Source organism: Agathobaculum ammoniilyticum (assembly GCF_025567315.1).
Lineage (GTDB): Bacteria > Bacillota > Clostridia > Oscillospirales > Butyricicoccaceae > Agathobaculum > Agathobaculum ammoniilyticum.
The window spans coordinates 56,103-145,791 of the sequence record NZ_JAOQJE010000007.1 but is presented as its reverse complement, the minus strand read 5'-3'; the positions used below and the strand labels follow the sequence as shown (position 1 = coordinate 145,791).

Sequence of the window (89,689 nt, the reverse complement as noted above, 5' to 3'; positions counted from 1 at the left end):
CGGCTATGGTCTCTTTAAATAAGCTCTGGATGTCTTCCATGCTGCCGATGTTCGCCATCTGCAGCAGTTCACGGATTTTCTCCCGCCGGGCCTTTTCTTCCGGCGTGCGATTCTTTCTGGCCATATGTATAACCTCCTGTGTGATGCTTCTATTCTACACCACTCAGGAGGTTTACACATAATTTGAAGAAGCCTCCGGCAGGGCATATATACGCCATTCCATCAGCGCTGCAGCCGCACTGATTTAAGCCGTCAGGCAGGATCGCCTGTCAGCCAGAATCAGATTCGCCAGCGAACATTGACACGAAAAGCAGCAAACGGATCATCAACGAACTTCCAAAACTCAAAAAACACCTCCGACATTGATAAAACCACTTGTGCTCAAATCGAGCACAAGCTGCATCCAGCGCAATTCTGGCCTTAACAAAAAGAGCCCCGCACGTTGATTGCTCCCTCCATGAGAGACAGTGAGAGTAAAAGACACTGTCAAAACAGGAGGGAGCATTATTATGGCGTGCTTCTGGGGTATCCTAAACCGGGAACGCTATTACGGCAGGCGCTTTACCCGCAAGCCAGAGCTCGTCCAGATGATCGAGCACTATATCCACGGGGTAACATCTGAGGGCAGCGGAACTGGGGCGTGCTTATCCCCACGGAGAAACGCAAGCTCTACCTGGCAGCATAAAAAGTGGCTTCAACGCCTATATCAAGCCATCCTTTTCTCGCATATCGTTTTTCCATGCCTGATACTTTTCGGATCTGCTCTTAATAGATGGTGCTTTTATTTTGTCAAGCGCATCTTCCTCACGTAGTTTATTCTGTATCACTTGATCTCGCACATTCTTGCAATACGCTTGCCATTCTTCAAGGCGCTGTTCGAGCTCTTTTTTAATCTCTTTGATCTCTTTTTCCCTTATCCTATATTCCTGTGCACGCAAAAGACGTTTTTGAGACTCTAAATACCCATCTAATTCCAGATGCCTTTTATTTACCCAAGTCTGATAGCTATGCCTATTTTTTGAATACGCTTTTTCTACTGAACTGCTTTCTAATTTCTTAGACCAGTTTAGTTGAGGGCCAATTTTATTGCATGGTTGGTTTCCGAACTCAGGATTTCTGCTGTGGCAGAACACATTTCTTCTTGAATATGGTATGAAATATTTTCCACACAATCTGCATTTCTTAGGAATTGATCTCTGATGTCCCAGCGCAAACGTCTCCGCAGCTACTAAGCCGCTGATTGTTTTGCATATCCATGTCTGTGGCCGCGCCTTACTTAGCTTATTTAACTTCTTTCTCTCTGCCTGTTCTTCACCATACCATTCGTCATTATTATCCAAACTATGAACAATATCGGGTTGGCAATCTTGCAGAGCCTCTCGTATCCAAGCGATTTCCGCAAAATCTTCTTTCTTCAGATACCTGTCGAAAACGCTTGGCAGTTCTATTCGGATTTTATCAATTTCATTCATAAGGGTAAAGATACTGTTAACGTAACGCTCCATTTCAGCTTTTCTATGAACAACCATGCATCGGCTCGCATCTTGACAGTTGTTTATTCCGTCCAAGCAATGCATCTGGTCTGCCTGTGGCCATTTCTTTTCCCTAATTCCATGTGACCTATAACAGTCACCATAAATAAATCTAATCTGGTCATCTGTCGTATAACCCGCGTCTGCCAAACATTTCTTTTGTCCAAACATTATTCTAACTATGAAATCCGAATTTTCCATTTCAGAGCGAGCGTACGAACGCTGTTCATTTTTGGTCTTTGTTATAAATCGTTTCAAGCGTAACCAACCACGGTCTTTCTCCGTGCCTGGAACTTGCATTTTACGCTGCTGTTCATTTTCCTCTTCATTTGATCGAATTCGATTCAGTTCAGAATTTCTCAACTGCACAATGGGTATCATGGGTAAAGCCAAAAAAATCTGCTGCATCCACTTTTCATCAAATGCCCCCGCTATCTTCATTATACGATTAGATATGTCCAGTATCTCCAGTTGATCCCAGTCCTGTTTTAGAACTCTTAACCCCTCATATACCGACTGAATTGTATTTGAGCTTAAGCCAAATATATAATTGACAATACCGCATACTGGGAAGTCATACTTGAAAGCACTTTTGCATTCGCTGTCTGTAACGATCAGTAGTGTTTCTTTTTTATCCAGCTCACGGCTTGATCCGTCAACTTGTGAATTTGAAATGATAACGCTTGGATCCATTTAATCCCCCTTATCATTTTCGCTAAAAAAATTATTAAAAACAAATTATGGATTGCAATTATTGGATTTTTACCAAATCAAAATAACATTCTCTTAATCTCATAAGAATGACCAATGAATGTGTTAAAATATTGATTAATCACTTTTTCATCGTTCACTATTCTTTCTCCACCGACGTTGCGTTACTATGTTCGTGCTGACCCGGGCACCTGCAAATGCGCTCAAGCCAGCATTAACACACAACCTCAGATCTTTTTGAAAGGAAAGTGAACGGCTATGACTTCGCCATCACAAGGTATAGTGGGGAACGTGAACAATATCCCACCGGAGCTGCGTCAGCTACCATTCTTCGTTGTACGCAAAGGGAAACTCCCATATAACCCCAGAACTGGAAAGCTCGCTCGTACTAACCAACCGGACACCTGGTGTTCATTCGAGGAAGCCGTTGAAGCTGTTAGCTCCGGAGCGTATGACGGCATCGGAATCGTCATCCCTAAGGACAGTGGTCTCGCCGCTATTGATCTGGATACTGTCCGTGATCCTGATACTGGCTGGATTGATCCTATTGCGCGTGAGATCATCGAACGCTGTGGCAGTTATACCGAGGTTTCCATGTCTGGGTATGGCTTCCATATTCTGGGGCACTATAATTTCGGGTCCTTACAATGGACGCGCCGCCGGCTACCGGAAAACAACATCTTTCGTCCCGATGTCGATCGCACGACAGGGAACACCAAGCGCAATCAAAACGGCGAGATTATCTACAAGCGGCCGGAGATCGAAATTTACAGCCAGTCGCAATATATCGCGCTGACTGGCGACCTTTACGGACTCAATCGTGATTTGCGTGACCTGAGTACCCTCATATCCGAGTTAGCACAGCGTTTTGCTGAGCCCAATCAACTAAAAATACAGACTCCAACTCCGACAGTTCCCCCTTCACTCGAGTTCCCTGCTGCTTTGCCTCCAACTCAGACAACGACGCCTCCGATCGAACAAATTCTGAAGAAGGCTCGAAATGCAAAGAATGGCGATAAGTTTTCGAAGCTGATGGATGGCGATTTGAGTGAGTACAACGGCGACCACAGTCGTGCGGATTTGGCACTGTGTTCCATGGCCGCCTACTGGACGCGTGCCGATCGCAACATCATGGATGCCATTTTCCGCATCTCAGGTCTGATGCGACCTAAGTGGGATGAGCAGCGCGGTGGAAAGACGTACGGTGAACTCACCATTGAGGAGGCAATCAAAAACTACCGCGCTAATCCGCCTCACGTCTCACCTTCCTCTCTCGAAGCGACATCCACCCCTACATTAGCCCTTCAGAAAACCGGTAAACTTAACAACTCCGGGCAGTCACTACTTAATCAGATCTCCGCGCTTGACCCCCTTCATCATATCAGCCTGATAAATACTGAACTAGGAGGCGCTCAACTATTCGCCCACATTTTTGGTGCGTTTTGCAAATTTGTTTCAGAGAGCAGGCAGTGGTATATCTACGACGGGAAGAAATGGGCTCCTGACGATATTCGTCTAATGGGTCAATGCCAGCAACTGGCTAGTGCGGTTCACAAGTACGTCATGAGCTTGGAGATAAAAAATCCCGATCTGCAGAAGGCCGCACACAGTGCAGCCAAGTTATGGACCAAACGAAATTTTCGCGAGAGGGTGCTACGCGATGCCGAGGTCTACTGTGTCGCATCGTTTTCCGACTTTGATCGCGCGGAATACCTTCTAAATGTTCAAAACGGCACCATCAATCTGAAAGATTTTTCGTTCCACGACCACTCGCCTGATGACCGGATCACCAAAATGGCAGCTGTCACCTATGATCCTCAGGCAAAATCCGAAATATGGGAAAGCTTTCTTTTGCAGATTTTTGATGGCGATGAGGAAACCATCGATTACGTTCAAAGAATTATAGGGTACAGCTTACTGGGCAGTTCCCCAGAAGAATGCTTCTTCGTATTCTATGGTAAAACGCGCGCCGGAAAGAATACATTCCTGACACCGATTCAGGCAATGCTCGGTCAAGATTATGTAAAAATCGTAGCACCTGAAACGATTGCAGTCAAGAAATTCAGTAATGGCAGCGCGCCCAGCGAAGATTTGGTACGTCTTTCTGGCATGCGGCTTGCAATCATTGATGAACCGGACAAGCGCCTGCACATCAACAGCGGCTTAATCAAGCGGATCAGCGGTAATAACGCCATCACTGCACGCGGGATGTATGCCCGCAGCTCGGTTGAAATTATACCAACATTTTCATTGTTGATCGCCACTAACTATCTGCCGAACATCGACGACCCAACAATTTATAACTCCAACCGTCTTCGTCTCGTTCATTTTGCGCACCAATTCTCACTAAACGAACAGGATCATTCTCTCAAAGAAAGACTATGCGATCCTGTGATCCTATCAGCTGTATTTAACTGGTGTCTGGAAGGCTTGTCCAAATACTACACGCGCGGACTTGTGGCTCCCACCAAGTCACAGCAAATGCTTCAGGATCTGACCCTCGACTGCGACCTGATAGCAACATTTTTCAACAATGAATTGGTCTCAGATCCTGAGGCTGACATCAAGCTCACCAGCGTCTATCTACAATACAAGCAGTGGTGTGAGCAACTCAACTACACGCCCGAACCGTACAATGAGTTCTTGCATCTGGTTGAGGCGCAGTATACGGTATATCGCAATAAGCGTCCCCGAAACGCAGGACGTAACGCAAGTCCTGCCACTATTTTAGTGGGATATCGCGCTAAGTCTTGCTCAGGAAACGATCAATACAACTAATAACTCCTATGTAGGGGGTCGCTCTGCGATCCCCTACCTGTATATGTAGAGCCATTTCTACTGCAGCATTGTAGAAACCTCTGTCTACTATGATAGCCGTTTTTTCAATCTCGTCAAGCCCCTGTTTTAGCTTCCTCCGATAATAATGATAAATTCAGATAACAGGTACCAAATTTATCAAATAGTGAATGAAACCAACAAAAACATTGTGCCTTTAGGATCTTCTTCGGGGTTATACACTGTTTTCACAGGGGGGGAGGGATTTGCTAATAGTGCTACCGTATACACCATTTTAGGGTGTGGGGTGTGTAGGATGTGTAGCACTATTAGCTGATCTTGTTTGTAGTTTACATCGTTTTCACGGGGGTGTGTAGGATGTGTAGTACTACTATCTTATTGTTTATAGAAAAATAACAGGAATGAATAAAAAAATTAGAAAAATAATTATCCCCCCACACATCCTACACACACTACACCCCCTCTCCCCTGTGCTTACTGTGTTCACTTGGACTTTTCGATGCACATCAGCCGATTAGATAAACAGTACTGACAATTCAATGGACAAAGGCCAAAGGCTGTCTGCTCTACTGAACAGACATCTCGTATGGCTATTATATCTAATTTCTTGCAATTATTAAATTCGTTTTTCGATCAACTGAATGTACTTATACACCGTCGGCCTGCTCACCCCGGCAAGCCGTGCGAGTTCTGCGACGGATAAATTTTGCGCCCGATACAAAGCATAATACCGCATGAATTTGTCCGGGATGGAATCCAGCGTTGTTTCCGGCCGGCCAATATGCTTGCCCTTGGCTCTGGCATTCTCCATGCCGGATTTTACTCTGGCTCTGATCATGGCGAGTTCCAGCTGTGCAAACACACCGGCAATCTGCAAAAACGCCTCGGTCATCGGATCCGGATGATCGGTGCGGCAGTCCATCGTGATACTGCCCTGTATGATCAGCCGCAGATGCTTGTCCCGCACAATATCAATAATATCGCAGAGCTGCTTGACGCTGCGGGCAAGACGGGGTACCTCCAACGTAATGATGGTATCGCCCGGCTTGGCGGTTTCCAGCATCAATGCCTGTTGCTCTTTGTTGGCAGCGTCTCCGTGCTCGTATTCCAGCCAGATCTTCTGCGCTCCGGCAGCTTTGAGTTCCCGCACCTGACGGTCTATGTCCTGCTTCTCTTCGCTGGTCGAGCAGCGGGCATAGCCGTGCGTGATATTGTTTTTCTCATTTCCCATGTGTCTGCCTCCCTCCCGACCGATGCCACGTCCGGAGTTCTTTATACATACAATACCGCAGTGCATGGCTGTATGCCTGCATGTTATGTTCCGCCATATAGCAATCCAGCATATGCTTCTCCTCCCGCGATAGATGGATCGTTACCGTATACCCCTGCCGTTCCGCCTCCGGTTTACGCTTCCCGCTCTGCACCCAGAACGGGTTGATGCTAAAGCGCTTGGCATATGGCATCACTTGTTCTGTACGGATTCCCAGATCTGCGGCAACACCTTGCTTGGTGAACAGCCGTCCGGCGTCTGCCAGCTCCTGCATCCGGTCTCGAAGCGCAATCGGGATCTCCTGCCCCCCAAACAGCGCATCCGGTCCCAACCCAAGCAGGATCGAAAGAAGCGCATATTCCTCCGGTGTGCTGATTTCCATATTGCGCAGCCTGCGGATATGTGCAGATGTGATCCGTTGCCCGAAAGCCTCAGCTACAACAGCTGCGCCGAATCGTTCAACCAGCTTTTGATACAACCGCTCCGTATCCCATGACAAGCGCCGCACACTGCCCGGTGCCAACAGACCATTGTTTTCTGCCGCCCGGTTCAGATTATCTGTGCTCCGATTTGGCTCTGCTGCAAAGGGCATCGTATACCATCGGTTCAGCAATTCGGTCAGGGACTTTTCCCACGGTTCAGCCTCCCTATTGATTGGTTCACTTACCGCGGGGATCTGGACCAGTTGCCTGCTCAGCGGCATAGTCGTCTTCTGCCCGGCTGCTTTCAGCCTGCACCCATGTCTGGGACAGAGCGGCATCAGCGGGATCTGATGGGATACATGCCAATATGCCTCTCCGGATGTTTCGCGGTCCTCCTGTGCACACATCGGGCAGTAACGAAGCGGATGCTCCCGCAGTTTTTTAGTGATGGACAGCAGATGCGGCTGGATATCCTCCCCTTTGCAAAAACGCTCCAGATAGTCCTGCTTTTTCTGTGTCGGGAGAAACCGCAGCCGGAACGGGAACAGTGAATGGTGCAGGGCGAGATCCCGCAGATCAAGCGCCCCTTCCGGAAGCTGTCTTACGATTTGCTGCATGGTCTCGTTCGGCATCATATCCCCAACCTTGGGATAACTCGTCTGATTAGGAAACAACAGCGAAAGGGTATCTGTCCAATACGCCATACCGGAGTGCACATGGAAACGGACGATCGCACTGTACCATAATTCATCCGGATACAGAGAAGGAAAGAACCCGACCATTCAAACCATCCTTTCCGCCAGCCCGCAGTCGATCAGGAGCTCACAAAAAGCATCCGCCCGTCCGGTTCGCTTCCACAGCTCCAGCAAATCGTCTGCGCTGCGTGCTTTTGCTTTCCGCCCTCTGGGTTTGGCGTACATCCGGTTGACTTCCGCCTCTGCTGTGTCTGTATCCAACAGCCCCTGTTCTTCTATCACCGGGACAGAAAAGTCCGAAAGTGATGTACCGGCGGCATACCGCTTCGGCACACTGAGCGACAGCAACTCGATCGCCTGTTTGATATCCTGCTCATCCATACAGTGCTTCCCCTGCGTCAGTGCCTGCGCCTGCGACTCCTGAAAAATCTGAAGGATATAGGCCGGGATGCCACCCGAATGATCATAGATCCGATTCGCCGCCGCATCGGTCAGCACCATCCTGCCGGGCGTCACCTGGTACTGCCACACCTGTTCCAGAAAGGTCCGATATGCTGCATCCGGTTTGAGCGGAAGCAGACGAAGCCCCCTTGTCCTTCGTTTTAAGTGCTCTTGCTGGCTGAACAGCTGATCCGCCTCTGAAGTGCCCACAAAGTACAGGCTGGTGCAGGTATCGTTGACCAGCTCCACAAGGAATTTGACCAGCGGCTTTATCTGCCGGTTCTTCTCTGCTGTGGAGATCACGTTCTGCAGTTCATCCACCACGATCAGTCCGATCCCGTGGTTGAGGCAGATGATCTTGACCTGTGTCACCAACGCGCTGGCAGATAACCTGCTCTGTCTTGCTGCAATCCGGAAGTATTCCGACCCGATCGCCCGATCCACTGCCGCAATCATGCTGTACGCCAGCGTCTTGATCGAACAGTCTGCCGGGCACTCGACAAAAAGGTACAGAATCTGCTTTTTATAAAAAGGTTTCCCCTTGTATTCCGTATGCGTGATGCACTGCGGCAGAAGAGACAAACATCGACGCACCGCAGAGGTCTTACCGATTCCCGGCACGCCCAGCAGCGAACCACTCTGCGCCTGTGTGGCAAAGCCTGCACTTCCATGATCCCGCAGCGCCTGCATCTGCCGTACCGTATCCAGCATGGTCTTGGTCGTATAGGTCGTACGGATCGCACGCAGCAGGATATCATAGACGGTATAGAGATAATCCATCGGAATGTACAGACCGGATAAGTATGACAGGCAAACATGTCTCTCCTGCTGTGTGATATCTGCCATGTCCGGCGGGAACGGAGGTCTCCCGTATATCCTGCGGAAAAATGTCTCCCGATCCATCTGCTCCGGCACCGACTCCAAAAAGGGATTTCCGGTCATCTGGCTCCGCATACTCATGTGCGTTTCCTCCTCTCAGTTTCTCTGTTGGCTGAGATCTCACTGCCGGATTGCCTGCGCTTCATACCTCCGTTTTCCGCCTGCCGGATGAGCTCTTTAGTACTTCTCAACAGTTCGATCCGTGCCTGCACATCCTGTTTATCGAGCATATGGATCGTTTCTTGTGCATGCTTCCGGTACAGCTGTGCCTCAGAAGCCGCCATACCGGTATAACAACTGCAGCTCTGCGCCAATGCCAAAGGAAGATAACCACATTCATACAGCAAATACGCTTTTGCAGTGTTTTGCGCATCAAAAGCAACGGTCACCTTCTGCCCTCGCAGCTGTTCCAGTAAATTTCGCAATTCCGGGTTTATATAGACAAACCCATCCCATTCCACACCACGTCTGGTAACCCTGGCCTCCTTCCGTGGCAGTGCCAGACAGTAGATCTCCTCTTTCTCCACCTCCAGCAAGTCGGAGCGTCCGTTTTCCTGCATCCATCTCCAAATTCCTGCCGGCGTCATCGGAACCTGCTGCTGCAGCATCTCCGTTGATGCCGGATAATTTTTCAGCGGCCGGTTGTTCAAATATAAAATGATCCGGAGCAGCAGTTCCGTGTACTCCTCAAGTGTCAATACCGCCTGGCTGCGATAGTCTGTCGACCACCGCTCCTGTGCATCCGGCTCTATCACACCCTTGCCTCGCAGCAGGGACTTGTATCGACTTTGCAGCAGGTCAAACGTTTTTTCCACCAGGCTTTTCCGATCCGGACGGAACGGCGGCAGGCTTTCCCGCTCCATGCCATAACGGACGCAGAGCTCACCAACCCGTGCGCTTTCAAATTCCCTTCCTTTATCTGTGATGATCTCCGCAGGCAATCCGCTGGACGGCCACTGCTCCTGTGTCATATGGATACCATATTTCGAACAAATCTCGACTTTGTCCGCCGCTGCATTGGCCAGACACGCCATCACTGCGTTTTCTCCTGCTTCCAAACCGACATAGATCCCGGCAATCAGTTCGCTTACCGTATCCACTGCCAGATAAATATTCGGCCGCCCAATGACCAGTGAGCGGTCAAAGCTGCTGACCAGATAGATATCCGCCTGTGTTGCATCCATCTGATAGCTGCCGAGGTGATCCTTCCACAAAGGAGCTGAGCCGCCCAACAGACGGTGATTGCGCTGATAGTCGGACAAGCCCTCCCGCGCAATGATCTTATGGCTCTTTTTGTGCATCCCACTGCGGTAATAATACTGGCGGAAACTGTGCCAGGACGGATATTCCGGCAAGAGCTTTCCTTCTTCATCCGTATACTGTTCCAGCAGCAAACAATCATATGCATCCCGCAGAGAGGGACGCTTGGCTGACAGGTAATAACGTTCGATTGCCGCCGCAAATATCTTCTTCTGCTCTTCCCGCTTCGGCTTCAGGGCTTTTCGCTTCAGCTGTATGGTTCCATGTGCCAGAAAAATATAGTACAGCCGCAGCACACGCCTTGATGTGGTATGGTGCTCCTGTGCGATCCGGACTGCCATGCGGCGGCGCAGGATCTTATCTGTAATACAGGCACGTTCTTCTGTCAATGGCCGGATCATATCCAGCCGTTTCTGCTCTGCTTTGGTTCTCGGGCCGTCGGGTTCAGCAGGTACAGCAACCCGCTTCCCCCATCCTGCGCGCGTCAGGAAAACCGGTGCGCCGGGCGTTTCATATGGGATCAGCCAGCCGCCCTGTTCCTGTTCGATCAGCAGCCGATAGATGCTTCCGTTGATCTCCAGATACATTGCTATTCCGCCTCCCCTGTCAGGACAAGCCGCCAGTCCTCTACGCCTCTGGCTTTCCAGTAGCGGTGTGAAAGCTCCAGTTTCTCGATTTCCGCATGTTTTCCCAGCAGATCCGCTGTCACGATCTCCCGGACCGCTTCTCCTCCATCCTGATCTGTGATCACAAAGTCCGTTGTCCATTGGGTCTGCAGATAGGCGCCTCTTATCCCGACACGGTCGATCCTCGCGATCCATGCTGCATCCAATGGATGATTTACTTCATAGCTGCGTATCCTCGTGTCCTCCTCCAGCAGCTTTGCATAACGTCTCGCCTGCGGAGTATGTACACAGAGTGTCGTTTGGTTCTTCGCGCTGAAGAACACAATATCCCGTGTCTTTCTGCCGTATTTTTTCATTTTTACGCATCTCGCTTTCGGATAATCATTTTTAGCCGTCCAATTATGCTCAATTTTTGCAGTTTCCCTGCAAATTCTCGGCATAATGCAGCCCTATTACCCTTTGATTTTGCGCGCTCTGTTTTCCTCCTCATACAGTAACTTTTTGCGTATTTTCTTATCAATACACACATTTTCATCACCGTATTGTTCCGAAAACCGTTTTCCTCCTTTTCTGCATCAATTGCAAAATCTCCGTTTAATAGGAATTATCCTGAAACGCCCTGTTATCCTCCCGCCGAAAGCCGCCCGAACATCCCACGAAATTCGGACAGATTTCATCCGAGGACATTTTTCCGAATCATTTTATTTCCGTTCCATTCCGAACATCAAAAACCGATCTCCCGCCAATTTCCGCTCATTTCTGAACAAAAAAGACCCAAAGCACGTTTCCGTACCTTGGGTCCTGATTGGTTACTTTGGTGAGACGTTGGGGGTGTTTTGGCGGGGAGGGGCTCATTTTTATTTATCTTTAATCAAAGTATTAAGCTCTTCCATGAACGTATTGATATCTTTGAACTGGCGGTAGACCGAGGCAAAGCGCACATAGGCCACCTCGTCCACCTTGCGGAGCTGCTCCATGACCAATTCTCCGATGACCTTGCTGGATACCTCACTCTCGAGCGAGCCGAACACCTTCTGCTCCACATTATCCACGATCTGCTCGAGCTGCATGAGCGAAACCGGCCGCTTTTCGCAGGCCTTCATCAGCCCGTTCAACAGCTTCTGGCGGTCGTAGGCCTGTCGGGTACCGTCCCGCTTGACCAGCATGAGCGGCATGCGCTCGACCGTTTCGTAGGTGGTAAAACGCTTGAGGCATTTGAGACATTCGCGCCGACGGCGGATACTCGTCCCCTCGTCGGTCGGCCGCGAATCGACTACCTTGCTGTCCTCATAGCCGCAAAACGGACATTTCATCGGGCTTCACCCTCGCAATCCTATAAAATGTGAATCATTTGTGGTTATTATACCACCCCTTGTATAAAAAAGTCAACCATAGCGGGCGCATTTACCCCGTCAAACCGTCAAAAAGCGGGAAAGCACGCTCACGGCGCGCGCCAGGTCGTCCGGTCCCGTGAAATTCGAGCGGTATACCTCGATCAACGCATGCCCGCTGTAGCCGGCTGCGCGCAGGCGTGAGAAAAAGTCCGCGTAATCCATCGTTCCCGCCCCGGGCAGCAGGCAGCTCTGCTCGGCTGAGAAATCGTTGATATGGATGTTTACCAGCCGTTCCCCCACTGCATCGATGAATTCCCTCGGGTGACGGCCGGCGCGGTGCGCCTGCTTGATGTCGAGCGTGTACCGCAGCGCGGGAACGTCGCGGTACAGGGCGCTCAGGAATGCGGGGTCGCGCGAACGGCACCACGCCACATTCTCCTGCGCGAGCGTCACGCCGCAGGAGGCTGCGAGCCCGCACAGCCGGCGGTATACCTCGCACTTGCGCGCCCAGCGTGCCGGATCGTCCGCATGCCCCATATCGCGCTCCCCGTGGAAGGTGAAAAAGCGCGCGCCCAGCGCCGCCGCGCATTCCAGATAGCGCTGGTACTGCATCAGCCCGTCCTCTGTGCGGCGCTGGTAATCGGAGAACAGGAGCAGCCCCTCCATCAGCGAGGTGTAGGGGTGGACAGACACGATATCCAGCCCCAGTTGACGCGCCTGCGCGCCCAACTGCTCATAAAAGCGCGGCGAGAACTCGCTCTCCGTATTAAAGAAAACCTCAACCGCATGCACGCCCAGTCCGGCCAGGATGGGCAGTATCTCCTCGACCGGCTGCGGATAGAAGCACGCAGTCGAAATGCCCAGACGCATGGGGGTCCCTCCTTTTCCAAAAAAACCGGACGGGGATACACGCCGCACCCCCGTCCGTTGTTTCGCGCAGTACGCGCTTCTTTCCCTTTATTCAGATACGTTTCTTGCGGAAATGCTTGCGGTAGAACGACCAGAAGCTTGCCGACAGCATGATCGACGACCAGGCGCCCGCAACGATGCCCACGATCAGCGGCAGCGTAAACTGCTTGAGAGACGGCACGCCCAGAACAAAGATCATGCCGACTGTGAACAGCGTGGTAAGGGTCGTGTTGATGGTACGTCCCATGGTCTGCCAGACGCTGCGCTCCGCGACCTCCTCAAACGGCTCCTTGCGCGCCACACGCAGGTTCTCACGGATGCGGTCGAATACGATGATGGACGCGTTGATCGAATAGCCGAGTATGGTCAGCGCCGCAGCGATAAAGCCGGTGTCCAGCGGGATCTGGAACCATACATAGACCGACAGCATGATCAACAGGTCGTGGATCAGGCAGGTGACCGCCGCCAGGCCGCTGGTGAGTTCAAATCGGATGGTGATATAGATCAGCATCAGCACGATCGCCACTACCGCGCACAGGAACGCCGCGCGCTGTAGGTCGCTGCCGACCGAAGGGGAAACGTCGTTATTGTTGTATAGATCTTTTCCATCTTTGTCCAGGCTGTAGGTTTCGACCATCTTGTCGATGACAGCCGCGCGCTTTTCCGAATCGATCGAGGTAGAGCGGATCAGCACGTTTTCGTTGCTGTCGCCCGACGAGGTGACCGAGGACGGGTCGACGCCCGTTACCTCCTGAAACAACTCGCGCACCTCAGTCTGGACCGTCTGGTCCACCGTCTTGTGCAGGTTGAACTCCATCTCCGTGCCGCCGGCAAAGTCGATGCTCAGGTTAAAGAAGTTCTGGCCGAACGGCAGCGCAATCAGAGCCACCAAGCCGGTCGCGCACAGCAGGATGGAGATAATGCCAAAAATCTTGAAATTCTTCAGAATGGGAAACTTGGGTTTCATTATTTATCTCCTCCTTTCTTAAACGCCGTAAGCCTTGGGGCTGCGAACATGGAAATCCACCATGCGGTTGAGCAGGAAATGGGTCACCGTCAGGGCTGTAAACATGGAAATGATAACGCCGAGGCCCAGCGTGGTCGCAAAGCCGACGATTGTGCCGGTACCCATCCAGAACAGCACCGCGGCCGCAATCAGCGTGGTGATGTTGGAGTCCAGGATCGCGGTGAACGCGCGCTTAAAGCCGGAGTCGATAGCACTCTTGACGGTCTTGCCCGCGCGCAGCTCTTCCTTGATGCGTTCAAAGATAATGACGTTCGCATCGACCGCCATGCCGATCGACAGGATGATGCCCGCGATACCCGGCAGGGACAGGTTGACACGGATCAGGCCGAACACGACCGCTTCAATGACAATATAGAAGCCGAGCGCCAGACAGGCGACCAGGCCCGGGATGCGGTAAACGATCAGCATGAACAGGCAGACCAGCACAATGCCGATCGCGCCCGCGAGCAGCGAGGTCTGCAGGGCGTTCGCGCCGAGCTGCGGGCCAACCGAGCGAAGCTCAACCTGCTTGAGGCTGAACGGCATCTGGCCGACGTTGATCAGGTCCGCCAGCTCCTTGGCGCTTTCCGCCGTGAAGTTGCCGCCCGAGATCACGCAGGTACTCTGCGTCAGCTGGTTCTCCACCATCGGTGTGGAAATCGCCTGATCGTCCATGACGATGGCAAGGAAGTTCATACCGTCCGTATTTTTCCGCGCCGCGATCGAAGCGGTCGCCTCGGAGAATTTCTGCGTTCCCTCGTCGGTAAACTCGATCTGGACGTAATGCTCGTCCGTCAGTTCCGCGCCGGTCGGCTGGCCGTACATGGCGGTCGCACGCTTGATATCTGTGCCGGTCAGCCACTCCTTGCCGTCCGCGTCCATAAACACGAGCTGCGCGGTCGAGCCCAACGTCTGCACGGCTTCTTCAGGATTGGTGATCTGCGGGATCTCGACCGAGATGCGGTTGTCGCCCGAAAGCGCGACAGTCGCCTCGGTGAAGCCCTTGTTGGTCAGGCGCTGACGGATCATGGACTGCGCCGTTTCCATATCGCTGGACAGGTTGCCCGTATCGTAGCCCTCCGGCAGCTCCGCCTCATATACGATGCGCGAACCGCCCACCAGATCGAGGCCGAGCCGGATGCCGTGCTCGGTATCATTCACCGCAGGGATGATCGTGCGCCCTGCAACGGTAAAGCCCATTACCGCGCAAAGACCGAGCAAAACGATCACGAGCATGACTGCGATGAAAGAAATCACACTCTTTTTCAATGTTTTACAGCCTCCTTTGTTTTCTTACACAACTGATTTAGTATACTGCGAAACCGCAGAAAAGTCAATATTGCCGTGTCTGGCCACCGCGCTTACAGGTTGATCTCCACCGTGACGTCCCCGCCGTCCAGATAGGGCGCGATAGCCGGCCGGACGCACTCGCTGAGGAACTCGTCCACCTGGGACGGGCAGCGGCCGATATACGCGGACGGGTCCAGGTGCTCCATAATCTGCTCGCGCGTCATGCCGAACATCGGGTCCGCGGCGATGCGGTCGATCAGGTCGTTGTCCAGCCCTTCCTCCTTGATGCGCTTGCCCGCAGCCATGGAATGCTCGCGGATGCGCTCGTGCAGCTCCTGCCGGTTGCCGCCGCGCTTGACCGCGCCCATCATGATGTTTTCGGTCGCCATAAAGGGCAGCTCGTTCATCACGTGCTGGTGGATGACCTTGGGATATACCACCAGGCCGGACACCACGTTAATCATAATGTTCAGAATCGCGTCCACCGCAAGGAACGCCTCCGGCACGGAGATGCGCTTGTTCGCCGAATCGTCGAGCGTGCGCTCGAACCACTGGGTAGCAGAGGTAAAGGCGGGGTTCAGGCTGTCCGTGATGACATAGCGCGCCAGCGCGCAGATTCGCTCGCTCCTCATCGGATTGCGCTTGTACGGCATCGCGGACGAGCCGATCTGGTGCGCCTCGAACGGCTCCTCAATCTCCTTGAGGTGCTGCAGCAAACGCAGGTCGGTGGCAAACTTGGACGCCGACTGCGCGATGCCGGACAGGGTAGCCAGCGTCTGCGCGTCGATCTTGCGCGAGTAGGTCTGTCCGGAAACCGGCACCACACCCGCGAAGCCGAAGTCCGCCGCGATGCGCGCTTCCAGCTCCTTGACCTTGCCCTCGTCCCCGTCGAACAGCTCCATAAAGGACGCCTGCGTGCCGGTCGTACCCTTGTTGCCCAGCATGCGCAGGTTTTCAATGCGGTACTCAACCTCGGCCAGATCCATCAGCAGCTCGTTCATCCACAGGGTCGCGCGCTTGCCGACCGTGGTGAGCTGCGCGGGCTGAAAGTGGGTGAAGCCCAGCGTGGGCTGCGCCTTGTGCGCGTCCGCGAAGCGCGCCAGCTTGTCCAGCACCACGGCCAGCTTTTTGCGCACGAGCAGCAGGCCCGCGCGGATCTGGATGATATCCGTGTTATCGCCCACATAGGCGCTCGTCGCGCCGAGGTGGATGATGCCCGCCGCCTTGGGCGCAGCCTTGCCGAACGTATAGACGTGCGCCATCACGTCGTGGCGGACCTCTTTCTCACGCGCCTTGGCCGTATCATAATCGATATCGGTCAAATGCGCCTCCATTTCGTCCACCTGCTCTTGGGTGATGGGCAGGCCGAGCGCCATCTCCGCCTTAGCCAGCGACACCCACAGGCGGCGCCAGGTAGAAAACTTCATATCCGAGGAAAAGGTATACAGCATCTCCTCCGAAGCGTAGCGCGAAGAAAGCGGGCTTTCGTACACGTTGTTCATGTCAGTCGTCCTTTCCGATCTATCTTCATTTTTTGTGGAAACACAAAAGAACGGACTGAAACAGTCCGCTCTTAGTTTATCACCCCATCCCGCGCATTTCAAGCAAAACCGCCTTGTTTTGCGCACACATTGTAACAATAAACAAAGAAATCCCCCGTGCGTGCCATTGATTTGACAGCGCCGCGGCACGGCTTGACGGACCACGGCCTGCATGCTATCATCAAGTCAGCCACAAACCGGAGGTGCAACATGAGAAAAGCCCGTCAGGACGAGCTTCCAGCGCTGGCCGCGCTGATGTTCGACCAGTTTTATGAAAAGGAAGAGCTGCGGCAGCAGTTTTCCGGCGTGGATATGGAAACCGCCCGCCAAGTCGGTCCGACCATACTCAGCCTCGGACAGGACTATTTCTTCGAACACGGCGATGTTTTCGTCTGCGAGACTGCGGACGGTGCGCTCACCGGCGCGCTGGTCGGCACCGACCCGTGCAGGCGCGCCCCGCTCGGTCCGCTCGCGCAGATCATTTATCTGCTGCGGCGCGGCCGCGCGCTGCGCGGCATCCCCAAGCGCCTGCTCGCACAGCTCACACGCAACAGCCGGCCCGTTATGGCCGTACACAGCATGAACTGGTACCGGCGCTATTGCAACCGGCCGTACTACATCGCGCAGTTCGCTGTCGCCAAGGCACACCGTGGCACAGGTGTCGCCCGCGAGCTGATGGACGGCGCGCTCGCCCGCGCAGCGGCGCTGGGCTGCCAGACAGTCGCGCTCGAAACCTTTTCACGGGAGAATGTGCCGATTTACCTGCATTTCGGCTTCCAGCTCAAGCAGGTTCACACCTGCGGCGCGTTCACGGAATACCGCCTGCTCAAGCCGCTCGAATAATGCAAAAGGGAGGACATCCGTCCTCCCTTTTCCTGTCATTATGCGTTTTGGATGAACTGTTCCAGCCGGTCCAGCCCCTTGTCGATCTCGGCCAGCGAGGTCGCGTAGCTCCAGCGGACAAAGCCAGGCGCCGCGAACGCCGTACACGGCACGGTCGCCACCAGCCCTTTTTCCAGGAACAGATGCGCGAAATCCTCCGCGCTCCCAATCGTTTTCCCGTACATGGACTTGCCGATGAAGCTTTTCATGTTCATCATCACATAGAACGCGCCCTGCGGCTTGATGCAGGAAACACCCGCGATGCGGTTCATACGCCCGACCAGATGATCCCGACGCTTCTCAAACGCGCGTTTCATGGCCTGCATATCCTCCTGCGGGCCGCGCAGCGCCACGATCGCCGCGTGCTGGGAGATCGTGGAGGGCGCCGAGGTGGAATGGCTCAGGTAATTGCCCATCACACGGGCCAGCTCCGGATTGGAGGCCGTGTAGCCAATGCGCCAGCCGGTCATGGCATAGCTCTTGGACACGCCGTTAACCAGTATGGTCCGCTCCTTGACATCCTCGCCCAGCGAAGCAAAGGATACGAACTCGATATCGTCATAGACCAGGTTGCAGTAAATCTCGTCCGCGATCACATAGACGTTGCGGCGGCAGCATACCTCGGCGATCGCCTCCAGCTCTGCGCGCGTATAGACCATGCCGGTCGGGTTGCAGGGCGAATTGAGCATAAACACCTTGGTCCGGTCGGTGATCGCCGCGTCGAGCTGCGCCGCCGTGATCTTGAAATCCTCGGCCTCGCCCGCGGCGACAATCACAGGCACCGCGCCCGCCTGCTTGACCATCTCAGAATAGCTGACCCAGTAGGGCGCCGCGATCACGACCTCGTCGCCCGGGTCGCACAGCGTCATCAGCGCCACATAGACCGAATGCTTCGCGCCGGACGCGACCACGATCTGGCTGGGCGCGTATTCCAGCCCAAAGTCCGCCCTCAGGCGGTAGCTCGCCGCTTCGCGGAGCTGCATCAGTCCTGCGGCCGGCGTATATTTGGTAAAGTTGTTTTCGATCGCATCGATGCCCGCCTGCTTGATATGCTCGGGCGTCGGGAAATCCGGCTCGCCCGCGCCGAAGCCGACGACGTCCTTCCCCTCTGCTTTCATCTGCTTGAACAGCGAATCAATCGCAAGCGTGGTGGACGCCTGCACGCCGGCGGCGATTTTGGAAATCGGCTTCAATGCCACGATACAGCACTCTCCCTTACAAGTCTGTTCCCGTTTCTCTCTACAATCCTTATTATATGCTTCCTTTTTTCATTTTGCAAGTATGCTATCAAAAAATTGCAAAAACGAAAGGGATAAAAAAACCGCCCCTAGCGGCGGTTTTGGTGTGAATTTTTCACAAAACGCGCGTCCAGTCGCGCGAAAAGATCACAAGCGAGCGCCCCTCTCGAATGGTTACCGAAAAGCTGTCCGCGATTGCTTCGTTGGATATCGTGACCATTCCCGCCCTCGTGACGACCGCGTCGCGCAGCGGATACTTGGCGTTTTCGATACTTACGCCGGTCAAAACCGCGTCGAGCGGCACCAGCGAAAAATAGGCGTACTCCGGCGGCATTTTGAATTTTTGACATCCGCCCTCATGCAAAACGATTTGATTCTGCCGGTCCAGCACTGTCAGGCGCCCACCCATGGCATACGCCTCCTCCAGCAGGGACAGGTTGGCGAGCATATGGTCGATGCGCCCGCCAGTCGCGCAGACCAGCGTCGCCTCGGTGCAGCCGCGGCGGAACACCTCGCGCAGACAGCCCTGCGTGTCCGTATCGTCTTTTTCCGGACGCAGGCGCACAACCTCGGCCCCCTCGACCTCCGGCATGGAGTCGCAGTCCGAAATCATGAAGTCCGGATGCAGGCCGAGCGCGCGGGCATGGCGCAGGCCGCCGTCCGCGCAGGCGATCAGCGCGTCCGGATGCTTCTTCAGGAACGCGCGGATATAGCCGTATTCGGTTTCCGGCGCGGCCGCGAAAATCAGCGCGTGCCGCCTTTCAAAAGCTCCCATTCTTTCAGATCCTTTACACCCTCATAGAGTTTGACATAGCTCTCATGCCGGCTCTCCGCGATCTCCCCCGCCTGGACCGCCGCGCACACCGCGCAGCCCTTTTCCTTTACATGCGCGCAGCCGGTAAACCTGCACTGGCCCAAATAGGGCACGAACTCGGGAAACGCGTACTGCAGATCCTCGGCCAGCACCAGATCCATCTGTCCAGTCTCGAACGAGGAAAAGCCGGGCGTGTCCGCGATATAGCCACCACCCTCCACAGGGTGCAGCTCGACATGGCGGGTCGTATGCCGCCCCCTGCCGATACGGTCGGAGATTGCACCCACCTCTGCGCCAAAGCCGCTGTCCAGCCGGTTGAGCACGCTGGACTTGCCCACGCCGGAGTTGCCGGCGAACGCCGCCACCCTGCCGCGGATGCGGTCCTTCAGGCGCTCGATGCCCTCTCCGGTCAGCGCGCTGACGCGCAACGTTTCGATCCCGCTTTTTTCGTAAATGCGGAACAAATCGTCCCCCGGGTCCTCGTCCGTTTTGTTGATGACGACCAGCGCACCGATCCCCTTATGGACCGCGATCGCCGTTACCTTATCGATCAAAAACGGGTCGGTCACCGGCGGGGCCGCGGAGGCGACCACCGCCAGCAGGTCCAGGTTTGCGACCGCTGGACGCACTAGGCTGTTTTTGCGCGGATGGATATCGGTCAGGTAGCCCGTACCATCCTCCGGCTGGATTTCCAGCATAACCCGATCGCCAATGATCGGCTTGCCGACCGTCTTGCGGAAACGGCCGCGCGCCTTGCACTCGATCAGCCCTTCGGCCGTATCCACATAATAGAAACCGCCGATGCCCTTGAGAATGATCCCTTCGATCAAAAAATACGCCCCTTTTGTCAACTGAACGTGTAGGTGGAGGTCGATGCGTTTCCGTCAACGCTGACCGTGACCTCATGCTGTCCCGGCGTGCCTTTCACGCGGACGGTCACGCTGCCCGAATCGGTCGCATGCGTCTGGTCGTACTGCACCATACCGTCCACCGAAATGACCACATGCGCCATATCCGTGTTGTCCGGCAGCGCGACCGAAACGCTCGCGTAGCCGACCTGCGGCTCCTGCGGCTCGGGCTCGCTTCCGTTGTCCGTTTCGCCGCTGTCCGGATTATCGTCCGGCTTATCCGGCTCCCCCTCGGGCGTCTGCGTCCTGCCCTTGGAGATCTGGATGTTGACCACGGTACCCTCGCTGACCGTGGAATCCTTTTCCACGGACTGCCAGATGACCGTGCCGGCCGCGGCATCGCTCTCAACCGGACTGACCGAGCCGAGCGCGAGACCCTTTTCCTCCAGCGCCTTCTGCGCCGCGCTCTGCGTCATGCCGAACAGGTTGGGTACCTGCGTCTCCTTTTCTTCCTTGCCGGTGCTGATATAGACGGTCAGCGTCGCGCCCCGCGCAAGCTCCTTCCCTGCGGCAGGGTCGGTTCGCGTGACCTTTCCCTTTTCCACTTCGTCCGACGGCTCCTCGGCGGTCTTGAGCGTGATATCCTCCTCCGCCAGCGCGGCCTGCACATATTCGAGCGTTTTATCCTTGAAATCGACGATCTTATAGGTGTTCTGCACATTATCGCCGCCCGCGGATACGGTAACGGTAATGATCGTACCCTTGACCGCGCTTTCGCCCGTACCCGGGTCCTGTTCCAGCACCTCGCCCACCGGCCGGTTGGATGCAACGCGCTTGTCCGCTTCCTTAATCGTGAAGTTTCCGGTCACTTCGGTATCCGCCAGGATCTCCTCGATATCACGGCCCACAAGCGCCGGAACGCTGATCTTCTGCTCCCCGTTGCCGCCCGTGAACAGCAGGATGCCCGTCACCAGCAGCGCGATCACCGCAAACACAGCCACCGCGATGCCCGCGGCCAGCCCCGGCCGCTCCGCCAAGCGTTCGAAAAAGCCTTCCGGCTCCGGCTCGGGCGCCGGTGCGCGGCGATCCCGACCGCCTGTCCGATCGCGCTCAGGCGATACCGGCGTGCGGCGCGCCGCCTGCTGCACCTCGCGGCCCAGCACCTGCGTTTCGCCCGCCTCGTCCGGCACGCAGCTGTAATGGAACTGCGCGTTCGCATCGTCTTTCAGTCGGTCCAGGTCGGCCAGAAGCTCTTCGGCCGACGTATAGCGCCTGCTGATATTCGCGCACATCGCGTGCATCACGACTTCGTCCAGCCCCTTGGGAACGTCGGGCTGCCGCTCGCTCGGCGCAAGCGGCACCGCGTTCAGGTGCTGCATAACGACCTGCAGCGCGGTTTCGCCCTCAAACGGCAGCTTGCCCGTCAGCATTTCGTACATCACGACGCCGAGCGAGTAGATATCCGTCCGGTAATCGATCTTGGAACCCTTAGCCTGTTCGGGCGAGATATAATGCACCGAGCCGATGGCCTCCTGCACGACGCGGGTCTCCTGTGTTGTAGCAAAGGAGGCAATGCCGAAGTCGGTCAACTTGGCGGTGCCGTCCCGCAGGATAATAACGTTCTGCGGCTTGATATCCTGATGGATGATGCCGCGGGAATGGGCGTGTACCAGCGCGCGGCAGATCTGCTGCGCGAAAAACAACGCCTCCTGCCAAGGCAGATGCCCTTTTTTCTGCAGGTATTCCTTGAGCGTGACGCCCTCCATCAGCTCCATGACGATATAATCCGTGCCGTTGTCGCTGCCGACATCATAAACCGACACAATATTGTGGTGCGACAGCTTGGCGACCGCCTGCGACTCGATGGAAAAGCGCTTGCGGATATCCGGATCCCTGGCATATTCGTCCTTGAGGATCTTGACCGCCACATAGCGGTTGAGCACATGGCAGCGCGCGCGGTAGACGACCGCCATTCCGCCCACGCCGACCACGTCGATGATTTCGTACCGGCCGCCGAGCAGTTTGCCGATGTATTTATCCATATGCGGTCACGCCTCCTCTCCCGCGCCGCGGGTGAACAGCGCAACGGTGATATTGTCGCGGCCGCCGCCTTCCAGCGCAAGGGTCAGCAGCGCGTCGCCCGCCAGCGCGAGCGTTTTCGCGCTGCGGATGGTCTGCGCGATCTGCGCGTCCTCCGCCATGCCGCTCAGCCCGTCCGAGCAAAGCAGCAGAACCTCGTCCTCCTTCAAGCGCACCTCGAATAGGTCGCCCTCAACGTCCGGTTCCACGCCGACCGCGCGGGTGATCAGGTTCTTCTGCGGATGGGTGCGCGCGTCCGCCTCGGTGATACGGCCCTGGCGGCGCATCTCCTCCACATAGGAATGGTCCTCAGTGATCTGGCGCAGCCGTTCCCCGTCGAACAGGTAAGCGCGGCTGTCCCCCACGTTGAGGATAGTCGCCTGCTCCCCTTTGACGAGTGCCGCGACCAGCGTCGTACCCATGCCGCGGAATTCGGGCTGCCGCCCCGCCAGAGCGAACACCGTGCCGTTTGCGGCGTCGAGCGCCGCGGTCAACGCCTGCTGGCGCGTTTTTTCCCCCAGCTCACCATCCAACTGGGGCCGCACCTCCTCCACGAACACCTGCGCGGCAAAGCGGCTCGCCACGTTGCCAGCGTTCGCGCCGCCCATACCGTCGCACACCACAAGCAGCGCGGACTCGCTCGGCTCGCGCACCTCGATCTGGTAAATATCCTGGTTGGTCGGACGCACGCGCCCCTTATCGGTCAAGCCGAACCATTCCACAACAGAACACCTCCTGCGTCTTGACAGGGAGCCGCAGCCCCCGTTTACAGGGGATGCGCACGCTCCTCATCCGCATCCCCGTTCCCCGCGCCCCCGCACGGGACGCGCTTTTGCGGGCAAACCGTTTATTCTGCGCCGTCCGCCGCTGTCCGGCCAAGCTCCCTGCGCCGGAGCTGGCCGCAGGCCGCGTCGATATCCGGACCGAGCCGCCTCCTCACGGTCGCGGTCACGCCGCGGTTTTCCAGCGCCTGCTGAAAGCGGCGCACGACCTCCGGCCGCGAAGGCCGCAGCGGGCTTTCGGCCACCTCGTTAAGCGGGATCAGGTTGACATGCGCCGGCCGGCCGCGCAGCAGCTTTGCCAGCTTTTCGGCCTGCCAGATGCGGTCGGTCATATCCCGCGCCATCATGTACTCATAGGAAATACGGCGGCCGGTGGTATCGAAATAATACCGGCACGCGCGCATGAGCCGCTCGACCGGATACGCCTCGTTCACCGGCATAATGGAGGAGCGCGTCTCGTCGTCCGGCGCGTGCAGCGACACGGACAGGGTGATCTGCAGCTTCTCCCCTGCTAACCTCTCTATTTTATCAGCAATTCCGCTGGTTGACAAGGAGATATGCCGCTGTCCAATATTTACCCCCTCCGGACAGCTCACCAAATGCAGGAACCTGAGCACATTGTCGTAATTGTCCAGCGGCTCACCCGTACCCATAAGCACGATGTTGGATACCGCTTCGCCGCTGTCCTTCTGCATGAACAGAATCTCGTCCAGGATCTCGCCCGCGGACAGGTGGCGCTTAAGCCCATTCAGTCCGGACGCGCAGAACCGGCACCCCATGCGGCACCCGACCTGCGTGGAAACGCACACGGACACGCCGTGCTCATAGTGCATGAGCACGGACTCCACGCAGTCCCCGTCCCGCAGGCGCCACAGGTATTTGACCGTGCCGTCCACCTGGCTGACCTGCCTGCGCACGACCTGCGGCACGGTCAACACGAAACGCTCGGCCAGCCGCGCGCGCAGGTCCTTGGACAGGTTGGACATCTCTTCAAAGGACTCTACCCCCTGGTGGAGCCATTTGAAGATCTGTCCCGCGCGGAAGGGCTTCTCGCCCATGTCCGCCAGCGCGTTTTTCAGCTCTTCGATTGTCAGGGATTTGATTTCTGTCATGCGTTTCTCCTCAGCTTGGCAATGAAAAAGCCGTCGGTATCATGTACGGGCGGCAGCAAAGTCGCCATCCCGTCCTTCCGCGCGCCGCACACCGGATGCGCCCACGGAACAGCGGCGAAATCCGCGTTGTGCTCCAAAAAGGCGCGCACCACGTCCTCGTTTTCGCGCCGCAGGATCGTGCAGGTGGAATAGACTAGCGTGCCGCCCGGCCGCACATACCGCGCGCAGTTCTGTAAAATCGCCGCCTGCAAAGCGGGAAGCTCCTCCAGTCCAGCCGGATCCTTATAGCGGATCTCGGGCTTTTTGCGGATGATGCCGAAACCGGAGCACGGCACGTCGCACAGCACCACATCCGCCGTGCCGACCCAGTCCGCGCGCGGCGCGGCGGCGTCCTGCAGGGTGGTGCGGATGTTCGGCAGTCCGAGCCGCGCCGCACCCGCCCGGATGCGCTTGAGCTTATGTTCATAAATATCGCAGGATATGACGCTGCCCTTACCCCACATGCGTTCGGCCATGACAAAGCTTTTGCCGCCCGGCGCGGCGCAGCAGTCGAGTACGGCGTCCCCCGGCTGGGGATCGGCCACCGCGGCCGCTAACGCGCTCGCCGCGTCCTGTACGGTGATACGCCCCTCGGCGAACGCGGGCAGCGCGGCCGCATCCCCGCCGGTACACAGCAGGATCTCCGGAAAGTCGCGGTGCGGCGTAACCGTCAGCCCCGCCGCTTCCAGCTCGCGGCGGGCTGCCCCTGGCGTGGTTTTCATCGTGTTGACACGTACGGAAACCGGCGTGTCCGCGTTGTCCGCACGGCAGAGCGCCTCGGCTGTCTTCAGGCCGAACTGCGCCGACCACAGCCGTACCAGCCATTCAGGATGGCTGTACCGCAGCGCGTAATAGCTCTCCTTATCCGGACAGTCGGGCGCCGGCAGCGCGCCGGCTTCCGCGACCTGCGCCGCACGGCGCAGCACCGCGTTGACAAACGACGTCGTGCGTTCGTTCGCACGGCAGTACCGCCGCACCAGCGCGACCGTTTCGGATACCGCCGCGTGCGCGGGGATCTTGTCCAACAGGATGAGCTGGTACAGACCCATGCGCAGGCAGGCCAGCACGCGCGGCGCGATCTTTTTCAGCCGCACGCTGGAAAACTGCCGCAGGTACCAGTCGAGCAGCAGCTCGTTCTGCACCGTGCCGTAGGTGAGCCGCGCGGCCAGCGCCGCGTCTCGGCCGGCCAGCCCCGCGCGGGCGAGGTAGTGGTGCAGCGCCCCGTCCGACCACGCGCCCTCCTCCTGCATGGAAAACAGGGAAAATGCTGCAGCCTCGCGCGGGGTGCGCGGACGCTTATCAATCATGGCGGTTCCGTCCCCCGAAAATCAGCAGCAGGCGCAACAGCTGCGCGAACGATACGGCGAGCGCCGCGAAATAGGTCATTGCGGCGGCGGTCAGCGTCTTCTTTGCCATCGGATACTCGTCCTCGGTCAGCAAGCCGCCCTGCTCGATCGCAGCGAGCGCGCGGTTGGACGCGTTGACCTCAACCGGCAGGGTCACCAGCTGGAACACGGTCGACAGCGCGAACGCCCAGATGCCGAGGTCGATCAGAATGCCCGAATTCATAAACAGCCCCAGAATAATCAGCGGGAACGCGGCCATTGAGCCGAACTGCGTCACTGGAATAATGGCCGCGCGCAGACGGATGGGGAAATATCCGACCGCGTACTGCACCGCATGCCCTGCCTCGTGCGCGGCCACGCCGACCGACGCGACCGAGGTGGAGGAATACACCGCGTTCGACAGACGGATGGTGTTGGTGCGCGGGTCAAAATGGTCGGTCAGCTTGCCCGCCACCCATTCGACGCGCACGCCGGTCACGCCGTTCTGGCGTAGCACAGCCTCGGCCGCCTGCGCGCCGGTCAAGCCGCGGCGGTTAAGCACCTGCGAATACCGGTTAAACGTGCTCTTTACCCTGGCCTGCGCCCAGAATGCCAGGATGATGCAGGGTACGACCAGCACGATATAATACATATCAATCCCGTAAAAACCATAATAAGGCATAGCTACTCCTTTATCTGCCTAAAAAGTTTCCCTTCTCCACCGCATGACCGCGCAGGAAATCCGCGCATCCCATGCGTTTGCCGCCAACGGGCTGGATCTCGGTCAGCCGGAGCGCGCCCTCGCCACACGCAACGGTGAGGCCCTTTTTCGGGTCGCTTTCCAGCACCTCGCCCGGCCGGCCGTGTCCGGAAACCGGCTCGGCGGCGTATACCTTGAGCCGCGCGCCCGCGAGCGTGGTCAGCGCGACCGGCCAGGGGTTGAGCCCGCGGATCAGGCAGTCCACGGCGCGCGCGGGCTTGGTCCAGTCGATCACCGCCATCTGCTTATCCAGCATATGCGCATAGCAGCTTCGGCTGTCGTCCTGCGGGACGGGTGTGATACGGTCCAGCCGCTCCAGCGTCTCGATCAGCAGCGCCGCGCCCGCCTGTGCCAGCCGGTCGAACAGCTCGCCCGCGGTCTCCCGCGCGCCGATCGGTGTCTCATAGGTCAGCAGCATACCGCCGGTATCCAGCCCCTCGGCCATCTGCATGGTGGTCACACCGGCCTTTTCGTCGCCCGCGATGACCGACCACTGGATAGGCGCCGCACCGCGCCAGCGCGGCAGCAGCGAGCCGTGTACGTTGATGCACCCGCGCGGCGGGATGTCCAGCACTGCCCGCGGCAGCAGCTTGCCGTACGCCACCACGATGACCGCCTCCGGCGCGAGCGCGCGCAGCCGTTCCTGCTCGTCCTCGTTTTTCAGCGTCGCGGGCTGGCAGACCGGAATGCCGCGCGCGAGCGCCAGCTCCTTGACCGGCGGCGCGGTCAGTACCTGCCTGCGGCCCTGCGGCTTATCCGGCTGGGTATACACCGCGCACACCTCATGCCCCGCGTCGAGCAATGCACGCAGGCTCGGCACGGCGAAATCCGGCGTGCCCATAAACACAAGCCTCATTCCGGCTCGCCCTCTTCCCCGTCTTCGCGCTGCAGCTCCTCGATGTCCACATACTCCTCCACCTTTTCGGTGAACAGATGTCCGTCCAGATGCTCGGTCTCATGGCAGAAGCACTGGGCAACGATGCCCTCGCCCTCGCGCTCGAACCAGTTGCCGTCGCGGTCCTGCGCGCGGATCCTGGCCCAGGTTGGGCGGGTGACGTAGCCGTACACGCCCGGCACGGACAGGCAGCCCTCCACGATGCGCTGCTCGCCGCTCTGCTCAACCACCTCGGGGTTGACCAGCTCGACCATCTCTTCCGGCTCCTGGTTCACGTCCAGCAGCACGACCACGCGGCGCAGCACGCCGACCTGCGGCGCAGCCAGCCCCACGCCGCCCGAATTCTCGAGCGTTTCGCGCATATCGTCGATCAGGGTATGCAGGCGCGCGTCGAACTTTTCCACCTTGCGGCTGCGCTTCAAAAGCTGCTCGTCGCCCTGCGTCAGAATTTTACGAAGTGCCATAGCGTTTCATTCCTCCATATTCAGCATTTCCGTGTAGCGTTGCAAACATTCCTGTATCTTCTTTTCGTCCAGCAACGGGAAAGCGATCACCGGTTCGGGCGCGCCCGCGCCGCCGAGACGCTTTTCAAACCAGCCGACATCATGCCATGTGCCAGCCTTCCAGCCCGACGCGCGCCATATCCCCGCGTCCACAAAGCCAAGCTTTCTGTGCAGCCGCTCGCTTTTTTCATTCGGCAGCGTGACGCAGCCGTACAGGCCGCGCAAATGCTGCAGCCCAAGCAGCTCGATCAGGCAGCGGTACAGCATAGTACCCAGCCCTTTCCCCTGCATCCCGCGCGCCAGATATACGGACAGTTCGGCGGCCCAGTCGTATGCCGCCCGCTCGCGCAGGCGGTGCGCATAGGCATAGCCCGCGATTTCCCCCGCCCGCTCGCACACCAGATAGGGGTACCAGGCGGATATCTCCCGTACCCGCGCGGCGAATTCCTCCGCCGTGGGTACGTCATATTCAAAGGTTACGGCCGTATCCGTGATGTACGGCGTGTAAATATCCAGCAGCGCGGCCGCGTCCTGTGGCGCTGACAGCCGGATGGTCCATTGTTGTTCCATAATCGTTTCTCTCCTGCGCGGCGTGCTACAAGTCCGGATTTTCATCCGCAAACACGGTCACGCCGCGGTTTTTGCTGTCAAGCAGGAATTCGCGCAGCACGCCCGCGATCAGCGAGCGCCACCGCGCGGTGTTCCTCGCGCGCATGGTCAGGTGATAGCGGTAGCGCCCCATCACCCGCACCACCTGCGCCGCCGCCGGCCCCAGCACCGGTGCCTTTACATCTGCGTACTGCCCTTCCATCAGGCTTTGCAGGCGGGCCTTGAGGGCGAGCAGGCTTTTCAACACCTGCTGCTCGACCTCACCCGCCGCGGTCAGCACGGTCAGGTCGCATACCGGCGGACACCGCAGCGCCTGGCGGGTTTCCAGCTCGCGCTCGAAAAACGCCTCATAATCCTGCCGCGCTGCAGCCAGGATGACCGGATGCGTGGGGCTGTAAGTCTGAATGACCGCCTTTCCGGTATCGAACCGCCGTCCCGCGCGCCCCACCACCTGCGTGATGAGCGAAAACGTGCGCTCACGCGCGCGGTAATCCTGCGCATACAGGCTCTGGTCCGCGTCCAGCACGCCGACCAGCGTGACGTTTTCAAAATCCAGCCCCTTGGTCACCATCTGGGTGCCGAGCAGGATATCCGCCTCGCCCTTGGCGAACTGCGCAAGCAGCTTTTCATGTGCGCCCTTGGTGTGCATGGTGTCCGCGTCCATACGCAGCACGCGCGCGGCTGGGAATTTCTCATGCAGCTCCTGCTCAACTTTCTGCGTGCCGGGCGTTTCGGTAAACAGGCTTTCCCCGCCGCAGGCCGGACACCTTCCGGTGATCCTGACCGACGCCCCGCAGTAATGACACATCGCCCGTCCGGAGGCCGAATGATAGGTCATGCTGGTTGAACAGGACGGGCATTCCGGAACCCAGCCGCAGATCGCGCAGCCGATCACGCGGCTGTTGCCGCGCCGGTTGAGGAACAGGATCGCCTGCTTTCCCCGCCCGAGCGCGCCGATCAGCTCGCTTTCCAACTGCGGACCGATCACGCCCCCCCGTCCCTCTCGGGCCAGGCCGCGCATATCGGCGATCAGCACATCCGGCAGCCCCGCGCCGAGGAACCGCTCGCTGAGTGTAAACACCGGATATTTCCCCTGCTGGGAGCCGTAATAGGTCTCGACCGACGGGGTCGCGGAGCCGAATACGAGCAGCGCGTTCTCCTGCGCGGCGCGGTACTTGGCTACGTCCCGCGCGTGGTAGCGCGGGGACTGCTCGGACCGGTACGCCCCGTCCTGCTCCTCGTCGATAATCAGGATGCCGAGGTCTTTCACCGGCGCGAACACCGCCGACCGCGTGCCGATCACCACGCGCGCGCGGCCGGACTGTATCTTTTTGAAGCTGTCGTACCGCTCTCCGACCGAAAGCGCGGAATGCAGCACCGCAACCTCATCCCCGAACTGAGCCGCAAACTGGCGCAATACCTGCGGCGTCAGCCCGATTTCAGGCACCAGCACGATCGCGCCGCGTCCCTGCCCCAGCGCTCTGGCAATCAGCTTCAGGTAAACCTGCGTCTTGCCGCTCCCCGTTACGCCGAACAGCAGCGCGGCGCGCGGCGTCCTTTCGTCCAGAAGCGCGGCAAGCCCGTCGAACGCCTGCTGCTGCTGCGTGCTTAGCACCGGCGGCGCGGCTTTCGGCACCTCGGAAAAATCCGGCGCGCGCAGCCGCTCCTCGTGCCGCATACGCAGCAGCCCTTTTTTGACCATATCGCGCAGCGCGGCGTCGGATACGCCCGTCATGTAGCAAAGCTCTTTCCAGCTCATCCAGCCGCCATCCGCAAGGATGGACACCACATCCAGCCGCGCGGGGCTACGCCGGCCGATCCGAGCCGCCGCAGCGCCGGCCTCCACGTCCAGGGAAAGCATCCGTTCGGTCTTATCGCCCGACCGCTGGGCGGTATTGCTGCGATAGGTCAGCACGCCCTCGCCTGCCAGCGCGTCCAGCACACGGGTCATGCTTCTGCCGCCCAGCCGCTGCCGGATATCCGAGGCCGCAAGCGTCTGCCCCGGCCGGTCGAACAGCGCGAGCACCGCGCCCGCCTCGCCTTCGCGCGCCCGCAGCGCGGCGAGGTCGGCATCCGGCGCAAGCGTGTAGGTTTCGTTCCGCTTGAACCACAGCCCGGCGGGCAGCATGACGCGCACACAGTCGAAATAGGTGCAGTACAGCCGCTCACGCATCCACGCGGCCAGCTTGAGCTGCCGCGCGTCCAGCACCGGCGCGTCGTCCAGCACCTCCACCACGGGCTTGAGCGGATGCCCGCCGTCGTCCTTCCGGAACGCGAGTACGACCGCTTCCGCCCGTTTATTGCCAAAGCCGAACGGCACGAGAACACGGGTGCCAATCCGCACCTGTTCCCGCAGCTCGTCCGGCACACGGTAGGAATATAGCTTGTCGATCGCATAGGTCGCCGCATCCACGGCGACCGCGCAGATTTTTTCCGCCAATGGATACGCCTCCTTATGCGCCTGATATCCGCCATGCGGGGACACGCATCCCATCCCCGCGGCGGGCGGTCACGCCCGCGCCTGCCGCATCGCGAGCAGCCGGTCCAAAATCACGTCCGCGAGCGCTTCCTTGCTCATCAGAGGCGGGGTCTCGCGCCGCCCATCCGCAAACAGGAGCGTCGCGACGTTGGTATCCGTGCCGAAGCCCGCGCCCGCGTCGCGCAGGGAGTTGGCCACCAACATATCGCAGTTTTTCCGCCGCAGCTTCTCCGCGGCGTTCTCCAACAGGCTCTGGGTTTCCATCGCGAAGCCGCAGAGCAACTGCCCGGGGCGCTTTTTACGCCCCAGCTCGGCCAGGATGTCCGGATTGCGCGCCAGCGCGAGCGTCAGCTCCCCCTCGCCCTTCTTGAGCTTTTCCGCCGCGGTCTCCGCGGGGCGGTAATCCCCCACCGCGGCCGCCTTGACGATCATATCCTGCTCCGCCGCGCGGGATACGACCGCGTCGTACATTTCGCACGCTGAAACCACATCCACCCGCTGAACGCCCGCCGGCGTGTCAAGCGCGGTCGGTCCGGAAACCAGCGTTGTCTCCGCGCCGCGCAGCGCCGCGCGCGCCGCTACCGCGTAGCCCATCTTGCCTGTGGAGTGGTTGGACAGGAAACGGACCGGATCCATCGCCTCCTGCGTCGGTCCAGCGGTGACCAGCACGCGCCGCCCCGCGAGATCCTGCGGGGTGAGCGCTTTTTCAATGCCCCAGAGCAGCGCGGGCGTGTCCGGCAGCTTGCCGCGGCCGGTGTCGCCACAGGCGAGATGGCCCGCCGCCGGATCGATGATATGGAAGCCCCGTTCGCGCAGCGTCCGCAGGTTCTGCTGCGTGACCGGATTATCGTACATGCCCGTATTCATTGCGGGCGCTACCACGACCGGCGCGCGGGTCGCCAGAAGCGTCGTCGTCACCATATCATCCGCGATGCCGTGCGCGGCCTTGGCAATGACGTTTGCGGTCGCGGGCGCGATCACAAACACATCCGCCGCCTTGGCCAGCGAGATATGCTCGACCTCCCACGCGAAGCTGCGATCGAACGTATCCACGACCGTCCGGTAGCCGGACAGGGTTTCAAACGTCATGGGAGCGATAAACTGCGTGGCCGACTCGGTCATCAGCACGCGCACCTGCGCGCCGGCCTGCCGCAGCTTGCTGGTCAGGTCGGCGGCCTTATACGCCGCGATGCCGCCGGTCACGCACAGAACTACGGTCTTTCCGCTCACGCGCATGGCTTACCGGTCCTCTTCCGGTACGTCGCCGTCGTCCAGCTCATGGTCGTCGAACTCGTCGAGGCGGCGGTCATCCTCCTCCTCGTCCTCCTCACGCTCGGCGCCTTCCTCGTCCTCGTCTTCGTCCAGATCGATCGAATCGTCCACATCCACCATCGCAGCCGCGATCGCGTTGTTCTTGATGATGACCGGCGCAGTGCGCGGTCCTGGGCGGTACACTACTTCCCCTGCGGCGATCTCGTCCAGCGCCAGCTTGACCGCCTTATCGGAAAGCTGCTCGCCCGTTTCCTCTGCCTGGTCAGCGATATCGCGAGCGCGCTGCGCCGCGAGGTTGACCAGCAGATAGCGGTTGCCCACACGTTTCATCAATTCCTGCATCGAAGGTTTCAGCATTGTAATCCATTCTCCTTATATTACCCTTTGTATTATTTATGCTCATGATCTGCGCGTTATGTACGCCGCGCCGCCAGAATGCCCTGCAGCTCGCGCACCGCGCGGTCGATCTCGTCATTGACGACGACATAATCGAACCTGTCCCTGCTTTTCAGTTCCTCTTTCGCGGTTTCCAGGCGCTTTCGCACCTTTTCCTCGTCCTCTGTGCCGCGTCCGCGCAGCCGCGCGGCCAGCTCCTCGAACGACGGGGGCGCGATAAACACCATCACCGCGTCCGGACGCTTCTGATGCACCTGCATCGCGCCCTGCACCTCGATCTCCAGAATCACATCGTACCCCTCGGCCAGCTTTTCGTTGACCGGCGCTTCGAGTGTGCCGTAATAATTATCCACATATCGGGCGTGCTCCAGAAAAGCGTTCTGCGCTATCTTCCGCTCAAAATCCGCGCGGGTCAGGAAGTAGTACTGCACCCCGTCCGTTTCGCCCGAGCGCGGCGCGCGCGTGGTCGCGGAGATCGAATAAAACAGGCGGTCATCCTCGGCCATCAGACGGGAAAGCAGCGTACCCTTTCCCGCTCCGGAAGGGCCGGTAAACACATACAGAGTACCCTTATTCATCCTCGCTCCCCCCTTCCTCGCTGTCGCCCGCGAAGCGCGCGGCAACGGTTTCCGGCTGCAGGGCGGACAGGACCACATGGTCGCTGTCCATAATGAGCACGGCGCGGGTCCGGCGGCCGTAGGTGCCGTCGATCACCATGCCGCGGTCGCGCGCCTCCTGTATAGTGCGCTTGACCGGCGCGGACTCCGGACTGACGATCGCGATCAGCCGCGAAGAGGCGACCATATTTCCAAAACCGATATTGATGAGCTTCACCCGCGCTGCCCCCTTTTATGACCTTTTACTCAATATTCTGTATCTGCTCGCGTATCTTCTCGATCTCGCTTTTGATATCCACCACGATGCGCGCCATCTCTACATCGTTCGCCTTGGAACCGATCGTATTGGCCTCGCGGTTCATCTCCTGCACAAGGAAGTCCAGCTTGCGGCCCACCGGCTGCGTTTCGCGCAGCATGGCGTCAAGCTGGTGCAGATGGCTGCGCAGGCGGACGGTCTCCTCATCCACCGCGGTCTTGTCGGCATAGACCGCCGCCTCGGTCAGGATGCGCGTCTCGTCGATGCTGGTGTCCGCCAGCACCTCCTGCATGCGCGCAAGCAGCTTTTCCCGATATTCGCGCACGCGCTCCGGTGAGCGGGCCTCCACCTCGCCCACCATGCGCCCGATGGCCGCGCAACGGCCTTTGACATCCTCCGCGAGCTTTTCGCCCTCGCGCAGGCGCATCTCATCAAAGCCGGCGCAGGCCTTTTCAAACACGGCGGTCACGTCGCGGATCATGGCGTCCGCGTCCTGCTCGATGCGTTCGGAGCCTAAAACGTCGGGCATTTTGGCCAGACTCGTCACGGTCACGTCATCCCGCAGGCCGTATTTGTCCGCGATCTCATGCAGGGCGTCCAGATAACGCTCGGCCAGCGCATGATTGACCGTAACGGCCACATCGCCGCCCTCCTGCACCTCGACGCCCACAAACACCTCAACCTTGCCGCGCGAGATGCGCGACGCGGCTGCTTTTTTTACTGCTTCATCCAGAAAGCCGTACTGACGCGGCGCCTTGACCGTGCAGTCCAGATAGCGGTGATTGACCGCGCGCAGCTCGACCGTGATCGTTTTCCCGTCCAGTTGTTCCCTGGCACGGCCATAGCCGGTCATACTCTTCATGTTACGTTCCCTCTTTTCAGTCGGGCGGCAGGCTTCTGCGCAACAAGGCGATCAGCCGTGACAACGCCACATCATACATCAAAAATACAGCATTGGCCGCAAACCACAATGCCGCGACCCAACCCAGGCCAGTGACGGCAAGCTGTGGAACAAACACGAACACGGCCAGCGCGGCCGCCGCCAGCAGCATAAGGTTAAAATAAGCAAGCTTAATACCCATCTGCATGCGGCGAGGCGCATAGCACTCGACCCAGTATTTTATGATGGGGTACAGCCCACAGAACAGTACATAAGCTGCCGCTACACTTTTTCGCGGCACCAGCAGCAAGCTGAGCACCGAAACCGCCAGATACAGCAGTACCGCGAGACGAACCCGCGCATGACGGATCAGTGGAACCGCGCTCGTCACACCCGCGGCGATGCAGGCCGCAACCGCGGCATAGGGCGATACCCCGCCCAGATAAAGCAACACGAATGCGACCGCCGCGAGTAGGCCGCCCCGTGCAATATCCCGCGCTCCCATATCAGCAGCCCGCGTTGCAGCACATGTTCATACAGCAGTTGCAAATCGCCAGCTGCATACACATATCGCACATGTTGGCCTCCTGCATGGGCCGGTAGCCGCCATAGCCGCCCGACATGTTCAGATTGTTGAGCGCCGTGCGGTACTCCATGTTAGAGGGATCCATCTGGCAGGCCTGCGTATAGGCGCGCATCGCCTCGTCATACCAGCCCTTGCGGTAATAGACCGTACCCATCAGGTAGAACCACTCCGCGTCCCGCGCGCTCGACCGCTGCAGCAGCTGTTCGGCCAGGCCCAGGTTGCCCTGGTTGATCGCCTGCCGCACCTGGCTGTACAACGCCGCGTTCGCGCCGGAATACGCGCGCTGCTGGCCGCCGCCATACTGCTGCCCGCCGTATTGCTGGCCGCCCGCGCCGCCGGCTTTGCCCGACCGCTCGTTCATAATCATGTCGTAGGCTTCGTTGATCTCTTTCATACGAGCCTCGGCAAGGTCGGCCAGCGGGTTATTGATATAATTGTCCGGGTGATATTTGCGCGCCAACTCCCGATATGCGCGCTTGACGTCGTCGTCGCTTGTCTGTGGCGTGACGCCCAGCACTTTATAGGGATCCATGTTTGCCCCATCCTCCGTTCGTTTGGTACGTTCCGTCGAGCACCTGTCGCGTGACGAGCGGCATACCGAGAAAAATAATATTGCGGATCAGCTCCGCGTCGCGCTGCGCGTCCAGCAGGTCGAACGCCATGCAGACGTCAGCGAGGGAGCGTTCGAGCGTCCGCTCGAGCGCATCCTTTATCTCTGTCAAATCCGGCGTGCGCAGGTCATAGCGCAGCACCACCGGATTGTAATTGCCCTGTTCCAGATCCTCCGCCACGTCCTGCGCGGCGTCGAGCAGGTATACCCACCGCCCGATATGGTAAAACATCTGCCGCAGCACGCGCTCGCGCGCGTCCCCCGTGCGGGGGACCACAGCCGCGGTCATGCGCGCCGAGGCGTCCGCCGCGCGATCCATGGACGGGCATTTTTCGCGCTCTATCGCCTGCAGGTCGTCCAGCGCCGCCACGATCTCGCGGTCCGCGTCCGGCAGACGCGCGCGCGCCCTTTGATAGCCGCGCTTCCCCAGGCCGCACAGCAGCCATGCCAGCAGCCGCTTCGCGCCCTTTTCATCCGCCAAGCTGTCTCGGAATTTATGATAGGAGAGCAGCACGCTCACATCGGCCGCAAGCGCAAGCGCGTCGTCGGGTGCGGCGCAGGGGCGCTTGAGCAGCGGATGCGCGTCGCACCGCTTCCTGCAGGGCGGCGGCGTCCCCTCCCGCTCCGCTCCGGCAACAAGGACGAAGAACGTCATGTCGTAGCTCAGGAACAGCGTATAGAACCGGCCGTACCGCGCACGGATCGCATGGCATAGGCCGCAGTATACCTGCTGGAACCGGTCGGCCTCCCTGACCCGCAGCTCGGATTTGACCGGACGGATAAAGCCAAACATCACAAAACCCTTTCGCGCCGCGTGCTGCGCGCACGCTTTTCACATTCAATCTATTTTACCGGACTTTTTCCGATAAGACAAGAGATAAGCGCAGGAAAGCCGGAAAAATTCACAATTTATTCAAAGCCGCTGGGTGATTGCGAACGGTACGTCGTTCTTTTTCTTCATTTGGCGGCTGTACCACATCGCGCCGAGTATACCCAGTGCGAACAGGAGTCCGCCGCAGATTGCGGCCTGCGCCGCGCCGCCTCCCAGCACGCTTCCCGCCCCGTAGCCGATGAAAAACAGCACGACCGGCAGCAGGTAGACCAGCACCGCGATGCCCAGCACGCGGCCGGTTTCGCCCTCCAGCAGCACGCGGTCGCCCACCTGCGCCGCCACGCCGTTGAACGCAGTCACATACAGGGTTTGTGTCTCCAGACCGCCGCAGCCGCCGCATTTGGCGCAGTCATGCCCGCACGCCGACCGGCGTGTCACCTCCACCTCGGCCATACGGCCGGGCAATAGTTTTTTTATCGTTCCCTGTTGGGTCAATGTTATCGCTCCGTTCTGAAAAATATTGCTCCTGCGCGCCGCGGCGCGCGCTCAATCCATAATTGGCCGAAATTCCTCCATGATGCGGTGCGCGGCCCGTATGCCGTCCACTGCGGCGGACATGATGCCGCCCGCGTAGCCCGCACCCTCGCCGCAGGGGATAAGCCCCGCACAGCCGCGGCCGAACAGGTCGTCCCCGCGCGTCATACGCACGGGAGATGAAGTCCGCGTCTCCGGTCCGGTCAGCAGCGCGTCCGGCGCGTCAAAGCCGCGCAGCTTCCCGCCAAAAAAAGGCAGGCTGTCGCGCAGCATATCCTGTGCAAACGCGGGCAGGCTTGCCGTAGCCGCGCTGTACTCTACCCCTATGGGATAGCTGGGCCGCACCGCGCCTGCGGCCTTGCTCGGCTTACCGGCAAGGAAGTCCCCCACGCGCTGGCAGGGCGCGCGGTACGAGCCGGTCTGCGCGAAAGCCGCGCGTTCGATCTGCCGCTGGAGCGACACGCCGCCGAACGGCGTGCCGTCATCATAGTCTTTGGGGTCGACCGACACTGCGATTGCCGCATTAGCGTTCTTCCCGCTACGCTCATGATAGCTCATACCGTTGGTAACGACCGTATGTTCCTCGCTCTGCGCCGCGACGACTACGCCGCCCGGACACATGCAGAACGTGTAGCAGGCCCGTCCGCCCGCCCGTCGAGAAAGGTTGTATTCCGCGGGCGGCAGCAGCGGATGCCCCGCATATTTCCCGTACAGCGCGCGGTCGATCTCGCTTTGCAGATGCTCGATGCGCACGCCGACCGAAAACGCCTTTGGTTCAAAGTATACCCCGTTTTGATGCAGCGCAACAAACGTATCGCGCGCCGAGTGGCCGACCGCCAGCACCGCGCGCTCGCACGCGACCTCGCCGCCGGCCGCGCGGATGGCGCGCAGCGCGCCGTTCTGCACATCCACGCCAGTCAGCGGGGTCCGAAAGCGCACCTCCCCGCCGTTCCTCACGATCTCCCGCCGCATGGAGCGCACAACGTCTTTCAGGATGTCCGTACCCACATGGGGCTTGGCCTTTTTGACAATATCCTCCGGCGCGCCGTGCGCGGCGAGCGTTTTCAGCACCTCGTCGCACAGTGGATCGCCGATGCGGGTGGTCAGCTTACCGTCCGAATAGGCGCCCGCGCCGCCCTCCCCGAACTGGATATTGCAGTCCGGATCGAGCGCGCCGCCCTTCCAGAACGCCTGCACCGCGCGGTCGCGCGCGTCCAGGTCGCCGCCGCGCTCCAGCACCAGCGGCTCGTAGCCGTGCCTGGACAGCGTATAGGCCGCGAACAGGCCCGCCGGCCCCAGGCCGACGACCACCGGCCGGTGCCGCAGCCGCTTCTTGCCGCGCGGAACGGCCGCTTTTTCATCGGGCTTATAACGCACGAAGGGCATTTGCAGCTTTTCTGCAAATGCCTTTTCGTCCACGGGCGCGTCCAGGCGCACCGTATATATGCGGAAGATCCGCCCGCGCCGCGCGTCGATGCTCACGCGGGACACCGCCGCCTGCGCCTCGTCCAAGCCGGTCAGCCGCCGCGCCTGCGCGAGCGCGAGCGCCTCCGGCTCGTCAAACGGCAGGCGGATATTGCTTACCAGAATGCTCATGCGCCGTCCCCGCTTTCCTCTGGGTAGACCGCATCCGACGGGGCGGCTCCCGCCGCGGCGTCCCCGTCCGTACCGCCGGAGCCGTTGTCCACAATCTCGATCTCAACCTCCACGTCCTCTTCCACCACGGTCACGCCGGCCGGCAGGCTGGTCGCGGCGACCACGCCCTTGACCGTATGCCTGCCCGCGCCGAGCGAATCCGAATCAAAGGTCAAACCGATCGAAAAGCCGTCGGTATCCACCTGGTCGAGCGCGCTCTCCGTGCCGCGCAGCTCGATCTCCACCGATCCGGTCAGTACGTTGACCGTGTAAGGCGTCTGCTCCTGCGAGGTATCGTTCGGGGCGAACTGCGTGACTTGGACCTTGCGTGTCGCAATGCCGTCGGTTTCATCCGCCACGGTGATGGTCACGCTGGCGGTAGAGGGCTGTCCCTCGTCCAGCCGGACGTTGTCCGGCAGCTTGATATCCATTTGGATGGGCACGTCTGTCCGGACGCTGTCCAGATCGATCTCGCCCAGGCTGATCTCGGTCAGCTCCGCAAGCGTGTTCTGGTCGCCGAGGACCTTGACGCTCTGCGGGCTGATAGACGCGCGCACCTGGCTGCCCTTGAGCGTCTCGCCGTCCTTGAGCGTAACGGTCAGCGGGATGGTCTCGATCGGGTAAAGCGGCACGCGCACATTGACCGTATCCGTCTGGCAGGTCACATGCGTCCCCGTAATCGGGACGCCGGCGTCGTTATACAGGGCGATCGAGCACTCACCGGTGACGGTCAGGCTCTCGCCCTCCACGCTGATCGTCGCATAGGCGTAAGCGACCTCTTTCAGCTCGGCCTCCGGCCCCTCGACCGTTACCGACTCGGTCGTCGTGGGTACCGCCTTGCCCGCGCGGTACCCCTCCGCGGGCGTGCCGGTCACGTCGATGCGGACCGGCACGCTGACCGTGGTCACCTTATCAACCAGCACGCTCACGCTCACCGGATTGGCCCGCACCGGATCGATGTCCGCGCTGCTGACCGCAACCTGCACGGGCCGGTTATACTCGCCCGCCCCGTCGGTGATTGAGGATACGTCGACCGTGGCCGTGATCTTGCGCCGCAGCGTTGGGTCGGTTACCTCGTTGTTTCGCCCCTCCACGACCACATCCACGGTCGCGGTGCTTTCGATCACCGACAGGCCCTGGCTCGCCAGCAGTTCTTCCTCACCGGTAATGGTAACCGGGATGTCCCGAAAGGTATTCTGCTTGACCGGATTATCCGCGTCGCGCACGATGATCCACAGGACGAACGCGAGCAGCAGGGACAGCAGGCGCAGCCAGACGTCATGCTTTTTCAGGAATTGCCTCACTTGCCCGCGCCCCCCTTCCAGATGTTGCGGAGCGCTGTCAGCCGGTTCTTTTCCGGCTTTTCCTCAGTGAGCAGCTCGCTTTCCAGCACTTTTTTCAGCACCTCGGGTGACAGATGGCGCTTGAGCATGCCGCCGATCGCCACCGAGATCGCGCCCGTTTCCTCCGAAACGACGACCAGCACGCTGTCCGAGGACTCGCTCATGCCAACCGCCGCGCGGTGGCGCGTACCCAGGTCGCGGGACAGGTTCTGGCTGCCCGAAAGCGGCAGCACGCAGCCCGCGGCGCAGATGCGGCCGTCGCGCATGATCAGCGCGCCGTCATGCAGCGGGCTGTTCTTGAAAAAGATGTTTTTGAGCAGCTCGGGCGAGGGATCGGCGTCCAGCAGGGTGCCAGTCGCGACGATCTCGCCGAGGCGCTCCCGCCGTTCGAACACGATCAGCACGCCGGTCCGGCTTCTGGACATATCCGCGCAGGCGGCGACCGTCGCGCCGATGGCCTCCTCGATCTCGTCCTTGTTGTCCGCCGGCGTGAGCAGGCGGCTCAGGTTGCCCTTGCCGAGCTGCTCGAGCAGACGCCGCAGCTCGGGCTGGAAAATCACGATCACGGCGAACACGCCGATGCCCAGCGAATTGCGCAGGATAAACGAAATCGTGGTCAGTCCCGCCACGCTGGCGAGCAACATGACCAGCAGCAGCACGATGATGCCCTTGACCAGCCGCGCCGCGCTTGTATCCTTGAGCAGCTTCATCACGCGGTAAATGATATACGCGACGATCAAAACGTCGACCACGTCCATCAGGCCCGCTGTCTGAAGCGAGTTTACGCTGCTTCGCAGCGAGGACAGCAAATCGAAATTCTGGAACGCCGCTGTATTGAAAATATTTTGGAAAGTCTCCATAAAGCCACCTGTCCTGTGATTTTTCATTCCTCCGCACAGCAGGGGAGACGCGGGGTTTCAACATTACCTATACTACCACAATTCGCTTCCCCTGTATAGCGTATTCACAGATTTTTTACGGTTTTGCACAGCAAATCAGCCGCATGCTCCGCCGTGCGCGCGGTCGAATAAAAGGAGAAAGAGAAGCGCACGGTGCCGGTTTCCTCCGTGCCGGCCGTGCGGTGCGCGAGCGGCGCGCAGTGCAGGCCCGCGCGCACCGCGACCTGCCGCCGCGCCAGCTCCTCCGCCACGGTCTCGCAGGGCATCCCCCGCACGCGCAGCGACAGCACGCCGGTCTGCGGCGCGCCGGAAAAGCATTCGATCCGCTCCTCCCGCTCCAGCGCGCGCACAAACTCACGCCGGAGCGCCTGTTCATGCGCGAGGATGTTCTCCGGGCCGACCGCGCGCACAAACGCGATGCCCGCCGCAAGCCCCGCGATACCCGGCACATTGGGCGTGCCGCTCTCCAGCGCGTCCGGTAGGAAATCCGGCTGCCGCGGCTCTTCCGACAGGCTGCCCGTGCCGCCCGCCATCAGCGGCGCGGCCGTGATACGGTCGTCGAGCGCGAGCAGGATGCCCGTACCCTGCGGCCCGTACAGTCCCTTGTGGCCGGGCATGCACACTGCGGCAAGACAGGGATGGCGGCGCACGTCGATCCCGACCATACCGGCGGACTGGGACGCGTCGAGAATCAGCGGCACGCCCGCCGCATCCAGCAGCGCGGCGATCCCGTCGAGCGGCGCGGCAAAGCCAAACACATTGGACACATGGTTGAGGATGAACAGCTCCGTCCCCGCAGCCAGCGCTTCCCGCGCTTTCCGTTCCATCCCCGCGGCGTCCCAGAGCGGGGTGTCGAGCACGGCCGGCTCGATCCCGCGCAGCGTGAGCGGCCGCATGACCGCGTTGTGCTCATATCCGCCGACTGCGATCCGCATGCCCGGCTTCGCCAGCGCGTGAATAGCCAGATTGAGCGCGTGCGTGGCGTTCATCGTGAACACGACGCGCGCCGGATCGCGCACGCCGAACAGCGCCGCCGCCTGCTCGCGGCAGCCGTATACCAGCTCGCCCGCGCGCGCCGCCGCCGCGTAGCCGCCCCGCGCGTAGCCTGCCGCCGCGTGCATCGCGCGGCGCACCGCCTCATCCACCGCGCGCGGCTTATACAGCGTCGTCGCGGCGTTATCCAGATAGATCATGCGCCGCCCCCCTCGTCCGGCATGACGCGGCACGGCGAAAGCCCCAGCTGCCGCAGGCGGCGCACCGCCTCGTCCGCCTGCGACGCCCCGACGCGCACCGCCCAGCCGCACGACTCAGTCCGCTCGTGCCGCGGCGGCCGCGCGACCTCGCCCGGCACGCCCATCTGGCCCAGATGGCGCCGCAGCCCGATCGCTTCCGTCTGGCTGCGGCATATCAAAAGCGCATATTGGCTCATTGTTTGTCTCTCCCTCCAAGCATAGTCTATTCTCATGCTATGTTGAAAAAGCCGCCGAAGTGTGTTATGCTGGAACCGATCGAAAAAATACAGTTTGGAAGTGAAACAAATGGAGCTTTCTATCCTTTCGCTGCGCGTGCGGGCGCTTTCCGTGCTGCGCGGCCTGCAGCGGCACCCGTTCGTCTCGTCCTACCTCGCGGTCTTTGACGCGCTCAAGACCGACGACGCGGATTTCGCGCGGGCCTACGGCGCGCTGTGCGCCCAGATCTTCGCCTGCGGCGACGTCAACCGCGCCATGCTGGACGCGGTGCATTTTGATGTCAACACCATGACCGATACGCTGGCCGCGCCCTCCGCCACCCTGCTGGGCGCGGCCACGCACGATATCCAGGCGCTCAACGCCCTGCTCGCCTTGGACGGCAATACGCTCAAGTCCGCGGCCGCCGGCGTATACCGCATGCCCGCGCTACGCGACCTGCCGGATTATCCGGCCGCCGCTCCCCTACCGTTCCGCGACGGGGCGGCGCTGGCCAGCTTTTACCGCGCGCAGGGCTACGGCTTTTTCGCACAGGCCTCCGCTTTCGCTGTACAGGATGACGGTACGGTGACGCCGATCGGGCATCCGGACGCCATCCGCCTGCGCGACCTGCCCGGCTATGAGCGCCAGAAGCAGCAGATCCTCAAAAATACCCGCGCGTTCCTGGATGGTCGCGAGGCCAACAACATCCTGCTCTACGGCGACAAGGGGACGGGCAAATCCTCTACCGTCAAGGCGGTGGTCAACGAATACGCCGAGCGCGGCCTGAAGATCATCGAGATGTCGCCGCGGCATATCGCCTGCTTCCCGCGCATCTTCGCGGACACGCTCCGTTCCCCGTTCCGCTTCATCGTATTCCTGGACGACCTCTCCTTCAGTCGGGAGGACGACAACTTCGCCGCGCTCAAGGCCTTTATCGAGGGCGGACTGGCGGGTAAGCCCTCCAATCTGGTCATCTATGCGACCAGCAACCGCCGCCACCTGATCCGCGAGACCTTCGCGGACCGCGAGGGCGACGAGGTGCGCGTGCGCGACAGCCTGGAAACCGTGACCTCGCTCTCCGACCGCTTCGGGCTGGAGATCACGTTCTCCGTGCCGGACAAGGACGAGTACCTGTACATCGTCGATCAGCTCGCCGCGGAGAACGGCCTGGCGCTGTCCGGCGAGCAGCTTCACCTGCTGGCCGAGCGCTTCGCGCTGCGCCGGAACGGGCGCTCCCCCCGCACGGCGCGCCAGTTCATCAGCCAGCAGCTCGCGGAGCAATACGAAAAGTAACCGCACACAAAAAAACGCACCGCAAGGCGCGCATCAAACAGAAAACAGGCCGCAGAAGCGGCCTGTTTTCATAAAAGCCGAGGACAAGCGCCTCGGCTTTTATACCAGTGTGGAGTAAGGCTTCGCGCGCTGCGCGCGCCGGAGCTTTGGACGCATCCGCGGCCGCGCCGCGGTGCGTCCCACCTCACTGAAATCCGTATGCGTTCAGTGAGGTACGTTACCAGCCGAAGAACGGAAACGGGCTTTGGTAATACTGCGAACCATCATCCTGCTGGCTCTGCGCGTCCTGCGCAGCCGGATCCTCGCCCTCCAGGTCGTGCGCGTCCATCAGTGTGATCGTGACGTTGAGCCGTTTGCCGGTCGAAATGCGGTAAACCGTCAGCGTGATCTTGTCGCCTGCCTTTTTGTCTTCCTTGACTTCATTCACGTCGTCCATGGTCGGGGTAGGCGTACCATCCACCGCTACAATGACGTCGCCAACCTGCAGCCCCTCGTCGGCCGCCTTGGCGCGCGAGTCGATCGAGTCCACCTGCACGCCCGCGATGCTACCGTCCGCGGATTCCACATTATATCCCGAAATGCCGATGGACGGACGCCCCGCGACATAGCCGTTGACAATCAGCTCATCGACGACCTCCTTGGCCATGTTGATCGGGATGGCGAAGCCCATGCCCTCGATCGACGCCTCGCTGAACGCATTGCTCGAAAGCTTGGCAGAGGTAATGCCGACCACCTGCCCGTATTTGTTAATCAGCGCGCCGCCCGAGTTGCCCGGGTTAATAGAAGCGTCGGTCTGGATCAGGGTCATCACGCGGTCGTTGATGGTCACGTCGCGGTTGATCGCGGAAATGCGGCCGCCCGTGATCGTGTTGGCAAACTGCACGCCGCCGGGCGAACCGAGCGCGTACGCATATTCGCCGGGCTGCAGCTCATCCGAATTGCCGAACTCGGCCGCCGTAAGCGTCCCGTCCGGCTCCACCTTGAGTACCGCCAGGTCGGTCTGCTCGTCCGTGCCGATGATCTCGGCCGGCATCTGCGTCCCGTCGCTGAGCTGGACCATCACCTGCTCCGCGTCCTCGACAACATGGTTATTGGTGATGATGTAACCGTCCTCGCTCATGATAACGCCCGACCCGCTGCCACCGGTCGCAATGACCGATACGATCGACGGGCTTACTTTTTTGTAGATCTCCTCGCCCGCCAGACCGTTGACCACGTCGTAATTATCCGGATCGTATTCCGGCGTGTCGGATATCTGCACGGTGGGCATGCTGCCCGCCGTGGTGCCGCCTCCCGCAGGCGCGCCGCCGTTATTGGAAACGATATGCCCGATCACCGCACCGCCTGCAAACAGCAGGCAGGCCGCCGCGACGCTGCACAGGCCGATGACAATGCCCTTCCCGCGCCCTTTCTTCTTTTTCGGCGGCTGCGGCTGGCCGGCCGGTTCGGCATGCGGCGCCTGGTATGGGGCCTGGTACGCTGGATGCTGCACCGGCGTCTGGTACGGAGTGCGCGGTTCTTCGGCGCGAGGCGCGCCGGATGCCTGCGGCTCTTCCCGCGGCGTCTCCTGCGTTCCCTGAGCCGGCTGTGCCGGCGTTTCATTCTGCGGCTCCATAACGGGCTGCTGCGGTTCAGTATGGTCATCGCCGCCCGGGGCCGGCGTATAGTTGTTATTGAAGTCGTCCATTGTAATGGCCTCCCTATCGGTTTTGTGCTTTCATTCTAACCCGCCATTGTGGCAGTTTGTTGAAAACAATATGAACAAATCATGAATTCGGCCCCGTGTGCAAAAAACGGCGGAGGACCGGCCGGTCCTCCGCCGCTGCGCGCAGCGCGTCATTGTTTGCTGCCCGGCAGCTGCGGCGGGGCCAGCGGCAGCGTAAACGAGAACTCGGTTTCCCCGTCATCCGAACGGACGGATATCTCCCCGCCGTGCAGGTTGATGATGTTTTTGACGATATACAGCCCCAGCCCCGCCCCTGTCTTGTCCAAGGAGCGCGAGCGGTCGGCCTTGTAAAAGCGGTCGAACACATGCGGCAGCTCCTCCGCCGAAATACCCGCGCCCGTGTTGCTGATGGAAAAGGCGCAGAACGTCCCCTCCGGATGGGCGCGCAGCGTGAGCCGGCCGCCCTCATTGATGAATTTGACCGCGTTGTCCACCAGGTTATATACCACGCGGTACAGATGGTCGCGATCACCCATGACCATCAGCCGGTCGTCCAGCTCGCACGCCACGTCGAGCCGCTTCTTTTCAATCTTCTGCTCGAACGAAAGGATGATCTGGCTGGTCATCTCGGAAAAATCGAACGGCGCGGGCGCGAGCAGCAACTCTCCCGACTGTATCTTGGCCGCATCCAGCATGCGGTTCACCATGCGGGACAGGCGGCGCGTCTCCTCGGCAATGATGCGCAGGTATTTGTCATGCTGGTCGGGGAGGATGGTGCCGTCGATCATCCCATCCACAAAGCCGCCGATCGTCGTCATCGGGGTCTTGAACTCGTGGCTGACGTTGGAGATGAAGCCGCGCGTCAGCTCCTCGAGCTGGTTCAGGTCGCGCGCCATGTTATTGAACGACACCGCCAGCTCGTCTATCTCATACGAACGGTTGTCCTCTGGCACGCGCACATCAAAATTGCCGGCCGCGAATTCCTTCGCCGCCGCCGCGATCACCTTGAGCGGGCGGGTGACATGCTGCGAAATGATAAACGAAATAATCAGCAGGACCACCAGCGTAATCAGCAGGATCAGCACCAGGGTCTGTGTGGAGTGGCGCACCACGCCCGCGGTCTCCGGGTCCTGCGCGGAGACAAACACCAGAGCGGTAATCTCACCCGTCTCATTGATCACCGTCGTACCGACCGTATAGCTCGACGCCGCGGTCAGCACGCCGAGCGACCCGACCGCGGCATACGTGCCGGATGTGCGCACCTGGCTGGTGACCTCGGGCGGAATCATATAGCCTGGCATGGTGTAGGCCGTTCCATCCGGCGCGGCGGCCATCTGGATGATACCGTCCTCATCCGTGACCAGCACGGTGATGGCGTCCTCCTTGGCAACGCGCGCGATCGAAAGGATGTAAAACTGCTCGAACTCCTCCGAGGTGCTGCCGCGCAGCAGCTCGGTCTGCTCCGCGATGCTCTTCACGGTCGTGCGCAGCTCGGTCTGCTTGGCGGAAAGCGCGTAGTTGCTCATCTGATAGTAAAACACACCGCCCGCCATAGCAAACGCACATACGATCAGCACCAGGTGCGTCACATAGTTTTTGAAAAAAAAGCTGTGTCTGCCCATCGCTTACTCCTTGGTCTCGAACTTGTATCCCACGCCCCAGACCGTTTTCAGCTCCCATTTATCCGAAACGCCCTCCAGCTTTTCGCGCAGGCGCTTGACATGTACATCCACCGTGCGGGTATCGCCGAAGTAATCGAAGCCCCACACATCGTCAAGCAGCTGCGCACGCGTAAACACGCGGTTGGGGCTGGACGCGAGGTAGTACAGCAGCTCGATCTCCTTGGGCGGCGCGTCCACACGCTTGCCGCGGATGACCAGGTCATAGGCCTGCTTGTCGATCACCAGGTTGTCGAAAGACAGCTTCTCCGGCGCGTCATCCGGCGCCATGCGGCGGAACACCGCGCGCACGCGCGCGATGACCTCGGGCATTTCAAGCGGCTTTACGATATAGTCGTCCGCCCCCATCTCCAGACCGGAAACGCGGTCCGCGGTCTCGCCCTTCGCGGTCAGCATGATGATCGGCACATCGCTTTCCGCGCGGATCTCCTTGCAGACGGCCCAGCCGTCCATCACAGGCATCATCACGTCGAGCAGCAGCATGTCCGGCTTTTCGGACTTCCACTTTTTGATCCCCTCAACGCCGTTTTCCGCTTCTATCACGGTATAGCCCTCCCGCTCCAGATAAAGACGGAGCAGCTCGCGGATATTCGCTTCATCTTCAACAATCAATATCTTTTTGGGCATTGTTCTCCCCTGCTTTCCGATAGTATGCTTCCATTATACTGCTTTCCATTCGAAAAAGCATTAACAATCTGTAAAAGACTGCGCGGACCCTCCGCCGCCGGATTGCGCCGGCGCCGCGGGCATGCTATACTGGACACAACCCCAAAGCAGAGGAGCCACCCCCATGTCACATCCCATCCCCATGCACATCATCGCGCGCATCCGCAGCGACTTCCCCACCAAGTTCGGCATCCCGCGCCAGAGCGGGCTGGCGGACACGCCGGCCCGCATCGTATTCGAGCCCCCCTACCGCAACGCCGACGCGCTGCGCGGGATCGACGGTTTTTCCCACCTGTGGCTGATCTGGCAGTTTTCCGAAGCCGTGCGGGAGGGCTGGTCGCCTACCGTGCGCCCGCCCAAGCTCGGTGGCAACCGGCGCGTCGGCGTATTCGCGACGCGCTCGCCGTTCCGGCCGAACGCCATCGGCCTTTCCTCGGTTCGGCTGGAGCGCGTCGAGCCGTGGACGCCGGACGGGCCGGTACTCCATGTGTCGGGCGCCGACCTGATGGACGGCACGCCCCTGTTGGATATCAAGCCCTACCTCGCCTACACGGACGCGCATCCTGAGGCTTCGAGCGGCTTCACCTTGCCCACGGACGCCGTGCAGGTTTCCTGCCCGCCCCGCCTGCTCGACAGCCTGCCCGCCGGCCGGCGGCAGTCCCTGCTTGCGGTGCTCGCGCAGGACCCGCGCCCCGGCTATCAGGACGAACCTGGCCGCGTCTACGGGTTCCCGTTCGCCGGCTTCGAGGTGCACTTCACCGTGGAGGGCGGCGTGCTGACCGTGCTTTCCATCACACCCACTTAAAAAACCGCTCAGGGAATCCCCCTGAGCGGTTTTGCGTTATTCTTTCCGCCGCGCGGATCAAAGATTGGTCGGGGTGATCGCTTCGTAGTCCGCGAGCGTGCCGCCGTTCATGAAGCAGTCGATGATCTGCTTGCCGCGCGGATCGAGATCCGGCGTATCAAACTTGGCAACCTCCTTGCGGAAGAAGTCGGTCAGGATCTTCGCGCCGGCATCGTAGCCATCCTCGCCCACACGGTCCTGGGTATCGACGCGCAGGTACTTGGAGCGGATGCGCTGGCCGTCGATGGTCATATCCTTCATCGCGTAGCCAAGCAGCGGGCAGCGCGCCGGCTCGAGATGCTCGCGGCGGATCTTCGCGCCGCCGTGGCGCGCCAGGTACTCGCGGCTGATCCACTCGGCCGCGAAGCCGACCTTGTACACGCCGATATGCTGGTTCGGGATCAGCACATAGCGGGTGTTCGGGCTCTTGAGGATCTGGTCGAGCAGCAGATTGGCCTGCTTGACGCGCAGACCGGTGGCAAACGGCCAGTAGGAGCCGACGCCCTCGCTCTTCAGCTCGTTGCCGGTCACAATGGACGGGTTGTTGAAGCCGCGCGGCGCGACCAGGCGCCACAGCCAGGCGAGTGCGGGCGGGATGATATGCATCATGCCCATGATGCCGTAGTTCGGGTTCTCGCGGGTGGAGGGGGGCATGCGCACACCGAACGAGCGCACGTCAACCTCTACCGGCTCCTTGACGATATGAGGGATATCCCAGCGCGGCACAATCGCGCGCGGGTTGGAGCAGGGCTTGCCGTTGGAATCGAGCGTATGCTCCCATATCAGCAGGGTCGCGCCCGCGTGGCCCTCCATGTTGAAGAAGCAGAGCGGCTCCTTCGGCTCGGTGCAGATGCGCTCGTATACCGGATCGCAGCCGTAATGGGTCACGCCGTCCATGCGGAGGAACCAGCCGTCCTCGCCGTCCACCAGGACGAGCTTGCCGGAGTTGTTCTGGACCGCCGGATAGCAGGTCGCCATATCGTCGCACACCGGCTCGATGGCACAGGTCTGTCCCATGTTGAGGTAGGTTTCCTCGCCGGTCACAGTGTTCTTGGAAAGCAGCACACGGTTGTCCGGCTCGCGGGCAATGTCCTGCAGCATCTCGCTCTTGCCGCCGCCGGACGCGCCCTCGTGCATAATAACCATTTCGTTCTCATACGGCGTAACCAGACGGCCGCAGGAGGTGTGGCAGGTAGTCCAGCCCTCCTGCTCGCCGATATCGAGCAGCACGGAGTACACGCCCTTTTTCGCGGACGGGCCGGGATACAGGTTGTAGGAGAACACCTCGTGGCAGTCGTCCAGACGGTTGTGTACAACGACCTGCTTGCCCTCGAAGTGGGTGTGGCGGAACGGGGGCGCGACGTAAACGATCGCGCGCGGCTTATAGCCCTCGGTCTCCTCAGCGTTAACAAAGCCCTGCAGATGTGCCAACGCGAACGCGAAGAACGCGCACGGCTTGGGGCAGACCAGCATGGAGCCGTAGCCGTAGATATTGCCGCCCGAGTTAAACGGCATGAGGATAAGCTCCTGCGTCTTGAACCACTCCATGGTTTCTTTCCGCAGGTCGCTGAAGGGATAGCCGTAAACGTCGGCGAAACGCTTTTTATCGGTCGGCTTATCGTCGGCGATGCGCATGCAGTCCGGCTCGCGGCGGCGCATGTAGTCCTCCACAAAGTTGACCGAAGCGCCGTTCTTGCAGCGGGTCACGTCCGCTTCCTTCACCGGACCCTTGCCCGGAACGTCGAACACAACGTCATATACATCGGCTTTGTCCGGACCGAACACCATGTCGTACAGCTCCGCCTTGCTGGTTGGCACGGATACGCCCTTACAGTTTTCGATGACATCGGTCAGTTCGTCTGTAAAAGTAAATTTTTTCAGCAACTGGTTCATCTGTTCTTTTCCTCCTTTCACACCGTTTTCCGGCGGTTTCCCACGCGCTCGATCGGTGTGCCATACACGGCTTCGACAATTTTTTCACATAATTTGCCAAGGCCTATTGTAGTTCATTTATAGCATACATCAAAACCTGGGGCGCCGTCAATAAATTTTCGAATTTTTGCAAGCTTTCTCTCAAGTTCTTGCACTATGTACAAATTCAGCGTTCCATTTTCGTGTGTTTCCCTCATATGGACACCTGTATTCCGTGCATTATCCCCCAAAATGCACACTGATTTTTACGACCTCGCTTGCCGTACCGACCCGCATATCCGGTCCCCACACCCCTAAACCGGACGTGACAACCGAAAACATGTCCTTTATTTGCACCATTCCGCAGGGATTTTCCCACAAAAAGCCCATGATCAGGTTGCTGGGAAACACCTGTCCGCCATGCGTATGTCCGGACAAATCCAGATCAAAGCCCGCCTCGGCCAGCGCCTCCAGCTCCTTCGGCTGATGGTCGATCACGAAAGCGGGCTTTTCTGGTTCGAGCAGGCCAGCCCATTCTGCAGGACTGAGCCGTTCATCCCCCAATTTCCTGTCCCGCGAAGGGTCCTTGCGGCCGACGAGCTGGACGCCGTTTTTTAATGTAACTTTTTCATCTTCCAGCAGATTTATCCCCGCGCGTCGCAGGAAACCGGCCATTTGGGGGTCGTTTTTCTCCTCATCCTCGGTGTCCCAGGTAAAGCCCGCCAGGATCGGCTCAGACAGGTCGTGGTTGCCCCAGCATGCATAAGCGCCGTATGTGCTATGCATGGAAGCCAGCGCCGCCGCGATGCGGTCAGGCTCCGGCACGGCTTCGTATTCATTGTCAAAGATATCCCCCGCGACCACGATCAGGTCGGGCTGCATATCGTTCACCGCCTGCGCTGCCCGCTCGATATAGGCAGGGTCGGTGCTGTAGCCGAGATGCAGGTCGGCCAGCAGCGCGACGGTCATGTCTTCCCCCGCGCCCTCCAGCGTGACCGCATACTCCGTCACGCGCAGCGTACGGGCGTTGGCCATGCCGTACAGGCACACCGCGCACACCAGCGCCAGGGCGGCGCCGCCCTGCACCTGCCGTACGCGCTGCATTTGCGCGAAGTCCCTGCGCTGGATGCGGCGCAGGCAGGCCAGGAGCGCCTCCACCGCCAGCACGGCAAGGAGGAGGTACAGCATCCAGCCCAGCCAGTAATTGCTTACCTGCTTGAGCAGCCGCCGCAGCGCGGGCGGGGACTGCACCAGAAAGCCAGTCAGCGGGGTCAAGGCGGCAAAGCTGTAAACGGCCAGGAACAACACGCGGAACGCCCGCGTGCCGAACACCCGATGGCACGCACCCGTCCATCGCAGCACCCAGCGCGCCAAAAATACATTGACGAAACTATAAAAAGGTGCGAGAATAAAGGCAAGCATTGTCAAAACTCCATCATAATTTGTCAAATTCACAAAAAACAAAAAGGGAAAGCAATTTTTATGTGGCAACGAAAAGAACTCAAGCGGCGCGGTAAGCGGCAGTTTTTGCGGAACTGGGCCGCTACGGTCGCAGTATGCTTTATCCTCGCCTTCACGGGCGCGGAATTTGCGGGGTCGGCGGATTTCATCGGCCAGTTTGACCCATCCGCCATGCTGCCGGACGACCAGGTCGCGATCCAGGCGGTCAGCCTGTCCAACTGGGAGCTGCTGCTCGAATGGCTGCGCATCGACCCGATGGACGGCACGCACCCCATGTGGGCCGCGGCTGACCAGAGCCTCGCGCCGGCCTTTGATACGCTTACCGCGCCATTCTCCGCGTTTTTTGCGCTGCTCGAGCGCTCGCGGTTCGCAGGCTGGCTGGATATCGCGCTGGCCGCGCTTGGCATCGCAGGCGGGCTGTGGTTCACCATCTGGGTACTGAGCGCAGTCAGCGTGGGCGCGCGGCGCTTCCTGCTGGAAAGCCGCGTGCGCGACAATATCAGCATCGCTGCGATGTTCACGCCTTTCCAGCACGGCTGCTGGCGGAACGTGGCAAAGGGCATGTTCCTGCGCTCGCTGTTCCTGCTGCTGTGGGCGTGTACCATCGTCGGCTTTCCGGTCAAGCTGTACTCCTACCGCATGGTGCCGTATATCCTGGCGGAAAACCCGCAGGCCAGGCCCGCCGAGACGCTCCGTCTGTCCCGCCAGATGATGCGGGGCAATAAATGGCGCTGCTTCGTGCTTGACCTGACGTTCTACCTGCACTGGACCTTTTTACCTCTGCTGGCCTCCACCGTGCTCGGAACGGCCATCGGCCTGGCGACCGGCGATGTCGCGCTGTGCCAGTCGCTCGCGGCGGCAGCGGCCGGACTGCTGTCCCTGCTGTTCGTCAACGGCTACCGCTCCGCCACCGACGCAGGCCTGTACGCCGCACTTCGGCAGGCGCAGCTTGACGCGGGCACGCCACTTTCCGCCCTGTTTGTGGTCCCCGCTTTCGGCGAGACGGCGCCGGCGGGCGAAAAGCCCCGCCTGCCCGACGCGGACGTGCGCCTACCGGAGGATCCGGTGTTCCACTACGCCCAGCGTCACAAGCTGGACTATAACCGGCATTACGGCCTGCGCACGCTTATCCTGCTGTTCTTCACTTTCGCGTTCATCGGCTGGGTCTGGGAGGTCGCGCTGCACATCGTCACCAAGGGCATGTTCGTCAACCGCGGCACGATGCTCGGCCCTTGGCTGCCCATCTACGGCGCGGGCGGCGCGCTCGTGCTCCTGCTGCTGAAAAAGCTGTTCACCCGGCCGGTGGCGACCTTCCTGGTCTCCATGGTGCTTTGCTCGGTCATCGAGTATTTCTCCAGTTGGTATCTGGAGGTCACCAAGGGCATCCGCTGGTGGGATTACAGCGGCTACTTCATGAACCTGAATGGCCGTATCTGCCTGGAGGGCGCGGTGATCTTCGGCCTGGGCTGCTGCGCGGTCGTATATTTCGCCGGTCCGTTGCTCGGCGGGCTGCTCGACCGGCTCTCCCCTGCCCGGCAGAACACGCTGTGCGCCGTGCTGCTTACGCTGTTCGTGGCCGACCTGGCGTACTCGCACTTCCACCCGAATGCGGGCGAGGGCATCACGGACTATAACGACTGGCAGCAGGACGCCGCCAGGGACGCCCTGCTGCCCGAAGCTGCAAACGATTCTGTAACCGCCATCCTGTCCGAATAGCCCTTAGCGGACGGCCCACCGTTCCCATACGCGGGCGACCGACGCGCATCTGCCGTCCCGTCCGATCGTAAAGACCGCTCCCGAAAGCGCACAGTCGCCGGGGGCGGTTTTGAAATATTCAGTCAGGTCGCCGCGGAACATGGCGACCGACTGCTCCACGCACACCCCCAGCACGGACACGACCGGACCGGTCATGCCGATATCCGTGATATAGCCCGCGCCCTTGGGGTTGACGCGGTTGTCCGCGGTCTGCACATGGGTGTGCGTCCCCCAGACCGCGGCCGCGCGCCCATCCAGATAATAGCCCATGGCGAGCTTTTCGCTGGTGGCGTTTGCATGGATCTCGGCGAGCGCGATATCGTACTGTCCCGCCGCCTCGCGCAGGATTTTATCCGCGCACAGGAACGGGTTATCCGGCCCGTAGTGCATATCGCAGCGGCCGATCAGGTTCATCACGAGCAGGCGCAAGCCCTGCGGCCCGTCGAAAACGCCCCAGCCTCGCCCTGGGCTCTGCGGGGCGAGGTTGGCCGGACGCAGCACGTCCGGATGCTCATCCAGATAGGGCGCGATCTGTTGCTTGGAAAACGCATGGTTGCCCAGCGTGATGATATCCGCGCCCGCGGAAAAAATATCGTCCGCCTGCTTTGGCATGATGCCGCGCCCTGCGGCGTTTTCACCGTTGACAATGACAAAATCCGCCCCGTGTTCCCGTTTGACGCGGCGCAGCAGGCCGTGCAGGGTATCGATCCCCGCCTCGCCGACCACGTCGCCAACCGCCAATACTTTCATTGCTTCACCTCTTGTTTGTTTTTCGCAGCTGCGCCACAATATCATACAGAGAAATGTCCCAGCAGCGGCTCCCTCCGGTTGTTTCCGTCTCCTCCTGCGAGCATTCCGCTTTGATGCGAATTGCTTTGAGCTTTTCTCCGAATGTCATCACCTCGCGTCCGGCATACCAGCCGGACGCTTTTGTCCACTACGGTGCGTTGCACCGGTATTTTACCCCATCGCCGGCTCATAGATCAGCTCTGCGGCACCGCCCACCTGCCGCACGGAAACCAGACGCAGGCGCTGCGCCCGCCCCTCGGGAAACAGCCGGATGCCACCGCCCAGCAGGACGGGCAGCACGGTCAGGTGCCAGCGGTCGACCTCGCCCGCGTCCGATGCCGCCGCGATCAGCGCCGCGCCGCCGCACAGCCAGATCCCCCTGCCAGCCTTTTGCTTTTCCGCATGCAGCCAGGCCGCCAGCCCGCCCTCAATACGGCGCGCGTGAGGCAGCGGGCCGTTTTGCTGCGTCCAGACCCAGCAATCCAGCCCCTCGTACGGCCACGCGCCGGGCGAGAGTTCTTCCGCGACCTGGCGGTAGGTCCGCCCGCCCATCACGACCGTGTCCACGCTCTGCACAAACGCCTCGTAACCTCTGTCCTCCTGCTCGTCTGCAAACGCGCCCAGCCAGCCCACGCCGCCGTCTGCGTCCGCGATATATCCATCCAGGCTGACCGCCAGATAGGCAACCGCTTTCCGCATATACGCTCCTTTCTTAAAAAGGAGGCGGACAACCGACTGTCCGCCTCCCCCATTCTCATTTCAAGCCGCAGCCTGCGCGGCATTTTTAACAAAGGGCCGCCCCGCTGCTCAGTCGAAGAGCGTCGATACCGATACTTCCTCGTAAATACGCGCGATCGCCTCAGTAAACACTGGCGCCACGGACAGGACGTTAATCTTGTCCAGCTTTTTCTCGCTCGCCAGCGGGATGGTATCCAGGATCGCCAGCTCCTTGATCGGGCTGTCCTTGATGCGCTCGATCGCGGGGCCGGAGAGCACGCCGTGCGTGGCGCAGGCGTACACCTCGGTCGCGCCACCCTTTTCCACCAGCGCGTCCGCCGCATGGCACAGCGTGCCGGCGGTGTCGATCAGGTCGTCCACCAGGATACATTTCTTCCCCTCGACGTTGCCGATGATGTTCATGACCTCGGACACGTTCGCCTTGGGGCGGCGCTTGTCGATAATCGCAAGCGGCATGTCCAGCTTTTCGGTGAATTTCCGCGCGCGCGTGACCGAGCCGAGGTCGGGCGAGACGATAACCGTATCGTCCGTGCCGACGCCGAACTTGCCCGCGATATACGGGATGAGTACGGAGGAGCCGAGCATATTGTCCACCGGTATGTCGAAAAAGCCCTGGATCTGCGCCGCATGCAGGTCCATGGTCAGCACGCGGTCCGCACCCGCGGCCGTGATCAGGTTGGCCACCAGCTTGGCGGAGATCGGGTCGCGTGCCTTGCTCTTACGGTCCTGCCGCGCATAGCCGAAATACGGGATGACCGCCGTGATGCGGCCCGCGGACGCGCGCTTGCAGGAATCGATCATGATGAGCAGCTCCATCAGGTTGTTGTTCACCGGACCGCAGGTGGACTGCACCAGGAACACATCCGAGCCGCGCACCGATTCCATAATGGACACCGAAATCTCCCCATCCGCAAAGGTGGAGATCAGGGATTTGCCGATCGGCAGGCCGAGCGCCGACGCGATCTGCATGGCGAGCGCCGGATGCGAGTTGCCGGACAGGATTTTAATGTTTTTTCCGTGAGAAATCATTCGATTTGCCCCTCCGTCATATTTTTTATGTCTGTTTTATTGGTCCTTTTCTTTTTCGTGCGCCGCGCGGCGGCGGTCGTTCCATCCCTCGAGCGTAGTCTGCCGCGCGCGCGCGACCGCCAGCGCGCCATCCGGCACGTTTTTCGTCACCGTGGTGCCGGCCGCGGTGAACACGCGGTCGCCCAGCGTGACAGGCGAAACCAAGTTGGTATTGCAGCCGATAAAACAGTCGTCCCCGATCACGGTCTGGTTTTTGTGATATCCGTCGTAATTGACAACCACCGTGCCGCAGCCGAAGTTGACCCGCTCGCCGACGGTCGCGTCGCCGATATAGGTCAGGTGCGACACCTTGGTGCCGTTGCCGATGGAGGATTTTTTCAGCTCAACAAAATCCCCGATGCGGCAATGGTCGCCCACCACGCACTGCGGGCGGATATAGGCGAACGGGCCGACCGTGGCGTGCGCGCCGACCGTGGACTCGTACACCTGGGAATTGTTGACCGTGGTACCCGCGCCGATCTCCGCTTTTTCCAGAATGGAATTCGGTCCGATGACCGCACCCGCACCCACCTTGCAGCCCGAACGGATATGGCAGCCGGGCAGGATGGTGGCGCCCGGGGCGATCTCAGCGTCCGGCGCGATATAGGTGTTCGCGGGGTCGAAAATCTGCACGCCCTGTTCGATCAGGCCGAAGTTGACCTGATTGACCATGGCTCGGAACGCGATAAACGCCGAGCCCCCGTCGCGGATCTCAACAATCTCGTTTGTGACCGCAACGCCTTTCTGCGCGCCCGCGGCGACCGCCGCGGCGACCAGGCTGTCCAGCGAATCCGAACCCGCCGCCAGCGCCTTCTGCAGCACCTCATAGGCAAATACCGCCACAACGCAGCGCTCGTCGTGCGGGAGGGGCTGCCCTTCCGCGTCAAAGCCCTGCTGCTCGGCGGCCAGCACGCTCACGCCATAGCCGGCGGCCGTATGCGTCTGCACCAGATGGTACAGCGCATCCTGTTCAGTCAGGGCAAACGGCGCCGCGATCACCAGCACATGCCCGCATGCGGGCAGCGCTTTTAGCGCGGCAAAACGGCCGTCCTCCTGCGCCGCGACGCACACTGTCCCCGCAACCTGCGGCTCGCCCTCTCCCTGCACGAAAAAGCGCGCACCCACCGCGTCGGGCAGATAGGCGCTTACCGCATCCCCCGCCGTGCCGAACAGCACCGGACGGGCGTAAGCCGGAACGCCATCCTCGTCAAACAGACCGCCAACCAGGGCGGCGGAAATATCCATCATCCTGAAAATCCTTTCGTTCTGGGCGCAATCGCCCATTTTTCAGTTACACGAGTATTATACAACACTCCCGTGCAAATTGCATCGGTATTTTTGGAGAAAAATACGATTTCCCCCGTCCGTTTTTGCATCCCTATGCCCGATGCACGCCCATGCCGATGCCAAACCCTCGCACTGGGCGGACCAGCAGCGCGAACTCTTTTTCATCTGAAAAAACGACGCGCCCCAAGGAACACGCCGTTTATGCCTTATTCCCCCGCTTCCTCCGCGGGTATCTGGCGGAGGATCTCGATCGGGCCGCAGCCCGCGCACTTCGCACAGTCGTGCATGCACGCCATCGGATCGTCCGGATCCTCCTCACGGCCGATCTCCAGCAGGGTCGGGTCGCCCTGTTTTTCGCCCACCAGGAACTTGGCGACCGCTTCTTCCGCCGCTCCCTCGCAGCCCGGCACAAGCAGCACGCCGATCATCTCCAGCGCGTTGCGCAGCGCAAGGCCGAGCGCGCCGCAGATCAGCGCGTCCACCTTTTCCATGCTCACCATTTTGATCAGGTCGGTCGTATTCCCGCCTTCCACCGCGGCAAGGCGCTTGCCTGTCGGGTTCCCGTCCTCCGCAGAAACAATCAGGAACGTGCGGCAATCACCCAGATTGCCCGCGATCCGCCCGTTTTCATATGCTACGCCGATGTTCATCGGATATCCTCCACCGCTTTCAGCGCGCCGGCCAGCTCGTCCGGCAGCTTAGCGTCCTCTATCCTGCCCGCGTCGACCGCTGCGGCGAGCTTCGGGTCGATAGGCAGCTTGGCCAGCACGGGCAGCCCGTACTCCGCCGCAACCGCGTCCACACGGCTCTCCCCAAACACCGGAATATGCTTGCCGCAGTCCGGACAGGCGAGATAGCTGTAATTCTCGACCACGCCGATCAGCGGAATATTCATCATCTTTGCCATTTTGACCGCCTTGCCCACAATCATCGAAACCAGGTCCTGCGGCGAGGTGACGACCAGAATGCCGTCCACCGGCAGGGACTGGAACACGGTTAGCGGCACATCGCCCGTGCCGGGCGGCATATCGACGAACAGGAAATCCACGTCGTCCCAAATCACATCTGACCAGAACTGCTTGACCGTTTCCGCGATGATCGGCCCACGATAGATGACCGGATCATCCTCGTTCGGCAGCACCAGATTAATCGAGATCATCTGCACGCCGCCTTCGCTGCGCGCGGGCAGGATGCCCTCCTCGCAGCCCTCCAGTTTGTCATGCACACCGAACGTCTTGGGAATGGACGGCCCCGTAATGTCGGCGTCCAGAATTCCACAGGTATAGCCCCTGCGCGTCATGCCGACCGACAGCATCGAGGTCAGCAGGCTTTTGCCCACGCCGCCCTTGCCGGAAACGACGCCGATCACCTTTCTGACCGTTGCCGCGGGATTGGCCGCGACTTTGAGGCTCTTTTCGCCGCCGCAGCCCGCGGAGCAGGAATCGCAGTTATGCGAACAACCCATAGTTAACAACTCCTAACATATCTTTTCTTGCCTGATTTTTAGTATACCGCATCCCCGCGTCTTTCGCAAGGGCAATCGCAGCCGCATAGGATGATTTACGGAGGGAATCAACCATGAAACAAACCAATTCACAATATTTTGCCTCGGTCATCCAAAACCGGCTTCCGGACGCGGCCGCCGTGCTGCAGGCCGCGCCGGACAGGAGACGCATCGAAGGCACCGTTTCGTTTTACCAGACGCCGCAGGGCGTGCTGGTCACAGCCGCCGTGCGCGGCCTGCCGGTCACGCGCATGGCCTGTGCGCAGCCCATTTTTGCGCTGCACATCCACGAGGGCTCGTCCTGCACCGGCAACGCTGGCGACCCGTTTGCCGGCGCGGGAACACACTACAATCCCGCCGGATGCCCGCACCCCTATCACGCGGGCGACCTGCCGCCGCTGTTTGCGGACCTGACCGGCTTCGCATGGATGGCTGTGCTGACCGACCGCTTCCGCGTGCCGGATATTCTCGGCCGGACCGTTATCGTACACAGCCAGCCGGACGATTTCACGACCCAGCCTTCCGGCAACGCTGGCGCTAAAATCGCGTGTGGTGTAATCACGCCGACCAGGCGTTAGCCCTGCAAATGGAAAGCGCCGCTGCCTCGTTGGGGGAAACGAGACAACGGCGCTTTGCCAGTTCACTACACAGATTCAAAAAAAGGGGGTAAAAGAGAAATAAAAAGATCGGTAGGCTGTCAGCTTCGGGATTGCGGCTTCCCTTGCTGACGTATTCAGTATACCGCGCTTTGCCGCGGAATGTGTGAATAGATTTTGAACAGGCTGTGAAAGATTTTTGGCCGTCCGTTCCAGCGCTTCCAGTAAACGGGAAACGCCCGGCCTCCATGGGGGAAATGGAAGCCGGGCGCAGCCGTTGCTCTCAAAAAGAGGATAAAAGAAAAGATGAAAGAAAGGGGAAATAGGTGTAATAAGAGGTTGTCTTCCAGGAACGTTCCAATTCCTTTCGACGGTTATAGTATACCGCAGCCCGCGCCCGAATATGTGAATAACTTTTGAACAGACTTTAAAAGGTTTTTTACAAAGCGCTTCCTCTGCGGAACGGGAAAAAGCCCCGGTTCCATGGGGGAAACGGAACCAGGGCTTTTTCGGTCATTTCACAAAATAAAGGGGGGTAAAAGAGAAATAAAAGATCGGTAGGCTGCTTGTCGATTCGGGATTGCGGCTTCCCTTATCGACATGCTTAGTATACCCCATTTCCCCCGCGAATATATGAACAGAATTTGAACGTCCTGTGAAAGAATTGTTTACATTTTCTTTTTCAGCAGGCGGATGTCGTCCCCAAAAAAGCGCAGCGCCATAAATTCCCCCAGCAGGCGGGAGGCTACGGCGGGCGAATACTTCTCGCCCAGCGTTTCCGGCAGAAGGTTGGTGTTGACGATCATCGGCCGCTTAGCCATCAGGCGGTTATTGATCAGGTTGTACAGCGCGGAAACCGTGAACGCCGTCCCCATTTCGGTCCCCATGTCATCGATAATCAGCAGGTCCGCGCGCTCATATCGCGCCGCGCGCTCTGCGGCGGCCTCCCCGTCGCCGTTGCCGAATTTGATCGTTTCATAGGCCGCGACAATGTTGATCGCCGTGTCATACGCCACAGAAAAGCCGCGCGCGGACACGGCCTCCGCAATGCAGGTGGATAAAAACGTCTTGCCCAGGCCGGTCGAGCCGTACAGCAGCAGGTTGGGGGAATCCTTTCCGAACCGCGCCGCGTATGCCTTACATTCGTCCAGGTTATATTCCATATTTTCGCGCGGGGACAGGCCAAGCCGCGCATCCGGACGGGTGGAATAATACGCCATATTGAATTTTGCAAAATTCTGGTCCTGGATCGGCAGGATATCGGACAGCCGCTCTTTGAGGAGACGGGCGTACCGCTCCCGCACGCAGGCGCAGACCGCGCTGCCCGCGTAGCCCGTGTCCCCGCAGGCCGCGCACATCGGCTTGTCCGTCAGGTAATCAGCCGGCAGGCCGAGTTGTTGCAGCAGCGCAGCCCGTTCCTCCTGCAGGGCAAGGTTTCGGACGCGCAACTGTTCAATCGCGGCAGAGGGATCGCCGCCGGATTCGAGCGCGGCCCTGAGTACGGCCGCGGCGGTCGTACCCAGCTCGCGGTCGATCGCGCGGACGCGCGGCTCGCGGGCGTATATCTCGCGCCGACGCGCCTCCAGCTCGCCCGCACGGGCGGCGCGGTCGCGCTCCAGCTCGCGGCGGGCGGCGGCGAGGACCTTTTTATCATATGCCATAGATTATTCCTCCGTTTTGCGGCGGTGGCTGCGCACGCGCGCGGCCCAATCCTGCTCCCACGCGGCCAGTGTGGCGCTATCGGTCGGCTGGGCGGTGGTCTGGCCGACCACCGCGCGCGCTTCCGGTTCGAGCGCGGTGATCTCGCTGACCGTATGTACCCCGCCCGCGTCCCACTTGCGCAGGATGCCGAGCGTATAATCCAAACTCCTGCGGCCCTGGTGCCTGTCCGTGCGGCGCACGGCCAACTCGACCGCCTCCGGCGGGAAGCCGTGCGCCAGCGCGAACCGGCAGACGCGCTGCTCCTTGGGCGCGGGCTGCGCGGGGTCGGCGCCAAGCGCCCGATAGACCGCGTCGCTGAGCGGCTTTTCGTTCACCCTACGCGCCAGGTATTGCTGCGCGTCCGGCGCGGTCACGATCCCCATATCCGCCCACTGGTAAGCCTCGCGCTTGATATCGGCCAGGCGCACCGTGCCTTTCTCCTTTTTCAGATAGGACAGCAGTTCAATGATCGCCCCCGCGTCCAGCCCCAAATGATCGTATGCGGTCAACAGGCAGCGGAGCTGCCCCTCGGTCAGCGTCCGGCCGAGCGTGGCCTCCGCGCTCTCGCAGACGGCCGCGAAGCGGTGGTCGTCCATGCGCGCGCGGCGCAACTCGTCCGTCGTATACTGCGGCGCATCCGCAGGCTTGTCCGTCTCCGACACCTGCACCGGCGCGGTGAGCTGGTTCAAAGTGAACGCCGCGCGTTCATACCGCTCTCCGGATAGGTGCAGCACCCGCGCGGCCACTTTCGCGTCCGCCGCGCCGCCGTGCCGCAGAATATAAAGATAAAGGAGCGCCGCGTCTCCATCGCCGACCGCGATCAGCTTGTCCAGCATATCGCAGCGCGCGACGCGCAGCTCGCCCTCGGGGAGCAGTACAGAGGTGGGGGCCATGGCTCATTTCCTTTCCAGATCGGGATTGTCTTTTATTATAACACACCCGATGCGTTGGGGCAAACACAAAAGGGGCCGCATCAATGCAGCCCCTTTCCGGCGGTATCCTGTTACTGCACCGGTATCTCCATACCGGCGACCGTGAGCGACGCGATCTCCTCAATCGGGATGATCTCGGTGAAAATATCACCCTTCTGGCAGACGGTCTTGCCGCCCTCGGGACGGATGCTGCCGCCCGCATTGGACAGGTCGATGCTGGCGCCATCCTTCCTGTTCACCAGGATCTGCACGCTTTCAAAATATTTGTGCATCTGCGCGCTATCATGCTCGCTCTGCCGGCCGGACTGCGCGTTTTCATCCCACTGCACCGTGCTGTCCACCGTGTAGTCCACGCGCAGCGCCAGCGGGGACAGCGTGATCTCGTCGATCACGGCGTTCATGCCGTTCAGCTCGAATGTCTGCCCCGCGGGCAGGCTGACCGAGGTATCCTCAAAATCCAGGTTGAACTTGAGCGACCAGTCGCCCTCGGCAATGACGCGGCGCTCAAGCTCGCCCGTATCGTTCTCCGCATACACGCACAGATCGCTGAACTTCGCCCGCACCGCGTGGCCGCGCACCTCGCCGTCGCTGATCTCGCGCGTTTCTACATACTGGATCGCGTTGTCCGCCGGATCGGCGTCGTAAAAGTACGAGCCGCCGTGCGCGCCGCCGAAATAGCCCATCAGCGAGGTATCCCCGTCGGCAAAGCCCATCGGCAGCAGGCCCTCGCCCACAGTATCGGTCAGGTCAATATCAAAGGCAGCGCCGTCCTTCTTTTCGATCGAATAGGTGACCGCGTAGTGGTACTTGTCGCCGATAATGGCGTCCGCGGTGACGGTCACGCCATTATCCGTGTCGCTCGCGCCGACCGGCCGGCCGATCTTGTCGATAATCTCGGTATCCGCCGTGGGACCAAACACGCCCGCGAACGCCTCGCCCGCGGTTTTGAGTACGCCGGTCGCGCTCGCGCCCACACCCAGCGCCAGCGCCGCCGCCACGCCGATCACAGCGATGCGCGGCATGCGGCGGACGCGCCGCCGCGTCTCAGGCGCCTGTTCCGGCCGCTCCATGGTATCCATCAGTCTCTTTGCCATCCTTGCCTTTGCCTCCTCGGAAAAACGCAGCCCGTCGAGCGCGTTTTTATACTCTCTGTTATCATTATACTCCGTGTTCACAACATTCGCCTCCCAACATGGTACGCAGCCTGTTCCGGCCGCGGCTCAGGTGCGCGTTCACCGCCGCTTCGCTGCGGCCGAGCAGCGCGCCGATCTCTCTCGCGGAATAGCCCTCGTAATAATACAGATACACCGCCTCGCGGTATTTATCCGGCAGCGCCATCACCGCGTCCAGCACGCAGGATTCCGGCGATTCTGGCGCCGGCGCCTCCGCCACGGCCTCCAGCCCCACCGTGCGCCGCCGCCCTGCGCTGCGCAGCAGGTCCTTGCAGGCGTTAGCGGCTGCCCGAATGATCCACGCCTTTTCGTGCGCGGGGCTGTCGAAGGCCTGCCCGCCCGTCAGCAGCTTGAGGAATACGGTCTGGCAGATGTCCTCCGCGTCGTGCGTGGATTTCAGGTAGGTATAAGAAAGCCGCAGGATCAGGTCGGAATAGGCGTTCACCAGCCGTTCGGCCTCTTCCTGATCGAATTGTCTCATGGGTTTATCAACTCCTTTGGGAACAGCCGACCGGCTGTGTCAGCAACGTCGCTTCACCTACAATACGAATGGTGTGCGCCATTCCTGACAGCGGGAGAAAATTTTTTTTGGCAAAGAAAAGGGCAGCCTGGTTGCAGGCTGTCCCTATTATACCACAGCGGCCGGCAGGATGAAGCGATATGGACCGGCTCATAATCTTGTACTATACCTTTTCTAAAAACAGAGCGGCAAATCCGAATTTGATAAAGAGGTCCGAGCGAATATGAAAAAGGAAGTATCCATATCTTTAGCAGGCGTACTCATTCTGATTTTAGGGGTTGCCGCGTGGTATAATGCTCCAATTGACTTGATGAATTTAGACCCTAAAGAAGTTATGGAAATTGTTGTTTTTAATGGTAATAGCGGAAACGGGACACATATTGAAGATAAAGGGCAATTTCAATATAGTATTGATGACTTGAATGATATTGAAGTAAAGAGAACAAAACCCCCCTGTTGGCTATACAGGATATGGTTTTAAGATGACAATTTACTTATCTAATGGCAATGAAGCAGATGGTTGGAACAACTTTATCATCAATTCCGTTGACACTATTCGGAAAGACCTATTTTTCTATTCTGTCATAAAGGGAAGAATTGATTATAGCTATATAGAGAACATTATAGAATAATGCAACTCCCTATTTTTCGAACAATATACAACAAAACTAAATAATCCAGCCACAAGGACAGCCGAAAAAATCGACTGCCATTTTCCATGCCTGCAAGCAGAGAGAAGCGGCCGGTCAGGAAAATAAAACACCGTGAGAAATTGACCGCCGAAGCAATGGCGAAAATATATGAATCCTCATTCTGCTTTGGGAACACAAACGGGAATCGGAAGTAAAATAAACGTAAAATAGCCGCTTTGCGGCTATTTTACTATAATCGCGCAGACTTTACCGCACGGAACCGGCCGTTTTCCGCAGCGCGGGCCGCTGTTGTTCCGCGCGTTCCAGCCCGCCCGACCGCTGTGCGGAGAGCAGTAGGCCGAGCAGCAGCATGGTCTGGCACAGATATATGCCGCCGTAAGACAGCAGCGGCAGGCCGTGGGACGCGAACACGATGATGCCGCAGTTTTGCAGCACATACAGCGCGGCCTGCAGCGCAAAAGTGAACATCACGCCCATGCACACGCTGCGCGCGAGCAGGCCGTTCTGCCGCCGCGCAATGCGGAAGCCCCATGCAAGCAGCAGCAAAACCGCTGCTAAAAGCAGGAAAACGGCCGTCCAACCCCAAAGGTATTTGACCGACAGCAGCATCCAATCGCCCGCACCGTCCAGCTTGATCCACTGTGCGCCGTCAATCGTTCCACTGCCCGCAAACGGGATGCCGAACATGATGTACTGGATCGCGGAGCCCTGATAGCCTGCTACTGACGCATCCGCCTGCGGATGGAACACCAACGCCAAGCGCTCCCGCACATGCGGTACGGCATACAGCAGAAACAGGAAATATCCCAGCAGGGCCAGCAGCGGCGATACCGCCAATACGAGCCTGCCCCTGGTACACCTGCCGAACGCGCCGCGCCGCACCGCCATCACCAGCATCCCGCAGCAGACCACGGTCAATATGCCAAGGGCCGACATATACGGCGTGATATACGCCAGAAACCACATACCGAGCAGGCTCAGCAGGCAGTTGCGGACGCCCTCCGCCCCCCTGCCGCGCTGGCTGTACAGCACGCCCGCGAACAGCACCGGAAAAAACCATATCCACTGTGCCGTGTAGAAAAGCCGTCCGTTATATTCCACGCGCCACGGGCTGAACGCCAAAAACAGTCCGACCGCCAGCCACAGCGCATACAGCAGACGGATATGCCGCCCCAGTATGGTGTAATCCATAAAATACCCCAAAAACAGCAGCCCAGTGCCGATCGCAAAATAAAAGAACTGGTTTGCCAGGCTGTTCTCCGGTGGTATCCCCATCCATGCGCAAAACGGCTGCCGCAGGATGTACTGGAGCGCCAGCCCCGCCGCCGTTGTTGCCAGCACGATCACCAGCATCACCCAGTCCGGCCGCGGCCGCCACGCGCTATCCAGCCGTGTGCCGGCCTCCACCGCGTCGCCCATTTCGCGGATGGTTGCCTGCGCGGCTTCGTCCTCTCCCATGCCTTCGGACCGGAAGGCTTCGTACTGGTCTCTCAGGTGGTCGGTCAGCTCCTCTGCCGCAACCGGACGCGCCCGCTTCCAACGCATCTGTCCAGTCGCATCGTTCAGCCAGTCATGCAAGGCTTCAGGCAGCGGCGGCTCGTCATAATCCGCGGACAGCGAGTCCAGCTCTGCGGAGGTCTGCGCGCGCTCAGCCGCGTCGCACTCCAGCAGACGGATCATCTGCCGCCGCATGCATTCAGGCAAACGCATGGCTTTCTCCCCCCTTCAGCACACGCTCGACCGCGCCGGAAAACCGCCGCCACTCCTCGGTCTTTTCCGCCAGACGGGTATGCCCCAGGTCGGTCAGGCGGTAATACTTACGCACGCGCGCACCGTCCGCTGCCCGCTCGTAGGAGCGCACCAGCCCCTGCACCTCCAATGTGTGCAACAGCGGGTACAGCGTACCCGCCTTGAGGGAAAAGGTGTCGTCCGACCGCTCGCGCAGGCGCTCGATCATCTGGTAGCCGTACAGGTCGCCCTCCTCCAGCAGACGCAGGATCAGAAGCCCCGTACTGCCTGCCAGCAGGCTTTTGTCGATTGCCATGATTCCATCCTCCCATATATCGATATTCGATATGTTTATTATATGTAGACAATCGATATATGTCAAGCCTTTTTCCTCCCTCGCGCATGCTTGACAAACGCATCCCTTTCGGTTATGCTGAAGATATAGAAAACTAACGCCGTTAGTTTGGAGGAATGTATATGCCGCGAAAAGGACTCAGTCGGGAGGCGATCATCGACACAGCCGCCGCACTCGCCGAGCAAAAAGGGGCGGAAAATCTCACCCTGCGCGAGCTGGCGGAGACGCTTGGCGTCAAGACCGCCTCATTGTACAACCACCTACAGGGCCTGCCCGAGCTGAACGCCCGGCTGGCCGAATGCGCGCTCGACCGCCTGATGGACACGCTCGAAACCGCTATGGCAGGCAGAACCGGCGCGGAGGGGCTGCGCGCCCTTGCCACCGCCTATCGTACTTTCGCCCGCGAACAGCCGCAGCTTTACCGCGCCATGGTTTCGCTGCCGCGCTTTTCCGACCCCAGCTTGGTCGAACGCAAGCATGCCTTTATGGACCTGTTCAACCGCGTGCTGGCGCCCTGCCGCCTGCCGGATGACCGGCGCATCCATCTCTCGCGCACAATTCGCAGCGCGCTGCATGGCTACTGCGCGCTCGCCGCAGCGGGCTTTTTCCAATCCCCACTCGCGTCGCCGGTAGAAAGCTATGAGCAGATAATTGAATGGCTTTGCCAAATAGTTAAAGAAATGGAGGAGCAGGATCATGACAAAGCATTCTACCAATGAAGCACAGGAGCGCCGCTTTCACGAAATGACTGAAGCGCCACTCGAACCGTTGATCTGTAAGCTGGCTGTTCCAACCATTATAAGCATGTTGATTACCTCGATCTATAACATGGCGGACACGTTTTTTGTCGGCCAATTAGGTACGAGTGCGACCGGCGCGGTCGGTGTAGTGTTCCCGCTGATGGCACTGATCCAGTCAATCGGCTTCTTCTATGGCCAAGGCTCTGGCACCTATATTTCTCGGCAACTTGGTGCACAACAGCAGGAAGAAGCTGAACGCATGGCCGCGACCGGTTTCTTCCTCTCGATCTTCACTGGTTTTGTGATTCTTATGCTTGGTCTGTTACTGCGCAGCCCTCTTTGCCATCTGCTCGGTGCTACTGACACCATTTATCCCTATGCACTTGACTACATGCAGATTATTCTGTTTGGGGCGCCGTACATGATGGCCGCACTAGTACTCAATAACCAACTGCGTCAGCAAGGGAATGCAACCTATGCCATGATCGGCCTCGTATCAGGCGGCATCCTTAATATCGCTCTTGACCCCCTATTCATCTTTGTTTTTGATTTAGGCATCAGCGGCGCAGCTTATGCGACCATCTTGAGTCAGTTAATCAGCTTTTTTCTTCTATTGCTCGGCATCCGTCAGTCGCGCGGCGTACAAATCCGGCTACGCCAGTTTGCACCCAGTATTGACCGTTTTGTTGCCCTGATGGGCGGCGGCCTGCCCAGTCTGTGCCGCCAAGGGCTGGCATCCATCGCGGTCACCTGCCTGAACACGGCGGCCCGTCCCTACGGCGACGCAGCTATCGCCGCTATGAGCATCGTCACGCGCGTTTCCCAGTTTGCGGGCTCGGCTATGATCGGCTTCGGCCAGGGCTTTCAGCCGGTCTGCGGCTATAACTATGGCGCGCGTAAATACGACCGTGTCACACGCGGGTTCTGGTTCTGCGTCAAGTCGTCTTTCCTCGTATTACTCGGGTTAGCCGTGGCTGGCTGGGTATGCGCACCGCAGATCATCGCCATTTTCCGCGCGGACGACCCCGAGGTCATCCGCATCGGCGCGCTCACGTTACGGCTGCAATGTATCTCTTTCCCTCTGGTCGGGTGGGTGACCATGTGCAACATGCTGTTGCAGAACATCGCCATGACCATGCGGGCCAGTATCGTCGCCGCGGCGCGTCAGGGCCTGTTCTTCATCCCGTTCGCACTGGTGCTGCCCCTGTTCTGGGAGCTGTTCGGCGTGCAGCTCTGCCAGCCGGCCAGCGATATCTGCTCTTTTGTGCTTTCCATTTTTTTGACCGTCCCCGTGCTCCGCATCCTTTCGCACGGCGGAAGCCCTGATAAGCGCTGAATTCAAAAAGTAATACTTTTATCTAATAATACTAATAGGAGTCTTTGATATGAACGAATTCACCCTTGACCCTACCCTGTATGACGGACGTCCATCCGACTGCTCCAGCCGAAGCGCGGCTGAAGCCGCCTGTTATGATTTCCTTGACGGGCTGGGTGTACCCTACCGCCGCGCCGACCACAGCGAAACGCCCTCCATCGAGGCCTGCGCCGCGGTTGAAGCGCTGCTTGGCGCGGAAATCTGCAAAAACCTGTTTTTGTGCAACCGCCAAAAGACCCAGTTCTACCTGCTGCTGATGCCTGGGAACAAGCCGTTCCATACCAAGGACCTGACCGGCCAGCTCGGCTGCTCCCGCCTTTCCTTCGCGGGGGAGGAACCCATGCACGAGCTGCTCGGCGTGACGCCCGGCTCGGTTTCGGTTCTCGGCCTGCTGAACGACACGGAAAACCGTGTCCGTCTGGTAATCGACCGCGATGTCCTGCAGCCGGAATTCTTCGCCTGCCATCCCTGCCGGAACACATCTTCCCTGCGCATCGCGACCGCCGACCTGACAGGCCGCATCCTGCCCGCCCTGCGGCACGAGCCGGACTATGTTTCCCTGTAAGCAAAAGGGGATTGTTTTTAGCCGAGCCTGTGTTATACTAAGGGCAGCGGCACGAAATAAAAAACAGGAAAGCAGGCGGTTTTATGGAACGGACCTATATTATGCTCAAGCCGGACGCGCTGCAGCGCGGCATTGCCGGTGAAATCCTTGCGCGCATCGAACGCAAGGGCTACCGCATCACCCGCATGAAGACCATGCAGCTGGACGAACCGATTCTTCGGGAGCATTACGCGCACATTGCTGACAAGCCCTTTTTCCCATCTACGGTGGACTATATGACAAACGGGCCGGTTCTGGCTATGATCGTGGAGGGCGAAAACGTCATCCAGGGGATGCGCACCCTGATGGGTCCCACCCGAAACGAGGATGCCCTGCCCGGCACCATCCGCGGCGACTTCGCCAGCTCGACCACCTATAACGTGATCCACGGCTCGGACGCTCCGGAAAGCGCCGAGGCCGAAATCCGCCGTTTCTTCGGGGAGGTATGACACCGCGGGGTGTCCCCGTACCCGCATCTCCGTGACCGCAGAGGCGGCCACCAGCCGGGCGACAGCTTTGATTTTGACACCGAACGTGGGTGCATCTGCCCGCTGGCCATGCATGCTGCGTTTCTGTACGCCGATATCCTGCGCTACGGCGGCGCGCTTCCATGCGAGCCGTCCGGCACTGCACGCTTCTGTTGTCCGGATGCGGATACCGCCAATGTGTTCCTTCTCGAACGGCTCGAGGATGGGGGCGGGCGACCGCGCCGCGCCCATCGACGCCGTCCGGCAGGCGAAACGGGAATGCGGCTCCTACGGCTGCGCGCTCGATCGGCTGTATCCCCTCGCACGCGCGCTGCTTGGATAAAACGGCATACAAAAAAGGGCTTCGGAACCCAATGGTTCCAAAGCCCTTTTTTCACAGGATGCGGGAAGCAGGCTTACTTAATCTTTTCCTCTTCCTTAACATCCTTCATCGACAGGTTGACACGGCCCTTGTCGTCGATCTCCATAACCTTGACCCAGACCATATCGCCTTCCTTGACCGCGTCCTCCACCTTTTCAATGCGGTGGTCGGCCATCTTGGAGATATGCACCATACCGTCCTTGCCTGGCAGCAGATTGACGAACGCGCCGAAGTTCATCAGGCGCACAACCTTGCCGTAGTAGATTTCGCCCGGCTCCGGCTCCTTGACGATGGCTTCGATCATCTTTCTGGCCTTTTCCGCGTCAGCCGCCTTGACCGCCGCGATAGTGACCGTGCCGTCGTCCTCGATATCGACCTTGGCTCCCGACTCGGCAACGATGTTCTGGATCACGCTGCCGCCCTTGCCGATAACCTCTCGGATCTTATCCGGATGGATGTGCATAGTGGTCATCTTGGGTGCCCAGTCGGATACGTCCGCGCGCGGCTTGTCGATCGCCTTGAGCATGATTTCATCCAAAATGCCGTAACGGGCAACGCGGCACTTCTCGAACGCCTGCTTGATGATGTTCGGAGTCAGGCCGTCCACCTTGATATCTACCTGAATCGCGGTGATGCCCTTCTTGGTGCCGGCAACCTTAAAGTCCATATCGCCGTAGAAGTCCTCCACGCCCTGAATATCGGTAAAAGTGGTCTCCTGGCCGCCGTCGGTGATGAGGCCGCAGGAAATACCTGCAACCGGCGCGGTGATCGGCACGCCCGCGTCCATCAGCGCGAGGGTAGAGCCGCACACCGAGCCCTGCGAGGTCGAGCCGTTGGACGAAATGACCTCGGATACCAAGCGCAGCGCGTACGGAAACTCGCTCACGGGCGGAATGACCGGCAGCAGCGCACGCTCTGCGAGCGCGCCGTGGCCGATCTCGCGGCGGCCCGGGCCGCGGGACGGGCGGGTTTCGCCGACCGAGAAGGACGGGAAATTGTAGTGGTGGATATAGCGCTTTTCAGTCTCTTCAAAGATGGTGTCCAGCTCCTGCGCGTCGCCCAGCGTACCCAGCGTGCAAAGCGTCAGCACCTGGGTCTGGCCGCGGGTGAACATGCCCGAGCCGTGTACGCGCGGCAGAACGTGTACCTCGGCCGCCAGCGGACGGACTTCCTCCATACCTCGGCCATCCACGCGCTTGCCGTTCGCCAACCAGCGGCGCACGATCTTCTTCTGCAGCTTGTCCACACACTCCGCAAGGTTGGCGCCGTGCTCCTCCTTGTACTCATCGGAAAGGCCGGCCTCGAACTCGTCTACGATCGCGCGTACGCCCGCGTCGCGGACGGTCTTGTCGTCCGTGTCCATCGCGACCTCGAACTTGTCGCTTACCGCGGCCTCGAGCTTGTCAAACAGGTCGTGGTCAATATCGTGATGCTCGTACTCGAACTTGGGCTTACCGATTTCGTCCTTGATCCCCTGGATGAATGCGCAGATCTTTTTCAGTTCCTCGTGCGCTTCCATCAGGGCGTTGAACATGTCGTCCTCGGGTACTTCCTTCGCGCCCGCCTCGATCATAACGATCTTATCCTTGGTGGCGCACAGGGTCACGTCCATCTCGGAAACCTTGCGCTGCTCGCTGGTCGGGTTGATGACCGTCCGGCCGTCCACGATGCCGACCTGGCAGCCCGCTACAACATAATCGAACGGGATGTCCGAAATGGACACCGCGATGGACGCGCCCAGCAGGGCGACGACCTCGGGGGAGTTGTCATAGTCGTTTTCCAGCACGGTGCAGACGATGGACACATCGTTTCTGAGATCCTTGGGGAATAGCGGGCGCATCGGGCGGTCGATCTGGCGGGAGGCGAGAATCGCCTTTTCGCTCGGACGGCCCTCGCGGCGCATGAAGCTGCCCGGGATGCGGCCGACTGCGTACAGGCGCTCCTCAAAGTCCACGGAAAGCGGGAAGAAGTCGATGCCGTCGCGCGGCTTGGCCGACGCGGTCGCGGTGACGAGTACCGCGGTTTCGCCGTAGCGCACCAGGCAAGAGCCGTTGGCGAGCTGCGCCATCTTACCGGTTTCGACGGTCAGCTTGCGGCCGGCGATCTCGGTTTCGAAAACGCGGTAATTCTTAAACTCAAAGGGATTGATATTTGCCATTATTTTTCCTCCTTTTTGTTTGACGGAGGGCGGCTTTTTGCTTTGTTAGCACTTGAAGCAGGGGCGAAGCACGTGCTTCGGCGCTCCTTCAACTGCTAAAAAGCGGATTGGCCGCCTTCCTATAAAATACAGAAACAGGGGAGCAGACTGCTCCCCTATTTCCTTGTTTCACTTACTTACGAATGCCGAGCTTGGCGATCAGCGCACGGTAGCGGTTGATGTCCTTCTTCTGCAGGTATGCAAGCATGGAGCGGCGCTGGCCGACCATCTTGAGCAGGCCGCGGCGGGAATGGTTGTCCTTCTTGTGGACCTTCAGATGCTCGGTAAGCTCCTGAATGCGCGCGGTCAGAATCGCGATCTGGACTTCCGGAGAACCGGTGTCGGTCGCGTGCGTGCGGTTTGCCTCGATAACGGCAGTCTTGTCTTCCTTGCGGATCATGTGACGTTTCACCTTTCGTTGATAGATTTTTACTTACCCACAGGCCGGGCCGCGGCATGGTGAAATGGACACGGTAGGAACGTGTCCGGTTGTCCGTCGGCTAAGCACGGGGCGAAAGTACAATTATCATATCATGCGTTTGCGGTTTTGTAAAGTATTTTCTATCTTTTTATTCACCTTACCGCATTTTTACACTTTTCTTTGTAAGTTTTGTCGAAATGAACAATTATGAATAAATTGTAAACGCGTTTTTGTCAGTTTTTCATCTTGCTTTCAAAATTTCCTGGCGCTATAATTTTAACATCTTCGGTGGACAGCTTTTTTGAGACGTTCTCGCTCGAAGCCGTTTTTTATTTATTGCTAAGACACGCGACGGGGCGGTGCAATAGCGCGGCCTGAAGTCGCGTTCTTTTTTGCGCAGAACCAGAAAAAGAGACAGGCCGGCGCCTGTCTCTTTTTCGTATGCCGGCCGGATGGTCCCCTTACGCGCCGGACCCTTTTTGTTTAGCACAAGGCGGGGCGCAGGTCAAGTCGGAACTGCCGCACAGTGTACGCGATGGTGTACACCGCCATCACGCCCGAAACCAGCGGCGCGACGCAGCCGAGCAGGAACAGGCTGTCGGGTCGGTAGGTCTGCACCAGGTACAGCAGCGGGATGCGCACGCACAGTGCGCCGAAGCAGCAGGAGAACATGGTGAACAGCGTTTTGGAGCGGCCGTTCAGATACCCGTTCAGACAGAACACAAACGTCACCATCAGGTAGTCGAACGAGCAGGCGCGGAAGAACGGCACACCCACTGCGATGGTCGCCGCGTCGCGGGTGAACAGGCCAATCATGCTTTGCGGCGAAAGCTGCGCCCATAGGAAAAAGCACGCCGCCGCAGCCAGCGCAAACCCCAGCCCCGCGCCCACCGCGGTCCGCACGCGCGCCGGCCGCTGCGCGCCGTAATTCTGCGCCGTGAACGCGGCAAGCGCCGAGGCGACCGAGGTCGCGGGCAGCATGGCGAATACGTCGTACTTGCTCGCCACGCCGACCGCGGAGGCCGCGTCCACCCCGAGCGCGTTGACGACCGCGGTCAGGTACAGGAAGGAGATACGCACCATCAGCTCCTGGAACGAGATCGGGATGCCCACGCGCGCCAGCTCGCGGGCGCGCGCGCCGTCGATGCGCAGGTTGCGCACCGTAAACTTGAAAATGAAATGCCCGCGGTTAAGGTACACGATTGCGCATACCATGCTGACCGCCTGCGCCGCGATCGTGGCCACCGCCACGCCGCGTACGCCCCAGCCGAACACGCCGGTCAGCAGCAGATCGCCTGCGATGTTGAGCATGCACGCCAGTGCGATGAACAGCATCGGCCGCTGAGAGTCGCCATAGCCGCGCAGGATGGCGCTGATGGCGTTATACCCGCAGATGAACGGGATGCCCCAGCCGCAAGTCACCACATACTGGCGCGCCAGCACAAACGCCTCCTCCGGCGTTTGCAGCGCAGTCAGGATAGGCGAGGCCAGACCAATCACTAGGATCATCAGAACCACGGAAAACGCCGCGAACACGGTCAGCGTAGTGCCGATGGACTTGCAGGTCTGCTTCTCGTCGCGCATGCCGGTGTATTTGCCGACCAGGATGGTGCCGCCCAGCGTCAGGCCGGTGATCAGGCTGGTGACAATCTGCGTCACCTGCGTGCCGGTCGATACCGCGGCCACGCTCGCGGGATCGCAGAACCAGCCGATCACCGCCAGATCGACCGCGCCGTACAGCGCCTGGATGATATTAGCGATCAGGAACGGCACGGTGAAACGCATCAGCACGGGCAGCACGCGCCCCTCGGTCAATAGGTTTTTCTCTGTCATGGATATGCCTCCCTTGTTGTCTGCAAGAAAAGCATAAACCCTCCAGCAACCAGAGGGTCAAGAGGTATTTTCACTTTTTTTCACCGGCACCTGCAGCTCGGTCAAATACTGGGTCTCATCGCTGGTGAAGCCCGCATCGATATGCGTCACCTCAACCGAGTCCTCGGCCAGCTCGAACCCGCGCCGCGCGGCCTCGTCCAGCAGCAGCTCATAGGAGGGCGCGCTGTGCGCATGCGTGCCGCGGTAGCACACGGTCAACCATTCGCCCGCAGGCAGGTGGAGTACGGGACCGCCGTACTGCTCCTCCGGCTCGACGAACAGGAATATCCCCGTGTAGCGGTCGAACTGCCGCGCGTACAGTCGCTCGCGCGCGATTGACACGCCCACCTTGCCCAGGAACACCGCCGCATCCTGCCGGATATGGCTTTGCAGCTCAGCCAGCGGCGTTTCCAGATCGCCGCCCTGCGGGATCTCCTGCCGCAGGAATGCGATCGCGCGGGCGGGCAGCGCCTTTTGCAGCACAACGCCGGTCTTGGCCGTCCTCGCGCGCCGCAGGTCATCCAGCCGCCGGCCAATCCGCCGCTCGATGCGCTGCAGCTCGTCCAGCCGCCGCCGCGTGTCCGCCAGCTGCTCCTGCAGGAGCAGTTCCACCACGTCGGTATCGCGGTTTTCAAAAAAACCGCGAATGCGCTCGAGCGACACGCCCAGCGCGCGCAGGTATTTGATGGTGTTGAGCCGTTCAAACTGTCCCGCGGAATAATAGCGGTAACCAGTGCGCGGGTCCACCCGCTCGGGCCGGAGCAGGCCGATCTCGTCATAGAACCGCAGCGTGCGCACCGGCACGGCGAACAGCTTATGCATCTCCCCGATCGTGAACAAGTCCTTCATCCCTACCGTCCTTTCCGAGTTTGCCTGGGCATTCTCCTCCGGCTATTATAGCATATCCGGACACGCATTGCCCGCTTTTTCTGGTATAATGGTAGCGGAATCCTCAGGAAAGGCGGTGCGGCCATGCAGACCATACCGGCAAAGACCATCGTCACCAGCACCCCAAACGGCGCGGGCTGGTTCGGCGCGCGCTACAATATGAATATCTACCGCGGCTGCTCCCACGGCTGCATCTACTGCGACAGCCGCTCGGAATGCTATCGCAACGACGATTTCGACACCGTCTGCGCCAAGCAGGACGCGCTGCGCATCATTCGCGACGACCTGCGGCGCAAAACGCAGCCGGGCGTAGTCTCCACCGGCGCGATGAGCGACCCGTACAACCCGTTCGAGCGCACCGAGCAGCTCACGCGGCACGCGCTCGAACTGCTCGCGGCCTATGGCTTCGGCGCGGCCATTGCCACCAAAAGCGACCTGATCTGCCGCGACATCGACGTGCTGCACGAGATCCATGCGACCGCGCCCGTGCTGTGCAAGCTGACCGTGACCACCGCGGACGATGCGCTCGCACGCGCGATCGAGCCGCACGCGCCCCCGCCCTCCGCGCGGCTGGACGCGCTCGCACGCCTGTCGGACGCTGGCCTTCCCACCTGCATCCTGCTCATGCCTGTGCTGCCATGGCTGACGGATACCGAGGAAAACATCCGCACGCTGGTGCGGCGGGCCGGAGAGGCGGGCGTACCGTATATCTATCCCGCGCTCGGCCTGACCCTGCGCGACCGTCAGCGCGCCTACTTCTACCAGCAGCTAGACCGCTCCTTCCCCGGCCTGAAGCAGAAATACATCGCGCGTTACGGTACACGCTACCAGTGCGCCAGCCCGCACGCGCGGCAGCTTTGGACGGTTTTCACCCGCGCCTGCGACGAAGTGGGCATCTTTTACCGGATGCGCGACATCACCCGCCGCTACCAGCGCGGCTTCGGCTGCGGACAGCTTTCGTTTTTCTGACATGCGCAAAGCGCATAAAAATCCCCTGCTTCAATTTGTTCAAAACCGCCTTTGCGGTTTCGGCCTTCCCGCCGTCACTCCTCCGACAGCAGCTCCTCTGCAGGGACTTTGAAGATCGCGGCCAGCGCGCGCAGCTCTATATCCGTGACAAACCGCTTGCCGAACTCGATCCGCTGTATCGCATTCTTATCCAGATCAACGCCCTCCAACTGCATGCGTTCGGCCAACGCGCGCTGGGACACTTTCGGAGAAAGGCCAGAACGCAGCCGCGCGACCTTTCTTCCGCAGATATTGCAGCTTCCATCTGCTAAACGGTTCTTGTACATTCTTTTCCTCCTGTTGACATTTAGTAATTGTCATCAGCCTTATTATGTGCTATACTGCAAGCAACAATGACATTCAGTAAATGTCAAATAGAGGTGGCACGATGTCTTTTTACGAACAGGCCCTGCAGCGCTTCCTCAGGGAATCCGGCGCCGCTGCGGACAGCGACGCCAGCCGCGCCCTGGCGGAGCAGGCTTTCCTTGCGGGCTGGCGCGCCGCCGGCGGAGAGCTGCTTCTGGTCGACCGTATCCCGATGGAAGACGAAAAATGATCCCCCAGACTCGTCTGGGGGATCATTTTTATTGCTTTCTTTTTCAAATATACGGCTTCGTTGTATCGATGCGGATGGTCTGCGCGGCGTCGTCCCATTCCACGCGCACGCCCAGCATGAAGCACAGGTCGCGTAGCTTGAAATAGTGATTGCCGTCGATCTCATACGCCTTGCCGACCAGCGGCATCCCCATATCCTGCAGATACACCTCCGCGGTGGCGCGGGTCGCGGTCTGCCCGCCGCCACTGAGCGGCTCCAGCTCGCCGCCGACCGGCGTATAAACGCCCGCGTCGATCGTCACCTGGTTCGCTTCCCCGTCCCAGGATACGCTGAACGCTGTATTCGTCCCCGCAAAGGCCATCGCCAGGTCGCGCAGCTTGAAATAGTTGCTGCCCTCGATCTCATACGCCGCAGCCGCGACCGGCGTGCCGTTCACCTCTATTTTCGCGCCGGAAACCACGGCGGGCTTGCGCAGCTCCGGCTTCACCGCGTCATGCGTCAGAATATACTGCACCGCGGTATCTATGCCGTTGAGGTAATCCGAGAAGGTCTGTCCGACCGTGATATCGGGCGGGAGACTTTCTACGCCGTAGGGCTTGGCCGCCTCATAATAGCTGCCCAGATCGATGAATTTGTTGGAATACTGGCCGCGGAACTTGGAGTTGGGCAGCTCGAACGCGGTCACGGCACCGAAATGATCCACGCTGCCGCCGGTCGGCGTACCGACCACAGCAGCGCCGATATCCTTGAGCTGCACCGTATTAATCAGCGCGGAGGAGAAAGTATTCTCTCCCGCGAGCGCGTACACAGCGTTCCCCTTGGCCAGGAATTGCTGTGCCAGATAGGTGATCGGGTACAGCACGCCGTCCGACCCGCCGCCGTTGCTGCGCAGGTCGATGATGAACTTTGTGTATTTGCCGGAGGCGAGCTTTCCTTCGACCTCGGCGGCAAACTGCTCCATCGGCAGGTTCGGATCCTCAAAGCATTTATTATACTGCATATACAGCGTGCCACCGCCCAGGTCGAGCAGCTTGTAGTAAACGCTCCGGTCCGGCTCGGTCACAGGCACGTCCTTCCGCAGCATGTCGCGGGTGATCCATTCCCCTGCTTTCAGCGCCGCCGTCGCTTCGGCCTGCGTCATGCAGGGGATGTGCAGCACGGTTTCTTTTCCCTCCGCATCCCGCACGCCGACCGTAACCATATCGGAATCCGCGTCAATGACACCGTAATGTTCCAATACATCGGCCACATAAAGCAGTTGCCCTACCCGTATGCGCTGCTCGACCGCGTTGTCGTAGCTTATCATGGGCGAAAGACGCTCGGTCACCTCATCGATTGGCATGCCGTTGATCGACGTGATTTCCTGCCCGATATACGCCCGGCAGTCGGTCACGCCGCCGGTCAGCGTCCAGCGGCCGTCGTACCATTTCGGCACCATGCCGAGTTGCCTGAGCTGGTCTGAAAGCGCGCTGCCGACCGACAGCATCGTATGCGAATCATGCGCCAGCGCCGCCAGTTCGGCAAGCCCGATCGCAAAATCGAGATCGGACGCGGTATCCAGCTCTGCTTCGATCTCCGCCTTTTTGTCCGCGACCGCCTGTTCGGTCGTATTGGCGTAAAAATCCGGATGCTTTGTGGTCAGCGTCTCCACCAAGCAGTCCAGATCCTCCTGCCGCCGCTGCGCCGCGTCGTCTGCCGCGCCCGCAGGGGGCAGGCAGCCCAGTATGACCACCGCGCCCAGGCAACCTGCCAGCCAACGTTTCATGTTCATGCTTCACCGCTCCTTTGTATTATTTTAATAGCACAATTATATATCCTCCTCTCGGTATTTGTCAATCCCTTTTCGCACAGCCTAAGAGAAGCTCTGATTGCGCAGCTCCAGGTTATATGCCAGCAGCCGCCGCAGCCGCGTCTTTCCGCGCGTCAGGTGCCGAGACACCGCCGACTGGCTGATACCCAGTTTGTACGCGATCTCCTTTCCAGAAAGCCCTTCCACCTCGTTGAGCCACAGCACCTCATACTGTCTGCCGGTCAGTTGCTCCTTCAGGGCGCGGAAAAACGCCTCCCGAAACGCCGCGCGGAACGCGCTGTCGTCCCCGGCCAGCGCGGCGATATAGTCCTCGTATGCCGCGCGGTCGGCCTCGCGTTCAAACAGCCCGCTTGTCCTCATTCTGCCTGCCTCCTTTTTGATAATAATGCTCCAGCACGAACGCTGTCTTGCGGCTCTCGTTGATCAGCACGCGCAGACAGCCGATACGCTGCTTTAACCGGTATTTGACCTCTTTCTGGCGCGCGCGCCGCTGTGCCACCTGAAGCTGGCGCAGACGCAGCTCCAGCAGCGCGGTATTCGACCTGTATTCCCGCGCCATCTCGTGAAGCGTCATAACAGCCCTCCCATTAAATCGAACATTTGTTCGTATTCTATGGTTCAAATAATACTACATATTGGAAGTTCTGTCAACAACAACCTATATTTGGTGTTCTATCAATTAATTGCTTTGCATATAGTTCCAGAGAAAGGAGGCGTCGGACATGCGCAAGCTGTTACTGGCCGGCTGCGGCCTGGTTTCCGTCCTGTACCTGCTGCCTATGGTATGGTCGTTTGGCGGGATTGCGGACGGGCAGGCGCCGGAGACGCTCTTGATCCCCGACGCCGCGCCGGTGGACGCGGCCGCGGACGCCGGAGCGGCAGATTATTCAACCGTCACGGTGGAAATCGACGGGACTCCGACCGCGCTCCCGCTGGAAACCTATGTGGAGGGCGTTGTCGCCGCGGAGATATCCAACGATTTCCCGCTCGAGGCAATCCGCGCGCAGGCGGTCGCGGCGCGCACCTACGCGGTCTATAAGCTCTCCCGCGGCCGGCCCGACGTCCATCCGGACGCCGACCTTTGCGACGATTATCACCACTGTGCAGCCTACCGCGACGTTGCGGTGGAAACCGCCGCCGGCAGCGACCTGTCCCGCGTGCGGCAGGCGGTTCGGGATACCGAGGGGGAGATCCTCACCTACGACGGGGCGCCGATCGCCGCCGTCTTCCACTGTGTCAGCGGGCCGCGCACCGAAGCGGCAGCCGACGTCTGGGGCGAGGATATCCCCTACCTACAGAGCGAGGTCAGCCCCGGCGGCTCGGCCTGCAGTGAATACGAGTCGTCCGTCACCGTACCGGCGGAGGATTTCCGTCAAACTGTTCAGGAAAGCTTTCCTTCCGCCGAGGTGTCCGGCGCGCCGGACACCTGGTTCAAGGCCTCCGTCCGGTCAGACGCGGGCGGCGTCATCACGGTAAAGCTCGGCGGCCTGACGGTAGAAGGCACGGCGGTGCGCGAGCTGTTCGGCCTGAACTCCACCAATTTCACCATCACCACCACCGAGGACAGCATCACCTTCCACACGATCGGCTATGGACACGGCGTGGGCCTTTCCCAATACGGTGCGAAATACCTCGCGGAGCAGGGCGCGACGTACCAGGATATCCTGTCCAACTATTACCAGGATACGGTCCTGACGCGGATATGACTCTTCCCAGGGCGCGCCGGAGCGGTGCATCTCGCAGATAAATCAAATTTTTTGTATATTTTTTTATCTCCACGGCCATACTTGGGTCAACGGAGGTAAAGGGATATGAAACAATATAATTCCAAACACACCGCTGCCCTTTCTACGCGCGGCTTTTACACCATCCTGACCGTGTGCGGCCTGATCATTGCCGTATCCGCATGGGTGCTCTGGTCGGACTCCACCGCACCGGAGCAGGCAGCCTCGGCGCCAAGCACGCCGATCATCTCTCCGACAGAAGCCCTCCCCGACCTGTCCGACGATACGCCGGTCATGTCGGAGGAAGCGCCTGCGGACGAGGCGACCGAGCCGGTGGACGCGCCGGCCGAACCGGAGCCGGCTCCGGCCGAGCCTGCAGTCACCGTGTCCGCGCCGGTCTATGTGCGGCCGACCTCGGGCGCCGTCATTACGCCGTTCTCTGGCGACGAGCTGCTGTTCCAGCCCACGTTCGGCGACTGGCGCGTCCATTCCGGCACGGACTTTGGCGCGGAGGCCGGCGAAACCGTGCTGGCCCTGACCGACGGCACCGTGCAGGAGGTCTTTGAGGACGGGCTGTACGGCACCTGCGTCACGCTTTCGCACGACGCGGATCTGATCACCACCTACCGCGGCCTGACCGACGTGCGCGTCGTTGACGGCCAAGCGGTCACGGCGGGCGAGGCGCTCGGCGCATGCGCGGAAAGCATCGACGCGGAAGCGGCGCTCGACCCCCACGTCCATGTGGAGGCGTCCCGCGCCGGCACGGCGATTGACGTACTCGAGCTGCTGGGAGAAAGCGGCACGGAATAACAGAAAAGCCGCGGGACGGTCGTCCCGCGGCTTTTCTGTTATTCCGTTACCGCAGGCTGGGCCGTGTAGTTGCCTGTCAGCCCGCCGCCCGCAACGGTCACGATATTCTCCGCAAGCAGGAAATTGATCTCCCCGTCCGCGGATTTGGCGGTCTCGCCCGTTATATCGGCGACGCCCTCGGTGCCGTCTGAAAAGCAGTAGGTCAGCCGGCCTTCCTCCTCCTGCACGATCTCCAGCCCGACCGAAGCAGGCCCCGCATAGGAGCCCGCCCAGCCGTATGTATGCACCGCCGCCGGATCATACAGCGGGAAAGTGGCGTAATCATCGAGCACACCGTCCCCCAGGTAATGGTACGTCTCTCCAGTTTCACGGTCGACCGCGAGCTTTCCGACCGACTCGCCCATCTCATCTCTGACCTCCACCACCAGGTATTCATGCGTCCGTCCGGCCTCGGCACCGACCGAAAGGGTTTCACCGGTCGCAGCGGCCATATAGCGCGCCGTATCAAACAGTTCACCCATCTGGCGAAGCACCTCTTCCTCGGACAGCGTCTCGCCGCTCACGGCGTCTCCGTCCAGCAGGCCGGCCTGCTCCGCCTGCTCCAGGGCCTGCATCTGGGGATTGACCTTACCGGCCTCCTCCGCCGCCGGCCCCACCGTATCAGTCTGTCCGGCGCAGCCGGACAGCACTAATACGCAAAGTGCGGTAACCGCGATCGATCGTTTCACCTTGCCCGCCTCCTTTTTCGCTGTTTCCATACGTTTTATTATGATACCGTATCCACGCGAAAAAAGCAATGGCCAGTTATCCGGCAAACGCGGTCATTCCTCGCCTTTTTTCCATTTCTTCCGCCAGCCATGCTCTTTTTTCGGCCGGTTCACCCATTTTTTGATCCGCTCAACCACGCTGTCCGTCAACGAATAGTATACCGGCGTGATGAACAGGGTCGCGACGGTGGAAATGACCATGCCGGTCATCATTACCACACCCATCGGCGCCATCATCTCCGAGCCTTCGCCGCCCGCAAACACCATCGGCACCAGGCCGAGGATCGTGGTCAGCGCGGTCATCAGCACCGGACGCACGCGGCGCGGGCAGGCGTTCAGGATCGCGGTGTTCTTATCCTCGCCGCGCTCCCGCCGCTGCAGGATATAGTCGACCAGCACGATCGAGGAGTTGACCACCGTACCGGCCAGGATAATAACCGCCAGGATCGCTACCATGGACACCTTGTTGCCCGTCGGCCACAGCAGCATCAGCGAACCGAGCAGGCCGATCGGCAGGATCAGCATGATCGCCACCGGCAGGGCGAACGAATTGAACTGGCTTGCCAGGATGAAATACACCAGCAGGATGGCGACCGCCAGCGCGGTCAACAGGGCTCCTGTCGTTTCCGCGATGCTGGAGGCCGATGTATCCCCGTCCTCAATCTGTACCCCTTCTGGGAACTGGTAGCCCGCTACGATCTCATTGACCTTTTGCATGATACCGACGCTGTCGCCCGATTCGCTTTCACCCGTGATCGTGACCGTTTCATCCTGATCGATACGGGTGATCGACTGCGGTGACAGCTCGGTGTAGACGTCCGCTACCATGGAGAGCGGCACCGTGCCGCCGGTCGCGGCCGGAAGCTGCAGCGACTTGAGCGCGTCGATATCCTGTGAGAGCGTCTCGTCGCCCGAAATGGTCACATCGTATTCCTCGCCGCCCATACGCAGCGTGGTCGCGGTCGAACCGGTCAACTCACCGCGCACCAGCGTGCCGATCGTGGCCGCGGTCAAGCCAAAGCGGGATGCGTTCTCGCGGTTGACCTTGACCGCCACACGCGGCACCTCGTCGCCGGAAGAGGACTCGACATTGATCGCGTCCGGCAGCGCGCTGATTTCCTGCACCAGGTCGTCAGCCACTTCCGCGAGCTGGTCATAATCCTTGCCGGAAAGCTGAACGCTGATATCCGAACCTTCGCCCATCGACGTGCTGCTGGCCGAGACAGTGATCTCGCAGCCCGCGATATCCGCCAGGTCGCGGCGAAGCTGGTTGGCGACCTCAGTGGATGAGCGGTCGCGATCCTCCAGATCGACCAGCGAAATCGTGACGCTCGAGCCGGACGCGCTCGACATGACCGAGGCCGAGCTGCCCGTGCTGTAGTATACCTGCTCCATTTCCGGTATGGTTTTTTCCGCGATCGCCACAATGCGGTCCTGAATCACCGCTGTCTCCTCCATCGTGGAGCCGCTCGGCATGCCGACCGATACGCTGATCGAGCCCTGATCCATCTCCGGAATCAACTCCATGCCGGCCATGCCCATGCTGAATACCGAAACGACGCAGATCACCACCGTAAGCAGGATGCCCACCGCGCGGCGGGTGATGAACAGCTTGAGTACTTTCTTATACATCCGTGCAAACGGGCGGTCGCCCATCAACTCTTCCCGCATGCCGGGCTTGCCACCGGCAATACGGTGTATGCCGCCGCGGTCGAGCAGGATATAGCACAGCAACGGCACCAGCGTCAGCGAAATAATCAGGGACGAAGAAAGCAGCGCCACAATCGTGATGCAGAATTCCTTGAACATCATGCCGGTCATGCCGCCCGACAGGCCGATGGGCAGGAATACGGCGACCGTCGTCAGGGTCGAGGCGGTGACCGAGGTCACGACCTCCTTTGTACCCTTGGTGCAGGATTCCCAGCGGTCGTACCCGTCCGTCCGGTAATGGAAGATGTTTTCCAGCACGACGATGGAGTTATCCACGATCATGCCGACGCCGAGCGCGATACCGCCCAGCGACATCATGTTCAGCGTGATATCCAGCGCGAACATAATCAGGAAGGTGAACAGGATGCAACACGGCATCGCCACGGAAATGGCGACCGTCGCGCCCAGGTCGCGCAGGAACAGCAGCAGCACGACCGCCGCGAACAGCACGCCCATCCAGATGTTTGACACGGTGTTATCCACCGTCATGTTAATGTAATCCGACTGGTCCATGACCAGGCTCCAGTCAAGCGCCTCGTAGTCCGCGGTGAGGATATCCAGCTCGCTTTTCGCTAGTTCGGCAATCTCCACCGTGTTCGAACCGGATTGCTTGTTGACCGACAGCAGCAGGCATTCCTTGCCGTCCACTTTTGCCAGCGCGTCCTGGTCCTTGGGCCGCATGGATACGTCCGCGATCTGGCTCAGGCGCACTGTGCCGCCCGTGGGAAGCGAAATCAGGGCGTTTTTCACATCGTCCACTGACTGATACTCGCCGTCCGTGCGCACGGACAGCGTCTGCGAGCCGCTGTCCAGCTCGCCGCCCGGCACGGCCATGTTGTCCGCGCCGATCTGCTGCGCGACCGAGGACACGGTCAGGTTAAAGCCCTTGAGACGGGCCGCATCGGTTTTGACCGCGACCTCATTCTCATAGCCGCCCATGACGTCCACCGACGCCACGCCCTCCAGGCGTTCGAGCGCCGGCTCCAGCTCATCCTCCGCGATCGACTGCAGCGTGGCCAGGTCGCTGCCCGTGAGTGCCACCATGATAACCGGCATGGAGTCGATGTCAATGGACATGACTGTCGGGTCGGAGGCATCCTCCGGCAGCTGGGATTTCACCATATCGACCTTGTCGCGCATATCGGTCAGCGTCTCATCCAGGTCGGTGCCGTAATCGAACTGCACAATGACCATGGACATGTTCTCCGCCGAGGTCGACGTCAGCGTATCCAGGCCCGCCAGACCCGCGCACGCGGACTCCAGCGGCTTTGTGACCTGCTGCTCGATATCCTCCGGACCCGCGCCCGCGTAGGTCGAATATACGATCGCCACCGGCAGCTCCATCTCAGGCATGAGCGCGAGCGGCAGCGATTGGAAGCAGTAAAAACCAAACACGACGATCAGGATGTACGTCAGTATGGTCATTACATTATGCTTGATACAGGTTTCCGCGATTTTCATAAGGAGTTAGCCCTCCCCATCCGCGGCGGCCGGCGCATCGTCCGGCCCTTCGGTCTCGTTCAGGACACTGTCCTCACCGGTCACGACGCGCACCATCCCGCCGTCCGACAGGTAAGACTGCCCTTTCACGACCACCACATCCCCCTCGGCCAGGCCGGAAAGGATCTCGGTATCCATTTTGCTGACCAAACCGGTCTCCACAGCAACGCGCGTCACGGTGTCCCCGCTGCCGAAGTCATCCACCACAAAAACATACTGCTCCTCATTCGCGCCGGTCAGGATCGCCTCGGTCGGCACGGAGAGTGTGTTTTCCCTGCGGTTGGTATAGAAAGTGACCGTCGCAAACGCGCCGATCGGCGGATTGACGTTGGACGGGAGCGTGATCGAGATATCATACAGACTGGTCTGTACATTGGCCGCCGCGGGCAGGGATGCAATCGTACCCCGCACCATATCGTCCGACAGGACCGAGATGACAACGCCCGCTTCGTCCCCCGCCTTGATGTTGGTGTACACATCCTCCGCGACCGAGGTCTGCACCTCGACCTTGCCGTCCTCCGCGATGACCACGCCCGGCTGAGCGGACGAGGCCATGCCACCGCGCACCAGGTTGACCGTGGTCACCGTGCCGCTGCAGGGCGCGGTAACCGTCCCCAGCTCGGCCTGCGAGGTGATCTGATCCAGCGAGGCCTGTATCTGGGCGAGCGAGGCCGCCTGCTGCGCCTGCGCCTGCGCAACCGCCGCCTGCGCCTGCACCAGCGCCTGCTTGGCATTGGTAACATCCTGCTCGGCGGCCGCGCCCGCCTCAAACAGCGCCTGCGTGTTATCCACCGTCCTCTGCGCCTGCTCCACGCCGATCTGCGCGGATTCGATCGCCCTGTCGGTCGCGGTCTTGGTAGCGCTGTAGGACTGCTGCAGCGCGCCCATCGTCGAGGTGACGGTAGTGGTATCCACGGTGAACAGGGTCTGTCCCTTGCTCACCTTATCCCCTTCCTTGACGGGGAGCGTCATCACCTGTCCCGCCAAAAGCGGGAACACCTGCACCTCATTGACCGCCGCGACCTTGCCGGTCACCGCGTATTCGGCGCTCATCTCGCCCGCCTGTACCTCCATCACCTCGACGGCAGTACCGGCCGGCGCCGCCTCCTCTTCCACCGTTTCCTCCTTGCCGCAGCCCGCGCTGAACAGCATCGCGCCCGCGAGCACCGCGGCAAAAATACGTTTACGTCTCATTTGGTCCTCCATTGTGGTCTGATTTTCCGGCTGTTCTGTCAGGCTGCGCTGTCCATCACGCCGCGCTTCGCCCACTCGTATGTATTATACGAGGTGAACAAATTGATCTCGGCCTCAGCCGCCGCCTCCTTCGCCGCCTCCAGGGTATCCTGCGCGTCCGCAAAGGCCATCTGCGAGATCATGCCGCGCTGGTACTGGACCTGCTGCACGGCAAACGTTTTTTCCGCCTGCTCCAGATCGGCGCTGGCCGCGCGCAGCGCGTCCCCTTTCTCCTGCACATCCTTGTACAGCTTGCGGAACGACGCGGTCACGTTCTCTTTCTCCGCGTCCAGCGCGATCTTGGCCGCCTCATATGCGTACAGGTTGTTGGTCACGTTGTCCTCATAGTCATCCGAAGCCTTATCCGCCGCGTCCTGCTTGGCCCAGATCGAATAGCTGTTCTTCACCGCTTCTTTCAGGTCGGTCTCATAGTCCATGGCGTCGAGCTGCTCCTGCGTCACGGCCGGCAGCGCCGCAGTCCTGAGCACAGTACCCGTATGGTAGCCACACTGGATGGCCAGGGTGTTGCTCAGGCTCTCATACTGGGTGTTCAGGGTGGTCCGGCTGGCCAGCAAGGTCTCCCGCTGGCTCTGCAGGCTCTTGAGTTCGTTCGATCCCGCCATGCCAAGCGATACCTGCTTCTCCATGGCCGCGATATTGCGGTCAAGCTGGGCCAAGCTGCGTTCGGTCTCGTTCAGGGAATACTGCAGGGCTTCCAGCGAGATATAATTATTTTCCGCATCCATGCAGATCTGATCCGCGGCGTTCTGCATCTCACGCCTTGTGCTGACCACGGTTTTCTGCTGATCCTCTTTGGCGTCGTCCTCCTTATCGTCTAGGTCGTTGTACGAGCCGTAGGCTGCCTGCAGGCTTCTTTCCAATGTATTGAGCTGGGCCTGCAGCGTGCTTTTGAGCGCCGCCTGGTCTTCGTCCAGGTCATTGATCGCTTCTTCGAGATCTGCAATCTGCTGCCTGTATGAGGAGATCTGGTTGACGATTGTTATGTAATCCATATCATAATCGACGCTCACATCGGCTTCTTCCTCGCTCTTGACCGTATTGTCATACGACTTGATGGACACGTTGTTTTCTCGCACGGTCTGCTCCAACGTGTCAAAGGTCAGGCTGACCGGCGCGCTTTCCTCCGCTTCCGCAGCCTGCTCCCCGCTTCCGGCATCCGCCGCATACGCGGGCGCACACATGCTGCACAGGAGCAGCGCGGAAAGCCCGGCGGCAATATATCTTTTCATCCTGTTCTCCTTTCTCTCACGCGATGGCAGTGGTCAGCCCGCGCTTCGCCCATTCATACTGATTAAAAGCGGACACCAGACCAAGCTCCGCGGTCTGCACATCCAGCTTTGCGTTTTCCAGCGTATCCTGCGCCTGCAGATAGTCCAGACGGGAAAGCATGCCGCGCTCATACTGCAGTTGGCTGGTTTTGAAATCCAGCTCCGCCTGCTGTTCGGCGGCCTGCGCGGCCTGCAGGGTGCCGCGGCAGTCCTGCACCGACTGGAACATGCTGGCGAAGGCCGCTTCCACGCTTTCCTGCTCGATGGCCAGCGCTTCGCGCGCGGACTGCACGGCATACACGCTGCTGTCATAGCTGTCGTCATACACGTTCTGCGCCTGCCGCAGCGTATTGCGCTTCTGCCAGATGGAAAAGCTGTTCTTCAGCGTTTCTTCCAAATCCGCTTCGTAGGACATCGCTTTCAGATCCTTTTCCGTCACCGCCGCGAAAGCCGCCGGCATCACCAGCGTTCCGGCGTCATAGCCACACATCAGCGCAAGGCTGCTTGCCAGGTTGTTGCACTGTGTCTGTAGGTTTGTGATGCCAAGCGCAAGGTTATCCCGCTGATTGCGCACGGTATCCATCTGGTACTGGCTGACCAGTCCAAGGGAAAGCTGCGTTTCCATTACATCCAGGCTGCGGTCAAGCGAGGCAAGCTGCCGTTCGAGCTTCTGCTGCGAATACTGCAGGTTTTGAATGGAGATCAACAGCGTCTGCGCGGCCATTGTAAGCTGGTCGGCCACGTTATCCGCCTGCTTCCTGAGCTGGTATACCGCATCCTCGATCTGCATGACCGCCGCCGCGCCCTGAACCGGCAGGCTGTCCGCGCTTTGCTGCAGGCTGTCCCGCTGGTTTTCCAGCAGCTTTTTCTGCGCCTCGTAGGTCTTATACAGGTCGCTCTCCTTATCAGCTATCTGCTCCATCGCCTCTTCCATTTTGCCGATCATCTCCTGGTACTGCTTGATCTGCAGTTCCAGCGCGCCGCCCTGTGCCTCAAACTGCTCGGACAGGCTCGAGCCGGTATCCATACCGGCCGCGGTCTTCCGCAGCGACTGCACGCTCGCGTTGTTTTCCGATACCGCGCGCTCGACCGCCCGCAGTCCCATCTGCTTGACGGTAAGCGTTTCCGGCGGCGCCTCCTCCTGAACGGCGACGCTCCCACCGCCGTTCACGGCGCCGGCCGGCGCGACCGTTGCCATACACAGCGCGCCGGCCAGCAGCGCGCCGATTACTCTTCGATTCATGGTCTTTCCGTTTGTCTCCTCTCCTGTCACAGCAGCTCGCGTGTGATAATGCGTATGTCCATATATTCTTCTGTTTGACGCGGCGACTCCCCCGTCCGCAGCGCCCGCACCAGTATCTCGACCGCGCGCGCGGCCTGCAAAAGCGGGTTCTGGTCTATTGCGAAGTCCAGCCGCCCCCGCTCCAGATATTGCTGCACGGCCGCGGTCATCCCATGGCACACGGTCCGTATCGTGCCTGCCCGACGCAAATAGGCGGGGTCCTCCAGACATATCCCCGCCAGTTCGCTGGGCATATAAATGGCGCGGACATGCGGATGCCGCTGCAGCAGCCCTTCGCACGAGCGGTCGTATGCGCCCTCGCTTTCCACCAGCTCAACGTGAAACCGCCCG

At 60.0% G+C, this 89,689-nt stretch carries 83 protein-coding genes and 1 pseudogene (1 of these 84 running past the window's edge); 17 read left to right on the top strand and 67 right to left on the bottom strand.

Annotation, left to right across the window (positions count from 1 at the left end):
- Nucleotides 1–701: 701 nt before the first annotated feature.
- Entirely contained in the window at nucleotides 702–2,225 is a 1,524-nt protein-coding gene (locus OCV66_RS09585) for a DUF6076 domain-containing protein (protein WP_147574202.1), read from the bottom strand.
- A 276-nt stretch (nucleotides 2,226–2,501) separates the two neighbouring features.
- Here OCV66_RS09585 and OCV66_RS09580 point away from each other — a divergent pair, with 276 nt between their 5' ends.
- Nucleotides 2,502–5,021 (top strand): phage/plasmid primase, P4 family, encoded by a 2,520-nt coding sequence (locus OCV66_RS09580; protein WP_147574201.1) that lies wholly within the window; start codon nucleotides 2,502–2,504, stop codon nucleotides 5,019–5,021.
- Nucleotides 5,022–5,655: 634 nt separating this feature from the next.
- Here OCV66_RS09580 and OCV66_RS09575 read toward each other — a convergent pair.
- The 9 genes from OCV66_RS09575 to purB all read right to left on the bottom strand — a co-directional run bounded on the left by OCV66_RS09575 (nucleotide 5,656) and on the right by purB (nucleotide 16,673).
- The gene (locus OCV66_RS09575; protein WP_147574200.1) at nucleotides 5,656–6,270 is read right to left on the bottom strand and encodes a recombinase family protein; all 615 of its coding nucleotides are present in this window, start codon (nucleotides 6,268–6,270) and stop codon (nucleotides 5,656–5,658) included.
- A complete protein-coding gene (locus tag OCV66_RS09570; RefSeq protein WP_147574199.1) occupies nucleotides 6,260–7,513 on the bottom strand; it encodes a TniQ family protein in 1,254 nt (417 codons plus the stop codon). Before OCV66_RS09570 ends, OCV66_RS09575 begins: the two co-directional genes overlap by 11 nt.
- Nucleotides 7,514–8,827 carry an ATP-binding protein gene (locus OCV66_RS09565; RefSeq protein WP_147574198.1) on the bottom strand — a complete coding sequence of 438 codons (1,314 nt, stop codon included), beginning with the start codon at nucleotides 8,825–8,827 and terminating at the stop codon, nucleotides 7,514–7,516.
- A complete protein-coding gene (locus OCV66_RS09560; RefSeq protein ID WP_262564344.1) occupies nucleotides 8,824–10,773 on the bottom strand; it encodes a transposase family protein in 1,950 nt (649 codons plus the stop codon). The genes OCV66_RS09565 and OCV66_RS09560 overlap by 4 nt, the downstream gene beginning before the upstream one ends.
- A gap of 716 nt (nucleotides 10,774–11,489) precedes the next feature.
- Nucleotides 11,490–11,945, bottom strand: a complete 456-nt coding sequence (gene nrdR, locus OCV66_RS09555) for a transcriptional regulator NrdR (RefSeq protein ID WP_054326682.1) — start codon at nucleotides 11,943–11,945, stop codon at nucleotides 11,490–11,492.
- 99 nt (nucleotides 11,946–12,044) lie between these two features.
- Nucleotides 12,045–12,836: a sugar phosphate isomerase/epimerase family protein gene (locus OCV66_RS09550; RefSeq protein ID WP_054326681.1), complete on the bottom strand. Its 792-nt coding sequence runs from the start codon at nucleotides 12,834–12,836 to the stop codon at nucleotides 12,045–12,047.
- Nucleotides 12,837–12,927: 91 nt separating this feature from the next.
- The gene (gene secF / locus OCV66_RS09545) at nucleotides 12,928–13,842 is read right to left on the bottom strand and encodes a protein translocase subunit SecF (protein WP_054326680.1); all 915 of its coding nucleotides are present in this window, start codon (nucleotides 13,840–13,842) and stop codon (nucleotides 12,928–12,930) included.
- An 18-nt stretch (nucleotides 13,843–13,860) separates the two neighbouring features.
- Nucleotides 13,861–15,150, bottom strand: a complete 1,290-nt coding sequence (gene secD / locus OCV66_RS09540) for a protein translocase subunit SecD (RefSeq protein WP_054326679.1) — start codon at nucleotides 15,148–15,150, stop codon at nucleotides 13,861–13,863.
- 92 nt (nucleotides 15,151–15,242) lie between these two features.
- On the bottom strand, nucleotides 15,243–16,673 hold the full coding sequence (purB, locus tag OCV66_RS09535; RefSeq protein ID WP_147574196.1) for an adenylosuccinate lyase: 1,431 nt from the start codon (nucleotides 16,671–16,673) through the stop codon (nucleotides 15,243–15,245).
- A 249-nt stretch (nucleotides 16,674–16,922) separates the two neighbouring features.
- Here purB and OCV66_RS09530 point away from each other — a divergent pair, with 249 nt between their 5' ends.
- The gene (locus OCV66_RS09530; protein ID WP_054326677.1) at nucleotides 16,923–17,555 is read left to right on the top strand and encodes a GNAT family N-acetyltransferase; all 633 of its coding nucleotides are present in this window, start codon (nucleotides 16,923–16,925) and stop codon (nucleotides 17,553–17,555) included.
- A gap of 38 nt (nucleotides 17,556–17,593) precedes the next feature.
- Here OCV66_RS09530 and OCV66_RS09525 read toward each other — a convergent pair whose 3' ends face one another.
- The 26 genes from OCV66_RS09525 to OCV66_RS09400 all read right to left on the bottom strand — a co-directional run bounded on the left by OCV66_RS09525 (nucleotide 17,594) and on the right by OCV66_RS09400 (nucleotide 42,366).
- Nucleotides 17,594–18,787, bottom strand: a complete 1,194-nt coding sequence (locus OCV66_RS09525; RefSeq protein WP_147574204.1) for a pyridoxal phosphate-dependent aminotransferase — start codon at nucleotides 18,785–18,787, stop codon at nucleotides 17,594–17,596.
- A gap of 160 nt (nucleotides 18,788–18,947) precedes the next feature.
- On the bottom strand, nucleotides 18,948–19,607 hold the full coding sequence (locus tag OCV66_RS09520) for a thiamine diphosphokinase (RefSeq protein WP_147574195.1): 660 nt from the start codon (nucleotides 19,605–19,607) through the stop codon (nucleotides 18,948–18,950).
- Entirely contained in the window at nucleotides 19,577–20,476 is a 900-nt protein-coding gene (gene rsgA, locus OCV66_RS09515; protein WP_207724479.1) for a ribosome small subunit-dependent GTPase A, read from the bottom strand. The genes OCV66_RS09520 and rsgA overlap by 31 nt, the downstream gene beginning before the upstream one ends.
- 17 nt (nucleotides 20,477–20,493) lie before the next feature.
- Complete coding sequence (pknB, locus tag OCV66_RS09510; RefSeq protein ID WP_054326675.1) at nucleotides 20,494–22,536, bottom strand: Stk1 family PASTA domain-containing Ser/Thr kinase; 2,043 nt, start codon at nucleotides 22,534–22,536, stop codon at nucleotides 20,494–20,496.
- Nucleotides 22,537–22,542: 6 nt separating this feature from the next.
- Nucleotides 22,543–23,295, bottom strand: a complete 753-nt coding sequence (locus OCV66_RS09505; RefSeq protein ID WP_054326674.1) for a Stp1/IreP family PP2C-type Ser/Thr phosphatase — start codon at nucleotides 23,293–23,295, stop codon at nucleotides 22,543–22,545.
- A 125-nt stretch (nucleotides 23,296–23,420) separates the two neighbouring features.
- On the bottom strand, nucleotides 23,421–24,467 hold the full coding sequence (rlmN, locus tag OCV66_RS09500) for a 23S rRNA (adenine(2503)-C(2))-methyltransferase RlmN (RefSeq protein ID WP_054326673.1): 1,047 nt from the start codon (nucleotides 24,465–24,467) through the stop codon (nucleotides 23,421–23,423).
- Nucleotides 24,464–25,813, bottom strand: a complete 1,350-nt coding sequence (rsmB, locus tag OCV66_RS09495; RefSeq protein WP_054326672.1) for a 16S rRNA (cytosine(967)-C(5))-methyltransferase RsmB — start codon at nucleotides 25,811–25,813, stop codon at nucleotides 24,464–24,466. Before rsmB ends, rlmN begins: the two co-directional genes overlap by 4 nt.
- Nucleotides 25,806–26,513: a zinc metallopeptidase gene (locus OCV66_RS09490; protein ID WP_054326671.1), complete on the bottom strand. Its 708-nt coding sequence runs from the start codon at nucleotides 26,511–26,513 to the stop codon at nucleotides 25,806–25,808. Before OCV66_RS09490 ends, rsmB begins: the two co-directional genes overlap by 8 nt.
- 10 nt (nucleotides 26,514–26,523) lie before the next feature.
- A complete protein-coding gene (gene fmt / locus OCV66_RS09485) occupies nucleotides 26,524–27,447 on the bottom strand; it encodes a methionyl-tRNA formyltransferase (protein ID WP_054326670.1) in 924 nt (307 codons plus the stop codon).
- Nucleotides 27,444–27,950, bottom strand: coding sequence for a peptide deformylase (gene def, locus OCV66_RS09480; protein ID WP_054326669.1), 507 nt, complete (start codon nucleotides 27,948–27,950; stop codon nucleotides 27,444–27,446). Before def ends, fmt begins: the two co-directional genes overlap by 4 nt.
- A gap of 6 nt (nucleotides 27,951–27,956) precedes the next feature.
- Nucleotides 27,957–28,559, bottom strand: coding sequence for a GNAT family N-acetyltransferase (locus OCV66_RS09475; protein ID WP_054326668.1), 603 nt, complete (start codon nucleotides 28,557–28,559; stop codon nucleotides 27,957–27,959).
- Nucleotides 28,560–28,584: 25 nt separating this feature from the next.
- Nucleotides 28,585–31,038: a replication restart helicase PriA gene (gene priA / locus OCV66_RS09470; RefSeq protein ID WP_243182425.1), complete on the bottom strand. Its 2,454-nt coding sequence runs from the start codon at nucleotides 31,036–31,038 to the stop codon at nucleotides 28,585–28,587.
- A gap of 69 nt (nucleotides 31,039–31,107) precedes the next feature.
- Nucleotides 31,108–32,313: a bifunctional phosphopantothenoylcysteine decarboxylase/phosphopantothenate--cysteine ligase CoaBC gene (coaBC, locus tag OCV66_RS09465; protein ID WP_054326667.1), complete on the bottom strand. Its 1,206-nt coding sequence runs from the start codon at nucleotides 32,311–32,313 to the stop codon at nucleotides 31,108–31,110.
- Between the two features lie 3 nt (nucleotides 32,314–32,316).
- The gene (gene rpoZ / locus OCV66_RS09460) at nucleotides 32,317–32,706 is read right to left on the bottom strand and encodes a DNA-directed RNA polymerase subunit omega (protein WP_262564337.1); all 390 of its coding nucleotides are present in this window, start codon (nucleotides 32,704–32,706) and stop codon (nucleotides 32,317–32,319) included.
- Nucleotides 32,707–32,762: 56 nt separating this feature from the next.
- Nucleotides 32,763–33,323 carry a guanylate kinase gene (gene gmk, locus OCV66_RS09455; protein ID WP_054326666.1) on the bottom strand — a complete coding sequence of 187 codons (561 nt, stop codon included), beginning with the start codon at nucleotides 33,321–33,323 and terminating at the stop codon, nucleotides 32,763–32,765.
- A complete protein-coding gene (gene remA / locus OCV66_RS09450) occupies nucleotides 33,316–33,579 on the bottom strand; it encodes an extracellular matrix/biofilm regulator RemA (protein ID WP_082396900.1) in 264 nt (87 codons plus the stop codon). The genes gmk and remA overlap by 8 nt, the downstream gene beginning before the upstream one ends.
- A 25-nt stretch (nucleotides 33,580–33,604) precedes the next feature.
- A complete protein-coding gene (locus OCV66_RS09445; protein ID WP_054326665.1) occupies nucleotides 33,605–34,480 on the bottom strand; it encodes a YicC/YloC family endoribonuclease in 876 nt (291 codons plus the stop codon).
- 16 nt (nucleotides 34,481–34,496) lie between these two features.
- Nucleotides 34,497–35,003: a hypothetical protein gene (locus OCV66_RS09440; protein WP_054326664.1), complete on the bottom strand. Its 507-nt coding sequence runs from the start codon at nucleotides 35,001–35,003 to the stop codon at nucleotides 34,497–34,499.
- A gap of 1 nt (nucleotide 35,004) precedes the next feature.
- Nucleotides 35,005–35,616, bottom strand: coding sequence for a J domain-containing protein (locus tag OCV66_RS09435; RefSeq protein ID WP_054326663.1), 612 nt, complete (start codon nucleotides 35,614–35,616; stop codon nucleotides 35,005–35,007).
- A complete protein-coding gene (locus OCV66_RS09430; protein WP_054326662.1) occupies nucleotides 35,603–36,487 on the bottom strand; it encodes a DUF5685 family protein in 885 nt (294 codons plus the stop codon). Before OCV66_RS09430 ends, OCV66_RS09435 begins: the two co-directional genes overlap by 14 nt.
- A gap of 120 nt (nucleotides 36,488–36,607) precedes the next feature.
- Nucleotides 36,608–37,021: a SoxR reducing system RseC family protein gene (locus OCV66_RS09425; protein WP_147574193.1), complete on the bottom strand. Its 414-nt coding sequence runs from the start codon at nucleotides 37,019–37,021 to the stop codon at nucleotides 36,608–36,610.
- Nucleotides 37,022–37,072: 51 nt separating this feature from the next.
- The gene (locus OCV66_RS09420; protein WP_147574192.1) at nucleotides 37,073–38,656 is read right to left on the bottom strand and encodes an NAD(P)/FAD-dependent oxidoreductase; all 1,584 of its coding nucleotides are present in this window, start codon (nucleotides 38,654–38,656) and stop codon (nucleotides 37,073–37,075) included.
- On the bottom strand, nucleotides 38,653–39,999 hold the full coding sequence (locus OCV66_RS09415) for a CdaR family protein (RefSeq protein ID WP_054326660.1): 1,347 nt from the start codon (nucleotides 39,997–39,999) through the stop codon (nucleotides 38,653–38,655). The genes OCV66_RS09420 and OCV66_RS09415 overlap by 4 nt, the downstream gene beginning before the upstream one ends.
- A complete protein-coding gene (gene cdaA / locus OCV66_RS09410; protein ID WP_054326659.1) occupies nucleotides 39,996–40,898 on the bottom strand; it encodes a diadenylate cyclase CdaA in 903 nt (300 codons plus the stop codon). Before cdaA ends, OCV66_RS09415 begins: the two co-directional genes overlap by 4 nt.
- 104 nt (nucleotides 40,899–41,002) lie before the next feature.
- Entirely contained in the window at nucleotides 41,003–42,130 is a 1,128-nt protein-coding gene (locus tag OCV66_RS09405; RefSeq protein ID WP_147574191.1) for an aminotransferase class V-fold PLP-dependent enzyme, read from the bottom strand.
- Nucleotides 42,127–42,366 carry a DUF3343 domain-containing protein gene (locus OCV66_RS09400; RefSeq protein ID WP_054327471.1) on the bottom strand — a complete coding sequence of 80 codons (240 nt, stop codon included), beginning with the start codon at nucleotides 42,364–42,366 and terminating at the stop codon, nucleotides 42,127–42,129. Before OCV66_RS09400 ends, OCV66_RS09405 begins: the two co-directional genes overlap by 4 nt.
- Before the next feature lie 109 nt (nucleotides 42,367–42,475).
- Between OCV66_RS09400 and OCV66_RS09395 the strand changes: the two genes are divergently transcribed.
- The gene (locus OCV66_RS09395) at nucleotides 42,476–43,678 is read left to right on the top strand and encodes an ATP-binding protein (RefSeq protein ID WP_054327472.1); all 1,203 of its coding nucleotides are present in this window, start codon (nucleotides 42,476–42,478) and stop codon (nucleotides 43,676–43,678) included.
- A gap of 217 nt (nucleotides 43,679–43,895) precedes the next feature.
- Here the strand turns inward: OCV66_RS09395 and OCV66_RS09390 are convergent, their stop codons facing one another.
- The 3 genes from OCV66_RS09390 to OCV66_RS09380 all read right to left on the bottom strand — a co-directional run bounded on the left by OCV66_RS09390 (nucleotide 43,896) and on the right by OCV66_RS09380 (nucleotide 47,650).
- A complete protein-coding gene (locus OCV66_RS09390) occupies nucleotides 43,896–45,365 on the bottom strand; it encodes a S1C family serine protease (RefSeq protein WP_054327473.1) in 1,470 nt (489 codons plus the stop codon).
- Between the two features lie 149 nt (nucleotides 45,366–45,514).
- Complete coding sequence (locus OCV66_RS09385; protein WP_147574190.1) at nucleotides 45,515–46,966, bottom strand: HAMP domain-containing sensor histidine kinase; 1,452 nt, start codon at nucleotides 46,964–46,966, stop codon at nucleotides 45,515–45,517.
- A 3-nt stretch (nucleotides 46,967–46,969) separates the two neighbouring features.
- Entirely contained in the window at nucleotides 46,970–47,650 is a 681-nt protein-coding gene (locus OCV66_RS09380; RefSeq protein ID WP_054327475.1) for a response regulator transcription factor, read from the bottom strand.
- 163 nt (nucleotides 47,651–47,813) lie between these two features.
- On the opposite strand from OCV66_RS09380, the gene tsaA reads away from it, so the two are divergent.
- The gene (gene tsaA / locus OCV66_RS09375) at nucleotides 47,814–48,494 is read left to right on the top strand and encodes a tRNA (N6-threonylcarbamoyladenosine(37)-N6)-methyltransferase TrmO (protein WP_147574189.1); all 681 of its coding nucleotides are present in this window, start codon (nucleotides 47,814–47,816) and stop codon (nucleotides 48,492–48,494) included.
- Between the two features lie 57 nt (nucleotides 48,495–48,551).
- On the opposite strand, the gene OCV66_RS09370 is transcribed toward tsaA, so the two are convergent.
- Both OCV66_RS09370 and OCV66_RS09365 read right to left on the bottom strand, forming a co-directional pair.
- On the bottom strand, nucleotides 48,552–50,426 hold the full coding sequence (locus tag OCV66_RS09370) for a DUF4914 family protein (protein ID WP_054327476.1): 1,875 nt from the start codon (nucleotides 50,424–50,426) through the stop codon (nucleotides 48,552–48,554).
- Nucleotides 50,427–50,684: 258 nt separating this feature from the next.
- The gene (locus OCV66_RS09365; RefSeq protein WP_147574203.1) at nucleotides 50,685–51,866 is read right to left on the bottom strand and encodes a metallophosphoesterase; all 1,182 of its coding nucleotides are present in this window, start codon (nucleotides 51,864–51,866) and stop codon (nucleotides 50,685–50,687) included.
- 60 nt (nucleotides 51,867–51,926) lie between these two features.
- Between OCV66_RS09365 and OCV66_RS09360 the strand changes: the two genes are divergently transcribed.
- Nucleotides 51,927–53,621 (top strand): DUF975 family protein, encoded by a 1,695-nt coding sequence (locus OCV66_RS09360; protein ID WP_262564328.1) that lies wholly within the window; start codon nucleotides 51,927–51,929, stop codon nucleotides 53,619–53,621.
- 3 nt (nucleotides 53,622–53,624) lie between these two features.
- Here the strand turns inward: OCV66_RS09360 and OCV66_RS09355 are convergent, their stop codons facing one another.
- The 6 genes from OCV66_RS09355 to OCV66_RS09330 form a co-directional block, all read right to left on the bottom strand.
- A complete protein-coding gene (locus tag OCV66_RS09355; protein WP_054327480.1) occupies nucleotides 53,625–54,410 on the bottom strand; it encodes a TIGR00282 family metallophosphoesterase in 786 nt (261 codons plus the stop codon).
- 210 nt (nucleotides 54,411–54,620) lie between these two features.
- Nucleotides 54,621–55,148, bottom strand: coding sequence for a dihydrofolate reductase family protein (locus OCV66_RS09350; protein ID WP_054327481.1), 528 nt, complete (start codon nucleotides 55,146–55,148; stop codon nucleotides 54,621–54,623).
- Between the two features lie 108 nt (nucleotides 55,149–55,256).
- Nucleotides 55,257–56,216: a ribose-phosphate diphosphokinase gene (locus tag OCV66_RS09345; protein ID WP_054327482.1), complete on the bottom strand. Its 960-nt coding sequence runs from the start codon at nucleotides 56,214–56,216 to the stop codon at nucleotides 55,257–55,259.
- A 36-nt stretch (nucleotides 56,217–56,252) separates the two neighbouring features.
- Nucleotides 56,253–57,503, bottom strand: a complete 1,251-nt coding sequence (locus OCV66_RS09340) for a DapH/DapD/GlmU-related protein (protein WP_147574187.1) — start codon at nucleotides 57,501–57,503, stop codon at nucleotides 56,253–56,255.
- Between the two features lie 245 nt (nucleotides 57,504–57,748).
- A complete protein-coding gene (locus OCV66_RS09335) occupies nucleotides 57,749–58,192 on the bottom strand; it encodes a NifB/NifX family molybdenum-iron cluster-binding protein (RefSeq protein WP_054327484.1) in 444 nt (147 codons plus the stop codon).
- Nucleotides 58,189–59,007: a P-loop NTPase gene (locus OCV66_RS09330; protein ID WP_054327485.1), complete on the bottom strand. Its 819-nt coding sequence runs from the start codon at nucleotides 59,005–59,007 to the stop codon at nucleotides 58,189–58,191. The genes OCV66_RS09335 and OCV66_RS09330 overlap by 4 nt, the downstream gene beginning before the upstream one ends.
- A 113-nt stretch (nucleotides 59,008–59,120) precedes the next feature.
- Between OCV66_RS09330 and OCV66_RS09325 the strand changes: the two genes are divergently transcribed.
- Nucleotides 59,121–59,624 carry a superoxide dismutase family protein gene (locus OCV66_RS09325; RefSeq protein WP_054327486.1) on the top strand — a complete coding sequence of 168 codons (504 nt, stop codon included), beginning with the start codon at nucleotides 59,121–59,123 and terminating at the stop codon, nucleotides 59,622–59,624.
- A 686-nt stretch (nucleotides 59,625–60,310) separates the two neighbouring features.
- Here OCV66_RS09325 and OCV66_RS09320 read toward each other — a convergent pair.
- The 4 genes from OCV66_RS09320 to OCV66_RS09305 all read right to left on the bottom strand — a co-directional run bounded on the left by OCV66_RS09320 (nucleotide 60,311) and on the right by OCV66_RS09305 (nucleotide 63,928).
- A complete protein-coding gene (locus OCV66_RS09320) occupies nucleotides 60,311–61,303 on the bottom strand; it encodes an ATP-binding protein (protein ID WP_054327487.1) in 993 nt (330 codons plus the stop codon).
- Between the two features lie 3 nt (nucleotides 61,304–61,306).
- Complete coding sequence (locus OCV66_RS09315; RefSeq protein WP_054327488.1) at nucleotides 61,307–62,236, bottom strand: DnaD domain-containing protein; 930 nt, start codon at nucleotides 62,234–62,236, stop codon at nucleotides 61,307–61,309.
- 110 nt (nucleotides 62,237–62,346) lie between these two features.
- Nucleotides 62,347–63,450 carry a DUF4179 domain-containing protein gene (locus OCV66_RS09310; protein WP_054327489.1) on the bottom strand — a complete coding sequence of 368 codons (1,104 nt, stop codon included), beginning with the start codon at nucleotides 63,448–63,450 and terminating at the stop codon, nucleotides 62,347–62,349.
- Nucleotides 63,434–63,928: an RNA polymerase sigma factor gene (locus OCV66_RS09305; RefSeq protein ID WP_054327490.1), complete on the bottom strand. Its 495-nt coding sequence runs from the start codon at nucleotides 63,926–63,928 to the stop codon at nucleotides 63,434–63,436. Before OCV66_RS09305 ends, OCV66_RS09310 begins: the two co-directional genes overlap by 17 nt.
- Before the next feature lie 262 nt (nucleotides 63,929–64,190).
- Between OCV66_RS09305 and OCV66_RS09300 the strand changes: the two genes are divergently transcribed.
- Nucleotides 64,191–64,448 (top strand): hypothetical protein, encoded by a 258-nt coding sequence (locus OCV66_RS09300; protein ID WP_243182424.1) that lies wholly within the window; start codon nucleotides 64,191–64,193, stop codon nucleotides 64,446–64,448.
- Nucleotides 64,449–64,866: 418 nt separating this feature from the next.
- Here the strand turns inward: OCV66_RS09300 and OCV66_RS09295 are convergent, their stop codons facing one another.
- Both OCV66_RS09295 and OCV66_RS09290 read right to left on the bottom strand, forming a co-directional pair.
- On the bottom strand, nucleotides 64,867–66,330 hold the full coding sequence (locus OCV66_RS09295; RefSeq protein WP_054327491.1) for a permease prefix domain 1-containing protein: 1,464 nt from the start codon (nucleotides 66,328–66,330) through the stop codon (nucleotides 64,867–64,869).
- Complete coding sequence (locus tag OCV66_RS09290; protein ID WP_082397169.1) at nucleotides 66,317–66,664, bottom strand: PadR family transcriptional regulator; 348 nt, start codon at nucleotides 66,662–66,664, stop codon at nucleotides 66,317–66,319. The genes OCV66_RS09295 and OCV66_RS09290 overlap by 14 nt, the downstream gene beginning before the upstream one ends.
- Before the next feature lie 161 nt (nucleotides 66,665–66,825).
- On the opposite strand from OCV66_RS09290, the gene OCV66_RS09285 reads away from it, so the two are divergent.
- The 6 genes and pseudogenes from OCV66_RS09285 (at nucleotide 66,826) to OCV66_RS09260 (ending at nucleotide 70,232) form a co-directional block, all read left to right on the top strand.
- The gene (locus OCV66_RS09285) at nucleotides 66,826–67,422 is read left to right on the top strand and encodes a TetR/AcrR family transcriptional regulator (protein WP_054327493.1); all 597 of its coding nucleotides are present in this window, start codon (nucleotides 66,826–66,828) and stop codon (nucleotides 67,420–67,422) included.
- Nucleotides 67,400–68,779, top strand: a complete 1,380-nt coding sequence (locus tag OCV66_RS09280; protein ID WP_054327494.1) for an MATE family efflux transporter — start codon at nucleotides 67,400–67,402, stop codon at nucleotides 68,777–68,779. The genes OCV66_RS09285 and OCV66_RS09280 overlap by 23 nt, the downstream gene beginning before the upstream one ends.
- Before the next feature lie 49 nt (nucleotides 68,780–68,828).
- Entirely contained in the window at nucleotides 68,829–69,383 is a 555-nt protein-coding gene (locus tag OCV66_RS09275; RefSeq protein ID WP_147574186.1) for a prolyl-tRNA synthetase associated domain-containing protein, read from the top strand.
- An 83-nt stretch (nucleotides 69,384–69,466) separates the two neighbouring features.
- Complete coding sequence (gene ndk / locus OCV66_RS09270) at nucleotides 69,467–69,871, top strand: nucleoside-diphosphate kinase (RefSeq protein ID WP_054327495.1); 405 nt, start codon at nucleotides 69,467–69,469, stop codon at nucleotides 69,869–69,871.
- A gap of 9 nt (nucleotides 69,872–69,880) precedes the next feature.
- Nucleotides 69,881–70,051 (top strand): annotated as a pseudogene (locus OCV66_RS09265) (hypothetical protein); the annotation flags it as partial.
- Between the two features lie 34 nt (nucleotides 70,052–70,085).
- Nucleotides 70,086–70,232: a hypothetical protein gene (locus OCV66_RS09260; RefSeq protein WP_186949994.1), complete on the top strand. Its 147-nt coding sequence runs from the start codon at nucleotides 70,086–70,088 to the stop codon at nucleotides 70,230–70,232.
- A 73-nt stretch (nucleotides 70,233–70,305) separates the two neighbouring features.
- Here the strand turns inward: OCV66_RS09260 and OCV66_RS09255 are convergent, their stop codons facing one another.
- From OCV66_RS09255 to OCV66_RS09240, 4 genes are all read right to left on the bottom strand, one after another.
- The gene (locus tag OCV66_RS09255) at nucleotides 70,306–72,429 is read right to left on the bottom strand and encodes a polyribonucleotide nucleotidyltransferase (RefSeq protein WP_054327496.1); all 2,124 of its coding nucleotides are present in this window, start codon (nucleotides 72,427–72,429) and stop codon (nucleotides 70,306–70,308) included.
- 172 nt (nucleotides 72,430–72,601) lie between these two features.
- Nucleotides 72,602–72,868: a 30S ribosomal protein S15 gene (gene rpsO, locus OCV66_RS09250; RefSeq protein WP_031476090.1), complete on the bottom strand. Its 267-nt coding sequence runs from the start codon at nucleotides 72,866–72,868 to the stop codon at nucleotides 72,602–72,604.
- Nucleotides 72,869–73,372: 504 nt separating this feature from the next.
- Nucleotides 73,373–74,722: an MATE family efflux transporter gene (locus OCV66_RS09245; RefSeq protein ID WP_107631052.1), complete on the bottom strand. Its 1,350-nt coding sequence runs from the start codon at nucleotides 74,720–74,722 to the stop codon at nucleotides 73,373–73,375.
- A 57-nt stretch (nucleotides 74,723–74,779) separates the two neighbouring features.
- Entirely contained in the window at nucleotides 74,780–75,610 is an 831-nt protein-coding gene (locus tag OCV66_RS09240; protein WP_147574185.1) for a MerR family transcriptional regulator, read from the bottom strand.
- 123 nt (nucleotides 75,611–75,733) lie between these two features.
- Between OCV66_RS09240 and OCV66_RS09235 the strand changes: the two genes are divergently transcribed.
- Nucleotides 75,734–76,618, top strand: a complete 885-nt coding sequence (locus tag OCV66_RS09235) for an SPL family radical SAM protein (RefSeq protein WP_054327497.1) — start codon at nucleotides 75,734–75,736, stop codon at nucleotides 76,616–76,618.
- 74 nt (nucleotides 76,619–76,692) lie between these two features.
- On the opposite strand, the gene OCV66_RS09230 is transcribed toward OCV66_RS09235, so the two are convergent.
- Nucleotides 76,693–76,944, bottom strand: coding sequence for a helix-turn-helix domain-containing protein (locus OCV66_RS09230; RefSeq protein WP_147574184.1), 252 nt, complete (start codon nucleotides 76,942–76,944; stop codon nucleotides 76,693–76,695).
- Between the two features lie 101 nt (nucleotides 76,945–77,045).
- Here OCV66_RS09230 and OCV66_RS09225 point away from each other — a divergent pair, with 101 nt between their 5' ends.
- Entirely contained in the window at nucleotides 77,046–77,213 is a 168-nt protein-coding gene (locus OCV66_RS09225; RefSeq protein WP_186949948.1) for a hypothetical protein, read from the top strand.
- 43 nt (nucleotides 77,214–77,256) lie between these two features.
- Here the strand turns inward: OCV66_RS09225 and OCV66_RS09220 are convergent, their stop codons facing one another.
- The 3 genes from OCV66_RS09220 to OCV66_RS09210 form a co-directional block, all read right to left on the bottom strand.
- Nucleotides 77,257–78,984 carry a S41 family peptidase gene (locus tag OCV66_RS09220; protein ID WP_147574183.1) on the bottom strand — a complete coding sequence of 576 codons (1,728 nt, stop codon included), beginning with the start codon at nucleotides 78,982–78,984 and terminating at the stop codon, nucleotides 77,257–77,259.
- A gap of 81 nt (nucleotides 78,985–79,065) precedes the next feature.
- Nucleotides 79,066–79,383 (bottom strand): RNA polymerase sigma factor, encoded by a 318-nt coding sequence (locus OCV66_RS09215; protein ID WP_054327500.1) that lies wholly within the window; start codon nucleotides 79,381–79,383, stop codon nucleotides 79,066–79,068.
- Nucleotides 79,361–79,597: a hypothetical protein gene (locus OCV66_RS09210; protein ID WP_054327501.1), complete on the bottom strand. Its 237-nt coding sequence runs from the start codon at nucleotides 79,595–79,597 to the stop codon at nucleotides 79,361–79,363. The genes OCV66_RS09215 and OCV66_RS09210 overlap by 23 nt, the downstream gene beginning before the upstream one ends.
- A gap of 148 nt (nucleotides 79,598–79,745) precedes the next feature.
- On the opposite strand from OCV66_RS09210, the gene spoIID reads away from it, so the two are divergent.
- Nucleotides 79,746–80,729, top strand: coding sequence for a stage II sporulation protein D (spoIID, locus tag OCV66_RS09205; protein ID WP_054327502.1), 984 nt, complete (start codon nucleotides 79,746–79,748; stop codon nucleotides 80,727–80,729).
- 105 nt (nucleotides 80,730–80,834) lie between these two features.
- Entirely contained in the window at nucleotides 80,835–81,557 is a 723-nt protein-coding gene (locus tag OCV66_RS09200; RefSeq protein ID WP_054327503.1) for a M23 family metallopeptidase, read from the top strand.
- Between the two features lie 38 nt (nucleotides 81,558–81,595).
- On the opposite strand, the gene OCV66_RS09195 is transcribed toward OCV66_RS09200, so the two are convergent.
- The 6 genes from OCV66_RS09195 to OCV66_RS09170 all read right to left on the bottom strand — a co-directional run.
- A complete protein-coding gene (locus OCV66_RS09195) occupies nucleotides 81,596–82,285 on the bottom strand; it encodes a hypothetical protein (RefSeq protein WP_147574182.1) in 690 nt (229 codons plus the stop codon).
- Between the two features lie 93 nt (nucleotides 82,286–82,378).
- Nucleotides 82,379–85,495 (bottom strand): efflux RND transporter permease subunit, encoded by a 3,117-nt coding sequence (locus OCV66_RS09190; protein ID WP_054327505.1) that lies wholly within the window; start codon nucleotides 85,493–85,495, stop codon nucleotides 82,379–82,381.
- 6 nt (nucleotides 85,496–85,501) lie between these two features.
- Nucleotides 85,502–86,728 (bottom strand): efflux RND transporter periplasmic adaptor subunit, encoded by a 1,227-nt coding sequence (locus tag OCV66_RS09185; protein ID WP_186949944.1) that lies wholly within the window; start codon nucleotides 86,726–86,728, stop codon nucleotides 85,502–85,504.
- A 38-nt stretch (nucleotides 86,729–86,766) separates the two neighbouring features.
- The gene (locus tag OCV66_RS09180) at nucleotides 86,767–88,017 is read right to left on the bottom strand and encodes a TolC family protein (RefSeq protein WP_147574180.1); all 1,251 of its coding nucleotides are present in this window, start codon (nucleotides 88,015–88,017) and stop codon (nucleotides 86,767–86,769) included.
- A gap of 16 nt (nucleotides 88,018–88,033) precedes the next feature.
- A complete protein-coding gene (locus tag OCV66_RS09175) occupies nucleotides 88,034–89,299 on the bottom strand; it encodes a TolC family protein (RefSeq protein ID WP_054327508.1) in 1,266 nt (421 codons plus the stop codon).
- 26 nt (nucleotides 89,300–89,325) lie between these two features.
- A protein-coding gene (locus OCV66_RS09170; RefSeq protein ID WP_054327509.1) for a LacI family DNA-binding transcriptional regulator crosses the window boundary here: on the bottom strand, nucleotides 89,326–89,689 show its 3' end. The gene runs 647 nt beyond the window's last position; 364 of the gene's 1,011 nt are visible here — the last part of the coding sequence; its start codon lies beyond the right edge, outside the window; the stop codon is at nucleotides 89,326–89,328.

Coding starts and splice junctions, on each gene's coding strand:
- OCV66_RS09585 (WP_147574202.1), bottom strand. CDS start 2,225: ATGGATCCAAGCGTTATCATTTCAAATTCACAAGTTGACGGATCAAGC.
- OCV66_RS09580 (WP_147574201.1), top strand. CDS start 2,502: ATGACTTCGCCATCACAAGGTATAGTGGGGAACGTGAACAATATCCCA.
- OCV66_RS09575 (WP_147574200.1), bottom strand. CDS start 6,270: ATGGGAAATGAGAAAAACAATATCACGCACGGCTATGCCCGCTGCTCG.
- OCV66_RS09570 (WP_147574199.1), bottom strand. CDS start 7,513: ATGGTCGGGTTCTTTCCTTCTCTGTATCCGGATGAATTATGGTACAGT.
- OCV66_RS09565 (WP_147574198.1), bottom strand. CDS start 8,827: ATGAGTATGCGGAGCCAGATGACCGGAAATCCCTTTTTGGAGTCGGTG.
- OCV66_RS09560 (WP_262564344.1), bottom strand. CDS start 10,773: ATGGACAACGGACTTTGTGATCACAGATCAGGATGGAGGAGAAGCGGT.
- nrdR (WP_054326682.1), bottom strand. CDS start 11,945: ATGAAATGTCCGTTTTGCGGCTATGAGGACAGCAAGGTAGTCGATTCG.
- OCV66_RS09550 (WP_054326681.1), bottom strand. CDS start 12,836: ATGCGTCTGGGCATTTCGACTGCGTGCTTCTATCCGCAGCCGGTCGAG.
- secF (WP_054326680.1), bottom strand. CDS start 13,842: ATGAAACCCAAGTTTCCCATTCTGAAGAATTTCAAGATTTTTGGCATT.
- purB (WP_147574196.1), bottom strand. CDS start 16,673: ATGAACAACGTGTACGAAAGCCCGCTTTCTTCGCGCTACGCTTCGGAG.
- OCV66_RS09530 (WP_054326677.1), top strand. CDS start 16,923: ATGAGAAAAGCCCGTCAGGACGAGCTTCCAGCGCTGGCCGCGCTGATG.
- OCV66_RS09520 (WP_147574195.1), bottom strand. CDS start 19,607: ATGGGAGCTTTTGAAAGGCGGCACGCGCTGATTTTCGCGGCCGCGCCG.
- pknB (WP_054326675.1), bottom strand. CDS start 22,536: ATGGATAAATACATCGGCAAACTGCTCGGCGGCCGGTACGAAATCATC.
- rlmN (WP_054326673.1), bottom strand. CDS start 24,467: ATGACAGAAATCAAATCCCTGACAATCGAAGAGCTGAAAAACGCGCTG.
- rsmB (WP_054326672.1), bottom strand. CDS start 25,813: ATGATTGATAAGCGTCCGCGCACCCCGCGCGAGGCTGCAGCATTTTCC.
- OCV66_RS09490 (WP_054326671.1), bottom strand. CDS start 26,513: ATGCCTTATTATGGTTTTTACGGGATTGATATGTATTATATCGTGCTG.
- fmt (WP_054326670.1), bottom strand. CDS start 27,447: ATGAGGCTTGTGTTTATGGGCACGCCGGATTTCGCCGTGCCGAGCCTG.
- def (WP_054326669.1), bottom strand. CDS start 27,950: ATGGCACTTCGTAAAATTCTGACGCAGGGCGACGAGCAGCTTTTGAAG.
- OCV66_RS09475 (WP_054326668.1), bottom strand. CDS start 28,559: ATGGAACAACAATGGACCATCCGGCTGTCAGCGCCACAGGACGCGGCC.
- coaBC (WP_054326667.1), bottom strand. CDS start 32,313: ATGCGCGTGAGCGGAAAGACCGTAGTTCTGTGCGTGACCGGCGGCATC.
- rpoZ (WP_262564337.1), bottom strand. CDS start 32,706: ATGCTGAAACCTTCGATGCAGGAATTGATGAAACGTGTGGGCAACCGC.
- gmk (WP_054326666.1), bottom strand. CDS start 33,323: ATGAATAAGGGTACTCTGTATGTGTTTACCGGCCCTTCCGGAGCGGGA.
- OCV66_RS09445 (WP_054326665.1), bottom strand. CDS start 34,480: ATGAAGAGTATGACCGGCTATGGCCGTGCCAGGGAACAACTGGACGGG.
- OCV66_RS09440 (WP_054326664.1), bottom strand. CDS start 35,003: ATGGGAGCGCGGGATATTGCACGGGGCGGCCTACTCGCGGCGGTCGCA.
- OCV66_RS09435 (WP_054326663.1), bottom strand. CDS start 35,616: ATGGATCCCTATAAAGTGCTGGGCGTCACGCCACAGACAAGCGACGAC.
- OCV66_RS09430 (WP_054326662.1), bottom strand. CDS start 36,487: ATGTTTGGCTTTATCCGTCCGGTCAAATCCGAGCTGCGGGTCAGGGAG.
- OCV66_RS09420 (WP_147574192.1), bottom strand. CDS start 38,656: ATGAGCATTCTGGTAAGCAATATCCGCCTGCCGTTTGACGAGCCGGAG.
- cdaA (WP_054326659.1), bottom strand. CDS start 40,898: ATGGAGACTTTCCAAAATATTTTCAATACAGCGGCGTTCCAGAATTTC.
- OCV66_RS09405 (WP_147574191.1), bottom strand. CDS start 42,130: ATGATCTATCTGGATAACGCCGCGACGACGCTGTATAAGCCGCGCGCG.
- OCV66_RS09400 (WP_054327471.1), bottom strand. CDS start 42,366: ATGAGCCAATATGCGCTTTTGATATGCCGCAGCCAGACGGAAGCGATC.
- OCV66_RS09395 (WP_054327472.1), top strand. CDS start 42,476: ATGGAGCTTTCTATCCTTTCGCTGCGCGTGCGGGCGCTTTCCGTGCTG.
- OCV66_RS09390 (WP_054327473.1), bottom strand. CDS start 45,365: ATGGACGACTTCAATAACAACTATACGCCGGCCCCGGGCGGCGATGAC.
- OCV66_RS09385 (WP_147574190.1), bottom strand. CDS start 46,966: ATGGGCAGACACAGCTTTTTTTTCAAAAACTATGTGACGCACCTGGTG.
- OCV66_RS09380 (WP_054327475.1), bottom strand. CDS start 47,650: ATGCCCAAAAAGATATTGATTGTTGAAGATGAAGCGAATATCCGCGAG.
- tsaA (WP_147574189.1), top strand. CDS start 47,814: ATGTCACATCCCATCCCCATGCACATCATCGCGCGCATCCGCAGCGAC.
- OCV66_RS09370 (WP_054327476.1), bottom strand. CDS start 50,426: ATGAACCAGTTGCTGAAAAAATTTACTTTTACAGACGAACTGACCGAT.
- OCV66_RS09365 (WP_147574203.1), bottom strand. CDS start 51,866: ATGCTTGCCTTTATTCTCGCACCTTTTTATAGTTTCGTCAATGTATTT.
- OCV66_RS09360 (WP_262564328.1), top strand. CDS start 51,927: ATGTGGCAACGAAAAGAACTCAAGCGGCGCGGTAAGCGGCAGTTTTTG.
- OCV66_RS09355 (WP_054327480.1), bottom strand. CDS start 54,410: ATGAAAGTATTGGCGGTTGGCGACGTGGTCGGCGAGGCGGGGATCGAT.
- OCV66_RS09350 (WP_054327481.1), bottom strand. CDS start 55,148: ATGCGGAAAGCGGTTGCCTATCTGGCGGTCAGCCTGGATGGATATATC.
- OCV66_RS09345 (WP_054327482.1), bottom strand. CDS start 56,216: ATGATTTCTCACGGAAAAAACATTAAAATCCTGTCCGGCAACTCGCAT.
- OCV66_RS09340 (WP_147574187.1), bottom strand. CDS start 57,503: ATGATGGATATTTCCGCCGCCCTGGTTGGCGGTCTGTTTGACGAGGAT.
- OCV66_RS09335 (WP_054327484.1), bottom strand. CDS start 58,192: ATGAACATCGGCGTAGCATATGAAAACGGGCGGATCGCGGGCAATCTG.
- OCV66_RS09330 (WP_054327485.1), bottom strand. CDS start 59,007: ATGGGTTGTTCGCATAACTGCGATTCCTGCTCCGCGGGCTGCGGCGGC.
- OCV66_RS09325 (WP_054327486.1), top strand. CDS start 59,121: ATGAAACAAACCAATTCACAATATTTTGCCTCGGTCATCCAAAACCGG.
- OCV66_RS09320 (WP_054327487.1), bottom strand. CDS start 61,303: ATGGCATATGATAAAAAGGTCCTCGCCGCCGCCCGCCGCGAGCTGGAG.
- OCV66_RS09315 (WP_054327488.1), bottom strand. CDS start 62,236: ATGGCCCCCACCTCTGTACTGCTCCCCGAGGGCGAGCTGCGCGTCGCG.
- OCV66_RS09305 (WP_054327490.1), bottom strand. CDS start 63,928: ATGAGACAATTCGATCAGGAAGAGGCCGAACGGCTGGTGAACGCCTAT.
- OCV66_RS09300 (WP_243182424.1), top strand. CDS start 64,191: ATGAAAAAGGAAGTATCCATATCTTTAGCAGGCGTACTCATTCTGATT.
- OCV66_RS09295 (WP_054327491.1), bottom strand. CDS start 66,330: ATGCGTTTGCCTGAATGCATGCGGCGGCAGATGATCCGTCTGCTGGAG.
- OCV66_RS09290 (WP_082397169.1), bottom strand. CDS start 66,664: ATGGCAATCGACAAAAGCCTGCTGGCAGGCAGTACGGGGCTTCTGATC.
- OCV66_RS09285 (WP_054327493.1), top strand. CDS start 66,826: ATGCCGCGAAAAGGACTCAGTCGGGAGGCGATCATCGACACAGCCGCC.
- OCV66_RS09280 (WP_054327494.1), top strand. CDS start 67,400: ATGACAAAGCATTCTACCAATGAAGCACAGGAGCGCCGCTTTCACGAA.
- OCV66_RS09275 (WP_147574186.1), top strand. CDS start 68,829: ATGAACGAATTCACCCTTGACCCTACCCTGTATGACGGACGTCCATCC.
- ndk (WP_054327495.1), top strand. CDS start 69,467: ATGGAACGGACCTATATTATGCTCAAGCCGGACGCGCTGCAGCGCGGC.
- OCV66_RS09260 (WP_186949994.1), top strand. CDS start 70,086: ATGTGTTCCTTCTCGAACGGCTCGAGGATGGGGGCGGGCGACCGCGCC.
- OCV66_RS09255 (WP_054327496.1), bottom strand. CDS start 72,429: ATGGCAAATATCAATCCCTTTGAGTTTAAGAATTACCGCGTTTTCGAA.
- rpsO (WP_031476090.1), bottom strand. CDS start 72,868: ATGATCCGCAAGGAAGACAAGACTGCCGTTATCGAGGCAAACCGCACG.
- OCV66_RS09245 (WP_107631052.1), bottom strand. CDS start 74,722: ATGACAGAGAAAAACCTATTGACCGAGGGGCGCGTGCTGCCCGTGCTG.
- OCV66_RS09240 (WP_147574185.1), bottom strand. CDS start 75,610: ATGAAGGACTTGTTCACGATCGGGGAGATGCATAAGCTGTTCGCCGTG.
- OCV66_RS09235 (WP_054327497.1), top strand. CDS start 75,734: ATGCAGACCATACCGGCAAAGACCATCGTCACCAGCACCCCAAACGGC.
- OCV66_RS09230 (WP_147574184.1), bottom strand. CDS start 76,944: ATGTACAAGAACCGTTTAGCAGATGGAAGCTGCAATATCTGCGGAAGA.
- OCV66_RS09225 (WP_186949948.1), top strand. CDS start 77,046: ATGTCTTTTTACGAACAGGCCCTGCAGCGCTTCCTCAGGGAATCCGGC.
- OCV66_RS09220 (WP_147574183.1), bottom strand. CDS start 78,984: ATGAACATGAAACGTTGGCTGGCAGGTTGCCTGGGCGCGGTGGTCATA.
- OCV66_RS09215 (WP_054327500.1), bottom strand. CDS start 79,383: ATGAGGACAAGCGGGCTGTTTGAACGCGAGGCCGACCGCGCGGCATAC.
- OCV66_RS09210 (WP_054327501.1), bottom strand. CDS start 79,597: ATGACGCTTCACGAGATGGCGCGGGAATACAGGTCGAATACCGCGCTG.
- spoIID (WP_054327502.1), top strand. CDS start 79,746: ATGCGCAAGCTGTTACTGGCCGGCTGCGGCCTGGTTTCCGTCCTGTAC.
- OCV66_RS09200 (WP_054327503.1), top strand. CDS start 80,835: ATGAAACAATATAATTCCAAACACACCGCTGCCCTTTCTACGCGCGGC.
- OCV66_RS09190 (WP_054327505.1), bottom strand. CDS start 85,495: ATGAAAATCGCGGAAACCTGTATCAAGCATAATGTAATGACCATACTG.
- OCV66_RS09185 (WP_186949944.1), bottom strand. CDS start 86,728: ATGAGACGTAAACGTATTTTTGCCGCGGTGCTCGCGGGCGCGATGCTG.
- OCV66_RS09180 (WP_147574180.1), bottom strand. CDS start 88,017: ATGAAAAGATATATTGCCGCCGGGCTTTCCGCGCTGCTCCTGTGCAGC.
- OCV66_RS09175 (WP_054327508.1), bottom strand. CDS start 89,299: ATGAATCGAAGAGTAATCGGCGCGCTGCTGGCCGGCGCGCTGTGTATG.